The organism is Martinezella lusitana (genome assembly GCF_016901135.1).
Classification (GTDB): Bacteria; Pseudomonadota; Alphaproteobacteria; order Rhizobiales; family Rhizobiaceae; genus Rhizobium; species Rhizobium lusitanum_D.
In genome coordinates, this window is the sequence record NZ_JAFEVL010000045.1 from 798845 (window position 1) to 914187 (window position 115343).

The 115343-nt window shown below is 61.5% G+C and carries 99 protein-coding genes and 2 riboswitches (2 of these 101 running past the window's edge); of the genes, 55 read left to right on the forward strand and 44 right to left on the reverse strand.

Annotated features, from left to right (window positions below):
* The 4 genes from JTP94_RS19535 to JTP94_RS19550 all read left to right on the forward strand — a co-directional run.
* Nucleotides 1-10: the final stretch of an ABC transporter substrate-binding protein gene (locus tag JTP94_RS19535; RefSeq protein WP_204852102.1), read on the forward strand. The gene continues 935 nt to the left of window position 1, outside the view; only the last 10 of its 945 coding nucleotides appear in the window; the start codon falls outside the window, past its left edge; it ends in the stop codon at nucleotides 8-10.
* Between the two features lie 77 nt (nucleotides 11-87).
* Nucleotides 88-1026 carry an ABC transporter substrate-binding protein gene (locus JTP94_RS19540; protein WP_409456616.1) on the forward strand — a complete coding sequence of 313 codons (939 nt, stop codon included), beginning with the start codon at nucleotides 88-90 and terminating at the stop codon, nucleotides 1024-1026.
* 12 nt (nucleotides 1027-1038) lie between these two features.
* Nucleotides 1039-2079 (forward strand): LLM class flavin-dependent oxidoreductase, encoded by a 1041-nt coding sequence (locus JTP94_RS19545; protein ID WP_204852103.1) that lies wholly within the window; start codon nucleotides 1039-1041, stop codon nucleotides 2077-2079.
* Between the two features lie 367 nt (nucleotides 2080-2446).
* Nucleotides 2447-3412 carry a GGDEF domain-containing protein gene (locus JTP94_RS19550; protein WP_246755049.1) on the forward strand — a complete coding sequence of 322 codons (966 nt, stop codon included), beginning with the start codon at nucleotides 2447-2449 and terminating at the stop codon, nucleotides 3410-3412.
* A 90-nt stretch (nucleotides 3413-3502) separates the two neighbouring features.
* Here JTP94_RS19550 and JTP94_RS19555 read toward each other — a convergent pair whose 3' ends face one another.
* The gene (locus JTP94_RS19555) at nucleotides 3503-4669 is read right to left on the reverse strand and encodes a dihydrodipicolinate synthase family protein (RefSeq protein ID WP_204852104.1); all 1167 of its coding nucleotides are present in this window, start codon (nucleotides 4667-4669) and stop codon (nucleotides 3503-3505) included.
* Between the two features lie 266 nt (nucleotides 4670-4935).
* Between JTP94_RS19555 and JTP94_RS19560 the strand changes: the two genes are divergently transcribed.
* The 12 genes from JTP94_RS19560 (at nucleotide 4936) to JTP94_RS19615 (ending at nucleotide 19311) form a co-directional block, all read left to right on the forward strand.
* Nucleotides 4936-5982 (forward strand): LacI family DNA-binding transcriptional regulator, encoded by a 1047-nt coding sequence (locus JTP94_RS19560; RefSeq protein ID WP_204852105.1) that lies wholly within the window; start codon nucleotides 4936-4938, stop codon nucleotides 5980-5982.
* Nucleotides 5979-6983: a Gfo/Idh/MocA family oxidoreductase gene (locus JTP94_RS19565; protein WP_204852106.1), complete on the forward strand. Its 1005-nt coding sequence runs from the start codon at nucleotides 5979-5981 to the stop codon at nucleotides 6981-6983. Before JTP94_RS19560 ends, JTP94_RS19565 begins: the two co-directional genes overlap by 4 nt.
* A gap of 9 nt (nucleotides 6984-6992) precedes the next feature.
* Nucleotides 6993-8606, forward strand: coding sequence for an acyl CoA:acetate/3-ketoacid CoA transferase (locus JTP94_RS19570; protein ID WP_204852107.1), 1614 nt, complete (start codon nucleotides 6993-6995; stop codon nucleotides 8604-8606).
* Entirely contained in the window at nucleotides 8599-9378 is a 780-nt protein-coding gene (locus JTP94_RS19575) for an enoyl-CoA hydratase/isomerase family protein (RefSeq protein ID WP_204852108.1), read from the forward strand. The genes JTP94_RS19570 and JTP94_RS19575 overlap by 8 nt, the downstream gene beginning before the upstream one ends.
* On the forward strand, nucleotides 9378-10898 hold the full coding sequence (locus JTP94_RS19580; RefSeq protein WP_204852109.1) for an aldehyde dehydrogenase family protein: 1521 nt from the start codon (nucleotides 9378-9380) through the stop codon (nucleotides 10896-10898). Before JTP94_RS19575 ends, JTP94_RS19580 begins: the two co-directional genes overlap by 1 nt.
* Before the next feature lie 87 nt (nucleotides 10899-10985).
* Nucleotides 10986-12248 (forward strand): ABC transporter substrate-binding protein, encoded by a 1263-nt coding sequence (locus JTP94_RS19585; RefSeq protein WP_204852110.1) that lies wholly within the window; start codon nucleotides 10986-10988, stop codon nucleotides 12246-12248.
* Nucleotides 12249-12325: 77 nt separating this feature from the next.
* Nucleotides 12326-13273, forward strand: a complete 948-nt coding sequence (locus JTP94_RS19590) for a carbohydrate ABC transporter permease (protein WP_204852111.1) — start codon at nucleotides 12326-12328, stop codon at nucleotides 13271-13273.
* Nucleotides 13270-14217, forward strand: a complete 948-nt coding sequence (locus JTP94_RS19595) for a carbohydrate ABC transporter permease (protein ID WP_204852112.1) — start codon at nucleotides 13270-13272, stop codon at nucleotides 14215-14217. The genes JTP94_RS19590 and JTP94_RS19595 overlap by 4 nt, the downstream gene beginning before the upstream one ends.
* A 5-nt stretch (nucleotides 14218-14222) precedes the next feature.
* Complete coding sequence (locus JTP94_RS19600; RefSeq protein ID WP_204852113.1) at nucleotides 14223-15338, forward strand: ABC transporter ATP-binding protein; 1116 nt, start codon at nucleotides 14223-14225, stop codon at nucleotides 15336-15338.
* A 21-nt stretch (nucleotides 15339-15359) separates the two neighbouring features.
* Nucleotides 15360-16865, forward strand: coding sequence for a GMC oxidoreductase (locus JTP94_RS19605; protein ID WP_204852114.1), 1506 nt, complete (start codon nucleotides 15360-15362; stop codon nucleotides 16863-16865).
* Nucleotides 16862-17641, forward strand: a complete 780-nt coding sequence (locus tag JTP94_RS19610; protein WP_204852115.1) for a 3-ketoacyl-ACP reductase — start codon at nucleotides 16862-16864, stop codon at nucleotides 17639-17641. The genes JTP94_RS19605 and JTP94_RS19610 overlap by 4 nt, the downstream gene beginning before the upstream one ends.
* Nucleotides 17642-17655: 14 nt before the next feature.
* A complete protein-coding gene (locus JTP94_RS19615; protein ID WP_204852116.1) occupies nucleotides 17656-19311 on the forward strand; it encodes a GMC family oxidoreductase in 1656 nt (551 codons plus the stop codon).
* 59 nt (nucleotides 19312-19370) lie between these two features.
* Here the strand turns inward: JTP94_RS19615 and JTP94_RS19620 are convergent, their stop codons facing one another.
* The 5 genes from JTP94_RS19620 to JTP94_RS19640 form a co-directional block, all read right to left on the reverse strand.
* Nucleotides 19371-21683 (reverse strand): heavy metal translocating P-type ATPase, encoded by a 2313-nt coding sequence (locus JTP94_RS19620; protein ID WP_204852117.1) that lies wholly within the window; start codon nucleotides 21681-21683, stop codon nucleotides 19371-19373.
* 357 nt (nucleotides 21684-22040) lie between these two features.
* Entirely contained in the window at nucleotides 22041-23018 is a 978-nt protein-coding gene (locus tag JTP94_RS19625; protein ID WP_204852118.1) for a zinc-binding dehydrogenase, read from the reverse strand.
* Nucleotides 23019-23059: 41 nt separating this feature from the next.
* Nucleotides 23060-23662 carry a TetR/AcrR family transcriptional regulator gene (locus JTP94_RS19630; RefSeq protein ID WP_204852119.1) on the reverse strand — a complete coding sequence of 201 codons (603 nt, stop codon included), beginning with the start codon at nucleotides 23660-23662 and terminating at the stop codon, nucleotides 23060-23062.
* 57 nt (nucleotides 23663-23719) lie between these two features.
* Nucleotides 23720-24976 (reverse strand): arsenic transporter, encoded by a 1257-nt coding sequence (locus tag JTP94_RS19635; protein WP_204852120.1) that lies wholly within the window; start codon nucleotides 24974-24976, stop codon nucleotides 23720-23722.
* Nucleotides 24977-25066: 90 nt separating this feature from the next.
* Nucleotides 25067-25522 (reverse strand): universal stress protein, encoded by a 456-nt coding sequence (locus tag JTP94_RS19640; protein ID WP_204852121.1) that lies wholly within the window; start codon nucleotides 25520-25522, stop codon nucleotides 25067-25069.
* A 516-nt stretch (nucleotides 25523-26038) separates the two neighbouring features.
* On the opposite strand from JTP94_RS19640, the gene cydD reads away from it, so the two are divergent.
* The 24 genes from cydD (at nucleotide 26039) to JTP94_RS19760 (ending at nucleotide 54517) form a co-directional block, all read left to right on the forward strand.
* Nucleotides 26039-27763 carry a thiol reductant ABC exporter subunit CydD gene (gene cydD / locus JTP94_RS19645; protein ID WP_204852346.1) on the forward strand — a complete coding sequence of 575 codons (1725 nt, stop codon included), beginning with the start codon at nucleotides 26039-26041 and terminating at the stop codon, nucleotides 27761-27763.
* Nucleotides 27760-29451 carry an amino acid ABC transporter ATP-binding/permease protein gene (locus JTP94_RS19650; RefSeq protein ID WP_204852122.1) on the forward strand — a complete coding sequence of 564 codons (1692 nt, stop codon included), beginning with the start codon at nucleotides 27760-27762 and terminating at the stop codon, nucleotides 29449-29451. Before cydD ends, JTP94_RS19650 begins: the two co-directional genes overlap by 4 nt.
* 80 nt (nucleotides 29452-29531) lie before the next feature.
* Nucleotides 29532-31133: a cytochrome ubiquinol oxidase subunit I gene (locus JTP94_RS19655; protein ID WP_204852123.1), complete on the forward strand. Its 1602-nt coding sequence runs from the start codon at nucleotides 29532-29534 to the stop codon at nucleotides 31131-31133.
* Nucleotides 31134-31139: 6 nt separating this feature from the next.
* Nucleotides 31140-32294: a cytochrome d ubiquinol oxidase subunit II gene (gene cydB / locus JTP94_RS19660; protein WP_204852124.1), complete on the forward strand. Its 1155-nt coding sequence runs from the start codon at nucleotides 31140-31142 to the stop codon at nucleotides 32292-32294.
* Nucleotides 32295-32312: 18 nt separating this feature from the next.
* Nucleotides 32313-32435 (forward strand): cytochrome bd-I oxidase subunit CydX, encoded by a 123-nt coding sequence (gene cydX, locus JTP94_RS19665; RefSeq protein WP_034510327.1) that lies wholly within the window; start codon nucleotides 32313-32315, stop codon nucleotides 32433-32435.
* A gap of 297 nt (nucleotides 32436-32732) precedes the next feature.
* Complete coding sequence (locus tag JTP94_RS19670) at nucleotides 32733-34136, forward strand: PLP-dependent aminotransferase family protein (protein WP_204852125.1); 1404 nt, start codon at nucleotides 32733-32735, stop codon at nucleotides 34134-34136.
* Nucleotides 34137-34349: 213 nt separating this feature from the next.
* Complete coding sequence (locus JTP94_RS19675) at nucleotides 34350-34754, forward strand: DUF983 domain-containing protein (protein ID WP_204852126.1); 405 nt, start codon at nucleotides 34350-34352, stop codon at nucleotides 34752-34754.
* A gap of 411 nt (nucleotides 34755-35165) precedes the next feature.
* Nucleotides 35166-36509 carry an MFS transporter gene (locus tag JTP94_RS19680; RefSeq protein WP_409456617.1) on the forward strand — a complete coding sequence of 448 codons (1344 nt, stop codon included), beginning with the start codon at nucleotides 35166-35168 and terminating at the stop codon, nucleotides 36507-36509.
* Nucleotides 36510-36615: 106 nt separating this feature from the next.
* Nucleotides 36616-38505 carry a bifunctional sugar phosphate isomerase/epimerase/4-hydroxyphenylpyruvate dioxygenase family protein gene (locus tag JTP94_RS19685; RefSeq protein ID WP_204852128.1) on the forward strand — a complete coding sequence of 630 codons (1890 nt, stop codon included), beginning with the start codon at nucleotides 36616-36618 and terminating at the stop codon, nucleotides 38503-38505.
* A gap of 83 nt (nucleotides 38506-38588) precedes the next feature.
* Nucleotides 38589-39260: a TetR family transcriptional regulator gene (locus tag JTP94_RS19690; protein WP_204852129.1), complete on the forward strand. Its 672-nt coding sequence runs from the start codon at nucleotides 38589-38591 to the stop codon at nucleotides 39258-39260.
* 139 nt (nucleotides 39261-39399) lie between these two features.
* Nucleotides 39400-40269 (forward strand): shikimate dehydrogenase, encoded by an 870-nt coding sequence (locus JTP94_RS19695; protein ID WP_204852130.1) that lies wholly within the window; start codon nucleotides 39400-39402, stop codon nucleotides 40267-40269.
* Between the two features lie 182 nt (nucleotides 40270-40451).
* On the forward strand, nucleotides 40452-41162 hold the full coding sequence (locus JTP94_RS19700; protein ID WP_204852131.1) for a FadR/GntR family transcriptional regulator: 711 nt from the start codon (nucleotides 40452-40454) through the stop codon (nucleotides 41160-41162).
* 70 nt (nucleotides 41163-41232) lie between these two features.
* Nucleotides 41233-42783, forward strand: coding sequence for an ABC transporter substrate-binding protein (locus JTP94_RS19705; RefSeq protein ID WP_409456619.1), 1551 nt, complete (start codon nucleotides 41233-41235; stop codon nucleotides 42781-42783).
* A 55-nt stretch (nucleotides 42784-42838) separates the two neighbouring features.
* Nucleotides 42839-43798: an ABC transporter permease gene (locus JTP94_RS19710; RefSeq protein WP_204852133.1), complete on the forward strand. Its 960-nt coding sequence runs from the start codon at nucleotides 42839-42841 to the stop codon at nucleotides 43796-43798.
* Nucleotides 43799-43801: 3 nt separating this feature from the next.
* The gene (locus tag JTP94_RS19715) at nucleotides 43802-44677 is read left to right on the forward strand and encodes an ABC transporter permease (RefSeq protein WP_204852134.1); all 876 of its coding nucleotides are present in this window, start codon (nucleotides 43802-43804) and stop codon (nucleotides 44675-44677) included.
* 19 nt (nucleotides 44678-44696) lie between these two features.
* A complete protein-coding gene (locus JTP94_RS19720; RefSeq protein ID WP_204852135.1) occupies nucleotides 44697-45611 on the forward strand; it encodes a dihydrodipicolinate synthase family protein in 915 nt (304 codons plus the stop codon).
* Between the two features lie 5 nt (nucleotides 45612-45616).
* The gene (locus tag JTP94_RS19725; RefSeq protein ID WP_204852347.1) at nucleotides 45617-46633 is read left to right on the forward strand and encodes an ABC transporter ATP-binding protein; all 1017 of its coding nucleotides are present in this window, start codon (nucleotides 45617-45619) and stop codon (nucleotides 46631-46633) included.
* A complete protein-coding gene (locus tag JTP94_RS19730) occupies nucleotides 46634-47587 on the forward strand; it encodes an ABC transporter ATP-binding protein (protein WP_204852136.1) in 954 nt (317 codons plus the stop codon).
* Nucleotides 47588-47816: 229 nt separating this feature from the next.
* The gene (locus JTP94_RS19735; RefSeq protein WP_204852137.1) at nucleotides 47817-48701 is read left to right on the forward strand and encodes an AraC family transcriptional regulator; all 885 of its coding nucleotides are present in this window, start codon (nucleotides 47817-47819) and stop codon (nucleotides 48699-48701) included.
* A 202-nt stretch (nucleotides 48702-48903) separates the two neighbouring features.
* Nucleotides 48904-49983, forward strand: a complete 1080-nt coding sequence (locus JTP94_RS19740; RefSeq protein ID WP_204852138.1) for a sugar ABC transporter substrate-binding protein — start codon at nucleotides 48904-48906, stop codon at nucleotides 49981-49983.
* Nucleotides 49984-50064: 81 nt separating this feature from the next.
* On the forward strand, nucleotides 50065-50886 hold the full coding sequence (locus JTP94_RS19745; RefSeq protein WP_204852139.1) for an ATP-binding cassette domain-containing protein: 822 nt from the start codon (nucleotides 50065-50067) through the stop codon (nucleotides 50884-50886).
* Entirely contained in the window at nucleotides 50883-52133 is a 1251-nt protein-coding gene (locus JTP94_RS19750; RefSeq protein WP_204852140.1) for a sugar ABC transporter permease, read from the forward strand. The genes JTP94_RS19745 and JTP94_RS19750 overlap by 4 nt, the downstream gene beginning before the upstream one ends.
* Nucleotides 52134-52157: 24 nt before the next feature.
* A complete protein-coding gene (locus JTP94_RS19755; RefSeq protein ID WP_204852141.1) occupies nucleotides 52158-52886 on the forward strand; it encodes an SDR family oxidoreductase in 729 nt (242 codons plus the stop codon).
* Entirely contained in the window at nucleotides 52886-54517 is a 1632-nt protein-coding gene (locus tag JTP94_RS19760; RefSeq protein ID WP_204852142.1) for an FGGY-family carbohydrate kinase, read from the forward strand. Before JTP94_RS19755 ends, JTP94_RS19760 begins: the two co-directional genes overlap by 1 nt.
* Nucleotides 54518-54560: 43 nt before the next feature.
* On the opposite strand, the gene JTP94_RS35810 is transcribed toward JTP94_RS19760, so the two are convergent.
* From JTP94_RS35810 to JTP94_RS19795, 8 genes are all read right to left on the reverse strand, one after another.
* Nucleotides 54561-54692: a hypothetical protein gene (locus JTP94_RS35810; protein ID WP_271022465.1), complete on the reverse strand. Its 132-nt coding sequence runs from the start codon at nucleotides 54690-54692 to the stop codon at nucleotides 54561-54563.
* 14 nt (nucleotides 54693-54706) lie between these two features.
* Nucleotides 54707-56518: an allophanate hydrolase gene (gene atzF / locus JTP94_RS19765; protein ID WP_204852143.1), complete on the reverse strand. Its 1812-nt coding sequence runs from the start codon at nucleotides 56516-56518 to the stop codon at nucleotides 54707-54709.
* A complete protein-coding gene (uca, locus tag JTP94_RS19770; RefSeq protein ID WP_204852144.1) occupies nucleotides 56518-60054 on the reverse strand; it encodes an urea carboxylase in 3537 nt (1178 codons plus the stop codon). Before uca ends, atzF begins: the two co-directional genes overlap by 1 nt.
* A gap of 1 nt (nucleotide 60055) precedes the next feature.
* Nucleotides 60056-60706, reverse strand: a complete 651-nt coding sequence (locus JTP94_RS19775) for an urea amidolyase associated protein UAAP2 (RefSeq protein WP_204852145.1) — start codon at nucleotides 60704-60706, stop codon at nucleotides 60056-60058.
* Between the two features lie 15 nt (nucleotides 60707-60721).
* A complete protein-coding gene (locus tag JTP94_RS19780) occupies nucleotides 60722-61540 on the reverse strand; it encodes an urea amidolyase associated protein UAAP1 (RefSeq protein WP_204852146.1) in 819 nt (272 codons plus the stop codon).
* A 2-nt stretch (nucleotides 61541-61542) separates the two neighbouring features.
* A complete protein-coding gene (locus JTP94_RS19785; RefSeq protein ID WP_204852147.1) occupies nucleotides 61543-62364 on the reverse strand; it encodes an ABC transporter ATP-binding protein in 822 nt (273 codons plus the stop codon).
* Nucleotides 62361-63179, reverse strand: coding sequence for an ABC transporter permease (locus JTP94_RS19790; RefSeq protein WP_204852148.1), 819 nt, complete (start codon nucleotides 63177-63179; stop codon nucleotides 62361-62363). Before JTP94_RS19790 ends, JTP94_RS19785 begins: the two co-directional genes overlap by 4 nt.
* 62 nt (nucleotides 63180-63241) lie before the next feature.
* Nucleotides 63242-64315: a putative urea ABC transporter substrate-binding protein gene (locus JTP94_RS19795; RefSeq protein ID WP_204852149.1), complete on the reverse strand. Its 1074-nt coding sequence runs from the start codon at nucleotides 64313-64315 to the stop codon at nucleotides 63242-63244.
* Between the two features lie 74 nt (nucleotides 64316-64389).
* A riboswitch (guanidine-I (ykkC/yxkD leader) is annotated at nucleotides 64390-64504 on the reverse strand.
* Between the two features lie 280 nt (nucleotides 64505-64784).
* Here JTP94_RS19795 and JTP94_RS19800 point away from each other — a divergent pair.
* Nucleotides 64785-65705, forward strand: coding sequence for an alpha/beta hydrolase (locus tag JTP94_RS19800; protein ID WP_204852150.1), 921 nt, complete (start codon nucleotides 64785-64787; stop codon nucleotides 65703-65705).
* A 1-nt stretch (nucleotide 65706) separates the two neighbouring features.
* Here the strand turns inward: JTP94_RS19800 and JTP94_RS19805 are convergent, their stop codons facing one another.
* The 10 genes from JTP94_RS19805 to JTP94_RS19850 form a co-directional block, all read right to left on the reverse strand.
* Complete coding sequence (locus JTP94_RS19805) at nucleotides 65707-67710, reverse strand: CocE/NonD family hydrolase (RefSeq protein WP_204852151.1); 2004 nt, start codon at nucleotides 67708-67710, stop codon at nucleotides 65707-65709.
* Between the two features lie 64 nt (nucleotides 67711-67774).
* The gene (locus tag JTP94_RS19810) at nucleotides 67775-69406 is read right to left on the reverse strand and encodes an ABC transporter ATP-binding protein (RefSeq protein WP_204852152.1); all 1632 of its coding nucleotides are present in this window, start codon (nucleotides 69404-69406) and stop codon (nucleotides 67775-67777) included.
* Entirely contained in the window at nucleotides 69399-70226 is an 828-nt protein-coding gene (locus JTP94_RS19815; RefSeq protein WP_204852153.1) for an ABC transporter permease, read from the reverse strand. The genes JTP94_RS19810 and JTP94_RS19815 overlap by 8 nt, the downstream gene beginning before the upstream one ends.
* Nucleotides 70223-71230, reverse strand: coding sequence for an ABC transporter permease (locus JTP94_RS19820; RefSeq protein WP_204852154.1), 1008 nt, complete (start codon nucleotides 71228-71230; stop codon nucleotides 70223-70225). Before JTP94_RS19820 ends, JTP94_RS19815 begins: the two co-directional genes overlap by 4 nt.
* 156 nt (nucleotides 71231-71386) lie before the next feature.
* The gene (locus JTP94_RS19825; RefSeq protein WP_204852155.1) at nucleotides 71387-72976 is read right to left on the reverse strand and encodes an ABC transporter substrate-binding protein; all 1590 of its coding nucleotides are present in this window, start codon (nucleotides 72974-72976) and stop codon (nucleotides 71387-71389) included.
* A gap of 129 nt (nucleotides 72977-73105) precedes the next feature.
* Nucleotides 73106-73888 carry a carnitinyl-CoA dehydratase gene (locus JTP94_RS19830; protein ID WP_204852156.1) on the reverse strand — a complete coding sequence of 261 codons (783 nt, stop codon included), beginning with the start codon at nucleotides 73886-73888 and terminating at the stop codon, nucleotides 73106-73108.
* Between the two features lie 6 nt (nucleotides 73889-73894).
* On the reverse strand, nucleotides 73895-75952 hold the full coding sequence (locus JTP94_RS19835) for an acetate--CoA ligase family protein (protein ID WP_204852157.1): 2058 nt from the start codon (nucleotides 75950-75952) through the stop codon (nucleotides 73895-73897).
* A gap of 4 nt (nucleotides 75953-75956) precedes the next feature.
* On the reverse strand, nucleotides 75957-77117 hold the full coding sequence (locus tag JTP94_RS19840; RefSeq protein WP_204852158.1) for an acyl-CoA dehydrogenase family protein: 1161 nt from the start codon (nucleotides 77115-77117) through the stop codon (nucleotides 75957-75959).
* A gap of 12 nt (nucleotides 77118-77129) precedes the next feature.
* Nucleotides 77130-78620: a carnitine 3-dehydrogenase gene (locus JTP94_RS19845; protein WP_204852159.1), complete on the reverse strand. Its 1491-nt coding sequence runs from the start codon at nucleotides 78618-78620 to the stop codon at nucleotides 77130-77132.
* Between the two features lie 7 nt (nucleotides 78621-78627).
* Nucleotides 78628-79530 (reverse strand): 3-keto-5-aminohexanoate cleavage protein, encoded by a 903-nt coding sequence (locus JTP94_RS19850; protein ID WP_204852160.1) that lies wholly within the window; start codon nucleotides 79528-79530, stop codon nucleotides 78628-78630.
* 103 nt (nucleotides 79531-79633) lie between these two features.
* Between JTP94_RS19850 and JTP94_RS19855 the strand changes: the two genes are divergently transcribed.
* Nucleotides 79634-80626 carry a GlxA family transcriptional regulator gene (locus JTP94_RS19855; protein WP_204852348.1) on the forward strand — a complete coding sequence of 331 codons (993 nt, stop codon included), beginning with the start codon at nucleotides 79634-79636 and terminating at the stop codon, nucleotides 80624-80626.
* Here JTP94_RS19855 and JTP94_RS19860 read toward each other — a convergent pair.
* Nucleotides 80601-81476 carry a LysR substrate-binding domain-containing protein gene (locus JTP94_RS19860; RefSeq protein WP_204852161.1) on the reverse strand — a complete coding sequence of 292 codons (876 nt, stop codon included), beginning with the start codon at nucleotides 81474-81476 and terminating at the stop codon, nucleotides 80601-80603. The two genes, JTP94_RS19855 and JTP94_RS19860, sit on opposite strands and share 26 nt — an antisense overlap.
* 113 nt (nucleotides 81477-81589) lie before the next feature.
* Here JTP94_RS19860 and JTP94_RS19865 point away from each other — a divergent pair, with 113 nt between their 5' ends.
* Nucleotides 81590-82501 carry a DMT family transporter gene (locus tag JTP94_RS19865; protein WP_204852162.1) on the forward strand — a complete coding sequence of 304 codons (912 nt, stop codon included), beginning with the start codon at nucleotides 81590-81592 and terminating at the stop codon, nucleotides 82499-82501.
* A gap of 74 nt (nucleotides 82502-82575) precedes the next feature.
* Nucleotides 82576-84618, forward strand: a complete 2043-nt coding sequence (locus JTP94_RS19870; protein WP_204852163.1) for an NADH:flavin oxidoreductase — start codon at nucleotides 82576-82578, stop codon at nucleotides 84616-84618.
* Here the strand turns inward: JTP94_RS19870 and JTP94_RS19875 are convergent.
* On the reverse strand, nucleotides 84600-85682 hold the full coding sequence (locus JTP94_RS19875) for a LacI family DNA-binding transcriptional regulator (RefSeq protein WP_204852164.1): 1083 nt from the start codon (nucleotides 85680-85682) through the stop codon (nucleotides 84600-84602). The genes JTP94_RS19870 and JTP94_RS19875 overlap by 19 nt on opposite strands.
* Before the next feature lie 187 nt (nucleotides 85683-85869).
* Between JTP94_RS19875 and JTP94_RS19880 the strand changes: the two genes are divergently transcribed.
* The 3 genes from JTP94_RS19880 to JTP94_RS19890 all read left to right on the forward strand — a co-directional run bounded on the left by JTP94_RS19880 (nucleotide 85870) and on the right by JTP94_RS19890 (nucleotide 89492).
* The gene (locus tag JTP94_RS19880) at nucleotides 85870-86697 is read left to right on the forward strand and encodes an ABC transporter substrate-binding protein (RefSeq protein WP_204852165.1); all 828 of its coding nucleotides are present in this window, start codon (nucleotides 85870-85872) and stop codon (nucleotides 86695-86697) included.
* A gap of 68 nt (nucleotides 86698-86765) precedes the next feature.
* Complete coding sequence (locus tag JTP94_RS35815) at nucleotides 86766-88295, forward strand: amino acid ABC transporter permease/ATP-binding protein (protein ID WP_204852166.1); 1530 nt, start codon at nucleotides 86766-86768, stop codon at nucleotides 88293-88295.
* A gap of 69 nt (nucleotides 88296-88364) precedes the next feature.
* Entirely contained in the window at nucleotides 88365-89492 is a 1128-nt protein-coding gene (locus tag JTP94_RS19890) for an FAD-binding oxidoreductase (protein ID WP_204852167.1), read from the forward strand.
* A gap of 21 nt (nucleotides 89493-89513) precedes the next feature.
* On the opposite strand, the gene JTP94_RS19895 is transcribed toward JTP94_RS19890, so the two are convergent.
* A complete protein-coding gene (locus tag JTP94_RS19895) occupies nucleotides 89514-90017 on the reverse strand; it encodes a hypothetical protein (RefSeq protein WP_204852168.1) in 504 nt (167 codons plus the stop codon).
* A gap of 108 nt (nucleotides 90018-90125) precedes the next feature.
* Between JTP94_RS19895 and JTP94_RS19900 the strand changes: the two genes are divergently transcribed.
* Nucleotides 90126-90488 carry a hypothetical protein gene (locus JTP94_RS19900; protein ID WP_204852169.1) on the forward strand — a complete coding sequence of 121 codons (363 nt, stop codon included), beginning with the start codon at nucleotides 90126-90128 and terminating at the stop codon, nucleotides 90486-90488.
* Nucleotides 90489-90514: 26 nt separating this feature from the next.
* Here JTP94_RS19900 and JTP94_RS19905 read toward each other — a convergent pair whose 3' ends face one another.
* The 12 genes from JTP94_RS19905 to oiaX form a co-directional block, all read right to left on the reverse strand.
* On the reverse strand, nucleotides 90515-91579 hold the full coding sequence (locus JTP94_RS19905; RefSeq protein ID WP_204852170.1) for an ABC transporter ATP-binding protein: 1065 nt from the start codon (nucleotides 91577-91579) through the stop codon (nucleotides 90515-90517).
* Between the two features lie 23 nt (nucleotides 91580-91602).
* The gene (locus JTP94_RS19910) at nucleotides 91603-93117 is read right to left on the reverse strand and encodes a DUF5060 domain-containing protein (protein WP_204852171.1); all 1515 of its coding nucleotides are present in this window, start codon (nucleotides 93115-93117) and stop codon (nucleotides 91603-91605) included.
* 36 nt (nucleotides 93118-93153) lie between these two features.
* Nucleotides 93154-94017: a carbohydrate ABC transporter permease gene (locus JTP94_RS19915; protein ID WP_204852349.1), complete on the reverse strand. Its 864-nt coding sequence runs from the start codon at nucleotides 94015-94017 to the stop codon at nucleotides 93154-93156.
* Nucleotides 94018-94037: 20 nt separating this feature from the next.
* Nucleotides 94038-94937 (reverse strand): carbohydrate ABC transporter permease, encoded by a 900-nt coding sequence (locus JTP94_RS19920; protein ID WP_204852172.1) that lies wholly within the window; start codon nucleotides 94935-94937, stop codon nucleotides 94038-94040.
* 93 nt (nucleotides 94938-95030) lie between these two features.
* Nucleotides 95031-96284: an ABC transporter substrate-binding protein gene (locus tag JTP94_RS19925; RefSeq protein ID WP_204852173.1), complete on the reverse strand. Its 1254-nt coding sequence runs from the start codon at nucleotides 96282-96284 to the stop codon at nucleotides 95031-95033.
* An 84-nt stretch (nucleotides 96285-96368) separates the two neighbouring features.
* Nucleotides 96369-97010 carry a dihydroxyacetone kinase subunit DhaL gene (dhaL, locus tag JTP94_RS19930; protein WP_204852174.1) on the reverse strand — a complete coding sequence of 214 codons (642 nt, stop codon included), beginning with the start codon at nucleotides 97008-97010 and terminating at the stop codon, nucleotides 96369-96371.
* Nucleotides 97007-98026, reverse strand: coding sequence for a dihydroxyacetone kinase subunit DhaK (locus tag JTP94_RS19935; protein WP_204852175.1), 1020 nt, complete (start codon nucleotides 98024-98026; stop codon nucleotides 97007-97009). Before JTP94_RS19935 ends, dhaL begins: the two co-directional genes overlap by 4 nt.
* A gap of 59 nt (nucleotides 98027-98085) precedes the next feature.
* Nucleotides 98086-99963 carry a hypothetical protein gene (locus JTP94_RS19940; RefSeq protein WP_204852176.1) on the reverse strand — a complete coding sequence of 626 codons (1878 nt, stop codon included), beginning with the start codon at nucleotides 99961-99963 and terminating at the stop codon, nucleotides 98086-98088.
* Entirely contained in the window at nucleotides 99960-100994 is a 1035-nt protein-coding gene (locus JTP94_RS19945; RefSeq protein ID WP_204852177.1) for a Gfo/Idh/MocA family protein, read from the reverse strand. Before JTP94_RS19945 ends, JTP94_RS19940 begins: the two co-directional genes overlap by 4 nt.
* Before the next feature lie 122 nt (nucleotides 100995-101116).
* Nucleotides 101117-101944 carry a phosphogluconate dehydrogenase C-terminal domain-containing protein gene (locus JTP94_RS19950; protein ID WP_204852178.1) on the reverse strand — a complete coding sequence of 276 codons (828 nt, stop codon included), beginning with the start codon at nucleotides 101942-101944 and terminating at the stop codon, nucleotides 101117-101119.
* Between the two features lie 95 nt (nucleotides 101945-102039).
* Nucleotides 102040-103374: a four-carbon acid sugar kinase family protein gene (locus tag JTP94_RS19955; RefSeq protein ID WP_204852179.1), complete on the reverse strand. Its 1335-nt coding sequence runs from the start codon at nucleotides 103372-103374 to the stop codon at nucleotides 102040-102042.
* Nucleotides 103375-103379: 5 nt separating this feature from the next.
* On the reverse strand, nucleotides 103380-104639 hold the full coding sequence (gene oiaX, locus JTP94_RS19960; protein ID WP_204852180.1) for a 3-oxo-isoapionate-4-phosphate decarboxylase OiaX: 1260 nt from the start codon (nucleotides 104637-104639) through the stop codon (nucleotides 103380-103382).
* A gap of 185 nt (nucleotides 104640-104824) precedes the next feature.
* Between oiaX and JTP94_RS19965 the strand changes: the two genes are divergently transcribed.
* The 3 genes from JTP94_RS19965 to JTP94_RS19975 all read left to right on the forward strand — a co-directional run bounded on the left by JTP94_RS19965 (nucleotide 104825) and on the right by JTP94_RS19975 (nucleotide 106929).
* Complete coding sequence (locus JTP94_RS19965) at nucleotides 104825-105529, forward strand: transcriptional regulator NanR (protein WP_204852350.1); 705 nt, start codon at nucleotides 104825-104827, stop codon at nucleotides 105527-105529.
* A 110-nt stretch (nucleotides 105530-105639) separates the two neighbouring features.
* Nucleotides 105640-105852, forward strand: a complete 213-nt coding sequence (locus tag JTP94_RS19970; RefSeq protein WP_204852181.1) for a hypothetical protein — start codon at nucleotides 105640-105642, stop codon at nucleotides 105850-105852.
* A gap of 204 nt (nucleotides 105853-106056) precedes the next feature.
* Entirely contained in the window at nucleotides 106057-106929 is an 873-nt protein-coding gene (locus tag JTP94_RS19975; RefSeq protein WP_204852182.1) for an undecaprenyl-diphosphate phosphatase, read from the forward strand.
* Between the two features lie 9 nt (nucleotides 106930-106938).
* Here JTP94_RS19975 and JTP94_RS19980 read toward each other — a convergent pair whose 3' ends face one another.
* Entirely contained in the window at nucleotides 106939-108153 is a 1215-nt protein-coding gene (locus JTP94_RS19980) for a polyhydroxyalkanoate depolymerase (protein ID WP_204852183.1), read from the reverse strand.
* Between the two features lie 123 nt (nucleotides 108154-108276).
* On the opposite strand from JTP94_RS19980, the gene JTP94_RS19985 reads away from it, so the two are divergent.
* Complete coding sequence (locus JTP94_RS19985) at nucleotides 108277-108930, forward strand: glutathione S-transferase (RefSeq protein ID WP_204852184.1); 654 nt, start codon at nucleotides 108277-108279, stop codon at nucleotides 108928-108930.
* Nucleotides 108931-108963: 33 nt separating this feature from the next.
* Here JTP94_RS19985 and JTP94_RS19990 read toward each other — a convergent pair whose 3' ends face one another.
* From JTP94_RS19990 to thiM, 4 genes are read right to left on the reverse strand one after another with little or no spacing between them, the layout of a single operon-like run.
* Nucleotides 108964-109728, reverse strand: coding sequence for a 3-oxoacyl-ACP reductase (locus JTP94_RS19990; protein ID WP_204852185.1), 765 nt, complete (start codon nucleotides 109726-109728; stop codon nucleotides 108964-108966).
* Nucleotides 109725-110546 (reverse strand): bifunctional hydroxymethylpyrimidine kinase/phosphomethylpyrimidine kinase, encoded by an 822-nt coding sequence (gene thiD / locus JTP94_RS19995; protein WP_204852186.1) that lies wholly within the window; start codon nucleotides 110544-110546, stop codon nucleotides 109725-109727. Before thiD ends, JTP94_RS19990 begins: the two co-directional genes overlap by 4 nt.
* Nucleotides 110543-111178 (reverse strand): thiamine phosphate synthase, encoded by a 636-nt coding sequence (gene thiE, locus JTP94_RS20000; RefSeq protein ID WP_204852187.1) that lies wholly within the window; start codon nucleotides 111176-111178, stop codon nucleotides 110543-110545. The genes thiD and thiE overlap by 4 nt, the downstream gene beginning before the upstream one ends.
* On the reverse strand, nucleotides 111175-111978 hold the full coding sequence (thiM, locus tag JTP94_RS20005; RefSeq protein ID WP_204852188.1) for a hydroxyethylthiazole kinase: 804 nt from the start codon (nucleotides 111976-111978) through the stop codon (nucleotides 111175-111177). Before thiM ends, thiE begins: the two co-directional genes overlap by 4 nt.
* A 47-nt stretch (nucleotides 111979-112025) precedes the next feature.
* Nucleotides 112026-112122, reverse strand: a riboswitch (TPP riboswitch).
* 235 nt (nucleotides 112123-112357) lie between these two features.
* Between thiM and JTP94_RS20010 the strand changes: the two genes are divergently transcribed.
* The 3 genes from JTP94_RS20010 to JTP94_RS20020 all read left to right on the forward strand — a co-directional run.
* Nucleotides 112358-112504, forward strand: coding sequence for a DUF1127 domain-containing protein (locus tag JTP94_RS20010; protein WP_204852189.1), 147 nt, complete (start codon nucleotides 112358-112360; stop codon nucleotides 112502-112504).
* 498 nt (nucleotides 112505-113002) lie between these two features.
* Nucleotides 113003-113878 (forward strand): glutathione-dependent disulfide-bond oxidoreductase, encoded by an 876-nt coding sequence (yghU, locus tag JTP94_RS20015; RefSeq protein WP_204852190.1) that lies wholly within the window; start codon nucleotides 113003-113005, stop codon nucleotides 113876-113878.
* A 224-nt stretch (nucleotides 113879-114102) separates the two neighbouring features.
* On the forward strand, nucleotides 114103-115343 hold the 5' portion of the coding sequence (locus JTP94_RS20020) for a hypothetical protein (protein WP_204852191.1). Its footprint extends 376 nt past the window's final position; 1241 of the gene's 1617 nt are visible here — the first part of the coding sequence; the start codon lies at nucleotides 114103-114105; its stop codon lies beyond the right edge, outside the window.

Consider the following 115343-nt stretch of genomic DNA (forward strand, 5'->3'; position numbering starts at 1 on the left):
CGGTTCGTAATGTTGGTCGAGCGGACCGGCGTTGGTGGGGCCCGCGCCGGTCCGCTCCCATTCATCTGTTATGGAGATACAGTGTTCGTGACGATCCTTCCTACCTTCAGAACCATGCTTGCCACTGTAACTGCGGCTGCTTTGATCGGCTTTGGCCCGGTGAAGGCATCCGAAGACTTCGATCTCAGTCCGGAACAGCCCGGACGTGTCCATGCAGTAAAGAATGATGCGGCGATTGCCGCCGTTCCCAAGGGCTTCAAGTTTGTGACGCCAGGCACATTCACCGTGGCGGTTGCTCCCGGCGGGCCGCCGCTTGCCACCTACGCCACAGATGCCAAGACCGTCGTCGGTGCCGATCCCGACTACGCCTCCGCCATTGCCGATGCGCTCGGCCTGAAGCTGGAACTCGTTCCGGTCGCGTGGATCGACTGGCCGCTCGGGCTGACATCGGGCAAGTACGATGCTGTCATTTCCAATGTCGGCGTCACCGAGCAGCGCAAGGAGAAGTTCGATTTCTCCACCTATCGCCAGGGCCTACACGGCTTCTTCGTCAAGACCGACAGCAAGGTCGTATCGATCAAGGAGCCCAAGGATGCTGCCGGCCTCCGGTTTATCGTCGGTGCGGGCACCAACCAGGAGCGGATCCTGCTGAAATGGAGCGACAAGGATGTGGCGGCCGGCCTGAAGCCGCTCGAATTGCAATATTACGACGACGACGCGGCGAGCCTTCTCGCCCTTCAATCGGGTCGCGCCGACGTCATCGTGCAGCCGCATGCCCAGCTCGTCTACATCGCCGCCCGCGATAAGAACATTAGACGTGTCGGCACCTTGAGCGCCGGCTGGCCCGATCGTTCGGACGTCGCAATCACCACGCGCAAGGGCAGCGGCCTTGCGGCAGCGCTCACGACTGCCACGAACGGGCTGATCAAGGACCGCACCTATGCCAGGATTCTGGATCACTGGCATCTTGCCGAGGAAGCCCTGCCGAAATCGGAAACCAATCCGCCCGGCCTGCCGAAATATTGAGGAGACAGCCGGATGAGCCATCCAGCCCCATCGATCAGCCACATCGGCTTTCTCACGCCAGGCAACTATCCGGATGAAGATCCCTTGGCTGGCCTGGAACAAACCTTGCAGCTTCTCGAGCATGGCGAGCAGAGGGGATTCGACAGCGCCTGGGTGCGCCAGCGGCATCTCGAGCCCGGCATCTCCTCGGCAAGCGCCTTCCTCGCCGCGGCAACGCAGCGGACCCACCATATTGAACTCGGGACGGCCGTCATTCCGATCGGCTACGAAAGCCCGTATCGTCTTGCCGAGGATCTCGCGACCGTGGATGTCCTGTCGCGCGGACGATTGAACATCGGGCTGAGCGCGGGTCGTCCGTTGCATGCCGACCTCATCGGTCCGCTTGCCTTTGATGGCGATTGGGAAAACCATGATTTCTCCCATCAGCGGGTGCTGCGTTTTGCCGACAATCTGCGCGGGACCTATATCGGCGATCAGCATACACTCATCAAGACGCCCTTCGGTCCGCAGCGTCCGCGTCTTCAGCCCTATGCGAAGGGTCTGATCGATCGCATCTGGTATGGTGGCGGTTCGTTGCGTTCTGCGGCCTGGGCCGGCCGCAACGGCTTCAATCTCCTGATCGGCAATGTGGCGACGGGCGAGGAGACCGACGATTTCTTTGTCGCGCAATCCCGGCAGCTCGAGACTTACCGCGCTTCCGGCGGCGAGACGAGACGGGTGGCGCTCGGTCGCGTCATCGTCCCTTTCGACAGTGCGGACGCCATCACGCGCAAGCGTTACACCGACTATGCCGCCGGCCGCTACGAGCGAACACTGTCACCGCAGGGGGAGCGCCGCACACTCTTTGCACGTGACATCGTTGGCACGTCGGATGAAATCCTCGAACGTCTTCATGCCGATCCGATCCTGCCATATGTCAACGAATTTCGTCTGGAGCTGCCTTACGAGTTTCATGACGAGGAATATCGGCAGATCCTCCATGATTTCGTGACGACCATCGCACCTGAATTGGGATGGAAGGCCGCGCCGATACTGCGCCGGTCGGCATCGTGATCGTCAAAGAACCGCATATCTGAGGGAACGGATCGGTGGGAGCATACGCCGATCCGTTCTTCTATCTGGGTCAGCGATCATCAACGTCGGGATACCGTTCGGCGGGCCGAGCGTAGGTCGGCCCAACAAGTGGTTGCTTTCATTCAATTCATTTCCCCGTTTTGCCGAGATTTATATTGACTATTAGTTCCGTGCTTTTGCGCGCCTGTTGCGGTCAGGCAACGGATATCCGCGCGAGATTGTGGCTCGGTGGCAAGAAGTCGATGGTTGCGAGGAACGCGTTTAGATATGTTTCTTTGACATCAGCGAGATTTTAAGGACTTTGGTCTACATTTCTTTCGATCTGGGTACTATTCTCGGTGTTTAAATGGACGATACCGAAATCCTGCCGCCGGAAGTGCTGGCCTCAATGCTGATGCGGATGTTCGAATTCGCGCCAATCGCGATCGCTATCACGACCAGTGATACGAAGACGTCGAGCTATGCAAAGGTCAATGATGCCTATCTCAAGCTGACCGGGCTCAAATGGGACGATATTCGCGGCAAGAAGCTCATTTCGAAGGGCGCAGCCATTGACAGCCCGGCTCGTGACCGGCGGCATCGCCTGCTGCAAGAGGATGGTGCCTATGTGCTGGAAGAGGTCGAAATCCGACATGCGGACGGCAACATCATTCCGACCTTGATATCAGCGCAGCGCACCGTCGTCGACGGCGTGTCTTTCGACGTGGAAATCATCCTCGACGTATCGGCGCGTGTCCGCCACCAGTCCGAAATCGAACTTGCGCTTCGCGCCTCCGCGCGCACCGATGCGCTCTCCGGCCTGCCGAACCGCGCCTGCTTCGACGAGGTACTGAGGGAAAGGGTTGCCACGCAGGAATCGAATGAGCGGCTGCTCGCGCTTGCCTTCATCGATCTCAATGGTTTCAAGATCGTCAATGACACCATGGGCCACGATGCCGGTGATGAAGTGATCCGCACCATTGCAAGCCGTTTCCGGGACAGTTTCCGTGCGCATGATTTCTTAGCGCGCGTCGGTGGCGACGAGTTCATCGTACTGTTCGAAATCGACCCCGCACTGTTGAACGAGGCGCGCGACATGTTGTTCGAGGCGATCGAGCGCATCTTCAAGCCGATAGCGATCGGTGGTGCCCTGACGGATGTCGGCGCGGCCGTCGGCGTAACGCTTCTGAGGTCGGGAGATACGTCAGCTTCCTTCGTCAAACGCGCCGACAACGACATGTATCTTGCCAAGCAGACCGGGAAGCGCGTTTCTGTCGTCTGGCTCAGGCCAACGGATGCGGTGATGCCGGCACTGCGGGCCCGGGCAGAATGAAAACGCTGCTTTCGTGCAGGCACACACATTCTATTCTATAATGACACGTCGCTCCGCGCGTCGTGTCGCCAACCCGCAGCTGAAGGTGCTTTACTCGACGCCGAAGACTCCAACGAAATTCTTCATGCGTCGGACAGCGAGCTCCGGCCTGTCGAGGACATTGGCCTTGTCCGCCAGTCGGAAGATCTCGGCATAGTGATTGACGCCGCGCGCGGATTGCATGCCGGCGGGGAGGCTGAAATGGTCCTGATGCCCGTTCAGCCAGGCAAGAAACACCACGCCCGCTTTGTAATATTGCGTCGGCGCCTCGAAAATCTTGCGCGACAGGGGAACGGTGGGTTCGATAACGGACCTGAAGGTCGCTGCGTCCCCGGCCGCGAGTGCGGCTAGCGCCTTCGAGGCGGATGGAGCGACCGCGTCGAAAATGCCGAGAAGAGCGTGGCTGTAGCGCTCGCCGTCCCCTTCGATCAGCTCCGCATAGTTGAAATCATCGCCGGTGAAACACAGAACGCCGTTCGGAAGCCGATTGCGAAGCTGGATTTCCTTGGCGTTGTCGAGAAGCGAGATCTTGATGCCCTCGACCTTGTCGCGATTTTCCCCGATGATCCTCAAGACGCATTCAAGCGCCGGCTCGAACTGGGCGCTGCCCCAATAGCCCGCCAGTTGCGGATCGAACATGTCGCCGAGCCAGTGCAGGACGACCTTGTCCCTGGTCTGCGAGAGAATGCGACCATAGACCTTGGCGTAGTCATCGGGCGAGGCGGCGAGGCGGGCGAGCGCGCGGCTTGCCATCATGATGGCGCGGCCGCCATGCTTCTCCACATATTCGACCTGCGTCTCATACGCTCGGATGACATCATCAAGCGATCGCGCCTCTGACGCGATGAGGTGGTCGGTGCCGGCGCCGCATGCAAGGTCGGCTCCATTGACGTTCCTTGCCTCATCGAGCGACCGTCTGATCAGTTCCTGTGCGCCGGCCCAGTCCAGGCCCATGCCGCGCTGCGATGTGTCCATCGCCTCGGCAATCTTGAAGCCGAGGCTCCACAAATGCCGGCGAAAGGCGATCGTTGCCTCCCAGTCGATGGCCGGCCGGCCCCAGGGGTCGGTTTCCTTGCGCGGATCCGAAACGACATGGGCGGCGGCATAAGCGATGCGATTGAAGCGCGGGGGCGCCGCCGGCCGTGCGATAGGCGTTCCCACCAGCTCGTAACCGCGAATGATGCCATCGGAGTTCGGCAGGTTCAAAGTCAGGCTCATGACAATCCTCCTCACAAGATGGACGACCCATTAATTTGGATCGTTCCAAATTGCAAGAGGCTATTTTCGGGATCCGCTAATTTGCCGAAAAATGCTAGCGCTGGCGATATGTGCTACGAAATAGGTAGAAATACCCATTTAAAACAAGGGGAATCTACGAAATGGCAGAAAAGATGTGGCAGCAAGCGATCTGGATTTGGAAAAATGCTCTTGACACAATTGGAACGTTCCAATTAATTGCTTAGCGAATTGGCATGGAGGATTGCATGGCCGGGGGACGGGTTACCGTCATAGACATCGCGAAGGCTGCCGGCGTTTCAAAGTCGACGGTCTCGCTGGTGCTTCAGGGCTCCCCTCTGGTCAATGAGGGCACGCGGGTGAAGGTCAGTGCCGCGATGCGGGAGCTCGGCTATGTCTACAATCGTGGCGCCGCCACGCTCCGGCAGACGGGCGCGAAGTCGAAGATCATCGGTGTCGTCGTCAACGACCTCACCAACAGTTTCTTCGCGGAGCTGGCAGTGGGCGTCGACATGGTCGTTCAATCAGCGGGTTTTGTGCAGTTTCTGTCGAATACGAGCGAAAGCATCGATCGCCAGCGCGAGGTCATTGCCTCCATGCGCGAGCATGGCATTTCCGGCCTGATCGTTTCGCCGGCCCGTGCAACGGAAGCGGCCGATTTCAAGCCGTTGGTCGCAGCCGGCATCCCGGTCGTGGTCGCGGTGCGCAGCCTGCCTGGCGCCAAGGTTTCCTCGATCGTATCGGACAATCACGAGGGAACGGCGGCCGCAGTCCGGCATCTGGCCTCGCTTGGCCATAGGCGGATTTCCTTCCTGGGTGGTTTTCCCAATACGGCCGTTTTTGCGGAACGCTTGACCGGTTACCGGGATGCAGTGGCGGAAGTCGGTCTCGGCTTCGACGACGAGCTGATTGTCTCATCAGCTCCATCGAGGGCCGGCGGTGCGGATGCGATTGCTCGCACCATGGCGATGGGCAATCCGCCGACCGCGGCTGTCTGCTTCAATGATGCGGTCGCTTTCGGCGTCTGCGACGGGCTTCGCGCGCGTGGCATGGAGCCCGGCCGTGACTTCGCCGTCGTCGGTTTCGACGATGTGATCGAGGCGCAGACTGCTGTGCCCGCGCTGACGACGATTTCAGTCGATCCGCAGGGCATGGGCAGGCGTGCGGCCCAGCTTCTTCTCAAGCAGATCAATGCGGGAAAGGTGGAGGCGGAGAACGTGACCGCGGCCGTGCGTCTCGTCGTTCGCGAGAGCTGCGGTGCCTGGCAGAGAAAATCAGGGGAGGAGTTGGCGTGACTGTTCGTTGGGGTCTTATCGGCGCAAGCACCATCGCGCGCGAGTGGGTCATCGGCGCCATCCGTGCTGCTGGCGGCGAGGTGGTGTCGGTCATGAGTTCGAGCCCGGAGCGCGCACGAGCCTATGCTGCTGAAAACGGTATCGGCCGATCGGTTTCGCAGGTCTCGGAGCTTGTGTCGGATCCGCAGATCGATGCCGTCTATATCTCGACCACCAACGAGCTGCATCGCGACCAGGCGATTGCCGCGGCTCGCGCCGGCAAGCATGTGCTTTGCGAGAAGCCGCTGGCAATGTCGCTGGACGATGCGCACGCCATGGCAAAGGCGGCGAAGGATGCCGGCGTCGTTCTGGCGACCAATCATCATCTTCGCAATGCATCTACCCACAGCGCCATGAGGGATGCCATCGCCTCCGGCAAGATCGGCAAGCCGCTGGCGGCTCGGGTATTCCACGCCGTCTATCTGCCGCCGCATCTTCAGGGCTGGAGGATCGAGAAGCCTGCCGCCGGCGGTGGCGTGATCCTCGACATCACGGTTCACGATGCCGATACGCTGCGCTTTGTCCTCGGGCGTAACCCGGTGGAGGTTACGGCTTTCTCACAGTCGGGCGGAATGGGCAGGGAAGGGCTGGAAGATGCCGTCATGGGCGTGATGCGCTTCGAGGATGGTGTCATCGCTCAGTTCCATGATGCCTTCACGGTGAAATATGCCGACACCGGTTTCGAGGTGCATGGAACCGAGGGGTCGCTCATCGCTCGCAACGTCATGACGCAGCGGCCGATCGGCACCGTGATGTTGCGGACGGCCAAGGGCGAGCAGGAGCTGCCGACGACCGACAAGAACCTCTATCAGACCGCGCTCGAAGCCTTCCATGCCGCCGTGGCCGGGAAGGGGCGCCCTGCGGCTACAGCCGAGGATGGGATCTGGTCGCTGGCGACCGGTCTCGCTGTCGTCGAGGCCGCCAGAAGCGGCGCGGCCGTAAAGATAAAAACCGGACTCTAGATTATGCATATGAGCAAACACATCACTCCGGCCCAAGCCGCCGCCCTGATCCCCGATGGAGCCATCGTCTCGGTCTCATCATCAAGCGGTCTCGGCTGCCCCGATCTGATGCTGAAGGCAATCGGCGAGCGCTTTGATGAGACGGGGCACCCGCGTAATCTCACGACGCTGCATCCGATCGCGGCAGGCGACATGAGCGGCATTAGGGGTGTCGACCATATCGCCAAGAAAGGCCTGCTCAAGCGCATCATCGGCGGCTCCTATCCGTCCGGACCGTCCACCGCCGAGCCGCCGCTCATCTGGCAGATGATCACGGATAACCAAATTCCCGCCTACAACATCCCGTCGGGCATCCTCTTCGACATGCATCGGGAGGCTGCCGCCAAGCGTCCAGGTGTCTTGACCAAGGTGGGGATCGAGACCTTCGTCGACCCCAAGCGTCAGGGCTGCGCGATGAATGCCGCCGCAAGCGAAGAGCCGGTGGTCAAGCGCGTATCCTTCGAAGGCGATGAATGGCTGTATTTCCCGGCTATCGTTCCGCAGGTCGCGATCATTCGGGCGACGACGGCGGACGAGCGCGGCAATCTCACCTATGAGCACGAGGGCGCCTATCTGGGCGGTCTGGATCAGGCGCTTGCCGCGCGCAACAATGGCGGCATCGTCATTGCCCAAGTCAAGCGCATCACCAAGGAAGGCTCGCTGAAGCCGCATGATGTGCGTGTTCCCGGAATGCTGGTCGACTATGTGATCGTCGATCCCGAGCAGAAGCAGACGACCCAGACCTTGTATGATCCGGCAATCTCAGGCGAGATTTTCCGTCCGCTCGACACGTTCCGCGTTCCCGAATTCAACATCCAGAAGGTGATCGCGCGACGCGTGGCGCAGGAACTGCAGGCCGGCAGCTGCGTCAATCTCGGCTTCGGCATCTCGGCGAATGTGCCGCGCATCCTGCTGGAAGAGGGACTGCATGGCGCGGTCACCTGGGTCATCGAACAGGGCGCTGTCGGTGGCGTTCCGCTCCTCGACTTTGCTTTCGGCTGCGCATCCAACGCCGATGCCTATATGCCGTCCCCCTATCAGTTCACCTATTTCCAAGGTGCGGGTTTCGACGCTTCGCTTCTCTCCTTCCTTGAGATCGGGCGGGACGGATCCGTCAACGTCTCGAAATTGTCGTTCCGGCCGCATGTGACGGCCGGCGCCGGCGGCTTCGTCGATATCACCGCCCGCGCCAGGAAAATCGTCTTCTCCGGCATGTTCAATGCAGGCGCCAAGATCGCGGTTGCCGACGGCATGCTCATCATCGAGAAGGAAGGCAAGCTCAAGAAACTGGTGAACGAAGTCGAGCATGTCACCTTCTCCGGCAAGCGGGCAGTCGAGCAGGGTCAGGACATCACCTATGTCACCGAACGCTGCGTGATGAAGCTGACTTCGGCCGGCATAGTACTGACCGAGATCGCGCCGGGCATCGATCTGCAGACACATATCCTCGAACAATCCGAATTCCCGCTGACCGTGGCCGCGGATCTCAAGGTGATGGACGCTGGACTCTTTGCGGAAGGCAATATCGGCCTCTCTCTGCCGAAGAAACACGCCCGCGTTCTGGAGGGGACGTTCCATGGCTAGCGGTACGATGAAGGTCGAGATAGACGGGCACATCGCAATCATGACGGTCTCGCGGCCGGAAAAGCTCAATGCTCTCGACTTGGACATGCTGAAGGCACTCGGCGATGCGGCGGACGAAGTCGAGGCAAACCGCGCCGTTCGGGTCGCGATCTTGACGGGCGAAGGCAAGGGCTTTTCGGCTGGCGGCGACATCAGGGCCTGGGGCGGGATGGAGCCACAGGAGTTTGGACACGCCTGGGTTCGCTACGGTCATCGCGTTTTCGAAAGGCTGGCGACTTTGCGCGTTCCTCTGATCGCGGCACTTAACGGCCATGCCCTCGGTGGCGGCCTGGAGCTCGCCGGCGTGGCGGATATCAGGATCGCCGAGGAGCACGTCAAGATCGGCTTGCCCGAGACGGGCCTCGGCATGGTGCCCGGCTGGTCCGGCACGCAGCGCCTCGTCAAACGGTTCGGCGCACAGGTCGTTCGCCGCATGGCGCTCGGCGGAGAGATCTTCACGGCCGAGGAGGCGCGCAATCTGGGCGTCGTCGATGCGGTCACCCCGAGCGGCAACGCCGTCGCTGCGGCCAAGGATTATGCGCAGCGCGTGGCCGCGCGCGGGCCTGTGGCATTGGAAATCGTGAAGCTGCTGATCGCTTCGGCAAACGGAGAGGACAACGGCACCGCCGTCGAGGCGCTGGGGTCGATTCTCGCTGCCAAGACCGGCGATCTGAAAGAGGGCGTCGCTTCCTTCAGCGAAAAGCGCCCGGCACAGTTCAAGGGAGAATGGTGATGACGATTCCGGTGAAACCAAAGGCGCTGAGCTCTCATGAGGCGCGGGATTTCAAAATGCTGATCGACGGTCGGTGGCAGGCAGGTGATGCCAGGCCGATCGAACGCATCGCCCCGAGCCACGGCGTCGTGGTCAGCCGCTTTCCCGCCGGCAGCAAGGCGGATGCCGAACGGGCAATCGCTGCCGCCCGCAAGGCGTTCGACAATGGTCCCTGGCCGCGAATGACAGCTTCCGAGCGATCGGCTGTTCTTCTGAAGGCCGCCGATCTTATTGCGGCGCGGGCGGAAGAACTTGCTTATCTCGATGCGATCGAGGCCGGCAAGCCGATCAGCCAGGTGCGCGGCGAGATTGCCGGTTCCGTCGATATCTGGCGCTATGCGGCGGCGCTCGCACGCGATCTGCATGGCGAAAGCTACAATACGCTGGGCGAGGGAACACTGGGTGTCGTCCTGCGCGAGGCGATCGGCGTCGTCTCCATCATCACGCCGTGGAACTTCCCGTTCCTGATTGTCGGCCAGAAGCTTCCCTTCGCCCTGGCGGCCGGCTGCACCGCCGTCGTCAAGCCGTCCGAACTGACGTCGGGCTCGACGCTTGTTCTCGGCGAAATCCTGCAGGAGGCAGGCGTGCCGGACGGCGTGGTCAATATCGTCACCGGAACCGGGCCCGAGGTCGGCGCCGTCATGACGTCTCATCCTGATGTCGACATGGTGTCCTTCACCGGTTCCACCGGCGTCGGCAAGCTCACCATGACCAGTGCCGCACAAACGTTGAAGAAGGTATCGCTGGAGCTTGGCGGCAAGAACCCGCAGATTGTCTTCCCGGACGCGGATCTGGACGCCTTCATCGATGCGGCAGTTTTCGGCGCCTATTTCAACGCCGGCGAATGCTGCAACGCCGGATCGCGGCTGATCCTGCACAAGAGCATTGCATCTGATGTCGTCAAGCGCGTCGCCGATCTCACCCAGAACGTCAGGGTCGGCGATCCGCTGGACCCCAGCACGCAAGTGGGTGCGATCATAACGCCGCAACACTTTGACAAGATTGCCGGTTACGTCGCCAAGGCAACGGACAGCGGCGCGGACGTTGCGCATGGCGGCGGCATTCTCGATCTCGGCATGGGGCAATTCATGGCGCCGACGATCCTGTCCGGCGTGACGCCGGATATGGCGGTTGCGCGCGAGGAAGTCTTCGGTCCCGTTCTGTCGGTGCTAACCTTCGAGACGACCGCCGAGGCAATAGAGATCGCGAATTCGATCGATTACGGCCTGTCGGCCGGCGTCTGGAGCCGCGATTTCGATACTTGCCTGACGATCGGCAGGAAGGTGCGGGCGGGAACGGTCTGGATGAACACATTCATGGATGGTACCCCTGAGCTTCCGTTCGGCGGCTACAAGCAGTCCGGGCTCGGGCGCGAGCTCGGGCGCCATGCGGTGGAGGATTATACGGAGACCAAGACACTCAACATGCACATCGGCAGCCGCACCAGCTGGTGGATGCCGCAGGAGGAAAAGCTGGCCTAGCCAGTGGAGGACTACGCCTGAGGAGGGCGGGGGAGTGGATGCGAGAATGGGTCCCGCATCTAAAAATTGTAAATTGGGAGGTTTTCAATGCGTAAGTTTCTAACGACAACTGCGATGATCGCACTGGCAGTTGCCGGTGCTGGCGCATCCGCTCGCGCCGCTGATGTAAAAGAGGTGCAGATGCTGCACTGGTGGACATCCGGCGGCGAAGCCGCGGCACTCAGCGTGCTCAAGCAGGATCTTTCCAAGGAGGGTTATGCCTGGAAGGATGTTCCGGTCGCCGGCGGCGGCGGCGATGCGGCCATGACGGCGCTCAAGGCCATGGTTGCTGCCGGAAACTATCCGACGGCTTCGCAGATGCTGGGCTATACCGTGCTCGATTACGCCCAGGAAGGCGTCATGGGCGACCTGACCGCGACGGCCAAGAAGGAAGGCTGGGACAAGTCGGTTCCGAAGGCTCTGCAGAAGTTTGCCGTTTATAACGGCAAGTGGGTCGCCGCTCCGGTCAACGTTCACTCCGTCAACTGGCTCTGGATCAACAAGGCAGTGATGGAAAAGATCGGCGGCAAGCAGCCGAAGACCTTTGCCGAGCTGATCGCCCTTCTGGACAAGGCAAAGGCGGCAGGTGTTGTTCCGCTCGCGCTCGGTGGCCAGAACTGGCAGGAAGCGACGATGTTCGACTCGATCGTCCTTTCGACCGGCGGTCCGGAATTCTACAAGAAGGCCTTCAATGACCTCGATGAGGATTCGCTAAAGTCCGACACGATGAAGAAGTCCTTCGACAATCTCGCCACGATCATCAAATACGTCGACCCGAACTTCTCCGGTCGCGATTGGAACCTTGCGACCGCCATGGTCATCAAGGGCGATGCTCTCGTTCAGGTCATGGGCGATTGGGCCAAGGGCGAATTCGTTGCAGCCAAGAAGACCCCGGGGACTGACTACCTGTGCTACCGCTTCCCGGGCACCGAAGGCAGCGTGATCTACAACTCCGACATGTTCGGCATGTTCAACGTTCCCGCCGATCGAAAGGCCGCTCAGGTAGCACTCGCGACAGCAACACTCTCCAAGAGCTTCCAGTCGGCCTTCAACGTCGTCAAGGGATCGGTTCCGTCCCGCACCGACGTTCCGGATACCGCCTTCGACGCCTGCGGCAAGAAGGGCATCGCCGACCTGAAGGCCGCCAACGAAGGCGGCACGCTGTTCGGCTCGCTCGCCCAGGGCTACGGCGCTCCTCCGGCGATCGCCAACGCCTACAAGGACGTGGTCTCGAAGTTCGTCCACGGCCAGATCAAGACTTCTGACGAGGCCGTCAAGCAGCTCGTTCAGGCTATCGACGACGCTCGCTGATCGGGTCGAGAACGGCTTCCCCGCCATGGCGGGGAAGCCTCCGATAGCGAGCATATCATTGGGAGGAGATGGACCTCATGAGCTCAGTTGCTACCACGGAACCGGTGTCGGCGCGACGGCCCGCGGTTTCTCTGCGCGCGCGCCTGCAAGACGCCCTGCCGAAGATCGTGCTTGCGCCGAGCTTCGCGATCACACTTATCTTCGTCTACGGCTTCATTCTCTGGACGGTCTATCTGTCCTTCACCAACTCCAAGACGTTTCCCTCCTATGCGCTAACGGGGCCTCGCGCCTATCAGCGGCTCTGGCGCTGGACGTTCGAAAGCGATCCGCCCTCGTCCTGGTACACCTCGATCGTCAACATGGGGATCTTTGGCTTTCTCTATATCTTCATCTGCCTGGCGCTCGGCCTGCTGCTGGCGATCCTGCTCGATCAGAAGATCCGCGGCGAGGGCGTGCTCAGGCCGATCTTTCTCTATCCGATGGCGCTTTCCTTCATCGTGACGGGCGTTGCCTGGAAATGGTTCCTGGACCCGGGTCTCGGCCTTGAGCAGACATTGCATCAGTTCGGCTGGACGAGCTTCCATTTCGACTGGATCAAGAACAAGGATTTCGTCATCTACACCGTCGTCATCGCCGGTGTCTGGCAGGCGTCCGGCTTCATCATGGCGATGTTCCTCGCCGGCCTGCGCGGCATCGACAGCGAGATCATGAAGGCGGCGCAGATTGATGGCGCCTCGCCCTTCCAGCTCTACCGTCGCATCATCATTCCGCTGCTGCGGCCGGTGTTTCTGTCCGCCTTCATCGTGCTCGCGCACATGGCGATCAAGTCCTACGACCTTGTGGTGGCGTTGACATCAGGCGGCCCCGGCGGCTCGGCCTGGCTACCCTCCAACTTCATGTATGAATATACCTTCAAGCGCAACGAAATGGCCGTTGGTTCCGCCAGCGCCGTGATCATGCTGATGACCATCTCGGCGATCATCGTTCCCTATCTCTACTCTGAACTGAAGGAGAAGGCGCGATGAGCTCTGTTGCTTCTCCTGCCGTCGAGCTGGCGCATAGCAGCAATCGCGGCCGATGGATCGGCCGTGTCGTGATCTACGGCCTTCTGCTGCTCTTTGCGATCTTCTATCTCGCGCCGCTCTTCGTGATGCTGGTCACCTCGTTCAAGACGATGGACGAGATCCAGAACGGCAACATGCTGGCACTGCCGCAGTCTCCCACCTTCGATCCCTGGGTGAAAGCATGGGGCGAAACCTGCGTGGGCCTTACCTGCGCCGGCATCAAGGGTTATTTCTGGAACTCCATCAAGATGGTCGTGCCGGCGGTGGCGATCTCGACGATCCTCGGCGCCTTGAACGGCTACGTGCTGACAAAGTGGCGCTTTCCGGGCCATACGCTCGTGTTCGGCCTGATGCTGTTTGCCTGCTTCATTCCGTTCCAGTCGGTGCTGCTGCCGATGGCAACGATCCTCGGCGCTCTCGGACGCTTCGGCATGTCGCTGCAGGATGCGGTCGGCTTCAGCTTCGGCTTCGGCAATTCGACCGTCAATCTGGTCTTCGTTCACGTCGTCTACGGTCTCGGCTTCACCACGCTCTTCTTCCGGAATTACTATGAAGCCTTTCCGACCGAGCTGGTGCGGGCAGCGCAGGTCGATGGCGCGAGCTTCTTTCAGATCTTCCGCCGCATCATGCTGCCGAATTCCCTGCCGATCATCGTGGTGACGGTCATCTACCAGTTCACCAACATCTGGAACGACTTCCTGTTCGCCTCGGCCTACGCGGGAACCGGCGATTCCATGCCGATGACGGTGGCGCTGAACAACGTCGTCAACACCTCGACCGGCGTGGTCGAATACAACGTCAACATGGCCGCCGCCATGATCGCCGCCGTCCCCACGCTCATCGTCTACATTCTCGCTGGCCGCTACTTCGTGCGCGGTCTGATGGCGGGCGCTGTCAAAGGATAATCGCTATGGCTTTTCTTGAAATTTCCGGACTGAAGAAGCGCTATGGCGCAGTCGATATCCTGAAAGGCATCGACCTCGAGCTTGAGAAGGGCGGCTTTCTGGTTCTTGTGGGACCGTCCGGTTGCGGCAAGTCCACCTTGCTTAATACCATCGCCGGCCTGGAGGCGATCAGCGAGGGCGACATCCGCGTCGACGGGCGTTCCATCGCCGGCCTGCATCCATCCAAGCGCGACATCGCCATGGTGTTCCAGAGCTATGCGCTCTATCCCAACATGACTGTGGCCGGCAACATCGCCTTCGGCATGGAGATGCGCGGCGTCCCTGCCGAGGAGCGCAAGAAGGCGATCGACGAGGTCGCCAAGGTCCTCCAGATCAGCCATCTCCTCGATCGAAAGCCGAGCCAGCTCTCGGGCGGCCAGCGCCAGCGCGTCGCGATGGGCCGTGCCCTGGTGCGCGATCCCAAGCTGTTCCTCTTCGACGAGCCGCTGTCCAATCTCGATGCCAAGCTTCGCGTCGATATGCGCACGGAAATCAAGCGTCTGCACGAACGGATGAAGACAACCATCGTTTATGTGACGCATGACCAGATCGAAGCCATGACGCTGGCGACGAAGATCGCCGTTCTCAAAGACGGCGTCCTGCAGCAGTTCGGCTCGCCGGCGGAAATCTACAACAATCCGGCAAACATGTTCGTGGCCGACTTCATGGGGTCGCCTGCCATGAACCTGCTTTCCGGAACGATCGAGAAGGGAAGCGCCGGGCTTTCCGTCTCGCTGGCGCGCGCGGATGGCGAGCCGATCAGGCTGCCGATCGCTGCCGGCCGGGAGCAGCTGGAGGCACATGCCGGACGTGCGGTCGTCTTCGGCATTCGCCCCGAGGCGCTGACCGATCCGGACGGCGCCGACCGCAACGCGAAGACGGTGGCCGAGAATGATTGCCTGATCGAGGTGGTCGAGCCAGCGGGCTCCGACACATTCGCCGTCATCAAGCTCGGCGGCAAAGAGGTCGTCGCCCGGCTGCGCGCGGATGCACGCATCCAGGCAGGTCAGCACGCACGGCTCGCCTTCAATCTCGACAAGGCTGTTTTCTTCGACCCGCAAAGCCAGACGCGGATCGCGTGAGACGGCATCAGAGATATCGACATGAGCAAAACACCTGACATCGTCATCATAGGTTCGGGCGTCGGTGGCTCGACGGTCGCGGCCGGACTGGCGGCGACGGGAGCCGAGATCCTGATCCTCGAGGCCGGCGATCATATCGCCGATCGTCCCGAAAACCGGGACCAGAGGGCGATCTTTCAACGGGGCCATTTCCGCCCGAAGGAGACCTGGTACGAGACCAGCGGGGTCGGCTTCAATCCCGGAAATTATTACAATGTTGGTGGCAATTCAAAGTTTTATGGGGGAGTCCTCGTCCGTTACCGTAGGGAGGACTTCGAGGAGATACAGCATCGCGAGGGCGTGTCTCCCGCCTGGCCGTTTTCCTATGATGTGCTGGAACCTTGGTACAGCCGCGCCGAGCGCCTGTATCAGGTCCGCGGACGCCTCGGCGAGGATCCGACCGAACCCGGCCATTCGCTCGGCTATGATTTTCCGCCGGTTCCCGACGAAGCGCCGATCGCCGACGTCAGGGCGCGGTTGAAGGAGAAGGGCCTCCATCCCTATTCTCTGCCGTTGGGCGTCGACATCGAGGCCTGGCTTGCCAAGGCCAAGACCCCCTGGGATGCCCACCCAAATTCGCGTGACGGCAAGATGGACGCCGAAACGACCGCGCTTGCCGTTGCCCTGAAGCACGGCAATGTCCGTCTTCAGACGGATGCGCGGGTAACAAGGCTCGAGGCCGGGGCGGACGGCAGCATTGCCCACGTCGTCTACCGCATGAACGGCGAGGAGATCACGCTTTCCCCCAAGCTCGTCATCCTGTCCGCCGGCGCGGTGCAATCGGCGGTGCTTCTCTTGCGCTCGGCCGATGACCGGCACCCGAAAGGGCTGGCGAATTCTTCCGATCAGGTCGGGCGGAACTTCATGAACCACAATTCCTCGGCGGTGATCGGCGTGTCGCCGACCTATCGCAACACCTCCATCTACCAGAAGACCTTCGGCTTCAACGATTTCTATCTCTCCGACGGGAATGGCGGTCCACCTCTCGGCAATGTTCAGCTGTTGGGCAGGATCTCCGCCCAGGTACTCAAGGGTTCGCTGCCGAAGGTGCCGGAGTGGGTGCTCGGACAGATGACGAAGCGGGCGATCGATTTCTACGCGATGAGCGAGGACGTGCCAAATCCGGAAAGCCGCGTCATGGTCGATGGCGACCGTATCGTCCTGCAATGGCAGCGCACCAATTGGGACGCCCATCTCGCACTGGTCGCCAAGCTCAAGGGCATACTGAAATCCATCGGTTTTCCGCTCGTGCTCTCGCGCCCCTTCGACAAGCGCACGCCGTCCCATCAATGCGGTACGGTGCGGATCGGCAATGATCCGGCCACGGCACCGCTCGACATCTTTTGTCGCGCCTATGACCACCCGAACCTCTTCGTGGTCGACGCGAGCTTCCTGCCGACCTCGGCAGCCCTGAACCCGGCGCTCACGGTCGCAAGCCAGGCTCTGCGCGTTGCCGATCACATCGCATCCAAGGACCTGAACGCATGACAGACAAGGTTGAACGGCCGGTCGTGGTCATCACCGGAGGACGGCGGGGCATCGGTCTCGGCATAGCGACCGCGCTGGCAAAGGCCGGTTACAGCGTCGTCATTACCGGCATCGGACCCGAAGAGACCGGCGAGGAAGCCATCACCGGGCTCAAGGCTCTTGGCGGTGAAGCCTTCTACATTCAGTCCGATCTGTCCGATGTCGAAAAGCATGACGCAACCGTCCACGCCATTCTGGCGCGCTTTGGCCGCATCGATTGCCTCGTCAACAATGCCGGCATGGCCGCAGTCGTGCGCGGCGATTTTCTCGAGCTGCTGCCCGAGAATTTCGATGCGATCCTGGCGACCAATCTCAAGGGCACCGTTTTCTTCACCCAGGCCGTGGTCAAGGCGATGCTGGTGTCCGGCAGCCGCTCGCACCCGCGCTCGATCATCAACATCACGTCTGTTTCGGCAGAGGCGAGCTCACCTGAACGGCTGGATTACTGCATCAGCAAGGCCGGGCTTGCCGCCTTTTCGCAAGGGCTTGCCTTGCGTTTTGCCGAATCCGGCATCGCCGTCTTCGAAGTCCGCCCCGGCATCATCCGCACGGATATGACGGCAGGCGTCAGCTCGAAATACGACACGCTCATCGAGGGCGGGCTGGTGCCGATGAAACGATGGGGCGAAGCGGAAGACCTCGGCAGGATCTGCACTGCTCTCGCCTCCGGCGACTTCGCTTTCGCGACCGGCTCGGTGATCGATGCGGATGGCGGTCTGTCCATTCCCCGTTTGTAGACAGGATTTGAGATATGCGTTTCGACTATATCATTACCGGCGCTGGACCGGCGGGATGCGTTCTGGCCAATCGGCTGAGCGAGGATCCGGATGTCAACGTGCTGCTGCTGGAGGCGGGCGGTGGAGACTGGAACCCGCTCTTCCACATGCCGGCGGGCTTTGCCAAGATGACGAAGGGAGTAGCCAGCTGGGGCTGGGAAACCGTACCTCAGAAGCACATGAAGGGCAGGGTCCTTCGCTATACCCAGGCCAAAGTCATCGGCGGCGGGTCATCGATCAACGCACAGCTCTACACGCGCGGCAATGCGGCCGACTACGATCTATGGGCCAATGAAGACGGCTGCGAGGGTTGGGACTATCGTTCCATCCTTCCCTATTTCAAGCGTGCCGAAGACAATCAGCGGTTTGCGGATGACTATCATGCCTATGGCGGGCCGCTCGGTGTCTCCATGCCGGTCTCCGCCTTGCCGATTTGCGATGCCTATATTCGCGCCGGCCAGGAACTCGGCATTCCCTACAATCATGATTTCAACGGCCGCCAGCAGGCCGGCGTCGGCTTCTATCAGCTGACGCAGCGCAATCGCCGCCGCTCGTCCGCCTCGCTCGCCTATCTTTCACCCATCAAGCAGCGGAAGAACCTGACGGTCAGAACCGGCGCGCGTGTGGCCCGCATCGTCTTGGAAGGGGTGCGAGCGGTCGGCGTTGAAATCGCATCGCAACAGGGATCGGAGATCGTGCGGGCGGAGCGGGAAGTCATCGTTTCCTCCGGCGCAATCGGTTCGCCCAAGCTGCTGCTGCAATCCGGCATCGGCCCTGCCGATCACCTGAGGTCGGTCGGCATGAAGGTCCTGCACGATCTTCCGGGCGTCGGCGGGAACATGCAGGATCACCTCGATCTCTTCGTGATCGCGGAATGCACCGGCGACCATACCTATGACGGCGTGGCAAAACTCCACCGGACGCTCTGGGCCGGGCTCGAATATGCCCTGTTCAGGACCGGTCCCGTGGCGTCTTCCCTCTTCGAGACCGGAGGCTTCTGGTATGCCGATCCCGAGGCGCGTTCTCCCGACATCCAGTTTCATCTAGGCCTCGGCTCGGGGATCGAGGCGGGCGTCGAGCGCCTCAAGAATGCCGGCGTCACGCTGAACTCGGCCTATCTTCACCCCCGGTCCAGGGGCACGGTCCGACTCTCCTCGTCGGACCCCGCCGCCGCTCCATTGATCGACCCGAATTACTGGTCGGATCCCCACGATAGGGCGATGTCCCTGGAAGGCTTGAAGATTGCGCGCGAGATCATGCAGCAGGAGGCCCTCAAGCCGTTCGTGCTCGCCGAACGCCTTCCAGGCCCGAAGGTCGTCACCGACGAACAGCTTTTCGATTATGGCTGCGCCAATGCCAAAACCGACCACCATCCGGTCGGCACCTGCAAAATGGGGACTGGTCCGGATGCCGTTGTCGACCTTGATCTCAAGGTGCGCGGATTGGAAGGGCTGCGGGTCTGCGATTCCTCCGTCATGCCGCGCGTTCCCTCCTGCAACACCAATGCGCCCACGATCATGGTCGGCGAGAAGGGTGCGGATATCATTCGGGAGCTTCCGTCGCTCCCGGCACAGATTTTTGCCCATGAGCGAAACGACGCGCGCCCGAGGGCGCGTGTCGCTCTCCGTTAGGAAAATAGGCGGGTTTCGGGACGAATTGCTTGATATCCGCGAGTGATCCGCTGTGGACGTCAGGCTTCGATCCGCCGCCGTTTCCCGCCAAGCAGGCGCAGCGCGTTCATGGTGACCAGCACGGTCGCTCCGGTATCGGCGAGGATCGCCGGCCAGAGGCCTGTGATGCCGACGATCGTCGTGACCAGGAAGACGCCCTTCAGGCCGAGCGCGATGGTGATGTTCTGACCTATGTTGGACATCGTCCGCTTCGAAAGGTCGATCATCTCGATGACGTCGCCGACACGGCCATGCAGCACGGCTGCGTCAGCGGTTTCAAGCGCAACGTCTGTTCCGCCGCCCATGGCGATCCCGACGTCGGCGGCGGCGAGCGCCGGCGCGTCGTTGATGCCGTCGCCGACCTTGGCGACGCGAAGGCCCTGGCGTTTCAGCTCGCCAACGATCCGCTGCTTGTCCTCGGGCAGCAGCTCCGCCCTGACCTCGATGCCGAGCGTCTTGCCGATGGCTTGCGCGGTGCGCCTGTTGTCGCCGGTCAGCATGATCGTCTTGATGCCGGCATCCGCGAGTGCCTTCAGGCCTGCCGCGGCATCGGCGCGCGGTTCGTCGCGCATTGCCAGCAGGCCAGCGGCCGCACCCTTGACCACCAGAACGGAGACGGTCTTTCCCTCGTCGTTGAGCTCGGCGATTCGGGCCGATTGTTCCGGGGCAAGAGAAACTCTGTCGGCCGCCGCCTGCGGCGAACCGAGGAAGATCTCGATGCCGTCAACCGTGCCGCTCACGCCCTTGCCGCCGATCGCCTTTGCATCGATGACCGTCGGCACTTCCGTTCCGTCCGCGGCGGCGCGATCGAGAATCGCCCGGGCAAGCGGATGGTTCGAGCCGGTTTCCAGCGCTGCTGCCAATCGCAGCACCTCTATATCGCTCATGCCGAGGCCAACGATATCGGTGACCTTGGGCTTGCCCTCCGTCAGGGTGCCTGTCTTGTCGAAGGCAACGGCGGTCACCTTGCCGATATTCTCCAGCACGGCGCCGCCCTTGAGAAGCAGGCCGCGTCTCGCGCCTGATGACAGCGAGGCTGCGATTGCCGCCGGCGTCGAGATGACGAGGGCGCAGGGGCAGCCGATCAGCAGGATGGCCAGGCCCTTGTAGACCCATTCGCCCCAGTTGCCGTCCAGCAGAAGCGGCGGGACGACGGCGACGAGCGCGCCGACGACGACGACGCCCGGCGTGTAATAACGCGAGAAGCGGTCGATGAAGCGCTCGGTCGGCGCCTTCGATTCCTGCGCCTCCTCGACCAGCTTGACGACGCGGGCGATCGTGTTGTCGGCAGCTGCCGCCGTCACGCGAATACGCAGCGCTGCATCGCCATTGACTGTGCCGGCAAAGACAGTCGCATCGGCCCCCTTGCGCACGGGCGTGCTCTCACCGGTGACGGGCGCTTCGTCGATGGCGCTTTCGCCTGATAGAATCGTGCCGTCGGCGGGAATTCGGTCCCCCGGACGCACCAGGATGACGGCACCGACGGACAGGCTCTCCGGCTGCACTTCACGGGTCTTGCCGTTCTCCTCGACAAGTGCGGTCTTGGGAACCAGATCCGTCAGCGATTGAATGCTGGCACGGGCCTTGCCGGCCGCAACACCTTCCAGCAGCTCGCCGATCAGGAACAGGAAGACCACGGTTGCGGCTTCCTCGCTGGCGCCGATGATAACAGCGCCAACCGCCGCAATCGTCATCAGCATCTCAATCGAGAACGGTGTTCCGACCATCGCGGCCACGAAGGCGCGCCGGGCAATCGGCAGCAGGCCGACCAGCATGGCAGCGGTGAAGATCCAGGCCTCCAGTCCAGGCACAAGCTTGCCGATGGCCCAGGCCACGGCAAGTGCGATGCCGCTGGCGATCGTCAATCGGCCCTTTGCAGACTTCCACCATGGCCCGATGGTCGGCCCATGATCGTGCCCGTGGAGACCAGCAACGGCCGCCTCGTGCTCATGTGCGTCGTGGCTGTGTCCCGGATGGTCATGCTCATGGCTTCCGGTTCCATGGTCGTGATCCTTGTCATCATGGCGCTGTGCCTGGTGATCATGATGGTCGTGGCCACAGTCGCAGGCATGGCTTTCGTCTTCCTTGGCCGCTGGCGCGCTACTTTGAGGAAGCGGAATGATCTTGTAGCCCAGTCCCGTCACACGCTTGGCGATCGCCGGTGCCAGAGTGTCATCGCCCTGATGTTTGACTGTCATCGTGCCTGCCGTGACCGAGACGGAAACGTCCTCAACGCCCTGCAGGCGGCGAACGGCCGTGTCGATCTTCGCAGCGCAGGAAGCGCAGTCCATGCCCTCCACGCGATAGCGGCTCTGTTGTGTTGTCGAAGTCATATTCGGGTTCCAGATTGGGTCGTGGAACCATTGCTACATCCTCTAGTAACTAGAGGGACAAGAGCATTTTTACGGATTTTCGCAGTGGCCGCCTGCTGTCGGCGGCAATCTATCGGCATGGAGTGCGGCTATGTCGCCTCAGCTCCGCTGCTGCAACTGACCGGCACGCGTGTTGCAGCTGGGCACGCGCCGCAACGAGGCGCGTGTTTCGAGGCGAAGTGTTTGAATTTACTCGCCGGCAATCGCACCGAACGCTTTACGGCCGGTGCGACCTGTGGAGGGCGAAGGGAAGTTGTTCACGCACGAACCCCGGCAATCAATCGGGTTCGTCAGGAAGCGAGCGCTGCTGTGCGGGAGCTACGGTTTCAATAGAACTTTGCCTGCCTTGCCCGGTGTCAGCGAGGACTTCACCGCCTCGGCGATCTCCGTAATGTCATAGGCCGCTTCCACCGGCAGCTGGACGTCGCCGGAGGCAACGCGCGCGATAAGTTCGCCGATCAGTCGCAGGCGCTCGTCGGCGGACATGGCGGCGCTGATCTTGCTGCCCCAGAATCCCTTGATCGTCAGCTGTTTGAAGATGACGGCGCCCGATGCGATCTGCATCGGCTTGCCGGCTGCTGTGCCGAAGGAAACCAGGAGGCCGTTCTCGCCCAAAAGGTCGGCAAGGTCGTTGCTCGCCACGCCTCCGACAGAATCGACGGCGGCACGGATCGGCGCGTCGCCAATGATGGCGCGCACCTTGGCCTTCCAATCCGGAGAGGCGGTCGAGACCGCATTCTCGATGCCGAACGCGGCCAGCTCTTCTACGCCGGCATCCCGCCGGACGAGATTGACCGCGTGTACGCCGCGACTGTGCGCCAGCATGGCCAGGGTCTTGCCGACTGCTCCGTTCGCTGCATTCTGGATGATCCAGTCGCCCTTTCCAACATCGAGGAACTCCAAAAGCGCAATGGCGCTGAATGGCATGGCAATGAGCTGGGCAGCCGCCTCGTCGGTGATGACATCAGGCACCGGAACGAGGCTTGCAGCGGGCGCGATGAATTGCTCGGCCCAGGTTCCATGGACACCGGCTGCGACGACGCGCTTGCCGACCAGCGTCCCATCGACGCCAGCGCCGACAGCATCGACGATACCCACCGCCTCGCTGCCGCCGATGGCGGGCAGCACCGGCTTGTAGCCATAGGCGCCGCGGACGGTCCAAAGGTCATGATTGTGAATGGGCGACAGAATGGTGCGAATCCGCACGCTTCCCGCAGCAGGTTCGGGAAGGGGCATGTCAGCGAGGCGAAGGACCGTACTAGGATCACCGAAGACATCATGGATGGCACTACGCATTCTATTTTCCTTGTATGTTCATGTGCTGGTCCGGGCTTGGATCAAAGGCTGCCGGGTACGGAAAGCGCTTGCTCGGTGCTAAGCATCGCCTGGTTGAGCGGTGTCTTGTCCTTTCCAAGCTTGGCCAGGATCGCTGCGCCTAGCCACAAGCTATAAAGTGACCGGGCCATTTTTTCCGGGACGCATGACGGCGCAATGGAACCATCCTCGCGACCCTCGGTGATTGTCTTGGTAATGCGCCGGATGAGATCCTCGACGCCGCCGAGCAGGATCACACGCATGCCCTCGGAAAGGTCGGAGATCTCGGCCGCGAGTTTGACGACGAGACAGCGATCCGCGAGGCTGGCCGCATGATCGTCGGAAACCCATGCATGCCAGTAGTGCATCAGCCTTTGACGGCCATTGCCGTTCCAGCCGAAGAGAGCATCGAGCCGCTCGGCATAATCGGTGCAATATTCCTTCAGCAGGGCACAGCCGAAGGCTTCCTTGGACGCGAAATAATAATAGAACGACCCCTTCGGCACTGCACTTTGCTCGAGCAGTTCCTTCAGGCCAACGCCGCCAAAACCCTTTCGCAGCACCAGCTCTCGCCCGATCGCGAGGATGTGGTTGCGCGTCAGATCAGATTTCCTTCTGGTCGTCATGATCCGTGCGTAACAAATAATCGACCGGTCGTCTACGACGCCGAGATTCTTTGCCCGTCATATCAGCGAAAGCGCTGCCAGCGAGAGGATCAGTGCGGGAAGCATCACGACGATACCGAGCTTGAGGAATGCCCATGCGCCCATATGAAGGCCTTCGCGACGCAGGGCGGCGAGCCACAGGATCGTGGCGAGGGAACCGGTTACGGACAGGTTGGGGCCGAGATCGACGCCGATCAGCACTGCGCCAGCTATGGCGTCGGGAACATGGGCGGCTTGCACCGCGCTGCCGGCAAAAAGGCCGGCCGGCAGGTTGTTGACGAGATTGGAGACGATAGCGACGGAAAGGCCCGCCGCTCCGACTGCCTGCGCCTGGGACTGAGCCGCAAGCGAAGCCAGCTTGCCGGATAAAAGAGCGGTCAAGCCGGTATGATTGACCGCCTCGACGATCACGAACAGCCCGGCAACGAGGGGCAGCACGCTCCAGCTGATGCCGCGGATGGTTTCGACCGGGCTCTGCCGGGTGAGCGCGAGGACGAGGATGGTTGTGGTGACGCCAGCGGCGAATGTCGGGATACCGAGATCGAGGTTCATGGCCGACGCCCCGATCAGAATGATGGCCGTCGCCACAAGCCCCCATCCGGCCAGCCGGGCGCTGCGCGAAAGGGCAGGTTCCTCCACACTGCGTGCGATGCTGTCCTCCGCTAATGCGCGTCTTTGCGTCCAGTAGAGACAGGCGAAGGTCACGACGATCGAGACGATCGACGGCAGCAGAAAGGTCTGCATCCACCGCGACAAAGGCGGCATCTCGCCGCCGGCGAAGATGACGAGATTGGCCGGGTTGGAGATCGGCAGCACGAAGCTGGCGGCATTGGCAATGAAGGCGCAGATCAACAGGTAAGGCATGGGGTCCTTGACCCGGGCCGCGCGGCAGGCCGCATAAACGGCAGGTGTCAGGACGACGGCGGTGGCATCGTTCGAGAGAAACACGGTTACGACCACGCCGACGACATAGACGAGCAGAAACAGCCGCCGAGGTGAGCCTTTGGCATGCGAGGTGGCGATCGCCGCCACCCAATCGAACAATCCTTCCCGACGGGCGAGTTCCGACAGGAGCATCATGCCGATCAGGAACAGATAGACATCGAACCCTTTGGACACGCCGGCCCACACGTCTGCCGGCCCGATAAGCTGGAAGGCAAGGAGAAGTGCCGCACCGAACACCGCCCAGACCGCTTCCGGCCATCGGAACGGGCGCGTGACGACCCCTATGGCGGTCAGGCCGGCGATGCTCCAGGTGATGGCGGATTCGGTCATGTAGATCGTCTTGGATAGGGGATGGGAACGGGTATGTAACACTGTCGAACGGTAGCGCAAGCGGTCATTATGGCGTTGCTCGACAGAACATTATCCCCTCTTGTCCTTGCCCTTTGTTGTTGCGCTATGGTCGGATTTCTCGGCCCGATCGATGAGAACGGAACATTCGGCGTGCCGGGTGACGTACTCGACTGTCGAGCCGAATATGCGGTCGAGGATATCGGACGCATGAGTTGCCAGGACGATCAAATCAGCCTTCTTCTCCTTGGCGACGATCAGCAAGGTTTTCGATGCCGTCCCCATGCGTACGTCGATGGAGGCGATTATACCAAGACGCTTACAGAGTGCATTGAGCTTTTCCTCGGCTTCCCCGATAACGGATACCGCCCAATTATCAGGGCTCTCGTCTCCGGAAGGAGAGCGTTCGATGACATGCACGACGGTTAGCTCGCCGCCCGGCGTCAGGAGAGCCTGAGACGTGCGCAACAAACGTTCGGCGCGCTCGCGGGAGCCGAGCCCTATCGCACAAATGATTTTCGCATACATCTCAATCTCCATAAAATGCGTCGATAGCTGGCGGTCGTCGAATTCGGCCCGCAAGTTCTCCGTCAACTCTCGCTTGCGCAAGCCGATCCCTACCCAACACATCGATAACGACGGCGCCCGTCAAGTCCTGTGCCAGGAATGATGCGAGGCAATACACATTCGCGCTTTGGACTGACGGAAATCGATGTGAACAGCCTATGTGCGAATGATCGAAATGGCCCGTTCTGCGTCAATCTGCCCTCTCTGCGGAGGCGCCCTGCGACATCCTGCGCTTTTGTGCAGTGCAAAAAACTACACTAATACTATTTCGCGAACAACTTGCTAGGGTATCAACTCCTCGGCGAGCTGGCGATGCTATTCTTGTCGCTGACAAGAAGCGGAAAGCCAGTCATATTAGTGAGGGCTCCGATATCTTCGGTTGCAGCAAGTGTGTCCGGGTTTGGCGACGGACCCTTCTTGAGGGCACGGAATTGGAAAGGACGGGCTAAAGTGAGTGTTTCCTCTACCAGCGATGGAATGTTGGAAAGACGAGAGGCTGTCGGCCCGAGCAGGTCTGAAGGTGCTGATGCCTTTCGTCCTGCCGCTCTGCGGTCCGCGGAGCGGCCCGCCGGTTTGGGCTTTGCGTCGGCTTTGCTCTGTCTGTCTTCTCTGGTGTGGATAGGGCAAGCAGCCATGCTGGCAATCGGCGTGGGAGCGATCAGCGAAGGTGGTGGGGTGTCGGATGTGACGATACCCGCTGCCATCGTCTTGGGCCTTGGCATCCTGCGTGCTGCCCTGGATGCGGCTGGCGGGCGGCTGGCCTTCCAGGCGGCGCGCCGGGAGCTGACCGCGCATCGCTCGGCCGCAACGGCTGCGCTTGCACTCCGGTCGCCCCTCGATAGCGCCAGGCCCGCATCCGGTCTGGCGGCGAGCGTGCTGGGAGAGCAGGCCGAGGCGATAGTTCCTTATCTTCAGCGGTTCCGTCCCGCACGCTTGAAGGCAAGCGTGGTGCCGCTCGTCATGTTCGTCTGCATCCTGCCGATTTCCTGGGTAGCGGCTCTGATCCTCGCTCTCTGCGCTCCGCTAATTCCGATTTTCATGGCGTTGATCGGCTGGCGTGCCAAGGCCGCCAGCGAGAAGCAGCTCGCTGAAACCGGTGGCATCAACGCTTTTCTGCTCGACCGGCTGCGCGGGCTTGCCACCATTCGCGCGCTCGGCGCTGTCGACGCGACGGCGCTGCGGTTGCGTGGGGATGCGGAGTCGCTGCGGGTTCGCACCATGGCGGTGCTGAAAATCGCCTTCCTGTCGTCGGCGGTATTGGAATTCTTCTCGGCTCTCGGTGTTGCTGCGATGGCCGTCTATGTCGGCTTCAGCCTGCTCGGGTCGATTGATATCGGCACCTGGGAGGGCCGCCTGACATTGACGCAGGGGCTGTTCATCCTTCTGCTCGCGCCCGCCTTCTTCGAGCCGTTGCGTGCACTGTCGGCCGTTTGGCATGACCGCGCCAGTGGCGAAGCGGCACTTGCGGCGCTGAAGGATCTGGCGTCGCCGCAACAAACGATTCTCGGTGGCAGCGATGCGAAGCCGTGCGCATCCACCGGCCCGGCCTCGGTCGAGATCGAAGGTTTGGTCTTCCGCCATGGTGCGGAGCGTAGGGCTGTCATCGATCATTTCGATCTCTCCGTCGTTCCAGGCGAACATATCGCTCTATGGGGTGCCAGCGGCTGCGGCAAGACGACTATTCTGTCGCTGATTGCCGGCCTGGCGCTACATGAAGCCGGCGTGATCCGTGTCGGCGGTATTCCGCTGCGGGATGATACGGCGGATGGCTTGCGCCGGCGCATGGCATGGATCGGGCAATCGCCTCACGTGTTCGCTGGCAGCGTAATCGGGAATATTGCCCTGGGACGTACCGCTATCGATGGTCATGCGGTTGCGAATGCTCTCCGGGATGTGGCGCTCGACGAAGTCTTTACTGCCGAGAGGGTTGCAGCGGTCGGGGAGGGCGGTCTCGGTCTTTCCGGCGGCGAGGCATTGAGGCTGGCGCTTGCCCGGATGATTGTCGACGAACACGCCGATATCATCCTTGCCGACGAGCCGACTGCCCATCTCGATGCGCAAACGGCGGCTGCCGTGACGGATGCGCTGCTTTCGCTTGCCAAGGGTCGCGTGCTGATCGTCGCCACACACGATCCGGTTCTTGCGGCGCGTTTAGACCGTATCATTCGTCTGGATGCACCGGCGCGGAGGGTGGCTGCATGAGACGCTCTCTCACGGCCCTTCTTCCGGTCATCAGGCTGTTCTGGATCGAACGCGGCGCGCGCCTTGGTCTCGGCGCCGGTCTGTCGGCGCTGGCAACGCTCGCCGGTGCCGCGCTGCTCGGGCTGTCCGGCTGGTTCATCACCGCCTCGGCCTTTGCCGGCCTGACGGTTACCAGCGCCATAGTCTTCGACGTCTTTGCCCCTTCCGCCGGCATACGCCTGCTGGCGATCGGTCGCACGGCAGCTCGCTACGGCGAAAGAATTGTGACGCATGATGCGACGCTCAAGGTTCTCGCCGCGCTGCGCGAGCGGCTGTTTCGCGGCTGGGCGCAGCCGGCTGCTGCTGCCGCGATGATGCGCCGGCCGGCAAAGCTGCTGTTCCGGTTGACGAACGATGTCGATGCGCTCGATTCGCTCTATCTGCGCGTGCTGGTGCCGGCCGGCGTTGCTGTCCTTACCGCTTTTGCAGTCACGATCGCGCTCTCCTTCATCGATCCGCTGTTTGGTGGCTTGGTGGGGCTGTGGCTTGGTGCCATCTGTCTCGGCCTTTCGCTCGTCGCGGGACGTTTGGCGTTGAAGCCGGGGCGGCGTCGCGCCCATGCCATGGAAGCCTTGCGCGCCCGAAGCATCGATCTTGTCGCCGGCCAGACGGACCTTGCAATGGCCGGGCGTTTGCAGGCGCAACGGGTGGCCATTGCCGCGGCCGATCAACGGCTGGCGCAGGCCGACGATGCCCTCAACCGGATCGACACCGCTGTCGCCGCCGGCTTTTCGCTAGCCTCCACCTTGCTTTTGACAGCAACGCTCCTGACCGTGGCCCTGCTCGCCAAGCAGGGAGCGATCGGGGCGCCCGCGGCCGCTTTCGCGCTGTTGATCGCTTTAGGTGCCACCGAGCCTTTCGCGGCCATGCGTCGTGGTGCCCTTGAGCTCGGGCGGACGTTGCTTGCCGCCAAACGCATCGCGCCCCGGCTGGCGCCGACTGCCGCTTCCTCCGGGATTGTCATGCCGGACGCGGGGCATGCCTTCCAGATGACGGCCGTCGTCGCCGGGTATCAAGGTACGGCACTCCCGGTTCTGCGCGATCTGTCCCTGTCGCTACCAGTCGGTGAGCGGCTGGCCGTTGTCGGCCCAAGCGGCGTCGGCAAGTCGACGCTGTTGGCGCTGCTCGCAGGCGAGATCGCCGCGACCAGCGGCACGGTCGCCTCTCTGCCGGCGGCGACGCTGACACAGCGCAGCGAGCTGTTTCAGGATACGGTGCGCGACAATCTGCGGCTGGTGGATCCGCATGCGGACGATAGCCGGCTGCGCCGCGCGCTCGCCACCGCCGGGTTGCTCGAGGATATCGAAGCCTTGCCGCGTGGTCTTTCGAGCCGTCTCGGCGAAGGAGGCAGTGGCCTCTCCGGCGGACAATTGCGCCGGCTGGCGCTCGCAAGGCTTTTGTTGCGCGACACGCCGCTGTGGCTGCTCGACGAGCCGACGGAAGGCCTCGATGCCGGCACGGCCCGCGCGGTGCTCACGCGGCTGGTTTCGGCGGCCGCCGGGCGCAGCCTTGTCATTGCCACGCACATCCGCCGCGAGGCCGATATCGCCAACCGCATCGTACTTTTGGACGGCGGTCGTATCGCCGCCACAGCGCTGCGCGGCACACCGAAATTCGACATGCTCCTCGACCGGCTCCGGCCGGACTGAGGGGCAAAGTAGCATGCCCGCGGCGCGTCGAATGGCGCCGCATTCCTGTCAGACACACCGTAGGGGGTGGGAGAAAGACTATGGAACTTGATATCGTGGCGCTATCGCGCCTGCAGTTTGCCATGACGGCGCTGTATCACTTCTTGTTCGTGCCGTTGACGCTCGGCCTTTCCGTGCTGCTTGCCATCATGGAGACGACCTATGTCATGACCGGCCGGCAGATCTGGCGGCAGATGACGAAGTTTTGGGGGACGCTCTTCGGCATCAATTTCGTGCTCGGTGTCGCCACCGGCATCGTGATGGAATTCCAGTTCGGCATGAACTGGAGCTATTACAGCTATTATGTCGGCGACATTTTCGGCGCGCCGCTGGCGATCGAAGGCTTGATGGCCTTCTTCCTGGAGGCGACCTTTGTCGGCCTGTTCTTCTTCGGCTGGGACAAGCTGTCGAAGGTCGGCCATCTCGTGGCGACCTGGGCGGTCGCGCTCGGCTCGAACTTCTCGGCTCTATGGATCCTGATCGCCAATGGCTGGATGCAGAACCCTGTGGGTTCGGCGCTCAACCCGCAGACCATGCGCATGGAGATCGTCAGTTTCTTCGATGTCGTCTTCAACCCGGTGGCGCAGGCGAAGTTCGTCCACACCGTTTCGGCCGGCTATGTCTGCGCCTCCGTCTTCGTGCTCGGCGTCTCGGCCTGGTATCTGCTGAGGGGCCGCAGCGTCGAGCTGGCGAAACGCTCGATGACGGTCGCAGCGTCTTTCGGTCTGGCCTCGGCACTTTCGGTCGTCGTACTCGGCGACGAGAGTGGCTATCTGACGACCGAGCACCAGAAGATGAAGCTCGCGGCGATCGAGGGCATGTGGAAGACAGAGCCGACGCCGGCCGCCTTCACGGCCTTCGGTTTTCCGGATCAGGAAGCGCGCGAGACCCATTATGCTGTGCATATTCCCTGGGTCATGGGCCTGATCGGCACGCGGTCGCTGACGACGGAAATCCCTGGCATCGACAAGCTTGAAGCGGAGGCCAAGGACAATATCCGCCAGGGTATCAAGGCCTATGACGCCCTGATGAAGATCCGCGCGGCAAAGCCGGCAACTTCAGGCGAGGCCTCGCAGGATGTCGCCACCACCGAGGCGCGCTCATCCTTCGAGGAGATCGGTCATGAACTCGGCTATGCGCTCTTGCTCAAGCGCTATGTCAACGACCCGCGCCAGGCGACCGAAGAGCAGATCGCACAGGCGGCGCGCGACACTATTCCGCACGTTCCGACGCTGTTCTGGTCCTTCCGCATCATGGTCGGGCTCGGCATGTTCTTCATCCTGCTGATGACGGTCTTTTTCTGGCTCTCGGCCCGGCGCAAGCTCGATCGGTACCCGCTCCTGCTACGGGTTGCGGTCTTCGCCATCCCGCTGCCCTGGGTCGCCATCGAGCTGGGCTGGGTGGTTGCCGAATTCGGGCGCCAGCCATGGATCATCGAAGGCGTGCTGCCGACTGCCGCTGCCGTCTCCAATCTCGGCGCGGGCACCGTGCTTCTGACCATCCTCGGCTTTGCATCGCTCTACACCGTCCTCATCGTCATCGAGATGACGCTGATGATCAAGGCGATCCGCAAAGGCCCGGAACCGGACGACGTGCCGGAGGCCAAGCTGATTTCCAAAAACCTCGTTCCGGCTGCGGAGTGACCTGCCATGATCCTTCATGAATTGATCGACTACGAGACCCTGCGCATCATTTGGTGGCTGCTTCTCGGCGTGCTGCTGATCGGCTTTGCCGTCACCGACGGCTTCGACCTCGGCGTGGGCACGCTTCTTCCCTTCGTCGCCAGGACGGATACGGAGCGGCGCATTGCCATCAACTCGATCGGCCCGACCTGGGAAGGCAACCAGGTCTGGCTGATCGTCGGCGGCGGCGTCATCTTCGCCGCCTGGCCGCCGCTCTATGCGGTGTCCTTCTCCGGCTTCTATCTTGCCATGTTCGCGATCCTGTTTGCGTTGATCCTGCGGCCGGTCGCCTTCAAATATCGGTCGAAGCGCGAAAGCGCCCGCTGGAAGGCCGGTTGGGACTGGGCGCTCTTCATCAGCGGCTTCGTCCCCTCGCTGATCTTCGGCGTGGCAGTCGGCAATGTGCTCCAAGGCGTGCCCTTCCGCTTCGATGACGACATGCGCATCTACTATGAAGGGTCGTTCTTCGCGCTCCTGAACCCTTACGCGCTGCTTTGTGGCCTTCTCTCAGTCGCCATGCTCGTCATGCACGGAGCGGCCTGGCTTCAGGTCAAGACGGATAGTGTCGTTGCGGAGCGTGCCCGCCGCTATGGCAGTCTGGCGGCTGTGGCCGTGATCGTGCTTTTTGCGCTGGGCGGCCTGTTTCTCTGGATGGGGATAGACGGCTATCGCATCTCCAGCGCCATCGATGCGGCCGGCCCTTCCAATCCGCTGCTCAAGACCGTCGAGCACAGTCCAGGGGCGTGGCTCGTCAACTACGGTACGCATCCGTGGATGATGATCGCACCGGTTCTCGGTTTCGTCGGCGCCGCCGCCGCCCTGCTTGCCATGCTGGCCCGGCGTGAAGTGACCGTGCTGTTGTTCAGCAAGCTGGCCATCCTCGGCATCATCTCGACGGTCGGCTTGTCGATGTTCCCGTTCATCCTGCCGTCGTCGCTCGATCCGCGCTCCAGCCTGACGGTGTGGGATGCTTCGTCCAGTCATCTGACCCTGTTCATCATGCTCGTCGTCACTGCCATCTTCCTGCCGATCGTGCTTGCCTACACTGCCTGGGTCTATCGGGTGCTGTGGGGCAAGGTCGACGAGAAGACGGTCAACGACAAGGGCGGTCACGCCTACTAACCTTCAAGGAGATTCCGCATGTGGTACTTCGCCTGGCTCCTCGGCTTTCCCCTGGCCGCCGCTTTCGCTGTCCTCAATGCCATGTGGTACGAACTCGTCGACGATCAGGCGAAAGAGAAAGCCTCCCAAGAGGGGCAATGACTATCCCCGCCGCGCGGGAATGGCATCCCGGCTTCCACCGGGCTGCCATGTCGTCTGAGCGGCGCTTTCGCAAACTGGCTGCGCAGAAATACCATCAATCTAGTTTTCGGTGCATTCAATTGTAGGGTTTTCTCGCTGAGCGGAGCGTATCATCGATATGTCAGCTGCGGCATTTGGTCATTCGTCGCCTGCAAAGTGGAAGTGATGTTTTCGCGTGACGTGAGCCGCATGCAACAATATACGATCAATGTCGGTTGGATTTCTTTCCCCCGTCCGATCATCATCGCGGAGCATGAAATGAAAAACTGGCATCCCGATCTCAGCCGCTCCTCAAATCCCCGATATATCGCCATTGCCGACCTGATCGAAATGGATCTGCGCAGCGGCGTTCTGGTCGTGGGCGACAGGCTGCCGCCACAGCGCGAGCTTGCCAAGCGCCTCAATATCGATTTCACGACGGTGGCGCGGGGTTATGTCGAGGCGCAGAAACGCGGGCTGGTGGATTCGCATGTGGGTCGTGGGACATTCGTGACCGGCGGTGCCGATAAGGAGCGCCGTGGCTTCGTGTCGGATGCGGCGCCCGATCCGCGCCGCACCTCGATGGTCGACTTCTCGATGAACCTGCCACCGGAGCCGAACGATCCGGATCTTGTTGCCCGCATGCGCGAAGGCATGTCCGCGGTGGCGACCAATCTCATTTCACTGCTGCGTTATCAGGGTTTCGGCGGCTCGAGCATGGACAAGGAAGCGGCGGCCGCCTGGCTCAGCCGCCGCGGGCTCGTGCCGTCGCAGGAGCGCATCTTCGTAACGCCGGGAGCGCATCCGGCCTTGCTTGCGATATTCGGCCTGCTTGCTAAGCCGGGAGAGGTGGTACTGTCAGAGAAGATTACCTATCCGGGTATGCGTTCGATTGCCGCGCAGCTCCGGCTTAATCTCGCGGGCCTTCCGATGGATGAAGAGGGTATCCTGCCGGACGCCTTCGCCGAGGCCTGCGAACGGCTGCGGCCGAAGGCGCTCTATCTCAATCCGACGCTGCAAAATCCGTTGACGTTGACCATTCCGGAGAAGCGCCGCGAGGAGATTGCTGCCATCGCTCGCGAATACCACGTGCCGATCATCGAGGATGACGCCTATGGGTTCATTCCGCTGCACGGTCCCCCGCCGATCGCCGCCATCGCGCCGGATCTTGCCTGGCACATCGGCGGATTGGCAAAATGCATCGGTGCGGGGCTTCGCCTCGCCTATGTCGTTGCGCCGGATACGAAGGCTATATGGCCCTTCGTCAGCGCCATGCGAACCAACAATGTCATGGCTTCGCCGCTGAATGTGGCGCTCGCAACCCGCTGGATAGAGGACGGCACCGCCGATGGCATTCTGCGCTTCATTCGCGCGGAATCGGCGGCGCGCCAGGCTATGGTGGCAAACATCCTGCCGGCCGGCAGCTATAAGGCCGATCCGATCAGCTTCAATATCTGGTTGCCGCTGACCAACGGCTGGACGCGGTCCACTTTCGGCAGCCATATGCGCAACTCCGGCATCGGCGTCGTTGCAAGCGATGCCTTTACGGTCGACGGAGCAGCACCCGAGGCTGTACGGATCTGCCTCGGCGGCCCGATCACACGCGAAAGGCTGCAAGGCGCGCTGGAGTTCATGGCGCATGCCCTGGAAGGTCCTCCGGAGATGGCGGCCTCATTTTTCTGAGTTCGCTCAGCTTCCCGAGCGCTGCGATGGACAGGCAGCTCGCGACTGCGGGCGGCACACGCAATCCTCTGCTCCCGCTTCCGCTCCATTTACGCTGCGTCATTCTGACGAATGGACAAACAATTCTCTTTCATTGTAATCATATTGTATGCATTCAATAATGCGTATTGAATGCATCATAACGCTGCCTTACCGTTTGAGAGCGAGATTGCCATGGATACCGAATATCCCCCACTAAAGCCGCTGCAGACCGGCCTGAGATGCCGTTGCCCGCGCTGCGGTCAGGGACGGCTGTTCGACGGGTTCCTGACTCTGCGCAAGGAGTGCGAGGCATGCGGGCTCGATTACTCCTTTGCCGATCCGGCCGATGGGCCAGCCTTCTTCGTCATCTGCTTCGCCTGCATTCCGAGCGTACTTCTTGGTGTTTGGCTGGAGGTTGCCTATTCCGCACCGATCTGGGTTCAGTTTTTGGTGACCGGTCCCTTCATGCTGGCGACCTGCATTCCGCCGCTACGGCCGTTGAAGGGCTGGTTGATTGCGAGCCAATATTTCTACAAGGCAGAGGAAGGCAAGCTCGTTCGCCTGCCTGCTACGGATGCACCTCAAGGTGTGAAATAAGTTTCGGGGCTGCTCCAATCGAGAGCCGGGACACATCATCGTGAGCTAGCCTAAGGCGCCAGCCGCACGCGTCTCTGCGTTGCGATTGCCCCGCGCCTATGTGTCGCCCCAAAAGCCATTAGCATCATCCGCACAGATCGTTATCTCGACGCTGGAATCTGCCCGATGAAAAGGGGTGGAGCCGGCGCGGATCAATCTGGGCAAACACGCTGGCCACTCGCCTCCGAAGCAGGGTACTTTACAAAACGAACTAGTTCGTACATTATCCTTCGAGAGGAGTGACGAACGCTGCCACGGGCGGCATCGGTGACTGCCAAGACAATCTTGGATGTCCTGCGGGAGGGTGCCGGCCGAGGCTTGCGCTCAGGGATGCGGCATGTCTTCGAAACGGAAATGTTCTGGGGAGGAACGATGATGAAAACACCAGTCGAACATAAAACGCCGAAGCGCGCCGCCTTGGCGAGCTGGCTTGGAAGTGCTGTCGAATATTACGATTTCTTCGTCTACGGGACGGCGGCGGCGCTGATCTTTCCAAAGATATTCTTCTCTGCGGAAGATCCGCAGACGGCGGCAATCGCCTCGTTCGCCACATTCGGCGTTGCCTATATCATGCGCCCGCTGGGTGCCGTTATCCTGGGTCATGTCGGCGACAAGTTCGGCCGCAAGAAGGTGCTCACCTTCACGCTGCTGCTCATGGGGTTTTCGACCTTCATCATCGGCTGCCTGCCGACCTATGATCAGGCCGGCATCCTGGCACCGATGCTTCTGGTTCTGGCACGTCTGCTGCAGGGCATCTCCGCCGCCGGCGAGCAGGCCGGAGCCAGCTCGATGACGCTTGAACATGCGCCTGAAAACCGGCGTGCTTTTTTCACCAGCTTCACGCTGAGTGGAACACAGGCCGGATTGATCCTTGCAACTCTGGTCTTCATACCGCTCGCGAGGCTTGATGAAGCCGCTCTCTTGTCATGGGGCTGGCGCATTCCCTTCTTCCTGAGCTTCGTCGTCGTCATCGTCGGTTTCTGGGTTCGCCGCACGCTGGCCGAGACGCCCGCTTTCCTTGAGGAGACAAAGAAGGGCGAGGTTGCCAAGCTGCCGCTGGTTTCCCTGATGGCGAATTACTGGGCTGATGTCCTGCGCATCATCTTTGCCGCGTTGATCTCTGTCGTCAGCACGATCTTCAGCGTCTTCACCCTGTCGTACGCAGTCAACACCATGCATATCGACCGCTCCACCATGCTGACCGTGCTGGTACTCGCCAATATCGTGGCGCTCGGCGCCATCCCTCTATGGGCGATCCTGGCCGACCGCATCGGCAGAAAGCCGATCTTCATCTTCGGCGCCGTCGGCTGCGCAATTCTGATCTGGCCCTATATCTGGGCGATCAGCCAGAACAACCTTCCGCTCGTCTTCGTCCTCGGCATTCTGCTCTCGGGCGTGGTCTACAGCGCCTCCAATGGCATCTGGCCGGCGCTCTATGCGGAAATGTTCGATACCCGCGTGCGTCTGTCCGGTATGGCGGTCGGTACCCAGATCGGCTTTGCGCTCGGCGGTTTCGCGCCGGCGATCAGTGCAGCCTTAATGGGCACCGGGCCGATGGGCTGGGTGCCGGTCGCAGCATTTACCTCGATCACCGCCCTCGTTGCCGCCGTCTCGGCGGCAACGGCGACGGAGACCTATCAGACACCGATCGACCAGCTCGGCAGGGATGGGCGCCGATACACGGCCACGGCGCCGCATGCCGACCGCGCCGTCTGAGCATGAACGGGTGCCGGTGCATTTGCGTCGGCACCTCATGGCAGCAGCGGGGGCACGCGATCGCGGATGAGTTTGTTGGAAATCGCCAAATGGATGGGATGACACAATGAAAACCTCGATCGCGACCGTTTCGATCAGCGGCGATCTCAAAGAGAAGCTTCACGCCATCGCCAAGGCCGGCTTCGACGGCGTCGAAATCTTCGAGAACGACTTCCTGGCCTTCGATGAATCGCCCCGTCAGGTCGGCCAGATAGTCAAGGATCATGGCTTGGAGATCACGCTCTTTCAGCCATTCCGCGATTTCGAGGGCATGCCAGAGCCGTTGCGCAGCCGCACTTTCGATAGAGCCGAGCGCAAATTCGATCTCATGCAGGAAATGGGCACCGACCTTGTGCTTGTTTGCTCGAACGTCTCTTCAGCGGCGCTCGGCGGCATCGATCGTGCGGCCGCCGACTTTTTCGAGCTCGGGGAGCGGGCGGCAAAGCGCGGTCTGCGCGTCGGATACGAGGCGCTTGCCTGGGGGCGGCATATTCATGATCACCGCGATGCCTGGGAAATCGTCCGCCGTGCCGATCATCCGAATATCGGCCTCATCCTCGATAGTTTCCATACGCTTTCGCGCAAGATCGACGTCAATTCGATCCGCTCGATCCCGAAGGAAAAGATCTTCATCATCCAGCTTGCCGATGCGCCGCTGATCGACATGGATCTTCTTTACTGGAGCCGTCATTTCCGCAATATGCCGGGCGAGGGCGATCTGCCCGTCCTTGATTTCATGAATGCGGTGGCGGCGACGGGCTATGATGGCTATCTCTCGCTGGAGATTTTCAACGACCAGTTCCGTGGCGGCTCGCCGGCGGCCATTGCCGTGGACGGCAGGCGCTCGCTTGTCTATCTGGGCGATCAGGTCCGCCGCGCTGTAAGCGACAGCAACCTGACGCTGGCGCCCATGCCGCCGCGCGCCGAGGTCGAGGGCGTGGCTTTCGTCGAATTCACCGTCGATGAAGCCGAGATATCAGCCCTTTCCGATCGATTGCGCGCGCTGGGCTTCCGGCATGTCGGCCGCCATAAAACCAAGCGCGTCGATGTTTTCAGGCAGAGAGGCATCAATCTGGTCGTCAACGCGGATCAAGGCGGATTTGCCGGCGCTTCCTATGCCCTGCACGGGCAATCGGCCTATGCGATGGGCCTATGGGTCGGCGACGCGCAGGCAGCCCTTGCGCGGGCTGAGGCGCTGGGCGCGGAGCGTTTCGAACAGTCGTTGGATCCCGGCGAGATCGAAATGCCTGCTATACGCGGTGTCGGCGGCGGTATCCTGTATTTCCTCGATCGTAAGAGTTCGCTCGGGCGGATCTGGGAGATCGAGTTCGACCCCGTCGAGGATAGTGCCGATTGGCAGCCGGTTGGCCTGACGGGCGTCGACCATGTCGCGCAGACCATGAAATATGAAGAACTGCTGACCTGGTTGCTGTTCTACACGGCGATACTCGATGCGCATAAGACGCCTATGGTCGACATCATCGACCCGGCGGGTGTCGTTCGAAGCCAGGTCGTCGAAAACGGGCCGGGCACGTTGCGCATCACGCTGAACGGTGCGGAAAACCGCAATACGCTGGCCGGCCATTTCATCGCCGAGACTTTCGGCTCGGGCATTCAGCATCTGGCCTTTGCGACCGACGACATCTTCGCGACGGCGACGGCCCTGTCGGCCAACGGTTTCACGACATTGGCGATCTCGCCGAATTACTACGATGATCTGGAAGCCAGATTCGGCCTCGACCCGGATTTCACCGAGCGCTTGAAGGCGCACAATATTCTCTACGATCGCGACGAGCATGGCGAATATTTCCAGCTCTACAGCCCGACCTATGGCGAAGGCTTCTTCTTCGAGATCGTCCAGCGCAGCGGCTATCGCGGCTATGGCGCGGCGAACGCCATCTTCCGCATCGCAGCGCTGAGGCGGCATCTGCGACCGATTGGTCTGCCGAAGCGTTAGGCTCTCCCCATTCGCGTTGAGGCTGTGTTAAAGCTTTGATCTTCAATGGCGGGCATCGACGAACCCAGGAAGACGAGCAAGGCATGACCAAAGCGCAAGCGGCCAAGATCGAGCGCCTCACGCGAAAGAATGATCCCGACGCGACCAAGGAAAATATTCTGAAGATCGCGACGGAAGAGTTTGTCGCTGCAGGTTTTTCCGGCGCCCGGGTTGACGAGATCGCCGAGCGCACCAAGACCTCCAAGCGCATGATCTATTATTATTTCGGCAGCAAGGAAGGGCTCTATCTCGCCGTTCTCGAGCAGGCCTATACCAAGATCCGCACGCTGGAGAGCGAACTCGATCTGCAAAACATGCCGCCCGTTCAGGCCATGGCCCAGCTGATCGAAAGCACCTTCGATCACGACGATCAGAATCCCGATTTCGTGCGCCTCGTCAGCATCGAAAACATTCATCGTGCTGAGCATATGAAACGTTCGGTCGTGCTATCGCAGATGAATATCGCCGTGATCGACATCATCACCGAGATCCTGGCGCGGGGCTATGCCGACGGCAGTTTTTCGCGCCGGGTGGACCCGGTCGATTTGCACATGATGATTAGCGCACAATGCTTTTTCCGCGTGTCCAACCGCCATACCTTCGGGGCGATCTTCGAACGCGACCTATCTTCCGATGAATTAAAGAATCGGCACAAGGCGTTGATAGTCGACGCAATCTTGGCTTTCTTAAAGACACCTTCCTCAGACATTACATGAGAATCTGAACCGCCGGAGGATATCGACCGGCGTTGCCCCGGAACAGGATTTCTGCGTTATTCATTGACTTTACGTACTAGTTCGTACATTTTGATTGCGAGCCGAGATATTGCTTTAACTCGCTGCTCGGGAGGATAGATTGAACACTCAGGCAGCCATCATTCCGCGTCAACTTCATGTCGGCCTGATCGGCGCGGGCATCAGTCGCTCGCTAACGCCGGCCATGCATATGCGCGAAGGCGGGCATTGCGGCCTTTCCTATCAATACGATCTGATCGATCTTGAGGCACGGGGGCTTTCCGTGTCGGATCTGCCAGCCTTGATCGACGAGGCCGAGGCGGCCGGTTTCGCCGGCCTAAATATCACGCATCCCTGCAAGCAGGCGGCCGTCGCACTGGTCGATGAACTGTCGCCGGATGCTGAGGCGCTGCGGTCGATCAATACGATCGTTTTTCGTGGTGGGCGCAGGATCGGGCACAATACGGATTGGTGGGGCTTTGCGGAAAGCTTTCGTCGCGGGCTGGGCGGTGTCTCGCTAGATCGTGTCGTGCAATTGGGAGCGGGCGGCGCCGGGGTTGCCGTCGCGCATGCGGTGGCGCAAATGGGCGGGCGCTCGATCGAGATCTTCGATCTGGACCCGTCCCGCGCGCAGGCGCTTACCGATCAGCTTCAGGCAGCTCATGCCACCTGTTCCTTCTCCGTCGGTCGCAATCTCGCTGAAGCCTTGAATGTGGCGAATGGCTTGGTGCACGCGACACCGACGGGCATGGGCGCCCATCCCGGTCTGCCGCTCGATGCCCATCTTGTTTCGGATCGCTTCTGGGTCGCGGAAATCGTCTATTTCCCCATCGAAACGGAATTGGTGAAACTTGCCCGACAGAAGGGATGCCGTGTTCTCGATGGCGGCGGTATGGCGGTGTTTCAGGCGGTCAAGGCCTTCGAATTGTTCACCGGCATTCGCCCCGATGTGGAGCGCATGATGCAGCATTTCGACTCGCTGCGCTCCTAGATCATCGAATAATCCCCTGAAACGAATGGCGTCTGAGATGCCGGGTTAACAGCCCGGCCTTTTTGTTTTGGAGGCGAATTCATGCAGGCGTTATCCGGCCTCTTTGCGCGCGTACCTATCCACTTGACGGATATCCTACAAGTTCATAGGATCAATGCCGATACCTCTGGGAGCCTCGTTTCATGGTCGGCAAAGTCATTCAGCCTCTGACGCGCGCGCCGTTGCTGCATGTCTCAGTGCAGGAGAGCCTGCGCAGCTACATTGCCGACAATAGTCTGGAACCGGGAACGCTGTTGCCGGCCGAAGCCGAGCTGGCGACGCAGCTCGGCGTCAGCCGCAATTCCCTGCGCGAAGGCATCAAGGCGCTCGAATCCCTCGGCGTGCTCGAGACGCGCCGCGGCATCGGCATCTTCGTCAAGGCATTTTCCTTCGGGCCGCTGCTGGACAATCTTGCCTATGGGCTCGGCAATGCGCTGCGCCACATGGAGGAGGTGCTGGAAATTCGCCGCACACTCGAAGTCGGCCTGATCGGCAAGACGCTTGAGATGATCGGGCCGGAGGATCTGGCCGAACTGCGCGCCACCGTCGACCGCATGCGGGTCCATGCCGAGCGCGGCGAACCCTTCGCCGAGGACGATCAGCTGTTTCATCGGCTGCTGTTTCGCTGCCAGGGCAACGAGACCTTCGTCCGCTTGATCGACGTGTTCTGGCTCGCCTTCAACAAGGCATCCAACTTCTTCGACCTCGACAATGCCGACCCCATGGCCACGTGGAGGGACCATGAGGCGATCGTCGATGCAGTCGAAGCGAGGAACTTGAAAGAGGTGCGTATGCGCCTCGACCGCCACTACGAGGGGATTTCGAGGGTAATAGCCAACAACAAGAAGGGTTAGCGACCCGAAATTAGGGAGGAGGACTATGATGAGGGAACTTTTTTGTCTGCCGGCAATCGCGCTGGGGGCGATGATGTCGATCACCGGTGTGCCCGTCTTAGGTGGTGTGGCCGCACCCGCAGCTGCCGCGACATTGTCTGGTGGATTCGATGTTGGCCCCGGCGGCTTTCAGGGCAATTTCAATCCGCTGGCTGCAACCGCCGGCTTAACCTGGCTGAGCACCTACCTCGAGCCGCTGGTCAGCTACGACGAGAAGCTGCAGAAGATCGTCGGCGTGCTTGCCGCCTCCTATGAGGTAAGCCCGGATCAGCTGACCTACACGTTCAAGCTTGCCGATGCCACGTGGCACGACGGCAAGCCCTTCACGGCCAAGGACGCCAAATTCACCATCGAGCTTGCTGCCAATGCCAAGACGGGTTCGATCTTTGCAGCTCGCCTGAAGGTTTTGTCCGCGATCGAGATGCCTGACGATCATACCCTGGTCATCAAGCTTTCCGCTCCCTCCGCCAGTCTCCTGGACACGCTGACAAAGATAATGGTGCTGCCGGAGCATGCGCTTGCGGCTGTACCCGCCGATCAGCTTGCGAAAAGCACCTGGTGGTCGACCTCGCCGATTGGGACGGGTCCGTTCAAATTCGTCAAATATGTGCAGGATCAATATGTCGAGTTGACCGCCAATCCGGATTACCGCGGCGGCAAGCCCGTCCTCGATCGTTTGATCAATCGCTATTTCGCCAATCCTGCTTCGGCGATCTCGGCGCTGCGCGCCGGCGAAATCCAGTTCACCTACATCGATTCCAACGATGTGCCGACCTTCAAGGACGATAAATCCTTCCGGGTGATCGAGGGAGCTTCCTTCGTCGTCAACTATCTCGGCTTCAACCAGGACTCGCCGCTCTGGAAGGATCTCCGTGTCCGCCAGGCCGTCATGTATGCCATCAACCGCGATGCGATCATCAAGAGCCTTTATGGCGGCGCGGCAAAGCAGGCCAATTGCGCCTATGTGGCAGGTCAGCTGGTTCCGCAAGGTATCGAGGCCTATCCCTACGATCCCGCCAAAGCCAAGCAGCTGTTGGATGAGGCCGGGTGGGGCAAGATCAACGGCGACAAGCCGATCACCTTGCTGACTTATTACAACACCCCGCTTACCACAAACATCCTGGCGGCGATGCAGGCGATGCTCGCGCAGGTCGGGATCAATGTGGTCCCGCGCGCGGTCGATGCGCCAACCTATAACGGTCTGGTGCTCAAGCCTGACGCCGACGCATCGCAGTTCCCGCTTGTCTATGCCGGTTTGCAGAATGGCCCGGATCCGAGCAACATCAATACCGGCCTCAATGAAAAACAGATACCGCCGGCCGGCGCCAATGTCGTGCGTGCCCGCATGCCGGATCTGACCAAAGCACTCGACGCCGCCATTGCCGAGACGGACGCCGCCAAGCGCGACCAGCGCTATCAGGATGTCTGCAAGGTCATGAACAAGAATCTGCCCTGGGCGACCATGTGGGTGGCGAACCGCTATGGCGTCGTTTCATCGAAGGTGAAGGACTTCATCTGGACGCCCGCGCCCGGCGGCGGTCCGTATGTGGCCCATCCGGAAGCGTGGAAGCTCTCCGAATAGGCTTACGGCCGGTCGCGGGCTGCGGCCGGCTCATTCTTTCAAGCGCGGATTCGATATGCTTCGTTACTGTCTCAAGCGTCTGGCGATCGGTATCGGCATGCTCATTGCGCTGAGCATGCTGGTCTTCGTGCTGCTGCGGCTGACACCGGGTGATCCGATCGACGCCTATATCGACCCGAGCGCGCCGCTGTCTCCGGCCGCCATGGCCGATTTGCGCAGCCGGCTGGGGCTGGATCAGCCCCTACCGCTGCAATATATCGGGTGGCTGCAGCAGGCCTTGCATGGCAATTTCGGCTATTCGATCAAGCGGCTGGATCAGCCGGTGTTGACGCTGGTGCTGTCGCGCATCGGGCCGACAGTCCTGCTGATGGGCTCCGCCTTGATCATGGCGATCGTCGCCGGCATTGCCGCCGGCGTTGTCGGCGCCGTTAGGCGCAATTCCGTCACGGACGTCTCGCTCTCCGTGTTGGCACTGGCCGGCATATCGAGCCCGGCCTTCCTGAGCGCGCTTCTCGGCCTCTATATCTTTGCCGTGCGTCTCGGCTGGTTGCCGTCCGGCGGCATGCTGACGCCGGGCGAGGATTTCTCTCTCGGCGACCTGCTTCGGCATCTCATCTTGCCGTCGGCACTCCTAGCCATAGCTCAGGCGGCATTGATCATGCGCTACATGCGCGCCTCGCTTCTCGAAGTCCTCAATCAGGATTATGTGCGCACCGCGCGCGCTAAGGGCGTGATCGAGTTCTGGGTGATCGTCAAGCATGCGCTGCGCAACGCTTTGCTGCCTATTGTTACCGTCATCGGCTCGACCATCGGGCTTGCCATCGGCGGGGCGATCTTCATCGAGAGCGTCTTCAACTGGCCCGGCATGGGCCTGCTGCTCGTCGATGCAGTCACGACCAGAGACTATCCCGTCATCATGGGGGCAACTTTGGTCATCGGCGCCTGCGTTATCGTCGTCAATCTCCTGACCGACATCGCCTATGCGGTGATCGATCCGCGCATCAAGGTGAGCTGAGCGATGCTGGCGCGGACCGAACGACCAAGTCCCGGCCCGCTGGCTCGCGCATTCGACCGTTTCAGGCTGAACGGTGCGGCCCTGTTTGGCGTCTGCATCGCCGTGCCGATGCTGGTGCTCATTCTGTCTTATCCGCTGTGGTGGCGGTTCCAGCCCAATGATATCGACCTTCTGGCGATGAACGCCGCACCCAATGCGACGCATTGGTTCGGAACTGATGGCGTCGGGCGCGATGTCTTTGCGAGAGTCCTCGAAGGCGGTCGTATTTCGCTGATGGTGGCTGCCGGCTCCACCTTGATCTCGGCATTGATCGGCTTCCTGTTCGGTTCCATTTCGGCCTTTGCGGGGCGTTGGGCGGATGCACTCAGCATGCGCTTCGTCGATCTGGTCATGACCCTGCCGCCGGTGATCTTCCTGCTGGTGCTGGCCTCCATCACCGGCACCGGTATCCTGCCGACGATCATAGTCATATCGCTGCTTTCCTGGCCACTGCTTGCGCGCATGGTGCGCTCAAGGCTGCTCGAATTGCGCGAGCGCGATTTCGTGACGGCCGCGCGCGGCATGGGAGCCGGGTTGCCCCATCTGTTGTTGCGCCACGGTATGCCGAACTGCATCGACATTCTGGTAGTTTACGCGACGACGCAGGTCGCCAATGCGATCCTGCTGGAGGCAGGGCTCTCCTTCCTCGGGCTTGGCATCGCGCCGCCCGCGGCAAGCTGGGGCAACATGCTGAATGCCGCCCGCTCCACCGCGGTCCTCGAACAATATCCCTGGCAATGGCTGTTTCCCGGCGCCGCGCTGGTTCTTGCCGTCCTTGCCATCAATTTCATCGGCGACGGATTGAGGGATGCCTTCGATCCGCGCGCCGAGCTTCATTAAACCAGGAAAGAAAGAGACAATGAGCAAATTCAAGGGTGTGGTGCCCCCCGTCGTAACGCCGCTGAACCCGGATTTTACGGTGGACTATAAATCCTATACGCGGGTGCTGGAGCACCTGATCGAGGCCGGCTGCCATGGCGTCTTCGTGCTGGGCTCGACGAGCGAAGTCGTCTTCCATGACGAGAAGACACGGCGCGAGATCATCGAACATTCGGCCAAGGTTGTGAATGGCCGCGTTCCGCTGCTGGTCGGCACTATCGACGCGACCACCGACCGCGTGATCGCCCATTCGCAGATCGCCAGGGCCGCCGGGGCAGACGCCGTCGTCGTCACCGCGCCATTCTACACGGTTACCAGCCAATCCGAGATCCTCGACCACTTCCGCTATATTCGCGACGCTGTCGATGTTCCGCTTGTGGCCTATGACATTCCCGTCTGCGTGCATGTGAAGCTGCAGCGCCAGACGGTGGTGACGCTTGCCAAGGAAGGCACCATCATCGGGCTGAAGGATTCCAGCGGCGATGATGGCAATTTCCGCTACGCGCTGCTCGATCTCGCCGACAATAAGGATATTTTCCTGATGACCGGGTCCGAGATCGTCGTCGACAATGCCCTCTTGATGGGCGCGCATGGCGTGGTTCCCGGTATCGCCAATGTCGATCCGCATGGCTATGTCCGCCTCTGGGATGCGGCACAGCGCGGCGATTGGGTTGCGGCACGCCGTGAGCAGGAGCGGCTTTGCCGTCTGTTCGAGATCGTCTGGGTGGCGCAGGGCCGCGTCAGCGGCGGCGCGTCCGGCATCGGCGCTTTCAAGGCAGCCATGAAAAGTCTCGGTATCATCGATACCGCCATCATGCCGCGTCCGCGTGCAGCGCTCAATGCGGAGGAGACGGCCAGGATCGATGGCATCCTGCGAGAAACGGGGCTGCTGTAGACATGATGACGCCGGCCACCGAACCCGTTCTCGACATCAGGGGGCTGAGGACCGTCTTCCGCACCCGTGGCGGCGAGTTGACGGCGGTGCGGGATATCGACCTCACCATCGAGGCGGGTGAGACGTTGGCATTGGTCGGGGAATCCGGTTCAGGCAAGTCGGTCACCAGTCTTTCAGTCATGCGGCTGCTGACGCGCAATGTCGGCGTCGTTGCCGCCGGCAGTATCAGGTTGCGGGACAAGCAAGGCGTCGTCAGCGATCTCGCTACGCTCGACGACAGGCATATGCGCGCGATACGCGGCGATGATATCGGCATGGTGTTTCAGGAGCCGATGTCGAGCCTCAATCCGGTGCTGACCATCGGCGACCAGATCGCCGAGCCGATCCGTATCCACCGCAAGGCCGACCGACGCACGGCGATGCGCGAGGCGGTCGCGCTGTTGGAGAGCGTTGGCATCCCCGATGCGGAGCGGCGGGTGCGGCAATATCCGCATGAGCTTTCCGGCGGCATGCGACAGCGGGCAACGATCGCCATGGCGCTCGCCTGCGACCCGGTGCTGCTGATCGCGGACGAGCCGACGACGGCTCTCGACGTCACGATCCAGGCGCAGATCCTTGAACTCATGCAGCGGCTGCAACGGGAGCGCGGCATGGCGATCCTTTTCGTCACCCACAATCTCGGTGTGGTGGCCGAGATCGCCCATCGCGTCGCCGTCATGTATGCCGGCCGGATTGTCGAGGAAGGACCGGTCGGAACAGTGTTTCGCGATCCAAGGCATCCTTATACGCAGGGCCTGCTTGCCTCCATGCCACGCCTCGGCGAGGCAACGCGGATGCGGCAAGCCGGCGAACAGCTGGTCGCCATTCCCGGCGTCGTGCCGGCGCTGACGAGGATGCCCCCGGGCTGCGCCTTCGCGCCGCGCTGTCCCCACGCCATCGCCGCCTGCGCCGAAGCTGTGCCGGCTCTGGAGACTGTTGGTGCCGGGCATGCGAGCCGCTGTATCCGCTGGCGGGAGATCTAGATGACCGAACCGCTTCTTTCCGTGCAAGGCCTTGCCAAGGACTATGTCTCCCGTGGCGCAAAGCTTGCCATCCTTCGCGATATTTCCTTCGATATCGGCAGGGGCGAGGTCGTTGGATTGGTGGGCGAATCCGGCAGCGGCAAGACGACGATAGGGCGCTCCGTCCTCAGGCTCGTCGAGCCGACGGCCGGCAGCGTGCGTTTCGATGGCACCGAGATGACCGGTCTCAGCGCGGGAGCGTTGCGGCGCATACGGCCGCGCATGCAGTATATTTTTCAGGATCCCTTCGCCAGCCTGTCGCCGCGGATGACCATCGGCGAAATCCTGACGGAAGGCCTGAAGATACAGCGCCTCGGCAATCGCCTGGATCGGCTCGACAGGGCGCGGGCAGCACTTGAGCAGGTGGATCTGCCGGCAGAGGCGATCAATCGCTATGCGCATGAGTTTTCCGGCGGTCAGCGACAGAGGATAGGCATCGCACGCGCGCTTGCGCTCGGGCCGGAGTTTCTCGTGGCCGACGAACCCGTCTCGGCGCTGGATGTCTCCATTCAGGCGCAGGTCATCAATCTGCTGCGTAGCCTGCAGCAACGGCTTGGCCTGACCATGCTGTTCATCTCGCATGATCTCGCCGTTGTTGAATATATCTGCGATCGCGTGATTGTGCTTTATCTCGGCCGCATCATGGAGATCGCTGCAAGCGCCGATCTCTACGCCGGCCCCAGCCATCCCTACACGCGCGCACTGCTATCGGCCATTCCGTCCCCCGATCCGGATGCTCGGCGTGACCGCCAGATTCTAAAGGGCGACATTCCAAGCCCGGCAAATCCGCCCAGCGGCTGCGTCTTCCGCACGCGCTGCCCGCATGCTCTCGACGCCTGTGCAGCAACAGTGCCGGAGTTACGTGAAATCGCGCCGGGACAATTCAAGGCGTGCATCCGCGACGATCTGGATTGAAGTCGTTTCATAATATCGCCGCGCCCTTCGCGCTGCAGTTGGTCATACCGCACTGCACATTTGACCAAAGAAGGGGCCGTTCATGTCAAAAAAGTATCGGCCGAGCGTTCAGGGCGTAGTAGCGTGCGGCGAATACGAGGCGTAGATTCAACCCATAGAAGACGCGATGGCCTCTGGGAGGAGGCGCCGCAACCGGATTGAGCACGGGCGGGCGAAAGGAGGCTGGCTGATGAACCCCGATTTGGAAGTTGTTGCGATCGGCAGTGGCGAGTCCTTCAAGGCCTGGGAGCATGGCTATCCCTACCGCACGGTCCGCTGGCATTTTCATCCCGAATACGAAATCCATCATGTCGTGGCGACCACCGGCCAATATTTCATCGGTGACTTCATCGGCGAGTTCGAACCGGGCAATCTGATCCTGACCGGGCCAAACCTGCCGCATAACTGGGTAAGCAATGTCCCGGCCGGTGTGACGCTTCCCTTGCGCTGCCGTGTCCTGCAATTTTCCGAATCCTTCTTTGCCGATGCCAGCAAGATTTTTCCGGAATTGTCGGCCTGCGCCGACATATTGGAAACCAGCCGCCGTGGTGCGCTTTTCACGCCCGAGACCGCCGCTATCGTCGGCCCTATCCTCGGCGAGTTGGTCCAGGCATCAGGCATTCGACGTATCGAGCTTTTCATGAACATTCTCGACGCGATGAGCAGCGCGCAGGGCACCCGCTCGCTTGCCAGCGCCGGCTATCAGCCGGATCCTTCCGGCTTCATGTCGGCGGGTGTCAATCAGGCGCTGTCTTATATCAATGCGCATCTGACCGAACCATTTAGTGAATGCGATCTGGCTGAGCTGACCGGCCAGAGCCCGAGCGCCTTTTCGCGCAGCTTTCGCCGCCACACCGGCATGGCGCTGGTGCAATATGTCAACCGGCTGCGGGTCAACTTTGCCTGCCATCTGCTGATGAGCAACGCCGACATGTCGATCACCGACATCTGCTTTGCCGCCGGCTTCAACAATATCTCGAATTTCAATCGCCGTTTTCTGGATCAGAAGGGCATGGCGCCCTCGCGGTTCAGATCACTATTGGCACAGCATGCGCGCGCGGTGGAGGCCGCCTAACCAAGGGGAGGACAGGGAGGAGAGACAACAATTCAGGCCAAGCGAGCGGGCACCTCTGTCGCCCGAAGGAGAACGCTTGTCCGAAAAATAGCCGCCGCCTCGGTCGGATGATCGTCGCCGGTGGACGTCAAACAAGAGCATCGCGTGCGTAGGGCCGCGATGATCGAGGGAAACCATTACCATTTGGAACGGAGAAATTCCAATGAACCATTTCGCACTGAAAATCGCTGGCGCAGCCGCGCTCGGCCTTCTGAGCGGCACGTCCGCATTCGCGCAATCCGCCAAGGTGACCGACGCAACCGTCGCCTTCCTGATGCCCGACCAGAGTTCGACGCGTTACGAAGAGCATGACTTCCCGGGCTTCCAGGCGGAGATGAAGAAGCTCTGCGCCGGCTGCAAGGTCATCTACCAGAATGCCAATGGCGATGCTTCGCGCCAGCAGCAGCAGTTCAACTCGGCGATTTCGCAGGGTGCCAAGGCGATCGTGCTCGACCCGGTCGATTCCACCGCCGCGGCCTCGCTGGTCAAGATGGCGCAGAGCCAGGGCGTTCGCGTCATCGCTTATGACCGCCCGATCCCGTCGACCCCTGCCGATTACTATGTGTCCTTCAACAACGAAGAGATCGGCAAGATGATCGCGAAATCGCTCGTCGATCACCTGAAGGCCAAGAATGTCAAACCCGGTGACGGCGGCCTGCTCGAGATCAACGGCTCGCCGACCGATGCTGCGGCCGGCCTGATCAAGAAGGGCATTCATGCCGGTCTCGCCGAGGGCGGCTATCCGGTCCTTGCGGAATTCGACACGCCGGAATGGGCGCCGCCGAAGGCACAGCAATGGGCAAGCGGCCAGATCACCCGCTTCGGCAAGAAGATCCTCGGCGTGGTTGCCGCGAATGACGGTACCGGCGGCGCTGCCGTGGCGGCCTTCAAGGCGGCGGGTTTCGATCCGGTGCCACCGGTCACGGGCAATGACGCCACCATCGCCGGCCTGCAGCTCATCATTTCCGGCGATCAGTACAACACGATCTCCAAGCCAAGTGAGATCGTCGCCGCGGCTGCCGCCAATGTCGCGATTGAATTACTCTCCGGCACGACGCCGAAGGCGGACACGAAGCTCTTTGATACGCCGACGAAGCTCTTCACGCCGGCGCTGGTTACGGCTGACAATCTCAAGGCCGAGATTATCGACAAGGCCGTCAACGGCAAGCCGATCCAGACGCCCGATCAGCTCTGCACCGATCGCTACGCCGACGGCTGCAAGAAGCTCGGTATCGGCAGCTGATTACGGCCATCGATATGCTCCGGCCGCTTCGGCGGCCGGAAATGAACCGACCTTCATTGCAAACCGAGAGAGTGGCGAAACATGATTGACGCTTCCGATCAAAGAGCCCCGACAGGCGAGCCGGTGCTAAGCCTGCAAGGTGTCTCCAAACATTTCGGCGCCGTCTCGGCACTGACGGATATCAACCTCGATGTGCATGCCGGCGAAGTCGTAGCGCTTGTCGGAGACAACGGCGCGGGCAAATCGACGCTCGTCAAGATCCTTGCCGGCGTTCACCAGCCGAGCGCCGGCACGATCACATTCGCAGGCAAGCCAGTCACGCTCAGCGATCCGTCCTCCGCGCTCGATCTCGGCATCGCTACCGTCTTCCAGGATCTTGCACTGTGCGAGAACCTCGATGTGGTTGCGAACATCTTCCTCGGCCGAGAGCTCAGCCCGCTGAAGCTCGACGAAACCGCAATGGAAGTGCGCGCCTGGACGCTGCTGAACGAGCTTGCGGCGCGCATCCCGAGCGTGCGCATTCCGATCGCATCGCTCTCCGGCGGACAGCGGCAGACGGTGGCGATCGCCCGCTCGCTGCTCCTCGAACCGAAGCTTATCATGCTGGACGAACCCACAGCCGCACTTGGCGTGGCGCAGACCGCAGAAGTGCTGAACCTCATCGAACGCGTCCGCGACAAGGGGCTCGGCGTGATCATGATCAGCCACAACATGGAGGATGTGCGCGCCGTGGCCGACCGTATCGTCGTGCTGCGCCTCGGCCGCAACAACGGGATCTTCTATCCCGACACCTCGAACCAGGAACTTGTCAGCGCCATCACCGGTGCCACAGAAAACGCTGTGTCGCGGCGCGCCGGGCGACGTCAGGCCCAACAGGAACAAAGAGAAGGGGGCCAGATATGAACCAGGACACGAAGCAGCCGACCGTGTTGCTCGACCGCAGCGACGTTCGCGTCAGCCATGAAACGGGCATTGCCGCGACGATCCGTTCGTCCATCGACAAGGTTCGGTCAGGCGATCTCGGCTCCCTGCCTGTTGTCGTCGGCCTCGTCATCATCTGGACGGTGTTCGGCACGCTCAACCCGACATTCCTTTCCAGCAACAATCTCGCCAATCTGCTGTTCGATGCGTCGACGGTCGGCATTATCTCGCTCGGCATCGTCTGCGTGCTGATGGTGGGCGAGATCGATCTTTCGGTGGGCTCGATCAGCGGCTTCGCCTCGGCCATGGTCGGCATGCTCTGGGTCAATGAAGGCTGGCCGGTGGTACTGGCCATCCTGGCCGCGCTTGTCTTCGGCGGCGTGATCGGCACGATCTACGCTTTGCTCTTCAACCGTTTGGGCATGCCGAGCTTCGTTTCGACGCTGGCGGGATTGCTTGCCGTGCTGGGCATGCAGCTCTATTTGCTCGGCGCCACCGGCTCCATCAATCTGCCCTATGGTTCGGCGATCGTGAACTTCGGCCAGCTCCTGGTTATTCCGCGTCCGCTCGCCTATGTGTTTGCGCTCATCCCCGGCGTGGTGATGCTGTTTGCCGGCTTCGCCGTGGTTCGGCGCCGCAAGCAGGCGAACCTGTCGGCTCCTTCCATCGGCGGCCTCGTTGCGAAAGCCGTCGCCATCACGGTGGCTCTGGAATTCGTCGCCTTCTACCTCAATCAGGATCGCGGCATTCCGTGGATGTTCGCCCTGTTCGTGGTGCTGGTCATCATCATGGATTACGCGCTGACGCGCACGCAATGGGGCCGGTCGATGTCAGCGGTCGGCGGCAACCGGGAGGCTGCGCGGCGTGCCGGCATCAATGTGCGGATGATCTATACCAGCGCCTTCGTTCTCTGCGCCATGTTTGCGGCCCTTGGCGGTGTGCTGGCGGCAGCCCGTTTGGCGTCGGCCAGCCAGCAAGCCGGTACCGGCGACGTTAACCTGAATGCGATCGCCGCAGCCGTCATCGGCGGCACCAGCCTCTTTGGCGGCCGCGGCAATGCCTATTCGGCATTGCTTGGCATCATCGTCATCCAGTCAATCGCGAGCGGCCTGACGATGCTCGATCTGTCGTCGGCGCTTCGCTACATGATCACCGGCGCAGTTCTTGCCATCGCTGTTATCGTCGACTCGCTGGCTCGCCGTTCCCGCGCCTCGCATGGGCGTGGCTGATTTCATCACAAGGTAAGGATTGATATGAGACAGGATTTTGCCGGTAAAGTCGCCGCCATCACCGGGGCCGCCTCCGGGATCGGGCTGGAATGCGCCAAATCGCTTTTGAACGAGGGCGCCAGCGTCGCCCTCATCGACAGGGCCGAGGATAGTCTGAAAAGCCTCTGCGCCGACCTGGGGCCGAATGCCCATCCCGTCGTCATCGACCTCCTCAATCCCGCGAGTGTCGCCACCATGATGCCGCAGATCCTGGAGAAATTTGGCAATCTCGATATCTTCCACGCCAATGCCGGCTCCTATATTGGCGGTGAGGTCGTGGATGGTGATCCCGATGCCTGGGATCGGATGCTGGATCTCAACATCAACGCGGCCTTCCGTTCCGTCCGGATGGTGCTGCCGCACATGGTCGAGCGGAAGACCGGCGATATCATCATGACCAGCTCCATTGCCGGTCTGGTGCCGGTGGTCTGGGAGCCGATCTATACTGCCTCGAAACATGCCGTTCAGGCATTCGTCCATACCGTGCGCCGCCAAGTCGCCAAGCATGGCATCCGCGTCGGCGCAGTCGCGCCAGGGCCGGTGGTGACCGCGCTCATCAGCGATTGGCCGAAGGCGAAACTGGACGAGACGATCGCCGCCGGCGGCCTCATGGAAGCGACTGAAGTCGCGGAAGCCGTCCTCTTCATGCTATCGAGGCCACGCAACATTGTCATTCGGGATCTGGTGATCCTGCCTTTGAGTACGGATCTCTGATGACGGCACCTTATTTCATCGGCATCGACGTCGGAACCGGCAGCGCCCGCGCCGGCGTCTTCGATGCGCGGGGACACCTGCTTGCCTCGGCCAAACGCCAGATCACCATCTGGCACGAGGCCGGCAGCATTGTCGAGCAGTCCAGCGAGCAGATCTGGAAGGCCGTTTGTGACAGCGTCAAGGAAGCTGTCACGACGGCTGGAATAGTGGCGTCCGCTATCGCCGGCGTCGGCTTCGATGCGACCTGCTCGCTGGTGGCGGTCAAGGCGGATGGCGCGCCAGTCGCCGTCGGCCCGTCCGGCGATCCGGATCGTAATATCATCGTCTGGATGGACCATCGCGCCGCCGGCGAGGCTGCCGAAATCAATGCCGGCGACCACTCCGTGCTGCGCTATGTCGGCGGCCGGATCTCGCCTGAGATGGAGACGCCGAAGCTCCTCTGGCTCAAGCGCAACCTGCCGCAGTCCTTTGCCGCAGCCGATCATTTCTTCGATCTCGCCGACTATCTGACCTGGCGCGCGACGGGCTCGCTGAAGAGATCGGTCTGCACGGTTACCTGCAAATGGACCTATCTCGCACATGAAAAGCGCTGGGATGCCCAATATTTCAGGGATATCGGTCTCGGAGAGTTGGCTGACGGAGGCTTTGCAAGAATAGGCACTGAAATCGTCGAGCCCGGCACTGCCTTGGGCGACGGGCTGAGCAACGCTGCTGCGCGCGATCTGGGTCTTGCAGTTGGCACGCCCGTCGGCGCATCGCTGATCGACGCCCATGCCGGCGGCGTCGGCACTTTGGGTGGCCAAGACGCCGAGGGGAATGCCGATATCAGCAACAGGCTTGCTTACATCTTCGGCACATCAGCCTGCTCGATGGCCTCAAGCGAGGCGGCGGTTTTCGTCGATGGCGTCTGGGGACCCTATCATTCGGCCATGGTGCCCGGCCTGTGGTTGACGGAAGGCGGGCAATCGGCGGCTGGAGCCGCCATCGATCACCTCGTTACCATGCATCCTGCAGCTGACGAAGCGCGGGCGAAGGCCGAGGCGGAGGGCCTGTCGCTGGTCGCCTGGCTCGACCGTCAGGCAGGCGAAGCCTGCAAGAATGCGTCCGACGCAGTCGTGCTCGCCAAATCCATACAGGTGGTGCCCGAATTCCTCGGCAACCGCTCGCCCTTCGCTGATCCTGACGCGCGTGCCGTCATTTCGGGTCTGGCGTTGGAGACCGGCATCGACGATTTGGTCGCGCTTTACGTCGCCGGCCTTTGTGGTATCGGCTACGGCCTGCGGCAGCTGCTCGATAAGCTGGCGCAGGATGGCATCGTCTGCAATCTCATCGTTGCGAGCGGCGGTGCTGCCCAGAGCGGCCTTGTGCGCCAGCTTCTGGCCGATACGGCCAATATGCCTGTCGCGGTTGCCGACACTGAGGAGCCGGTTCTTCTCGGGGCGGCCATGTTGGGCGCCACGGCCCACGGGCATTATGGCTCGCTCGCGGAAGCGATGGCGGCCATGTCGCGGCTGGCGAAACTGTTCGCGCCGGCGGACGGCGCCATCAAGGTGCTGCACGAACGTCGCTATGCCGCATTCGAACTGCTGCAATCGGCTGATCGAAGCATCCGCTCGCTGATGGCGCCCTAGACGCCACCGCGGATGACGAGTCATCCGCGGTGGCCGAGATCAGTTAGGAATCTCCAGCACGAGCTTTTTGGGAATGGAGGTCGCGCCTGTCGGGGCGGCTGCCACCGATGGCATCGGTTCTCGCCATCAGGCCTTCGAGGATGGTTCGCAATGCCTTCATCAGCAATTCCTGCATTTGACTTCCCTCCCTCAAGAAGCTGAGTTAGCGGCGCTGATATAGCCGCGCCAGCCGCCGAATTCGGTAATATCTCGAGCGCCGGCGACGGCATGGACCTCGCAGAGAAACCCCGAGACGCTACTTCCGTCGTCGAGCGTGATCTTGCCCACGCCCAGCGGTGCCGGAATATTCTGGACGAAGCGGGCGAATGCCGCAGGCGGCAGACCCCAGACCTCGACTTCCACGCCCTTGCCGGCAAAACCCGGATCGCGCACCAATCCAGGCTTTGGCGGGACGGTGCCGGGGAGCGCAAAGAGCCGGTAGCTGCCATCCGTCCGGCAGGTTTTCAGTTTGTATCCGCCAGGTCGGGTTAGCTCCTGGTTGAGCGGCATGCCGGTCAGATGTGCGCCGACGACCACGATCGGCACGAGGTCTTCGGCAGCCGGGGCTACGCGGCTGGCATCGGGCAGCGCGGCCGTGCGGTCCTTGCCCATTCCGGCGTTCAGGGCGCGATGCATGGCGTCGGCGAAGGGAGCCAATGCTTCGTCGGTGAAGGCCGGGCCGACGAGCATCACGCCGGCAGGCAGATGGCCACCGGCGTCAAAGCCGGCGGGTATGGCGATCGCCGCGCAGTCGAGGAGGTTGGCGAAGTTGGTATAGCGGCCGAAATGGCCATTCTTGGCGATCGGATCGGCCCGCATCTCCTCGACAGTGTAGGTGGTGGGCGAGGTCGGCAGCATCAGGAAGTCCACGTTCTCCCATTCCACCTTCGTCTTTTGCCGCAAGGATTCCAGTCTGTATCGGCCTTCGAAGGCGGCGACCGCGTCATAGGCCTTTGCCCCTTCGATGATGGTCCGCACGGTCGGATCGAAATCATCGGCATTCGTCGCCAGAAAATCCTTCACGACCGCCAGCCGCTCGGCGACCCAGGGGCCGTTGTAGAGCAATTCGGCCGCCTGCCGGAAAGGCGCATAGTCGAAGGGTACGATGACGGCACCCAGCGATTTCGCCCGCTCGATGGCTGCGTCATAGAGAGCTTCGACATCCTTGTTGCCATAGAATTCGCGCTCCACGCCGTCGAGCACGCCGATGCGCGGGCGCGATGACTGCAAGGCTGCGGGTGCCGCTTGCCGCGAAAATGGATCCCGGGCGTCATAGCCTTCCATGATCTTGCGCGCGGCAATGCCGTCCCCGACCGTCGCGGCAAAGACCGTGACGACATCGACGCTGCGGCAGGCCGGCACCACGCCGACATTGGGCACAAGCCCTGGCGTCGGCTTGATGCCGACGAGATTGTTGAAGGCGGCCGGGACGCGGCCGGAGCCTGCCGTGTCGGTGCCGAGCGAAAAGCTTGCCAATCCGGCCGCAACGGCAACGGCCGAGCCGGAACTGGAGCCGCCGGAGACATAGTTGCGGTCGAATACGGAACGCGGTGCGCCATGCGGCGAGCGCGTGCCGTTGAGGCCGGTTGCGAATTGATCGAGATTGGTCTTGCCGATAACAATGGCGCCGGCGGCCTTCAGCCGCGCGACCGTGGTCGCATCCTCCTCAGGATGATAGGCGAAGGCCGGGCAGGCGGCTGTTGTCGGCAGGCCGACAACATCGATATTGTCCTTGACCGCAAAGGGAATGCCCCAGAGCGGCAGGCTGTTGGGCTCAGGCGCTCTTGCCGTCAGCTCGCGGGCTGCCGTGCGCAGATCGTCGTCCGGTGTCATCGTGATGAAGATCGCCGGATCGTCCGATGCCTTGCGCCTGGCGATGATCTCCTCCACCAGGTCGAGCGGCGACAGGCCTTCCGCATAGGCCGCTTTCAGCGAAGCGAGATCGAGAATGGTGGGAAGCATCAGATTTCCTCCAGTATGACGAGCACATCGCCAGCTCTAACGTTATGCCCCGGGCCGGCGCGCAGATCGCGGACGCGCCCGGCGGCATGTGCGGTGACGTTAATTTCCATTTTCATGGATTCGATGATGGCCAATGTATCGCCGGCGGCAACCGGCTGGCCTTCCTCGACGAGTATTTTCCAGACGTTGCCGGGTACGGCACTTTCGATGCCGAAGCAGCCGTCGGGTATGTCGCCGCCCAATCCGGGGCCGGCCCCTTCCTCGACGGTGAAGCTGTCGAGGCCGAGCTCCTTCCAGCGCTGGCGCTCCGCTTCGAAGGCGGCCTGCTGCCTGGACTTGAAAGCGCCGATGGTGGCTGCGTCGCGGACAAGCCCTGCTTCATAGGCACCGTAGGAAAATTCCGTTTCCTCGATCTTGACGGGATAGCCTCCATGCGGGAAGGCGGCGCGAGCCTCCGTCAGCTCCTCGTGACTGACGGGAAAGAAGCGGATCTGGTCGAAGAAGTTCAGCAGCCACGGCTTGCCCTGGGCGAAGACGGGCGTCTGCCGCCAGCTGTTCCAGACCTGGATGGTGCGGCCGAAAAGCTGGTAGCCGCCCGGTCCCTCCATGCCATAGATACACATATAAGCGCCGCCGATGCCGACGGCATTTTCCGGCGTCCAGGTACGGGCCGGATTGTACTTCGTCGTCACCAGCCGATGGCGCGGATCGACCGGGGTTGCCACCGGTGCGCCGAGATAGACATCGCCGAGGCCGAGCACCAGATAGCTGGCATCGAAGACGATGTCGCGCACCGCCTGCTCGTCGGGCAAGCCGTTGATACGGCGGATGAACTCGATGTTCGACGGGCACCAGGGCGCGTTCGGGCGCACGAGCTCCTGATATTTGCGCATCGCGAGCTCGGCGTCCGGATCGTTCCAGGAGAGCGGCAGATGTACGATGCGGCTCGGGACCTTGACCTGCTGCGCGGCCGGCAGGCCCGCCTCGATCTCCGCCAACAGACCGAGCAAGCGCTTTCGCGTGAGCGTGGTGCCGTCATAATGGATCTGCAACGATCGTATGCCGGGCGTCAGGTCGATGATCCCAGGCAGGCGTGCCTCGGAGACGGCCTGCATTAGCAGGTGCACCCGCAGGCGCAGCGCGATATCGAGGGTCATCGCGCCATATTCGACCAGCAGATTGTCGTCGCCCTGGCGGCGATAGACGACGGCTACCGGACCGCTCTCGCTTTGGCCGATGATTGCCGATCCCGCTTCATCGCCGATGCGCCGCACCATGGGACCGGCGACAGGATCCTGCGCGCGCGCGGCCGGACGAAAGCGGATTTTGTCGCCGGGCTTGAACTGGCCCATTTTCCACTGCTCGTCGCGTGCGATGACGGCGGGGCAGACGAAGCCGCCGAGGCTCGGGCCATCGGGCCCGAGAATGATCGGCATGTCGCCGGTAAAGTCGATAGCACCCACCGCATAGGCATTGTCATGGAGATTGGAGGGGTGAAGGCCGGCTTCGCCGCCATCGCTGCGCGCCCATTTTGGTGCGGGGCCGATCAAGCGTACGCCGGTGCGGGCGCTGTTGAAATGCACCTCGTATTCGGTCGAGAATAGCGTCTCGATATCGTCTTCCAAAAAGAAGTCGGGCGCGCCGTGAGGACCATAGAGAACGCCGACCTGCCAGTTGCGCGTTAGTAGGGCCGGTGCATCGGCCGCTTTGGCCCGGTGTCTCGGCGTGCGTGCCAGTCTTAGCACATGGCCGGTCTGGAGCGTGCCGGTCGCGTGTCCTCCAAATTTCCCGAGGCCGAAGGTCGCTCGCGAGCCGAGCATGACGGGTGCTGCAAACCCGCCCGCAACGGCGAGATAGGCTCGCTGGCCGGCACCCTCTATCGCGCCGATCGCAAGCGTCTGACCTGCCTTTATGGTGACGGCTTCGTCATGCGGCAGAGGGACGCCGTCGAGGCTCATCGGCATGCGCGCGCCTGCGAGCGCTATGGTGATGTTTGAGAAGATCTTGAGTACCGGGCCGGATACGGTGAGTTCCAGCGCCGCCGTCTCGTCGGCGTTGCCGACGAGCCTGTTGGCATGGCGGAATGAGCGCTCGTCCATGGGGCCGCTCGGCGGCACGCCCACATGCCAGAGGCCAAGGCGGCCGGGTAGCTCCTGAATGCTCGACTGCGCACCCGGCGCTACCACTTCGATGATATCGGGTACGAAGGCGAAATCCTTGAGCGCGGTCGTCGCCACATCGCCGCTTGAGAGCAGATCGGATCCCGCAATCGCTTTCAGATAGTCGAGATTGGTCTCGATGCCGGCGATGGAACTCTCGGCAAGCGCATGCTGCAGCTTCTCGATCGCGGACGGTCGGTCTTCGGCCGTGACGATAACCTTGGCGAGCATCGGGTCATAGAAGGGCGTGACTTCCGTGCCGGTCTCAATCCAGCCGTCCACGCGCGCACTTACCGGGAAGGCGACTTCCGTCAGCAGACCGGCACTCGGCCGGAAGCCGGCATGCGGCATCTCGGCGTAGATGCGCGCCTCGATCGCAGCGCCGCTTGGCTTCAGATCCTCGTTGCCTGTGATCACATCCTCACCGGCCGCCTGACGGATCATCCATTCGACAAGGTCGATGCCGTAGACCGCTTCGGTGACCGGATGTTCGACCTGCAGGCGGGTATTGACCTCGAGGAAGTAGAATTCCTCGCGCTGTGGATCGTAGATGAACTCCACCGTCCCGGCGGATTGATAGCCCGCGGAGGTGCCGAGTGCCACAGCCGCGGCATGCAGACGCTCTCGCACGGCGGGCGAAAGACCGGGGGCGGGGGTTTCCTCGATCACCTTCTGGTTCCGGCGCTGAAGCGAGCAATCACGCTCACCAAGCGCGATCACCCGGCCCTCGCCGTCGCCGAAGATCTGTACCTCGACGTGGCGGGCCTTCGAAACGAAACGTTCGAGATAGACGCGTGCGTCGCCGAAGCTTGCCTTGGCGGTGCGTTGCACACTTTCGAAGGCGGCTCTCAGACTATCGGCATCCTCACAAAGCTGCATGCCGATGCCGCCGCCGCCCGCTGTCGATTTCAGCATGACCGGGTAGCCGATCTCGATCGCGGCTGCGAGCGCCGCTTCGCTCGTCTCGACAAGATTGCTGCCGGGCAGCAGCGGCACGCCGCTTGCTCGCGCCAGCTCACGTGCCGTGTGCTTCAGGCCGAAGGCGGCAATGTTTTCCGGCGTTGGGCCGATGAAGACAATGCCTTCCGCGGCCAGCCGCTCGGCAAAGCCGATGTTTTCCGATAAGAAACCGTAGCCTGGATGGACGGCTTCGGCGCCCGTTGCCTTGCAGGCGGCGATGACGGCATCGACGTTGAGATAGCTCTCGGAGGCAGGAGCTGGGCCGAGCCTTACGGCTTCGTCGGCCATCAGCGATGCCTTGGAAAACCGGTCGGCATCGGAATAGACGACGACGGAGGCGATGCCCATGCGTTTCAATGTCCGGATGATCCGGACGGCGATTTCGCCTCGATTGGCGATCAATATCTTCTTGAACATCTCAAGCCTCACCGTCCCAGACGAGGACCCGGATCGGCGTCGGATCGAAGCCGTTGCAGGGGTTGTTGATCTGCGGGCAGTTGGAAATGACGAGCAGCACGTCCATTTCGGCTTTCAGCTCGACATAGTCGCCCGGCGCGGAAATGCCGTCGACGATCGTCATCTCGCCTGATGGTTCGATCGGCACGTTCATGAAGAAATTGATGTTGGGCACGACGTCGCGCTTGCTCATACCATGCTTGGAAACCTCCAGGACGAAGTTGTCCCGGCAGGCATGGAGATATTTCGTGCCATGGCCGAAGCGCACCGTGTTGCTCTCGCAGGAGCAGGCGCCGGCCGACGTGTCGTGGCGCCCGCAACTGTCGGCGCTCATCGTCAGCATCACCCGCCCTTCGTTGGAGACGATCCGGGTGCCTGTGGTGATATAGGCCGCGCCCTGTTCGCGCATGGTGTCCTGGCTGGAATAGCGCTCGGAGTGGTCCTCAGCGTTGTAGAACAGCGTGTCGATCGCCTGCTGGCCGTAGCTGTCTTCGATGCGCAGCGTCTGGCCCTTGCGGATCACGGTTGAGAAGGGCGCTTCGGCCGGGATGAAGTGATCCTGCGTGGCGTTATCGAGGGTGCGGCGGGATGCGGTCTGGATGAATGGGGTCATGATATCGCTCCTCGCTCAGATCGCTGCCAGCGCATTGTTTTCAAAACCGCGCACGGCTTCGGCGGTTGCCGTCCGGCAAAGGTCGTCGGCGCGCGGCTCGGTTGCTGCGATGCGGGTGACCGCTACCGGATTGGGCCGGTAGTTGGGGTTGGGGTCGAGCGGATGCGGGCAATTGGAAAGACCGACGATGATCTCCATCTCGGCGCGAAGCTCAATATAGTCGCCGTCATCTAGCAGTTCGGGCCTCCATTGGAACTTGCCGTCCTGGTCGACGCGGACGGGGGCAAAGAGCGAAAGCGCCGCTGGGATGTCGCGTCGGTCGAGCCCGGCCTTGGTCGCGAGCAGCACAAGGTTGTCGCGTGTGTTGCGGGTGCTCTCGCCATATTTCGTGAGATTCGACGCGGCCGTGGAGCCGCCCATCAGGCAATCATGGGTGCCGGAGGAATCCTCCGTCACGGAAAACATCACCCGGCCCATATCGGAGAAGATCACCCGGCCTTTCGAAAGGGCGGTGGTCCACTGCATTTTCACAGTGTCGGGTAGATTCAGCCGCTCGCTTGTGTCGGCCGCATTCCATGCGACGAGCGTCACCGTCGAGAAACCGTGCTGCTGGGCGATGCGCAGCGTCTCGCCGCGCTTGATGCGCGTCGACCAATACCAGCCGCCCGGTATGACCTCCTGATGAACGACGCAAGCTGCGTCGACAGGCGGGGCGGGAAGGGGGCTTGGCGCGGGTAACGCCTTGGGCGCGAAATCCAGTCCTTTTCTTTGGTGTTCCTCATAGCGTGCGCGATTGGCGGCGATTTCTTCCGGCGAACGTCTGACGTGCTGCATGGCTAGATGTCTCCCAGCGGTGCCAGGTCGTCCCGGCGGTGCCCCAGGGAAGCGACCGGGCCGTCCCGGTCGGGGCTGAAGATCGAGGCTGCGCCGGCGATGCGCGGCGGCCAGATGGCAATGTCCTTGGTGATGGTCGCGCCGTAGCGCTCCTTTTCTTCCGGCCGGTCGCGGCGGCGCTCGAAGGCGACGACGCGGGTGGCGAGCGTGAAGGCCTCGCGCATGTCATGGGTGACCATGACGACGGTCATCTGCGTTTCATGCCACAGCCGCTTCATCAGCGTGTGGATCTCGGCGCGGATGCCGGGATCGAGCGCGCCGAAGGGCTCGTCGAGCAGCAGCACCTTCGGCCGCATGATGAGCGCCTGGGCGAGCGCAAGGCGCTGCTGCATGCCGCCGGAAAGCTGGGCGGGATATTTGTCCTCTGCGCCCGTAAGGCCGACCTCGGCAATCAGTTGGCGAGCCTCCTCGATGGCGCTCCGGCGCGCTGCACCGAAGAGCCTTGCCTTATAGCGCGAGGCGGTGAGTTCCTTGCCGAGCAGCACATTGCCGAGCACGGTCAGATGCGGGAAAACCGAGTAGCGCTGGAAGACGACACCGCGATCTGCGCCCGGTTCCGAGGGCAGCGCCACGCCGTCAAGAAGGATATTGCCCCTGGTTGGCTGTTCCTGCCCCAGCAGCATGCGCAGGAAGGTCGACTTGCCACAGCCGGAGGGGCCGACCAGTGCGACGAAGGCGCGAGAATCCACGGTCAGCGACACGTCCTCGAGCACGATCTGGTCGCCATACTCCTTCCAGACCTTTTCGATCCTAAGCTCGCTCATGCCTGCCTCTCCAATTCCGACCAGGGGAAGACGGCGATGCGGATGCGATCGAGGAGATAGTTCATGAGCACGGCGAGCAGCGTGATCCAGACGACATAGGGAAAGATCACGTCCATCGACAGGTATCGGCGAACGAGGAAGATGCGGTAGCCGAGGCCGGCATCCGAGGAGATCGCCTCGGCTGCGATCAGGAACAGCCAGGCCGGGCCGAGCTGCAGCTTGAGGCAGGTGATCAGCCGCGGCAGGATCTGCGGCAGCACGACGCGAAGGGCGATCTGCCAGGAAGAGCCGCCCAGCGTTTCGGCCTTGACGATCTGCTCGCGCGGCAATTCCAGCGCCTTCAATGCCAGGTCTCGCACCATCGTCGGCGTCACGCCGATGACGATCAGCGCGATCTTGGATGTCTCGCCCAGGCCCATGACGATGAAGAGGATCGGCAGCAGCGCCAGGGGCGGCACCATCGATATGACAGCGACGAAAGGCGAGAGCAGCGCTCTCAGATAAGGCAACATGCCGATGAGCATGCCCAAGCAAAGCGCGATCGCGGTGGATATGCTGAGACCGGATAGAAGCCGAATGAGACTTGCCCCGGTATCCGACCACAGCAGATAGTCTCCCGTGCGCGGGTCGGCGATGAAGGCCATGCGGTCGATGGCGTCGGCAAAGCCGGCAAGATTGGGAAGCAGCTTGTCGTTGGCGTTTTCGGCAAGCCGCGCGGCCGAGCCGATGGCATAGGCGACGATCAGCAGCGCAAAGGGCAGCAGCGTCAAGGCAAGCTGCGCGCCCGGGCTCGGCCTGGTGTTGATCCAACGCATGGACAATGCTCCGCGAATGAAGAAACGGGGCGGCGCCATCGCGCCGCCGATGGGTCTTTCGCTCAGAGCGAGGCGTCGGCGGCTGCCTTCATGTAGCTTTCGGTGAAGCGCAGCTTGACGTTTTTACTATCGCCAAGAACCTTGCCATCGGGCATTTCGATGCCGATGACATCGGCGGAAGCAGCGCCATTGCCAAGCAAGCCCTTCTGGAACAAGAAGTTGCGGACGAGATCCATCGTCTTCGGCAGGCTCGGCGATGCGGTGAAGGCGACGGCGTCGGCCGGCTTGTCGAAGAGCTTGGTGGCTGCAAGCTGGGCCTCGAAGCCCTTGATATCCGTGCCCGAGGCCGCGCCCATCGCCTCGCGGGCTGCCTTGCCCTCCGCCGTGTCGGCCTTCATCAGCGCCGCCGTTTCATACCAGATGCCGGCGAGAGCCTTGCCGAAATTCGGGTTGTCCTTGAGCACGTTGCTGTTGGCGACCATCAGGTCGATGATCTCGCCCGGCACCTGCGAACTGTCGAACACCTTCTTGGCGGTGGGATCCTCGAGAATGGTGGAGACCAGCGGATTCCAGGTCACGACGGCAGAGACATCAGGCGTCTTGTAAGCCGCGACCATGTCGGCATCCGAGGTGTTGACCACCTTCACGTCGCGTTCGGTCAGCTTGATGCTCTCGAGCGCGCGGGCGAGCAGGTAGTGGGAGACCGAATATTGGACGAGATTGATGTTCTGGCCCTTGATATCGGCAAGGCTTGTCTTGTCCTTGAGGATGACGGCGTCATTGCCGTTGGAGAAGTCGCCGACGATGACGGCGGTTGTGTCGACGCCACCCGCCGCCGGGATCGAAAGGCCGTCCATGTTGGTGAGCGTCACGGCATCGAAGGCGCCTGCCGTGTACTGGTTCATCGACTCGACATAGTCGTTGAACTGTGTGACCTCGATATTGATGCCGTATTTGTCGGCCCATTTCTTGACGATGCCGTGGTCGGCGGCATAGCCCCAGGGCATCCAGCCGACATAGATCGACCAGGCGACCTTGAAGCTGGTCTTGGGTGCGGCGCTGGCGGCGGAGCCAAGCCCGAGAGCCAGCGATACCGAAAGAGCGGTTACGGAAAGGATCTTCGAAAAAGTCTGCATAGAAATTCCCCTTTTGCTTTTCGTCAAAAGGGATCGGCAATGACCATCGCGCCGCCAATCCCTTGGCTTACGAGGTCTCCCGGGCTTTTATCCCGCCGTGCATCCGGTGGGATTTCTCTCCCGACCGGTGGCGGCTCTCGGACCAGTCACGCTCCCTATAGGAGCGCCGGAACCCTAGCCACCAACTCGAGAATGATAACGCAAGCGGCGTGCCAAATTACAACTCATTGATTTTATTTGGTGATGTGGCTGAGCGGCAATTTCTGAAATCAATAGTGCATGCACTTGCGCGAAAAATGTGCAGTTTCTGGCGAATCTTCCGGCAATGTGCCGCTGTCGGTATTGGCCGCTGCTCGTTGAGCAACCCGACCTCATGTCGTCGTTGTGGCGGCTTTGGCCGTAAGAGGATAAGTGGCCTGCGGTGGGATTGTGCTATTGCTCGACAATCCCAACGGAACGAGGATTTCAGATGGATTCTCCGCAGCGCCCCATGCCGACCGAGGCGGGTATCTTGCAGTTCATGGAGATCTGCGATTCCTTTTATCCACCGGACGCGGTGACGGCTTCCATCGGACAGCAACGCCAATGGTATGACGCGCTGTGCGCTCGCTTCGACCGACCATTGCCTGATGGCATGCGCATGCGCGATGAGCTTGTGTCGGGAACGATTCCGGTCAGGCGCTATCATCCTGCTGACATCCGCACCGCAACCTGGCTGCTCTATCTTCACGGCGGCGGCTTCGTCGTCGGCTCGCTCGAAAGCCACCACGCAATTTGCGCCGAGATTGCCGACTATGTCGGAGCAGAGCTTATCTCTGTCGACTATCGTCTTGCCCCGGAGCATCGCTGGCCGGCGCAGACGGATGATTGTTTCACCGTTCTCGGGCAATTGCTTGCCGAGGGAAAGACCGTCGTGCTGATCGGTGACAGCGCCGGTGGCAATCTGGCGGCTGGATTGGCCGTCCGCGCGAAGGCCGAGGGTCTTTCGGGGATTGCAGGCCAGATTCTCATCTATCCCGCGCTCGGCGGCGATCTCGTCTCCGGTTCCTATCAGGAGATGGCGGATGCGCCGGGGCTGACGACCGCCGATGTCGGCTACTACCGCAGAGTCTTGCGGGCTCCGACAGGCAACCCCGTTGCCGAGCCGCTTGCCTCGCAATCGGTCGCAGGCCTTCCGCCCGCCTTCATCACGGTGGCGCATTTCGATCCGCTGCGCGACGACGGTCGCAACTATGCGGCAAGGCTGGCGCAGGCGGGCGTCGAGGTCTGGTTCCGCGAGGAACCGCAGATGGTGCATGCCTGGCTGCGGGCGAGACATATGAGCGACGGCGCACGTGCCGGCTTTGCCGCCATATGCGCTGCGGCGAGCCGGTTCGCGGGCTCCCGCTGATTTACATCAGGTCGCGCGGGATACGGGTCTCTTCGAATACCTTCCTGAAAACCTGCGTCTCGCCTTCATAGGCGGTGACGGAGGCGCTGATGATCCAGTCCGTTGCAGTGCAGGATATCGCCGATGTCGCAACCGTCCGAACAAACCAGTCAGGGCGTTGCATGTCGCATGTCCAGGTCGAAATACCCTTCATCGACAGCGGATCGTCCGGTGCGATCGACCATACTTCTTCACGCAGCTGGCGCGTGGAAAGACCTGTACCGGGATGTTCAAAAAGTCCAGTATCCTCATGAATTTCATAGTGAGTTTGACCCGCCGAAAGGTCGCGCACCACCTGCCGTTTCGTCGAGGCTGGCGCATGCTCGATGTATTTCGGCAGCGGATCCGGATTATCGGGCTGCTTCAAGTCGATGACGTCATGCGCCCCCAGCTTTGGCAGGCCGAGGCCGACAGAGGCTAGGTCGATCGTCAGGCCCGGATCTTCCGGCGGCGGCAAGACCATCGGCCAGTAGGCCGTCGACAGGGACAGGCGAATGCGATGACCCTTGCGGAAGCGGTAGCCGCAGGTATCGAGCGTCAGCGTGACCCTGGTCCGTTCGCCCTTGCTCAGCGGCTCGGGCTCGGCATTGCTGTTGCGATGGGCGAGATTGAGCACGCCAAAGGAGACGCGCGTCGCCGTGCCGTCCGGATGGATGTCGACAAGTCTTGCGCAGAGATTTGCCGTTTCCGCGTCGCATCGAAGCGTCAATGCAAGCACCGGGCGTCCCAGATAATCGTGATCCTCTGCAAGCGGCGGCGTCTGGAAGGTGAGGGAGCCGGCATCGTCGAGGCGCTGATCGATCGCCATTTCCACATCTGATTTCAAGGTGAACCACTCGCCCGAGGCCGTGCCCGTATCGAGCGGCGAGCGCAGATAGATGGGATGTTCCGGCGCATGCGGGATCGGCATGCCTTCCATCAGCGTGCCGAACTGCTCGACATAGAAGCACTGCATATCAGGCTTTTGCCATTCCGGCTTAGCGATCCAGAATCCAGGGTCGAAATCGCGGCGTGTTGCGGGTTTTATGGCGTCGAGAATATAAGCGCGCACTGGCGGTATGCTTTCTGCTCCATTCTGGTCGCCACGCAGCCAGCGGCTCCACCAGACGATCGCCTCGCCGTGAAAGTCGGTCCGCGGCTTCGGCCAGGCGAAATGCGGATATTTGTGGACCCAGGGGCCGATCAGCGCCTTTGCTGTGTCGCCGAGTCCCTCGACGGCCATCAGCGGTGTATTGCGATAGCCATCCGCCCAGCCGGCGATGACGAGAGCGGGAATATCGAACTCCGCGAAATTCTCGCAAATGGAGCCATGCCGCCAGAAGTCGTCACGGCGTTGATGCTGAAGCCATTCCTCCATGAAGAAGGGCTCTTGTTCCAGCCGCTCTAACCACATCTCCCGCCAGCGATCGCCGACGATGGCCGGATCGGGCGAGCGTGATTGATAGCCGAGCATGGTCGCCGCCCAGGAGAGTTGGGCGGAGAGGTGGCAGCCATTCTTGTAATGGATGTCGTCGTTGTAGCGGTCGACGGTGGAGGCGATCGATATGACAGCCTTCAGCGACGGCGGCTTCAAGGCGGCGACCTGCAGGCAGTTGAAGCCGCCCCAGGAAATGCCCATCATGCCGACCGAGCCGTTGGACCAGGGTTGCGCCGCGATCCAGGCGATCAGTTCGCAGCCATTGGCAAGCTCGAGCTCTGTATATTCGCCATCGATGATGCCGTCGGATTCGCCGGAGCCTCTTATATCGACACGCACGCCGGCGATGCCGGCAGCGGCAAAGACCGGGTAGGTCGATTCATCCCGAGGGCTCGTTCCGTCCTGTTTGCGATAGGGCAGGAATTCGAAGACGGCGGGAACGGGATCGCTGTCTGCGCCATCGGGCATCCAGATGCGCGCCGCCAGGCGCGTGCCGTCCTTGAGGGTGATCCAGTGATTTTCGATGGTGGTGAAGCTGCGGTCGGTCATGCGTTCCATTCCGGGTATTGCAGGCAGGATTAAGATTGAGTGGAGGCCTTGAGATGTCGAGTCTTCAGTTTCCGGCGCTCTCCATCCTGCGGGTTGTCAGCACGCGCTCGAGCCAGCCGATTTCCATTTCGGGCACGGATTTCAGAAGCAGGTCCGTGTAGTCGTCGAAAGGCGGCGACAGCGCCTGTGATTTCGGCCCGAAGCGAACGAGCTTGCCGCGATGCATGACGGCGACGCTGTCGGCGATGGCGCGCACGATGGCGATATCATGCGTGATGAAGATGTAGGAGAGCTGGGCTTCCTCCTGCAGTCTCAGGAGCAGTTTCAGAATGCCTTCGGCAACGAGTGGATCGAGCGCCGAGGTCGGCTCGTCGCAAAGGATGAGCTCCGGCTTGGCGGCAAGCGCACGCGCGATTGCGACGCGCTGCTTCTGGCCGCCGGAAAGCTCGGCCGGATAACGGTCGACGAAACCGGTGCCCATCTCAATCTGATCGAGCAGTTCCTTCACGCGCGCCGTCTTCGCCGCGCCGTGCAGACCGTCATAAAAGGTCAGCGGGCGGCCGATGATGTCGCGCACGGTCTGGCGGGGGTTCATGGCGGTGTCGGCCATCTGGTAGATCAGCTGTATCCGCCGCAATTCCTCGCGCGAGCGGTTCTTCAAGGCCGGCGTCAGCGGTTTGCCGTCGAAGGAAATCCGCCCGTCGCTCGGCGGCAGCAGGCCGGTGATGACGCGGGCAAGCGTCGATTTGCCGGATCCGGATTCACCGACAACCGCCAGTGTCTGACCTTTTGGTACATGTAGAGAAACATCGTGCAATACCTTGAAACCGTTTGAATATTGCGCGTTGATATTCTCGATTTTCAGAAGCGCTCCCGATTGATCGGCGGTTTCCTCTCTCGCCGCCTGGCGGACATTGACGAGTGCGCGGGTGTAATCCTGTCGCGGCGCCTCGATGATCTGCTGCACGCTGCCGTACTCCACTTGTCTGCCGTATCGCAGCACCATGATGTCGTCGGAGATCTGGGCGACGACGGCAAGGTCGTGGGTGATATAGAGTGCCGCCGTATGCGTTTCCTCGATGGCATGCTTGATGGCCGCCAGCACGTCGATCTGCGTCGTCACGTCGAGCGCGGTTGTGGGTTCGTCGAAGACGATCAGTTCGGGGTTGGAGCAGAGCGCCATGGCCGTCATGGCGCGCTGAAGCTGGCCGCCGGAGACCTGATGCGGATAACGCTCGCCGAATGTTTCCGGATTGGGCAGGCCGAGCACACGGAAGAGATAAAGCGCACGCTTCCTGGCCTCGTCCTTCGTCATCAGCCGGTGCTTGACGGAGGCTTCGATCACCTGATCGCCCAGCCTGTGCGCCGGATTGAAGGCGGCTGCTGCCGACTGCGCGACATAGCAGACGCGGGCACCGCGGATCTTGCGGATGCCGGATTTGCCGAGCGGCAGGATGTCGACGCCGTCGAGCAGCACCTGGCCGCCGGTGATCTCGGCGCCGCCGCGGCCATAGGCCAGCGCGGAGAGACCGATGGTGGACTTGCCGGCGCCGGATTCGCCGATCAGCCCGAGCACCTTGCCCTTCTTGAGATCGAAGGACACGCCGTCGACGATGGTGACGCGTTTCGGCGGCTCGCCCGGCGGATAGCTGGTGGCCTCGATCTTGAGATCGCGAACGGAAAGAAGCTCAGGCATCGCCACGCCCTCCCTTGAGGCTGGAGGTGCGCTTCAAGAGCCAGTCGACCACCAGATTGACACAGACTGCGAGCGCCGCGATCGCGGAGCCCGGTACGAGAGCGGCGGAGATGCCGAAGATGATGCCGTCCTTATTGTCCTTGACCATGCCGCCCCAGTCGGCGGCCGGCGGCTGGATGCCGAGGCCGAGGAAGGACAGGGTGGAGAGGAACAGGATCGAGAAGGCAAAGCGCAGGCCGAATTCCGCCAGCAGCGGCGAAAGGGTGTTCGGCAGGATCTCGTGGAAGATGATCCAGATCCTGCCTTCGCCGCGCAGCTTGGCGGCCTCGACGAATTCCATGACTGCGACATCGAGCGCCACGGCACGGCCGAGGCGGTAGACGCGGGTGGAATCGAGGATGGCCATGACCAGGATCAGCACGATCAGGTTCTGCGGCAGCACCGCCAGCACCACAAGCGCGAAGATCAGCGTCGGGATCGACATCATCAGGTCGTTGAAGCGTGAGAAGATCGTGTCGATCAGCCCGCGCGAAACGGCGGCGGTAAAGCTCAGGATGATGCCGAGCGAGAAGGAGATGATCGTCGCTGTCAGCGCGACGAACAGCGTCGTGCGAGTGCCATAGATCAGACGCGACAGGATATCGCGGCCGAGATTGTCGAGGCCGAAGAAATAGTTGGCGTCGGCCGGTGCCCAGACGTCGCCGACGACCTGGGTCTCGCCGTAGGGCGCAATCCAAGGGGCGAAGACGGCGCAGATGAACGCGAGCAGGATGCCGAGAATACCGATCCATGCGGTGATGGGGATCTCTCTCAATCTCATCGTGGATGCCTCAGACGTGGGTTGGCGACGATCGCCAGAATATCGGCGGTCATGTTGAGGAAGATGTAGACGGCGGCAAAGATCAACCCGCAGGCCTGGACAACAGGCATATCGCGCACGGTGACTGCATCGACCATGTACTGGCCCATGCCGGGATAGACGAAGACCACTTCGACAACCACGACACCGACGATGAGATAGGCAAGGTTCAGAGCTATGACGTTGATGATCGGGGCCAGCGCATTGGGTGCCGCGTGCTTGACGATGGCGCGGAAGGCGGACAGCCCCTTGAGCTCAGCCGTTTCCATGTAGGCCGACGACATGACCGAGAGGATGGCGGCACGGGTCATGCGCATCATGTGGGCGAGCACGACCAGCACCAGGGTCGCGGTCGGCAGGGCGATCGCCTGCAACCGGTCCATGAGGCCCATGCCTTCATAGACGGTGGCGGGAAAGGTCGCCACGCCGAACTTGACGGCGAAGAACAGGATAAGGAGGTAGCCGATGAAGAATTCCGGCAAGGAGATCGCCGCCAGCGAAACGACATTGATGATCTTGTCGGGCATGCGGTTCCTGAAATGCACCGCCAGCATGCCGAGGCCGACTGCGAGCGGCACGGAGATCAGCGCGGCGAAACCGGCCAGAAACAGTGAATTGCCGAGCCGCTTGCCGATCTGTTCGCTCACGGAATTCTTGCTGGCCCAGGATGTACCGAAGTCGCCCTGCACGGCGTTGCCGAGCCATTCCACATAGCGGGTGACGACCGGCCGGTTGAGGCCGAGATCGGCGCGGATGTTGGCAACCGCCTGTGGCGTTGCCGACTGGCCGAGATAGGTGGTCGCGAAATCGCCCGGCAGGGCTTCGAGGCCGCCGAAGATCAGAATGGACACCGCAAACAGCAGGACGATGCTGAGCAGGCAGCGCTCGATAATCAGGGACAGCAGCGGAAAACGCTGCTTGAGCCGCAGCCCGGGCAAAACGGTTCCGGGGGGTGGATTGGACATGGCCGATGCCTCGCGCTCTTGTTGTTTTACGCAATTCCTGACGGAAAACCGCTGCGCACTTTTCCTGGAGTTGCTCTAAACGTCGGGAGGACCGCGAAGAGTTTCCGCGGTCCAGGCTTCGTCAGAGATGAGGGCGTTGCCGCCCCGCTTCGGGCATCAGGCGTCCAGCCAGACGCGGGTCGCGACGTAGCCGTTCGACATGTCGTTGCCGATATCGTGGACGTAGCCCTTCACCTTCTTGGTGGAGGCGTTCACGAAGTCGTTGAACATCGGCAGGATCACACCGCCTTCGTCGCGCACCATCATCGCCATGGCACGGTAAAGCTCCTTGCGCTTGGCTTCGTCCAGTTCGGAGCGGGCCTGAAGCAGAAGCTTGTCGAAGTCGGGGCGCTTGAAGCGGGTATCGTTCCAGTCGGCCGTCGAGAGATAGGCGGTGGAATACATCTGGTCCTGCGTCGGACGTCCGCCCCAATAGGACGTGGAGAAGGGCTGGACGTTCCAGACGTTGGTCCAGTAGCCATCGCCCGGCTCGCGCTTGACCTCGATCTCGATCCCCGCCTTCTTGCAGCTTTCCTGATAGAGGACGGCTGCATCGACGGCGCCCGGGAAAGCGACTTCGGAGGTGCGCAGTAGCACCGAGCCGCTGTGGCCGGACTTCTTGTAATGGAAGGAGGCCTTGTCTGGGTCGTATGTGCGCTGCTCGATGCCTTCGGGGAACAGGGCATAGGTGTTGTTGATCGGGAAATCGTTGCCGACCTTGCCGTAGCCGCCGAGGATCTTCTTGACCATGGTTTCGCGATCCATGGCGTATTTGAGCGCGAGACGCAGGTCGTTGTTGTCGAACGGCGCCGTGGTGCAATGCATGATGAAGACGTAGTGGCCGCGGCCAGCCGTCGCCAGGATCTCGACATTCGGTGCGCGCTTCAACAGGTCAACCGTCTTCGGGTCGACGCGGTTGATGTAATGCACCTGGCCGGAGGAGAGGGCGGCGATGCGTGCGGTCGCATCGTTCATGCCGATGATCTCGATTGAATCGACATAGCCGCGGTCGGTGCGCCAGTCGTCCTTGTTGCGCTCGAACGTGGCGCGCACGCCGGGTTCGAAGCTGACCATCTTGTAGGGCCCGGTGCCGATCGAGGCGAGGGGATCGTCATAGCCGCCATTCGGCTGGATGACGAGATGGTAGTCGGTCAGCAGCAACGGCATGTCGGCGTTGCCTTCCGTCAGCGTCAGCACCAGGTTGCCGCCGTCGGCCTTAATCTCCTTGATCGATTTCATGACGCCGAGCGCGCCCGACTCCGACTTCGCATCGGTGTGGCGCTTGAGGGTGGCGACGACGTCGTCGATCGTCAGATCCTTGCCGTTGTGGAACTTCACGCCCTTGCGGATCTTGAAGGTCCAGGTAGCGGCATCCTTCGACGGCTCCCAGGATTCGGCGAGGGACGGAACGGCGGCGCCGGTCAGCGGGTGGGATTCCACCAGCATGTCGCCCCAGCAACGGCCGACGCAGAACATGACTTGAGACAGGAATTTCGCCGGGTCCTTGGAGTCAGTCGCAGCTCCGCCTTCGAGGCCGAGTTTCAGATGCCCGCCGCGCTTCGGCTCGGCCGCCATCGCGCTTTCGGTAAAGAGCTGGTCGGCGAGTGCCAAGGTTATGCCGGCTGCCATTGCACGTCCCATGAATTCGCGGCGGCTGAGCCCGCCCGAAGTCACGCGGCTTGCCAGATATTTCGTATAGTCGTTCATTCCCCTGTTCCTTCTTTTTGCCGTGTTGACAGAATTCCCGAGCAAGTTGCTTCACGTCACGGTTTCCTCTTCCGCGTGAAGCCTGTTGCCCGCGATCATGCGGGAAAATGCTGCGGTTGCTGCCGCCCTTCACTTTCCTTTCCAGATTGGGGCTCGCTTCTCCGCGAAAGCCCTTGCGCCTTCCAATTGATCCTCGCTCGAATAGAGGGCGTCGACGGTCGCAAACTGCCGTTTGGTGATCTTGTTCATGGCAGTTTGAAACGTCGTTCCCTCCGCTTCCCGGACGATTTCTTTTATGGCCGCATAGACGAGCGGCGGGCCGCTAGCGAGGAGGCGGGCAAGTTCCCATGCCCTGTCCATCAGCTTGTCGGCCAAAACGATCTCGTTGACGAAACCCCAGCGATGCGCCTCCTCAACATTGAGCCAGCGGCCAGTCAAAAGCATATCCATGGCGATATGATAGGGGATGCGTTTCGGCAATTTGATCGATGCCGCATCGGCGACCGTTCCGGAACGGATTTCCGGCAGCGCGAAGGCCGCATGCGCGGCGGCGATGATCAGATCGGCCGAAAGCGCTATCTCCAGCCCGCCGCCGCAACAGATACCATTGACGGCACAGATGACCGGCTTGTTGAGATCGCGCAGCTCCTGCAGGCCTCCAAAGCCGCCAACGCCATAGTCTCCGTCGACAGCGTCACCATCAGCCGCAGCCTTCAGATCCCAGCCTGCGGAGAAGAACTTTTCGCCGGCGCCCGAAACGATGGCGACGCGCAGCCCCGGATTGTCGCGGAAGTCGCGGAAGATCAGTCCCATGGTACGGCTGGTCGCCAGATCGATGGCATTCGCCTTCGGCCTGTCGATAATGACCTCGAGGATACCGTTGTCGCATCGGGTGCGAATGGGGTCTTGCAACTTCTGCTACCTCCTTCGCCGGATGAGGGCATCCGCGGCAATGACGCCGCGTGATTCACCCAAGACCATCAAGGGATTAATGTCCAGTTCTTCGAGCAGCGCGGCGTTCTTTACGACATATTCTGCCGCTGATACGACGGCGTCGGCAACGATTTCGAGACTGCTCCCAACGCTGCCACGATAGCCTTCGATGAGCTTGCGGACCTTTAGTCGCGAAATCCTCTCCAAAACTTCCGCTTTCGTCACCGGAAGCGGCAAGACGACGGAATCTTCAAGCAATTCCACGAGGATTCCGCCTGCACCGACCGTCAGCGTCAGGCCGACGACGGGATCGCGGACTGCTCCGACGATGAGCTCGGCGACAGGGCGTTCGATCATCCGCTCGACCAGATATCCGCAGGCGATGTGGGCAATGCCTTCGGCCGCATCTCTGACCGCATTCTTATCCCATAGGTTGAGTTTGACGGCGCCGGCTTCAGACTTGTGCTCGACGCCGAGCGCCTTGAGTGCGACTGGGAAGCCAATTTGCTGCGCAGATTCGGCTGCCTCATTTGCGGTGGCGGCCGTTTTCCCGAGCGGAATCGTAAGGCCGGCAGCGGCAAGCTCCGCCTTGGCCACAGCTTCGCTCAAGGTCTCGATCTCGCCTGCGTCTGCGGGCTGGTCCAGCAACGGTAATGGCCGCGGCTTCTTCCAAACTCTGGCGATCCCGCTCGCGACATCGGCGGCAGCCAGCGCTTCGCTGATGCCGCAAAGCGGCACGATACCGGCCTCGAAGAGCTGCTTGGCGATCGGTTCCGGCAGATTTTCCGGCAGAGTCGCGAGGATGCCGGCTCGGGCGCCGGTACGCTTGGCGGCAGCCGCGACAGCCGAGACCGTCGTCATCCAGTCCGCGCCGTCGCAGCGATCTTCCCGGGGAAAATCGAGCACGACCAGATTGAGGGCATAACTGCCTTCGAACATGGCGGTGAAGGCGTCCGTCTGGCGGGAGAGATCGCCCCAGACGAAGGTGTGATAATCGAGCGGGTTCGAGAGTGTCACCATCTCGCCGAGGCTTGCGCGCAAGGCCGGCAGTTGCTCGGCCTTCAAGGCGCGAAATTCCACGTTCCGGCCGACGGCCTCATCCGCCATTAGCGACGCTTCGCCGCCCGAACAGCTCATCGATGAGATCGCATTGCTTTCGAGCGGGCCGGCGACATGCAGCAGCTTCAGCGTTTCGATAAGCTCCGGCAATGTCGCTACACGACCGATGCCGAGTCGATCGAGAACGGCCTCTGCAACGGCATCGCTGCCTGCAAGCGAGGCCGTATGCGAGATCGCGGCGCGCTGAGCCTGTTCGGATTTGCCGACTTTCAGGGCGACTACCGGTTTTTTCAGTTCGCGAGCGCGGGCGGCGAGCGCCTGGAGAGATTGGATGTTTCCGAAACCTTCGATATGCAGGCCGACTGCTGTCACGCGCGGGTCGTCGAGAACGGCATGGGCAAGATCCGATAGCCCGATCTGCGCCTGGTTGCCCGCTGTCATCAGGTAGCTGATGGGCAAGCCGCGCCGCTGCATGCTGAGATTGATGGCGATGTTCGAGGATTGGGTGAGGATCGCGACGCCGCGCTCGCTGCGCTCGATGCCGTGCTGGTCGGGCCAGAGCAGGGCGCCGTCGAGGCCGTTGATCATGCCGTAGCAGTTGGGACCGACGATCGGCATATCGCCTGCCGCCTCGACGAGGGCCCGCTGCAGCTCCGCTCCGTCGGCCAGCTCCGCAACCGCCTCGCTGAAGCCGGAGGCGTAACAGACCGCGCCGCCTGCACCTCGTGCCGAGAGGGCTCGCACGATCTCGACGGTCAGCGTCCTGTTGACACCGACAAAGGCGGCATCCGGCGGAGCCGGCAGCTCGGCCACCGACCGATAGCAACGGCGTCCGAGCACGGTTTCCAACGTCGGATGCACCGGCCAGATCTCGCCGGCAAATCCCATGAGGTCGCATTGCTCGATGACCCGCCGCGCCTCGCGACCGCCGAAGACGGCGATCGTTCTGGGTCTGATGAGGCGATCGAGCGGGCGTGGGGTCATGTCGTCATGCTCCGAACGGCCGAAGCAGGTCGCGGCTGATGATGTGCCGCTGGATTTCCGAGGTGCCGTCCCAAATGCGCTCGACGCGCGCGTCACGCCAGAAGCGGGCAAGCGGCAGGTCGTCCATCAGCCCCATGCCGCCGAAGATCTGGATCGCTTCGTCGGTAACGCGCGCCAGCATTTCGGAAGCATAGAGCTTCGCCGAGGCGATCTCGCGATTGGCCGGGATGCCGGCATCGAGCTTCCAGGCGGCGGACAGCGTCAAGAGGTCGGCGGCGTCGATCTCGGTGATCATGTCGGCGAGCTTGAACGATACGCCCTGATTGGCGCCGATCGGGCGGCCGAACTGCTTACGCTCAGCCGCGTAGGGCAGGGCCAGATCGAAGACACGGCGCGCGCGGCCAACACAAGTGGCCGCAACCGTCAGCCGCGTTCCGTAGAGCCATTGATTGGCGAGATCGAAACCGCGATGCACCTCGCCGAGCACCTGCGATCTCGGCAGGCGGCAGTCGGTGAAGTTCAAAATCGCATTGTGGTAGCCGCGATGCGAGACCGAGTCATAACCCTTGACGATATCAAAGCCCGGCGTGCCGCGATCGACCAGAAAGGCCGTGATCTTCTTCTTGACGCCTTTCGACGTCTCTTCCTCGCCGGTGGCGGCAAAGACGATGACGAAATCGGCGACATCGGCATGGGAGATGAAATGCTTGGTGCCGTTGAGGATAAAATCATCGCCGTCCTGCCGCGCCGCGCATTTCATGCCGCGCATGTCGGAGCCGGCGTCCGGTTCGGTGATGGCGAGAGCGTCGATCCGTTCGCCACGCACCGCCGGCAGGAGATAACGCTCGCGCTGCTCGCCCTCGCAGGCCATCAGGATGCCGGAGGGGCGGCCGAAGAAAACGGTGAGCGCCATCGAGCCACGGCCAAGCTCGCGTTCGACAAGCGTGAAGGTCAGATGATCGAGGCCGGCGCCGCCGATCTCCTCGGGAAAGCCGCAGGCATAGAAGCCGAGCTCGATGCATTTGCGCTTGATATCCTCAGCAATATCCGGCGGCACCATGCCGGTGCGCTCGACCTCGTTCTCGTGCGGATAGATCTCCGTCTCCACGAAGTCCCGGACCGTCTTGACGATCATTTCCTGTTCTTCGCTGAGCCCAAAATTCACGATCGTTTCCTCCTAGCGTTTTTGTCCCACATGACGGCCGGCTCCCTCCGGCATTGGCAAAGCGGCATGCGCCGCGGCGATTGGCCTTAGCCTGGTCAGCACCTCCTCCGGTGCGGCCGTGGCCTTGCCCACCTTGGCGTCGACATGCAGCAGCATGTGCTCGCCAGTGGCGATCACATCGCCATTCACTGTGTCGTGCAGCCTATGGAAAACATGCAGCCGCTTCTCGTCCGACGCGAGGACCTGGCAGGTCGAATGAAGGGCCTGTCCGAGCTTGGCCTCGCCGATATGGCGGATATGGGTCTCCACCGTATAGTAGCTGTGGCCGCGTTCGACATAGTCGAAATCGACGCCGATCAGGCGCAGAAGCGCGTCTGACGTGTCGCCAAACACCTGCAGATAGCGATGCTCGGTCATGTGGCCGTTATAGTCGACCCATGCCGGGCTGACCTTCGTGTCGATCAGGCGCAGCGGCCTTGCCACGTCCTGCGGCTTCTTCTCGCCGCCGCCGGCTGCCCAAAGGCTCTGTTCGAAATCCTTGAGCAGCTTGCCGGCGCCCCAGCCCTTGCCGCCATGGCTGCCTTTCAGGCTTTGCAGGATGCCGACGAGGTTTTCGTCGCGGATGCGTTCCAGCTCGCGGATCGACAATCCGTTTGCCTGCTCGTCCGACTGTTTGCCGATCTTCTCGACGAGGGCATCGTCGAGGTCGACGACGTCCATCAGTTTCGTCCAGTTCCACTGCAACGCCGGGCCGAACTGCGCCAGGAAGTGACGCATGCCCGCTTCGCCGCCGGCAATGCGGTAGGTCTGGAACAGGCCCATCTGCGCCCAGCGCAGGCCGAAGGAGTAACGAATGACGTCGTCCAGCGTCTCGACGGTGCAGATATCGTCCTTGATCAGCCAGAGCGCCTCGCGCCAGAGCGCTTCCAGCAGGCGGTCGCCGACGAAAGCCTCGATCTCCTTGGCGATATGCACGCCCTTCATGCCGATCGGCGGCAGCCTGTCCATGGCGGCCTGGATCGTCGCAGCGCTTGTCTTTTCGCCGCCGACAATCTCGACCAGCGGCAGCAGATAGACCGGATTATAGGGATGGGCGACGAAGAGGCGTTCGGGATGGCGCATGTCGCGCTGCAGGTCGGTCGGGAGCAGGCCCGAAGTGGAGGAGCCGATCAGCGCATCCGACCGTGCCGCCGCGTCGATCTGCGTCAGGACATTGCGCTTGAGGTCCAGCCGCTCGGGCACGCTTTCCTGGATCCAGTCGGCACCGGCGACGGCTGCTTCCAGCGTGTCGCGGAACGTCAGTTTGCCGCGTGGCGGAAGGGGCGCGCCGGTCAGCATCGCATAGGCTTTTTCGGCATTATCAAGCACTTCGCCCACGATGCGGCCTGCCTCGGGGTGCGGATCGTAGACATCGACATCGATGCCGGCCAGCAGGAAGCGCGCGATCCATCCGCCGCCGATGACGCCGCCGCCGATACATGCCGCCTTGTTGATCTTCGTCATCGGGGCCTCAGCGCTTCGTGAGTTTCAGTTTCTTGCGGACATCTTCAGGGCCGATGATGCGCGCGCCCATGCCTTCGACCACCTGCACTGCCTTTTCGACGAGCTGGGCGTTGGTGGCGAGCATGCCTTTTCCAGCATAGAGATTGTCTTCGAGGCCGACGCGGACATTGCCTCCGGCAAGGATGGCAGCAGCAGGGTAGGCCATGGCGTTGCGACCGATGGAAAAGGCCGAGAAGGTCCAGCTGGTGGAAACGTTGTTGACCATCGCCATGAAGGTGTTCAGGTCGTCGGGCGCCCCCCAAGGGATGCCCATGCAGAGCTGGATGAGGACCGGGTCCTCAATAAGACCCTCCTCGGCAAGCTGTTTGGCAAACCAGAGATGACCGGTATCGAAGGCCTCGATTTCGGGGCGCACGCCGAGATCGGTCATCTTCTTCGCCATGGCCCTCAGCATGGAGGGCGTATTGGTCATGACATAGTCGCCGAGGCTGAAGTTCATCGTGCCGCAATCGAGCGTGCAGATTTCCGGCAGGCATTCGGCGACATGGCTGACACGTTCGGCCGCGCCTGCCATGTCGGTGCCCTTAGGGTTCAGAGGCAGCGGGCTTTCGACATCGCCGAAAATCAGGTCGCCGCCCATGCCGGCAGTCAGGTTCAGCACCACGTCGACGTCTGCCGAGCGGATTCGGTCGGTGACCTCCTTGTAGAGATCGTTGCGGCGGCTGGCAGCTCCGGTTTCCGGATCGCGGACGTGGCAGTGAACGATTGCCGCCCCAGCCTTGGCGGCGTCGATCGCCGAATCCGCGATCTGCTTGGGAGTAATCGGAACATGACTGGATTTCGAAACCGTATCGCCGGAGCCTGTCACGGCGCAGGTGATGAAGACATCGCGGTTCATCGCAAGAGGCATTTTGTTCTCCCTCGTATTAAGGACATTACGAGGCATGCGACATCTTCATGCTTTGCATTATTGGAACAAGTCGATACATTATCGGAAATTTGAGATAATGGTTATGCTGACCTCGTCCGATACGCCACTCGACATCGATCTGCTGGTCCTGCCGGAAACGAACCTGATCCTGATTGCATCGGTGATCGAGCCGTTGCGCGGGGCCAATCGCATTTCCGGCGCCGAGATCTATCGCTGGCGCCTGCTTACGCCGGATGGTTCGCCGGTGGAGACGACCAGCCTCATCCCGGTGCCCGCGTCCGGCGGTTTCAGGCCGATGTCGGATACGGCGCCGCTCTTCGTGCTTGCGAGCTACAACTGGCGGCGCAGCGCCACGCAGGCGTTGAAGATGCAACTGTCGCAGACCGCGCGCCATCGCTCGATGATTGCGGGCATCGAATCCGGCAGCTGGCTTTTGGCCGAGGCGAGCCTTCTCGACAATGTCTCAGCCGCCGTCCACTGGGAGGATTTCGACGATTTTGCGCTGGCCTATCCGCAGGTGCGCGCCGTCAAGGACCGCTTCGTGATCGACGGCAAACGCATCACCACGGCCGGCTCTTTGCCGACGGTTGATCTGATGCTCGAAATCATTCGCCGGCGGCAGGGTTATTCGCTGGCGCTCGAGGTTAGCCGCTTGTTCATCTACGAGCCGGCGTCCGCCCAAAGTGCTGCGGAGCTTTCACCGTCGACCGCGGGTCTGCGCATGCGCGATCCACGCGTCGCGCAGGCCATCCGTCTGATGGAAGACCATATCGAGCAGCCGTTGGTTCTGGCGCGCCTGGCGCGCCGCGTCGGTATCAGCGCACGCCATCTGCAGGCGCTTTTCCAGGACAGCATCGGCGCGCCGCCGCATGTGCACTATCTGGCACTTCGACTGAACGCGGCGCGACGCAAGGTGATCGAGACGAAGGACTCCTTTGCCGAGATCGCGGCAGCAACCGGCTTCAATTCGGCCTCGGCATTCTCCCGCAGCTACAGGGCGAGCTTTTCCGAAAGCCCATCCGGTACGCGCCGCAGGCTGCGCGGTCGCGTCACGGCTGCAGCAGAGCGGACATAGGCTGGAAAGCTTCACGCACCCTTTCGGCAAGCTCCTGAATTGCCTCGCTCGAATGATAGGGATTGCGGCGAAGCACGACGCGGGAGGAATCGACGGGCGGGAAGCCGTCTTCGCTCGTCAGCTCCCGGCATCCATGCGGAATATTACTGCGCGATAGCGTCGAAACGGCAAGGCCGGCCAGGACGGCGTTCTTCAGGCCCGAACTGGTGTCGGCGACGAAGGCGATGCGATAGTGCAATCCCGTTTGGTCCAGGGATCGCAGAGCGAAATCGCGGCACCATGTCGAGTTGCGGTAGACCGCAATCGGCAGCGGTGTCGCTTCGTGCAGGCGATGTACCAGCGAGGTCACCCAGACCGTGGGGTCGATGCAGAGAATTTCACCCGTCGTCTGGTTGCTCCAGTCGAAGACGACAGCCAGATCGAGTTCGTCCTTTTCCAGGGCTGCAAGGTTTCGGGCGGTATAGTCGCAGGAAACGGTCACCTCGACAGCCGGATGCCTGACGGCAAAGGCGGCAAGTGCCGCAGGCAGAATGGTCTGGCTGTACTCTTCCGGAATTCCGATCCGCACTGGTCCGTCAAGTGGCTTGGTGCGGATCGTCGCGGCCGCCTCGTTCAGAAGCTCAATGACCCGTTGTGCATAGGGAAGCAACTGATTGCCCGCCCGGGTCAGGACCGCTCCTCGCGCATTTCTCTCGAACAGCGTCTCGCCGATCGTTTCCTCGAGGCGCTTGATCTGGGCGCTGACGGCCGATTGCGTGCGGCCGATACGCTGCGCGGCAAGGGAAAAATTCAACGTCTCGCTGATGACGAGAAAGGTCCGGAGCAAATCGCTTTCGATGGGTTCGTGCATGGGGCAAGTCACAAATATTTCTGATAGCTACTATCTCTACTATTCGTTTGTCTGATGTCAAATATCGGCGCACACAGTGGGCGTTCCTTCTGTTTCCTCACTGAGTCCGTTACATGACATTCCAGTTCCCGACCCGCTCCGCTTTTGCCAGCGATTATGAGAGGGGCGTTATACTCGTGGCTACGGCAATGCTTGCGTGGAGCTGCAGCGGCATCTACGCACGCCTTCTGACCACGGACATTTGGACGGCGATCGCCTGGCGATCATTGTTTGGCGGCCTGTTCCTGCTGATTCCCAGCTTTTTCCTCGAAGGTGGGTTTTCACGGCGCCAATGGGCCTCGATCTTTCATCCTTCCGGCCTGGCGATGCTCGCCTGCCAGATGATAAGTCAGGCCTGCTTCATCGGCGCGCTCTACATGACCACGGTCGCAAATGTGACCATGATCTATGCGACGGCACCATTCATCGCTGCGTTTCTCAGCTGGTCCATGCTGAAGGAGCGCGTGGCGAAGCGGACGTTGATTGCCGGCGGCGTCTGTCTCATCGGTGTTGCCGTCATCGTCGCCTCCTCGATCGGTGGCGGCACCGGCGTCGGCGACCTGCTGGCGCTCGGCATGACAATCACTTTCGCGCTGATCATCGTTATCCCGCGTATGGATCGCAGCATTCCGATCCTGCCGTCGAGCGTTGTCGGCGGGCTCCTGACATTCGTGATCTTCGTGCCTTTCGCCTCGACAAGCTCGCTGGACGTTTACAACTGGCTTTTGCTGGCCGCCTTCGGGGCGACGAATTTCGCGCTCGCCTTCGTCCTCTTCCTTTTCGGGTCCAGGCGAATGCCCGCGGCCGATGCGGCCCTCATCAGTTCGATGGAGATCGTGTTGACCCCCTTCTGGGTCTGGCTTTTCTTCTCCGAGACGCCGCCCGTTGCCACATTCATCGGTGGGGCGATCATCTTTGCGACGATCGTCTGGCACACGGCCGTCGATCTCCGACATGGCCGCCGTGCGCGTGCGCCTGCCGAATAGGCTATAGCCATCGGCCCTCGTCTCGGCAAAGATAGCGGCTTGAGCCTCGATTTCACAAAAGCGATGAAAACGTCATGACCTCCAACGATCCCTTGCTCCAGCCCTATCAGCTCAAGCACCTCACCTTGAAGAACCGCATCATGTCGACGGCGCATGAGCCGGCCTACTCCGAAGATGGCATGCCGACGGATCGGTACAGGCTCTATCATCGCGAGAAGGCGAAGGGTGGCATCGCACTGACCATGACGGCGGGTTCGGCAGTTGTGTCACCGGATTCGCCGCCGGCCTTCGGCAATCTCCATGCCTATCGCGATGAGATCGTTCCGTGGCTGAAGAAACTGACTGACGACTGTCATGAGTTCGGCGCGGCTGTGATGATCCAGTTGACCCATCTCGGCCGCCGCACCGGTTGGAATAAGGGAGACTGGCTGCCGGTGCTGGCGCCGTCGCCGATCCGCGAGCCAGCGCACCGCGCCTTTCCGAAGGCCGCCGAGGATTGGGATATCGAGCGCATCATCGCGGATTTCGCCGCCGCGGCTCAGCGCATGCAGGATGCCGGCCTCGATGGCATCGAAATCGAGGCCTATGGCCATCTGACCGACGGCTTCTGGTCGCCGGCGACGAACAGGCGTGAGGACGAGTTCGGCGGCTCACTCGACAATCGCATGCGCTTTTCGATGATGATGACGGAGGCGATCCGCAAGGCGGTCGGCCCGGATTTCATCGTCGGCATGCGCATGGTGGCCGATGAGGATTGGGAGAAGGGTCTTTCGCGGGAAGAGGGCATCGAGATCGCCAGGCGGCTCGCCGCCTCGGGAAACATCGACTTCCTTAACATTATTCGCGGCCATATCGACAGCGATACGGCGCTCAACAACGTCATTCCTATCCAGGGGATGGCATCTGCTCCGCATCTGGATTTTGCCGGCGAGGTGAGGGCGGCGACCAAGTTCCCGGTCTTTCACGCTGCCCGCATCAGCGATGTTGCCACCGCGCGCCACGCGATCGCGGAAGGCAAGCTCGACATGGTCGGCATGACGCGCGCCCATATTGCCGATCCGCATATCGTCAACAAGATCATGTCAGGGCAGGAAGCGCATATCCGCCCTTGCGTCGGCGCCACCTACTGTCTCGATCGGATCTACGAGGGTGGCGAGGCGCTCTGTATTCACAATGCGGCGACGAGCCGCGAGGCAGACATGCCGCATCAGATCGAGAAGGCGCCGGTATCGCGGAAGGCCGTCGTCATCGGTGCCGGCCCTGCCGGGTTGGAGGCGGCGCGCGTCCTTGGCGAGCGTGGTCACAAGGTTGACGTGCTCGAAGCAAGCGGCAAGGCCGGCGGTCAGGTCAATCTCCTCACCCGCAATCCGCGCCGCAAGGAGATGATCGGCATTATCGATTGGCGGCTGTCCGAATTGGAGCGCCTTGGCGTCACGATCCATTACGATGTCTATGCCGGGGCGGATGAGGTGATGGCATTCGAGCCCGATCTCGTCGTCGTGGCGACGGGTGGCATCGCGCAGTCGCCCGAACTCGACGGTGGCGATGGCCTTGTCACGTCTTCATGGGACATTCTGGCCGGCGCCGTGAAGCCTGAGGGGCACGTCCTGCTCTACGACGACAATGGCGGGCATCCGGGCATGTCGGCCGCCGAGGTCATTGCCAATAGCGGCGCCGAACTGGAGCTTGTCTCGCCGGAGCGTTTCTTCGCGCCGGAAATGGGCGGCATGAACCATGTGCCCTATGCAAAAGCCTTTGCCGAGAAGAATGTCCGGGTCACCATCAATACGCGGCTGAAATCGGTGCGCCGCGACGGCAATGCGCTGGTTGCGGTTCTGGGGTCCGATTTTTCCGAGCAGACGCAATGGGAGCGCCGTGTTTCCCAGGTCGTGGTCGAGCATGGCACCGTCGCCAATGACGAGCTTTACCTTGAGTTGAAGCCGCTGTCGCGCAACCTCGGCGCCGTCGACTATCCGGCCCTGATCGTGCGTCGTGCGCCGCTGCCGGCAAAAAACGAAGCCGGTGTATTCGACCTGATCCGCATCGGCGACGCGATCGCAAGCCGCAATATCCATGCCGCCATTTATGATGCGCTGCGCTATTGCTCGCTGCTGTGAGGCGGCCAGGCCACCGATCCACGCTTGATCAGGCTCGTTTTAACGGCGGTGCGCTCGACAGGCATGTCCTTGCCGTTCAGCCTTGAAATCAGCCTTTCGGCTGCCTTCTTGCCCATCTCGTAGACCGGTTGGTCGACGACGGTGATTGGCGGCGTGGTGACGGTCGTCCAATCGGCATCCAGAAAGGAAATCATCGAGATATCGTCGGGTATGGACAGGCCGATAGCTTGCAGCGACTTGAAGACTCTGAGGCCGACGAGACTGTCGGATGCGACGAGCGCGGTCGGCGCCGGCATTTCTTGCAACAGGTGTTTGACGACTGCATCCGTGCGCGCCTGATCAGTGGCGCCGAGCCGTATATAGCGCTGCGGGTCTTCAATGCCCGCCGCAGCCTGCGCTTCCAGCACCCCTTCCACGCGCTCGCGCACTGCGGAGTTGGAAAGCTCACGGCTGTCGGTGAGCCGCTCGTCGTCGGCGTCCATGGCCGATATATAGGCGATATGACGATGCCCCATATCGAGCAGGTAGCGTGTTGCGGTGGCGGCGGCGTCGAAGTCATCGCCCGTTACGGAGTCGACACCAAGCTCCGGGATGCTTCTGTCGAACAGCACAAGCGGCACGCCGACGCGGCGTATGTCCTGCAGGTGTTCCATTCGGTCGCATCGCGCCGGCGTGACGATCAATCCGTCGACGCGCTTGCCGATCAGCAGGTCCACCGCCGACTTTTCAGCTTCGAGTTCTTCTCCGGAATTGGCGATGATCACATTGAAGCCGGCCAAGCGCGCGACGTCGCTGATGCCGCGCACGGCGAGGCTGAAGAAGGCGTTCTCGATATCGCCGACGACCACGCCGATAATGCCGGATTTGCCAGTCGTCATGCTGCGGGCTAGCTCGTTCGGCCGATACTCGAGCGCTGCGGCTGCGGCCGTCACCTGCTCGCGAACCTTGTCACTGACCACGCCGTAGCCGCCCAGAACACGCGCTGCGGTGGCCTTCGAGACCTTCGCCGCCCTGGCGACATCGGCGACGGTAACGGAGCGTTTCGAAGCAAGCGGTTCTTCCATGGGATGACGACTACAAGAGTTGTTGACGGGCGGTCAATCTCAAGTTAACAAATATCCATTGAGACCGGTCTCTTTATATCTGAGACCGGTCTCTTGTCCAGATATCCCTTTTCGATTGTCGATCAGGGATATGGGCGTAGCATGCATGAATGCCGATAAGAGCATCCTTTCAGAGCGGAGAACGAACATGAAAATATCTGGCATCCTCTCAGCCATCGCGGCGCCCTTGCGCGCGGGCGTGCTGGCCTATCTCGTCGCGGCAAGCGTCGGCCCGGCTGTCGCGGCCGACAATCCCTATAATCTCATCGATCCGAACGTCATCAGCGTCGGCACCATGGGCGACTCCAAGCCCTACGCCTTCACCACGGCCGACGGTCAATTCAGCGGCTTCGATATCGAGCTGTTCCTGAACGTTGTCTCGCGCATGGGCTTTCCGAAGGACAAGGTGACCTTCACCGGCCAGGAATTCTCGGCGCTGCTGCCATCGGTTGCCAATGAGCGTTTCGACGTCGCCGTCGCGGCGATCGGAACCACCGAGGCACGCAAGAAGACCGTGGATTTCTCCGACGGTTATCTGGCCGGCTATCTTTCGGTTCTGACATCCGACGCTACGATCAAGGACGCCAGCGGCCTCAAGGGTAAGCGCCTCGGCGTCGTGCAGGGCACCTTGCAGGAGATTTATGCGACCAAGAATTTTACCGGAACGGACCTGGTCAAGTTCCCGGACAACAACTCGGCGGTCGCAGCACTCAACAACGGCACCGTCGCTGCGCATTTCCTCGATTATGAAGCCGCCAAGCAATATGGCGAGCGTTATCCCGCGCTGAAGATCGCCGTGAATATTCCGTCCTTCGACGCGCCGGCAGGCTTCGTCGTCAAGAAAGGCAATGATGCCTTTCGTCTGGCGCTGAACAAGGGTCTGCATGAGGCGATGCAGGACGGAACGTGGAAGACGCTTTACGAAAAGTGGTTCCCGGGCTCGCCGATGCCGGACCAGTATCTTCCCAAGAAGTAAGGCCGCCCGCCGCCCGGCCTGCCGGGCGGCGGCATTTGCCTGCTCTCGAGAATTTCATGGGGAATTGAATGGACTGGCTAGAAAATCTCCGCCGCAGCTTCCTTGATTGGGATGCGATGGCGGAAGTCCTGCCGAGTATGATCACCGTCGGTTTGAAGAACACACTGATCCTGGCGGCCGCTTCCACCGTACTCGGCGTCGGCATCGGTATGATGCTGGCCGTAATGGGCATCTCGCAATCGCGCTGGCTGCGCCTACCGGCGCGGATCTATACCGATATCTTCCGCGGCCTGCCGGCAATCGTGACGATCCTGATGATTGGCCAGGGCTTTGCCCGCATCGGCCGCGAACTCTTCGGCCCATCGCCGTTTCCGCTTGGGATCATTGCGCTGAGCCTGATCGCAGGCGCCTATATCGGCGAGATTTTCCGTTCCGGCATTCAAAGCGTCGAACGTGGCCAGATGGAGGCCTGCCGCGCCCTTAGCATGAGCTACGGGCAGGGGATGCGGCTGATCATCATTCCGCAGGGCGTGCGGCGCGTTCTGCCGGCCCTCGTCAACCAGTTCATCGGCAACGTCAAGGATTCGAGCCTTGTCTATTTCCTCGGGCTATTGGCCTCCGAGCGCGAGATCTTTCGCGTCGGCCAGGACCAGGCGGTCGTCACGGGCAATCTCTCGCCGCTGCTGCTGGCCGGTGTCTTCTACCTGGTGATCACCGTTCCGCTCACCCATCTCGTCAACTATATCGACACGCGTTTGCGCCTCGGACGGCAGGGGCGAGGCTCGGGTGCCGCCAGCGGGCTTGTCGAAGTCACCGAGCTGGAAGCGGCGTCGGACATGCAGCCCCCAAGCGGCGCCGGTGTGGCGCGTTTCACGGGGGGAGCCGTCAAGGTCAGCGATCTCAGCATGTCCTATGGCGATCTCGATGTCCTGAAGGGCGTCGACCTCGATATCGCCAAGGGCACGGTGACCTGCATCATCGGCCCGTCCGGCTCCGGCAAATCCACGCTGCTGCGATGCCTCAACAGGCTTGTCGAACCCAAGGGGGGCGACATCCTGCTCGACGGCGAAAGCATTCTGGCGATGAAGCCGGAAGGCCTGCGACGGCGCGTCGGCATGGTGTTCCAGCATTTCAATCTGTTTCCCGATCATACCGCGCTCGAGAACGTCATGCTGTCGCTGACCAAGATCAAGAGGATGCCGAAAGGCGAGGCGCGTCGGATCGCCGAGACGCGTCTCACGGAGGTGGGTCTTGCCGGACGCAAGGATCACAGGCCGGCGAGCCTTTCCGGCGGCCAGCAGCAGCGCGTTGCGATCGCTCGCGCACTCGCCATGGATCCTGAGGTTATCCTCTTCGATGAGGTCACGAGCGCGCTCGATCCGGAACTGGTCAAGGGCGTTCTCGACCTGATGGCCAATCTCGGACGCCAGGGCATGACGATGGCTGTCGTTACGCACGAGATGGGTTTTGCCCGCAAGGTCGCCGACCAGGTCGTGTTCATGGATGAAGGCCGCATCGTCGAGGCGGGCCCGCCTGGGCAGATCTTCGACAATCCCCGGAGCGAGCGGCTGAAGCGCTTCCTCGCCGAGGTTCTCTGACAAGCAGGGCTGGCGAGCACCTCGACAGCTTTTCCATCGCAACATCCATTGTAGACAAGGTTACCCAACATGCATGCTCCCACTCGTCCTTCGAAAGTCATTGTCGTCGGCGGCGGCATTTTCGGGGTTTCAACGGCCGTTCATCTTGCGCGGCTCGGTATTCGCACGACCATCATCAACGACGGCCCGTTGGCTAACGGTGCGTCGGGTCGCTCGCTTGCCTGGCTCAACTCGGCGCGCCGTCGCTCCGACGCTTACCACCGGCTACGCCTTGCCGGCATCGATCGCTATCGTACGCTTGCCGCCAAATATCCGGATGCCGCTTGGCTGCGCTTCGACGGCGGCCTGACGTGGGATGCCGACGATGCCGCTAACGAGATCGCCGCGGTCTTCGACTACGAACGCAACCTGGGCTATCATGCGCAATTGCTTGCTGCCGAGAAGATCGCCGGGACGACGCCGGGCGTCGACGCGCGCTCTGTCACGCCGCAGGGTGCAATCTTCAATCCGGGCGAGGGCTGGGTCGATCTGCCGTCGCTGATCGGCGTTCTCGCCGAGGAGTTCGTGGCGCTGGGCGGCGAAATCGTCACCGATGCCGGTCGCGCGACGATCGACGTCGAGGATGCCCGTGTCCGCGGTGTCACGACATCGGACGGAACCCGCAGGCAGGCCGATGCGGTGCTGCTTGCCGCAGGCGGTGCGGTGCCGGCGATCGTCGCGGAGGCCGGCCAACATATCGGTGATGGGACACCGATTGCGCTTCTGGTCAGGACGAAGCCGATCGATCACCCGCTGAAGGCTGTGCTCAACACGCCCCGTGTCGCCATCCGGCCCACGCCGGATGGTGCTTTCGCGCTGGATTCGGCCTGGTCCGAGGAGGAGGTCATCGTAAATGCGGACGGAACTTACGACATCAAGTCATCGACGCTCGAAGGTCTGCTGCTGGAAGCCTCCAAGGTGCTGGAGGGCAATCCGAAGCTCGAAATCGGCGATTACGGCGTCGGCCCCAAGCCCATTCCGGGCGACGGCGAGCCGGTCTTCGGAGAGCTGCAAGCAATATCAGGCTATTTCGTCGCGTTCAGCCATAGCGGCGCAACTCTTGGCCTGATTGCCGGCGAGTTGCTCGCCGATGAGATCGCCACCGGCAAGCGCCACCCGCTTCTGGCCGACTTCCGGCCGGAGCGTTTTTCCAGATAGTCTGGCCGCATTCTTGGGCGGTCAGCGCAGGGTGTCGAGCAAACTCGATCCCGTCGCCAGATTGTCGATGAACACGGTCATTGCGTAACATGCGACCAGCAAGTCCATCAGATATCCGATCAGCGGTCTCCAGCCTGCCGCTGACCGGCTCGCTTCGCGGCGAGACGGATGGTTTTCAGCGGCCCGAAGGAACGTATCTTGAAAAGATCTCGCCGAAAACGCCAGCAATGTCAGCAGATTGAAGATTATGAACTGGCGGGGACCGGCCCCGATGAAGCTGAAGGCGGCATTGCAGACAAGACAGCCGGCCCACAGATGCAGACGCCTGGCGAGAAAGTGCTGCGCGCCCATCAGCGTGCCGCGCGCACCTGTGGCGCAGCTTGATCCCTCATCGTGGTTTTGTCGCAAAGCCGACCCTTTTGTTTCCATCTCGATGAGCCTAGGAAACCAGCTTTCCGGGATCGCGTGTGTGTCGTTATGTTGCGGCATATTCTTTAAATTTGCCGCGTAATTTTTCGCGGACAAACGCCGCTTTCAGGGCCGCCACTGTCCTGCAACAAAATGTAACAACTTATAATACCGCGTTACATCCGAATCGGTATATTCGCCTCAGCTTGAACGAGAGGCCGCCCGATGCTTTCAGACTATTCGTCGTCCCAGTCCCAAACCGATGTGCTGATCTGTCTGGACAATCAGCAGGTTGCTTCCCGCATCGGTTCTGTTCTGTCGGAGCAGGGGCTGACGGTGGCATCCATGCCGGCGACCGGTATCCAGGAATGGTTCGAGCCGAACGGTTGTCAGGTGGTGATCACGCATACGGCAATGATCGGCGAGGTGCGAACCAGATTGAAGCTGCCGGTCGTCAATCTCGAGGCCTTCATATTCGATCGCCCCGAACATGTTGCCGAGGGCGCTGCGCGACAATTCGACGGCGATGCGTTCATCAAACGGGTCTTCTTGGTCATGAGCGACGCCCGCAAGCGCACATCGCGATGAAGCGAGCCCAGCAGCGGCCCAGATAGTTACAGCCGCTGCTGGGTGACCTTGTCGAAGAAGTGAAGATTAGGCGACTTCAGGGAAATCTGCACGATCTGGCCAGGCGTCAGTTCGGCGCGTTCTCTCATTACCCATGTGATTTCCCTGCCTTCCAGCTCGAGCGCCACATGCGTTTCGGAACCGGTCGGCTCGACCACGCTTACGGTCGCGGCGATGCCGCCATCGCTCGCAAAGGCGATGTCTTCCGGACGGATGCCGAGGATGATATCTAGGGCGTCTGCCTGGGCCGGAACGTTCGAGAGCGCGATGCGGGTTCCGGACGGGAGGGTGAGTGCCGGTGTTGCGCCGCCGGTGACCTTGCCTTCGAGGAAGTTCATCGCCGGCGAGCCGAGAAAACCAGCAACAAAAACGTTTTTCGGACGATCGTAAAGCTCCAGCGGCGAGCCGATCTGTTCCACCTTGCCGCCTTGCAGCACGACGATCTTGTCGGCCATGGTCATCGCTTCGATCTGGTCGTGCGTGACATAGACGATCGTCGTCTTCAGGCGTTGATGCAGGGCCTTGATCTCGGCGCGCATCTTCACGCGCAGCTTGGCATCGAGGTTGGAGAGCGGTTCGTCGAAGAGGAAGACCTTCGGATCGCGCACGATGGCGCGGCCCATGGCGACGCGCTGGCGCTGACCGCCGGAAAGATGTGCCGGCTTGCGACCCAGCAACGGCTGCAGCCCGAGAATATTGGCGGCCTCGCCAACCTTCCGGTCGATCTCGGCGCGCTTTGCGCCCGCAAGCTGCAGCGCAAAGCCCATGTTCTCCGCGACCGTCATCTGCGGATAGAGCGCGTAGTTCTGAAACACCATAGCGATGTCGCGATCCTTCGGCGGGAGGTCGTTGACGACCCGTCCGCCGATCGAGATCTCGCCGCCGGTAATATCCTCGAGCCCCGCGATCATGCGCAGCAGCGTTGACTTGCCGCAGCCCGATGGGCCGACGAGAATGACGAATTCGCCGTCCGATATATCGACATCGACGCCATGGATGATGTTTATCGCGCCGTAGGATTTCCTGACGTTCTTGATGGTCAATCCGGACATGAAACTTTTTCCTTCAAGGTCGATCAGTGCTTCTTGCGGATGCGTAGCGCCAGGTACGGCTTGCCGGGCAATTCGACGCCGAAGGCCGCATCCGCCTTGCCGCCGCGCACGACCGCGCCGTGCCGTGTCGGGTGCGGGATCGGCGCTTCGACCTTCTTTGCCGGCGTGATCGTCATTTCCCATGTGTCGATGATGTCGACGTCGTAGCCGGTGCCGTCCTTCGGCAGCCCCGTCGACCAGATGACGGGCTGGTGTTCACCGAGATAGATGTAGCTGACATCGCCATCGCGGGCGCCGGAGACGCGCGTCCAGGGCCATTCGCCGGCGCCTGCCATCGGTTCGAGGCCGTTGACGACGTCCTGTTCCAGCAGGTCGCGCAGAAAGCCGATGCGCTTCCACGCCTCGCCGCGAAGCTCGCCGCCCTTGGCCCACCAGATCAGGTCTTCAGGATGCGAATAGGTTTCGCCGTGGCCGGCATAACCGCCGCGCGTCATGGTGATCCAGAAACGATGGACCAGCTCCTGCGCGGTCAGGTTGCCCCAGGACTGAATGATGTTGCCTTCATACTCAGGCTCGTCGTTGACGACAGGCTTGCCGTAGGCGTCACGCCATTCCTGCGTCCGCTTCACATCCCAGTTCTGGATGCAGGTATGCGTCACCCACGGCTTGCGATGATCGAAATTCATCGTCTGTTCGCCGTTGTGGATGGATTTCAGGTGACCGTAGGGATCGTTCTCTTCGAGAATGTGGAAATAACGGTCCCACTGCGACATCGGCTTGGTGTCGAGGAGGAAATCATATTCGTTGGCGAGCGCCCACCAGACGTTGCGATAGGCGGCGAGGCGGGCGGCGAGATAGGCGACATAGCGGAAATCCTGCTCGGCCGACATGTCGGCATAGCCCCAGCGGTCATAGGGGTGGAAGATGATGATGTCGGCCTCGATGCCGAGATTGCAGAGGGCTGCCACCTGCTTTTCGAAATGGCGGAAGAGGATGGGATTGGGTCTGTCGAAATCCTCGTTGCCGTCTGCGCCTTTCTCGAAGCAGGGATAAAGAGGCTCATTGACGTTGTAGGGATAATCCTTGGGGAACACGCCCATGCGGATCTTGTTGAAGTGCGCCTTCTTCAGCGTCTCGAGTGTCTGTGCCTGCATGTCGAGCGGCTGGTGCGTCCAGGCATAGCAGGTGGTGCCGAAGGACAGGAAAGGCTTGCCGTCGGCATAGGCGAAATGGAATTTGTTGCGCACGCGCACCGGGCCATGATTACCCTCCGACGGCTTGGTGGCGACGAATGAGCCGGTCTTGCCATCGAGTTCTGTAGTCTTCGAGCGTGTGCGGAACGACCATTCGCCCTCGTTGTCCGGCATGAAGCGAACGCGATAGACGCCGTCGCCATCATAGAAGCCCGGCACGCGGATCTCGCGGCTGTGCTGGCTGAAAACGGCATCGAATGCCACATCGAGATAGGGATTGCCGCCCGAAGGGCCGTTGAAGGCCGCCTCGAAGACTCCCCATTTTTCGACGGACGCGTTGGACATGATATTCTCCTCGATATGTATGGATGATTTGACCGTTCAGCCTTTGACCGCGCCGGAGGTGAGCCCGGAGACGAAGTAGCGCTGAAAGATCAGATAAACGATGGTTGCCGGCAGCACGGTCATGACAATTGCGGCGTTCAACTGTCCGTAATCGTTGGAGAATTGTCCCTGGAAGGACATCAGCCCGAGCGGCAGCGTCCACATGTGCTGGTCCTGCAGGAGCACCAGCGCCATTGCGAATTCATTCCATGTCGAGACGAAATCCAGGATCAGCAGGGCTGCGAGCACCGGCAGGCAAACCGGCAGAAATATCCGGCGGAAAATGGTGAAGTGGCTGGCGCCGTCGATCAGCGCAGCCTCGGACAGCTCCTTCGGAATGCCCCGGAAGAAACCGTGCAGGATGAAGACCTGATAGGGCACGCCGAAGGCGATATAGGGCAGGATGACGCCGGGATAGGTGTCGATCAGGCCGAGCGAATTGACGAGCGTGAACAGCGGCGCGAGCATGACCTGAAAGGGGATCATCGTGCCGAAGACGACGAGAAGCAGCAGCAGCTTGCCGAACCGCAAGCGGATCTTGGCGAGAGCATAGGCCGCCATTGCCGACAGGATGAGGCCGAGCGGCACCTTGATCACGGTGATGATGGCGCTGTTGAGAAAGGCGCTGGCGAAATTGCCGCGTCCCCAGGCGCTCGTGTAGTTTTCGAAGGCGGGATTGAGGGGAGGCATGAAAGCGCCCGTCGTCGTCACGTCCGCCTGTGTCTTCAGCGAAGTGAAGACAATGAAAATGAAGGGCGCCAGCCAAATTAGCGCGACGACGAATAGCGCGATCCACAATGCGATCAGGATGGGGTCACGCTTGCGCTTTGCGGCTGTGATGGTTTCGAAGCCGTCGGACATGGAGGTCGCCGATGTTGCCGTCATTGCTCGGCCTCCTCATGCTTTTGCGTCCAGCGCAGATAGGGGATGACGACGGCGATGGTGATCAACAGCAGGACGACGGAGATCGCAGCGCCTCGGCCGAAATCAAAGATCTGCATTGCCTGCGTGAAGGCCCAGAGCGCCAGCATCTGCGTGGATTGGGCCGGTCCGCCGCCGGTGAGGCCATAGACGATATCGAAGGCCTTGAGCGACGAGATGACCGATAGCACCAACACGATGGTGATCGTCGTGCGAAGCGCGGGCAGCGTGACATATCTGAAGATATTCCAGCGACCCGCACCGTCGATGCGCGCGGCCTCCACCAGCGTTTGCGAGACGTTCTGCAGGCCCGCGAGAAACAGGACCATGGAGAAGCCGACCGATTGCCAGAGATAGGCAACGAAGACCGAATAGAGGGCAACGTTCTTATCGCCGAGCCAATCCTGGATCCAGCTCTGCAGCTCCATCGAGGTGAGGATCTCGGTGAAGAGGCCGAAGAACGGATCGTACATCCACTTCCACATGGTCGCGACCGCGATCGGCGCGATGATGACGGGAAGGTAGAAGATGGCGCGGAAGGTATTGCGGGCGAAGAGCTTCTGATTGAGGCTGAGCGCCAGCAGAAGCCCCACCATCGGCGGAAAGATTACGCACATGATCGTCCAGATCACCGTGTTCCTGAAGGCGACCCAGAAGACCGGGTCCTGCGTGAAGATGTATTGATAATTCGCAAGACCGACGAAGGCGCGTTGCGGGGCAAGCCCGTTCCACTTTTGGAAGCTCAGGACCACCACGTTCAACATCGGGTACAGTGCGAAGATCGCGTAGATCAGCATGGCCGGGGCGAGCAGGATCAGCGCCTGGACGCGGGGATCATGTGTTCGGTTGCGGAATGACATTCTGATTGCTCCCGGCGGCTGGCGCGTGGGCACCAAGGTGAGGGAAGCCGTCCACTGCGATCGGTGATCGAGACGGCGGCCTCCCTCGAAGGCTTAGGTGCGGCCCGAGATGAAAGTCTGCAGCTGTTTTGCCGCATCCGCCGGCTTAATATTGCCGGCCGCCACATCGTTGATCACCCGGAAATACTCCGTCGTGACATCGAGCGGGAATGCCTGGTCGCCGTTCATGTAGACCTTGCCGTAGGTCTTGAAGATATCCAGCCATTTTGCCTCGAGCGGCTTCTGGTTGGCATACTGGACGTTCTTGTTGACCGAGATCGAGCTGATCTGCCCGACGAGATCCTGCTGGACCTTGGTCGACAGGAAATAGTCGAGGAACTTGGCGGCAAGGTCCGGATTCTTGCTTTTGGTGCTGACGTAGTTGTACTCGGCGAAGCCGTAGAGCCGGTTGGTGTTCGTCGGGAACGGCACGACGCCGTAGTCGTCGAGGTTGACGCCGCTGCCGCTCAGCTGGCTGACAAGCCAGTCGCCCTCCAGCATCATCGCGGCGCGGCCCGCGACAAACAGAGTGTAGGACTGCTGGTTGCTGATCCCCATGAAGGGTTTCAGCGTATAGTCATTCGTCCATTTGGCGAATTCGGTGAAGGCGTCGGTGGCGCAGGGCTCCTTGGTCCAATCTGTCTTCATGGCCATCAGGGCGTCGTGTTTGTCGGCGCCGCATTTGGTTTCCAGCAGCACGTCCATCAGGCGCATGACATGCCAGTTGACCGAGCCGCCGAAGGTGAAGGCAGGAATTCCGGCAGCCTTGAGCTTCTCCGCGTCGGCGAGCAGCTCTTCGTAGGTCTTCGGCTCCTGAGTGATACCGGCCTTCTGGAAGAGCTTCTTGTTGTAGTAGATGGCCTCACCCTTGAAGGTGAAGGGAACGCCGTGCTTGCCGCCCGGATAGAGATCGGCAAAGGCCGCCGCCGAAGGAAGCAGTTCGTCGCTCCATTTGTACTGGGTGTAATATTTGTCCAGCGGCAGCGACAGGCCAGCCTTCACATATTCGCCGCCAAGGCCGAGGCCGGCCCAGCTGAAATAGATATCGGGACCCTTGCTGGAGCCGGCAGCCACGCGAAGGGCCGTCTTGTGTTCATCGACGCCGCGCTGGACGATTTCGATATGGGTGCCGGGATTGGCGGCCTCAAAATCCTTCGCCACCTTCTTGAGGGCGGAATTGGCGCCGCCATTGTCGAAATTCAGCGTCCACAGCGTCAGGTCCTCTGCGGCGGCATTGGTTGCCGCCAGCGCTGTCGCGGCAATCGCAACCGCGCCGAACCAACGCGCATATTTCCAACTGATAGCCATCTCCCATCCTCCTCCGAGCAAAGCTGAAGGCGGTTTTGGCAAATAGATATCAGCATGTCAACTGGTATGATGAGCTCATCATCATTATGATGTGAAGTGAATATGAAAGCACGATATCATCACAACCGCCGAGGCAGCTCCCGGATCCATGTGTCCAAGGGTACGCTCGCCGAGCCGCGACGACCTGCCCTTTGCTGCAATCATGTCCTTGGTTGCTTCCGCCCCGGCTTGCGCAGCTTCCAGCGCTGCCGCCAGGCAGGCAGCAAGGGGTAGGCCTTGGTCACGCGCGGCTCGGCAGGCTGCGGCGGCGGGCGCCCAGGCATCGACCATCGTCTTTTCGCCGACCTCCGCCTTGCCTCTGTCCTGGATCCCCTTGGCGAAGGCAGCGAATATCTCGACCATGTCATCGTCGTTGAGTGACGTTTTCCCCTTCGCTGATGCGCCAGCCCGCATCAAAGCAGTCGCGTAGAGCGGTCCGGAAGAGGCGCCGACAGCATTGAGGAAGGATTTTGCGGCCGTGTTGAACACGAGCGTCGGATCGGCCGTTGTCGCATCCAGCTCCGAAACTGCCTTGGCGGCAGCGGCAAAGCCAAGTTCCATGGCGATACCGTGATCGGCATCGCCGATTACGCCATCAAGCTCGCACAGACGATCCTTTTCACGCGTCATTGCCTCGGCGAGGCGTGCAAAAAGCGATTTCAGATCCTCCTCCGTCACAGTCGTCATTGCAGGGCCTCACCCGAGCGGAACATGGCGCAATCGCAGGGATGGTCGATCAACCGCTGGAGTTCGTCATCGAGATGCATCAGCGTGATCGAGGCGCCGGCCATTTCCAGCGAGGTGCAGTAGTTGCCGACCAGCGACAAATGGATGACCAGGCCCGCTTCATCGAGCATCATCTTCACCTTGCGCATCAGGATGTAGAGTTCCATCAGCGGGGTCGAGCCCAGCGAATTGACGAGCACGGCGACGCGGTCGCCACGCGCCGGCTTCATTTCATGGAGGATCTTGCCGACCAGCTCGTCCGTCACCTGATCCGCCGGCTTCAGCGGGCCCCGTGCAACGCCCGGCTCGCCGTGAATGCCCATGCCGATCTCCATTTCATCGGCCCCGAGTTCAAAATTGGGCTTCAGAGTCTGCGGCAAGGAGCAGGGGGAGAGAGCCACCCCCATTGTAAAGGTCCGCTCATTGGCCAGGCGCGCCACCCGCTCGACCTCGTCGAAACCATACATCATGTCGCAAGCCGCGCCTGCGGCCTTGAAGACGAAGACGTTTCCGGCAACACCGCGCCGGCGTTCCTTCTGCTCAGGCGGTGCAGAAGCAATGTCATCGGTCGTGACAACAGTGCGTACGTCGATATCATCCATGGCAAGCATCTCGGCCGCCATGTCGAAATTCATGACGTCACCGGCATAGTTGCCATAGAGGAACAGGACGCCGACGCCGCCGTCGACAGCCTTGGCGCATTCGATGATCGGGTCGGGCGGCGGCGAAGCAAAGACGTTGCCAATCGCGGCCGCGTCTGCAAGTCCCCTGCCGACGAAACCGAGGAAGCTCGGCTCATGTCCCGAGCCGCCGCCGATAACCATGCCGACCTTGCCGGGCCGCGGCCCATGCTTGGCGACGATCGAACGGGGCGACCCTTCCAAAGTGCGAAGGTGTCGCGGATGGGCTGCCAGGATGCCCGCCAGCATCTCGTCGACCGCCGCCGCACCCTCGTTGATCAGTTTCTTCGTCTTCATGCCGGTCCTCCCAAATCACTGCGATTGTTAGGACTAACATGCGCGTCTGCTGGTTCAGGTCAATCCGTCAAAGTCACTGAAGTGACCGCGTAGGCTCCGAGCGTGAGGGCGCTGGCTTGGCCGACACGACGGAAGGTTCCGAGCTCGATCCGGCGCGTTGCGGGGGTGATGTTGACTAGATGCAGTTGCCGTCGCTCGCTGGTTCGCGCGGTGACGAAGGCAAGCACCGAGGTCGGGTCGGACGATATGCATTCGCGCCATCGACTGCCGGCGAGGCGAGCCAGCGTCGCGACCGAATTGAAGATCGGGCGAGTGGCGCCGGCTGGGGACGGTTCGTTTTCGCCCGCGATGAGGCCGAAAGATCCGGTCAGGGCGGAGAGCGTCAGGCATTCCAATCCGGCATCGAGCACGCGGGCGGCATAGCCGAAAGTGAAGGCTTCGCCGAAGCGGCCGTTGTGCCGGGGATCGGTGCTGGCCATGGCGATGCGTCCGCCATCGGGATTGTCCATCGTGCGGCTGCCATAGGGGTTCTGGCGCATGGGTATGGTCGAAGGGCCGATGCGATAGGGCTTGTTGCCGTAGATGGCACGCACCGAGCGGGTGATGAAAGGCAATGCCTCCAGCGTCTGCATGACGCTGAGGTCATCCGCCGCATGCACGATCGGATTGGTACAATGCGTGATGAAATCGAGCGGGCTGGCGGGAACCCGCTTGCGATTGAGCTCGGTGAAATAGCTCAGCATGCCGCCACCGAGGCGCATGCCGGGGAAGGCCGCATGTGCCGCAGCATAGACCTCTTCGAGAGGCGGGCATTCGGGCCATTCGCTGCCCGGTGGGGTCGATTGCCGGTCGACGGAAGGAGAAATGACGACCGCATCGGGATTGAAACCGGCCGCTTGCATCCAGCTCGCGATCTGTGTTGCTTCGGCAAGCGGGGTTTGTCGACAGGGTAATGCAATTTCCAACGTCGAGCTGCCGGAGTGAAGCTCGGCGACGGCAGCGAAGGATTTGAAGGCATCGGCACCATGGCCGGCATTGGGATCGAAATGGAACAGCAATTCCTGCGGCATGATCTCGGCAAGCCTGTCGCGGGCCGCAAGCGTTGCCTTCGCTTCCTCCGGCGTGATGATAAGCCCGATCGGGGGCATGACGCCGCTTCTGCTACCGCTCGAAAGTGTGATGGAGCCATTTCCTGTGGAAAGCGATGTTGGAGCGGTCGATGAGTGCCCCCTATCGCGGATACTGAGAACGATCCGCTGCCACATGGGCTCACTCACCGGTATCCGATAAGGCCAGGGCAAGGCGAGGGGACGGACATAGGTCTTGTAGGACGCATCCGACCAGTTGCGCTGATCCTCCATCTCGAAGGTATCGCCCTCCATGCGGCATTCCGCCGTCACGCTCGGGGTAACCCTGTGTGTGATCGCGCGCATGTCCTTGAAGGGCTGCCAAGGCTCGATGAGATCGGGAAACTGCGTCTCCTCGCGGCGGCCGTCGACATGCTCGACCGAAACCGGCATGCCAGCGACGCCGACGATCGGATGGAGGATGCAGAAGCCGCAGCGGTTCGTCTCGAAGCCGGTTCGGGAGAGGGCTTCGGCCTCGAAGATCAGAGGTTCACCCGCCGCAGCGGTTATCCGCACGTCAATCGCAAGCTCTGTGTCGTCAGGTCCGGCGCAGCGCGCGACATAGCTGATGGAGAAGGCATCCGGATGCTGATTAATTTGTAGGTCGCTGACAGACGGAGCGTAAGTACCCCAATCGCGGTCGCGGACAAGATAGGAAACCGCGCGCAGCACCTCCGTGCCGTCATAGCTGATGGTACGCAGATTGCCGTCCTTGAAGTCGACGACCAGCCCGCCGGCAGTCAGCCGCACCGGCGGCGTTTCGCTCTCATGTGTGCCGTAGAGCTGAAACGGGTCGATCTCGGTGGTCATTGCAGCATTGCCCGGATATCGACGGCGCGGCCGCTGGCGGCACTCTCATAAGCCGCCTCGACAAGGGCTAGGGTTTTGAGATTGTCGGCACCGGAGGTCGAGGTCTCGCCGCCATCGGCCAGACGGTCTGCCCAGTGCTGCTGGATCGCCAGAACGCTCTCCTGGATGTTGTGCCAGGGACGCGAAGCCCAGGATAGAAGCTGCGGTGAGGCGTCGGAGACCGTCATGCCGTCGGGGCCGTTGACCTCAAGGCGATAGCCTTGTGAAAGCCGGATCGTGCCCTCCGTACCGTCGAGCTCGATCAACGTCTCCGGAAATGGCTCCGTTGCAAGCTTCGAGGCATAGCTGACATCGACGATCGAGGTTGCGCCGCTTTCGTGGTCGAGCAGGATGGTGGCGACATCCTCACCCCTGATCTTCGGATTGACCCGCTTGGTGCGGGCCGTAAGCGAGCTGACATCGCCGAGGATGAAGCGGGCGATATCGAGCGTATGGATGCCGAGATCCTCGATGATGAAACGCTCGCCTTCGGCGAGATAAGGCTGGCCGGAAAAGACATCGTAGCCTGAGCGGAAGGAGAAACGGCCCCAGAAGGGCTCGCCGATCGCACCTGACTGCAGGACGCTCTTCACGGCCTGTATGGGCGTCTGCCAGCGGAAGTTCTCATGCACCATGAGGGGAATGCCGGCTCGCGAGCAGGCATCGACCATAGCCTTGGCATCACCAAGCGTCTTTGCGAAGGGCTTCTGGCAGATCGCCGGGATCTTGTGCGCAGCTGCCATTTCCACCAGGGTGCGGTGGCTCTGCACCGTCGTCGCGATGTCGACGAAATCGAAACCGCCATCGGCAAAGAGTGCCGCTGCATCTGCATAGCGCCGTTCGATGCCGAACTGGTCACCGACGATCTTCAGCCGCTCCGGATCGCGATCGCAGATCGCAACGATATGGGCACCTTTGACGTCTCGCCACGCATGCATCTGATTGACCGCAAAGAAACCGCAACCGATCAAAGCGCCCTTGATCTCTGTCATTTCAGCCTGCCTATGCCATTTGCATTGATGTCACTCAGTTTCATGGTCCCCTCCCAGGTATGAAACAGGCCCTGTTCCCGGCAGGGCGGCAAGGGAGGGCCGACGCCCTCCCGGGACGTCTATCAGGTGATGCGCTGGATGCTTGCGGCGATCTCCTGCGGTTCGAAAACCTTCTTCCAGTCGTCGCGCATCAGAGCGGGGATGCCGAACTCGATTGCCTTGTTGCAGGCATCGGAAAAGACGCCGTCGACTTCCTTGAAGATCACGGCGCCGAGTACGTTCATATGACCCAGCAGGAAGTCGCGCGCGGCTTCCGGGGGAACGCCGCGGGAAACACATTCATCCATGGCCTGGCGCATGACGACGAGCAGCGAGGCGCAAACCGTCTCGGAAAGGCCCGGCTCCAGCATCGCCATCTGCTCGACGGTCACGCGGTGCGAGCGCATGACGGGTGCCCAGATGATCTTCGCGATTTCCTCGCCGAGCGTATAGGCGCCTTCCGGTCCCTGCATCAGGGCGGAGACGATATGCTGCTTGGCAAACAGGCCACCGAAATGGTCCTTCTTGGCCTGCATCTCCGTCTCGTCGTTGAAGATCGGCGGATGGCAGGGGTGGGTGACGAAATAGGTGAGATCCTCGCGCTGCGGCAGATGGCCCGCAAAGGGAGCGGCGGCGTCGAGAGCGACGACCATGGTGCCGGGCTTGAGCTTGTCGACGATACCGGCGGCAACCTTGCCGATTGCCGTATCCGGTACTGCGAGGATGACCACTTCGGCGCCGTCGAGTGCTGCGTCCGCCGGTACGCAATCGATGGCAAGGTCATTCTTCAGGCGCGCTTTGCCGGCGTCGCCGACCTCGACGTGGCGCACGTCGAAACGCGAGCCTTTCAGATTCTTGGCGAGGCGATAGCCCATTTTGCCACCGGCGCCGAAAAGAGCAATTGCAGTCATGATAGTACCTCGTTCATCTTCAAGTCGTGATATCGCAACTGGTATGATGAGTCAATGAGTATGCCAACAGATGCCCAGGAAAATGACGCTTCCGGCTACGAGCTTCTCCCATCGCGGATCTGCGCAAAGTAATCATCGGTCCCCACCTGGCCGCCCTTGAGCGCGATCTGCAGACCGTTGGTCGGGGCGTAGCTGCCGTGCGCGGTGCAGAGCGGGGATCCCGGCGTCTGCGGCAATGGCAGCAGGGTGGTAAGCGCGTCGACGCGCAGTTCTTGCAACGCGTGGCTTGATGTATCGCCGCCGGCGATGACGGCGCGGCCGAGACCTTCCTGTTCAATCAGCCGTCGCAGAAGAATGCCGAGAGCTTGCCCGAGGCGATGCCGCGTGCCGGGAATTCGATCGATATCGCCGCCGCGGTCGGCCGAAGGTCCAAGTGCCGTATGGAGAATGACGCTGCGGCCTGCCTTTAAGCTCGCAACGCCGGCATTGGCTGCTTTCTCCAGTGCGCGCTCGGCGTCTTCGCCGACCAGCTCCAGCGGATCGACATCGACGCCGTCGAAGCCTTCGGCCACCGCGCGGCGGATCTGGCGTTCGGTTGTCGGCGATACGCTGCCGGAGACGACGGCGAGACGTTCGACTTTGCCAGGCTGCTGGAAGTCCGGCTTCGGCCCGATCAATCCTGCGTCGCGCCAGGCGTCCAGAAGGGCATATTCGACGCCCGAGGAGCCGGCGATGAAGGAGCCGCCCTTGTTTTTAAGACGCCATAGCTGACGGCCTGCGGCTGCCTGCGTTTCCGTGCTGTCGACATCCATGAGGAGGATGCCGGCATCTCCCGTTGCAAGCCCGTCGATCCGCGCGTCTGCGTCTGCCGCCACGATGGTCACAAGATCGGCAAGGCTGACGGACAGGGATGTCTGCTTGCTGAGATGCACGGTAAGATCGGCCTCATCCATCGGCGTGACCGGATGCCGGCTCATAACCGGATGTCTGTCGATGCGGAAGACCTGGCCTTGATAGGCAGCAAAGAGGTGGCCAAAGGCGGTATAGCGCTTGAGCTGCGGCGCGCCGACGACGACCGGTACGACCGACTGCTTGAAAAGCGCCTTGCCGATCTCGATCGCCTTGCCGATATTGCCGACCTTCGGGCTGGAATCGAAAGTGGAGCAGACCTTGTAGTGGCAGATTGCTGCGTCCAGGCTTTTCAGCCATGCGAAGGCCGGTGTCAGATGCTGTTCCATCCATTCCGGCGTCTCGCTCCGACTGGTGCCGGCAATGCCGATGGCGCGGCAGTCCTTGAAACGCTCCAGCATGGCTGCGCTCGACACGCCGAGAAACAGCACGGTTGGCACGCCGTTCGAGGCAAGGGCCTCCATGACATCGGTTGAGCCCGTGAAGTCATCGCCGTAGTAGCTGAGAAGAAGATTGGACATCGCAGTCAGGCGTCCTTGCCGTCACTGAATTTTGCGATCGAGGCGGCAAGCTCCGGATGGTTCTTGGCGTATTGTTCGAGCGGAGTATCCGAAACGGCCGCCTGCCAGGCCTGCTGGATGGCACGAACGCCGGCCGCAGGCCCGAACGGATGGCTGACGATGCCGCCGCCGCAGAGATAGAGAAGATCCGTGTTCCGGCCGGTGCGCTGGTAGGTCTCCGGCGCCTGGCCTCCCCACTGGCCTGAACCCGCCACGGGAAGCGGACAGTCCGATGGGTCGAAGAGCGGTGTGCTGACGGCTTTGAAGGACTCGACGAAGCTGTCGTCGGGTTCCCAATATTTGACCCTGATGCCGTTGATCTGGAACTGGTCGACACCGAGCAGGCGCCAGAACTGCTGATAAACCTTGAAGTCCATACCGGCGCCGGGATGGCGGGTCAGGACGTCCCAGCCGTTGCGATGGGCATGCAGCACCAGCCCGGAACGCTTGCGCAGGAAGCTCATGCCGCCGAAGCCGACGGAATTGATGTTGATGACAGCACAATTGCCGCCGGCCTTCAGCACGAGATCATGGTTGCGCATCATCTCGTCGGGATCGGCGTGCGAAATGCCGAAGGCGTACATCACCTTCTTGCCGGTCTTCTGCTCGTGATCGAGGATCAGCGGCATGATCGCCTCGACGCGCTCTTTGAGCGGCGAGTAGGCGGGGCTCATCAGCTTCTCGTCGTCCTTGATGAAATCGACACCCGAGCCGATCAATTCGCCGACCAGGTCAGCCGTTTCCTTCGGTCGCAGGCCGAGTGCCGGCTTGACGATGGTGCCGATGATCGGGCGACCGCTGACGCCGGTCAGCCGCAGGCTGCCGGCGACGCCGAATTGTGGGCCCGGATGAGCGTCGCGAAAGGCTTCCGGCAGCTTCATGTCGACGATGCGGATGCCGGTCATGCCCTTGATCGAGTAGACGCCACCGATCGCGATCGTCATCAGCGCCGAAAGATCGGTACCGATCGCATCGAGCGGAAATGCGATATCGACATCGGCGCGGCGGATGCGGCCGTGGCCTTCGGCAGCTTCCGGCCATGTCGGCCGCTCGGCGTCGGCAAGCGGCCGGATCGCCGTGACGCGGGCGGCCACGCGCGATTTGAGCTCTTCCGTCTCGCCAGGGACCGCCACGAAGGTGCCGGTCGACTGATCGCTGGCAATCTTGCGGGCCATCGCCTCGATGCTGCCTGAGGTTTCGATACGGTAGGTGATGGTGATGGTCATAAGTAGCTGAGTGCTCCTCTCGCCGACGATTTTCGCGTGGCGCAAACTGGTGATGTGGTATAATGAGTATTCCAACTTCTGCAACGATTTTTTTGCTCGTTAGCCGGCAAGCTGTTCCGTATGGGCTTTCTCGACGGCAGGCAAAAAGGCATAAGGAAAGAAAAGCTTTGAGCAAGCGGGGTTCCATGGGCCAGCCAGTAGAACAGATTGTACGTCGAAAGCTGTCTGATGAAGTATTCGACCGGCTGGAACGGTTGATTACATCGGGAGAACTCAAGCCGGGCGACGAAATGCCGTCCGAGCGTGTCCTTATGGAGCGTTTCGGCGTTGGGCGCCCAGCGATCCGCGAGGCGATGCAGGCACTTGCCAATATGGGGCTCGTCAACATTTCCCATGGTGAGCGGGCAAAAGTGCTCCAACTCACCGCTAAGTCACTCTTCCGGCAGGTCGATCTGACAGCGAAAATCATGCTGTCGCAATCGACGGATTCGCTGGAGCATTTGAAGAGCGCCCGTATCTTCTTCGAGCGCGGCATGGCGCGCGAGGCAGCCTTGCGCGCAACCGAAAAGGATGTCGCCGATCTCCAGGAGATCATCGAGCGGCAGCGCGCCTTTCTAGGTCATGCCGAGGAGTTCATTTCAGCCGACATGCAGTTTCATACGCGCATCGCGCAGATTTCCGGCAACCCGATCTTCGCAGCCGTCAGTGAAGCCATGCTGGCCTGGCTGAAGACCTACCATACGGACATGCTGATCTGGACGGGCAAGGAAAAGTTCACCCTGGTCGAGCACGAAGAAATCCTTGGACGGCTCGCCGACAACGATGCGGATGGTGCGGAGGCGGCGGTACTGAAACATCTGGAGCGGTCGCGCGCACTCTATACCAGATAGACGCCTCTTCCTCGAGGCGCCCGCCGCGTACGGTTCGTGGGGACCCGTATATTTGTCGCAATTCCTCCTCAATCTTCGTGGCATCTGCCGACGTGTAGAAGAGGTGCGTGATGATCAATTTCATTCATCGGAACATGGCGCTTGTCCTGGCTCCCGTCATGACGGTGCTTGCCATCGCTTTTTATAATCTGATTTCCCTGCTGATCCGGCACCATCACAACATGCTGCATGATCTTCATCGTGTGATCGGCGCCATCGTCCTCTTCGTCGCGTTTTATGGCGTCATCCGTTACATGCAGTCGTTGCCCGAGGACGATAGCTAGAATTCCATCAGACTTTGGAAAATAAAGTCGATAATTTCAGATAGGGTTCAGCCTGCCCGACTATCTTCGCCTCGATTCTGAGCGCGAGATCGGTAATGCATTCGACATGCGCCACCGATAACGTGTCGGAAACTGTTTCGCAGCAAAGTTCATCGTGCCATTCCGGCGCCAAGCCTCCCACTTAAGAACTGAGGATATCGAAACGTGGCTGATGTTTGTACGCAGGGCGTGGACACGGGCTTTGTAGCCCTGGGTTATGCCAAAATAGCTTTTCTGGGTGTCGTGCAGGGGCTGACGGAGCTCCTGCCGGTTTCCTCCACGGCCCATATGCGCCTGGTGCCGGCCTTGCTTGGCTGGCAGGATCCGGGCTCGGCGTTTTCGGCGGCGATGCAGCTTGCCGCGCTGGCGGCGATCATCTCCTATTTCTGGAGCGATGTCCGCTATGTCACCTTCGGATCGCTCGATGCCATCAGGCAGAGGGATTGGCGCTCGCCCGCGATGCGGCTTGCGATTGCCATCATCATCGCCACCATCCCGATCGTCATTGCCGGCCTGCTGCTATCGTCTTCGCTCAATGCCTGCGGCACGTCGTTTCGCAGTCTCTGGGTCATCGGTATCGCCTGTCTTGTCATGGGCATTCTTCTGGCCGTCGCGGAACTCTACAGCCGACATAGGAAGGACATGGCACAGATGACCCTGATCGATGCCCTGTTCGTCGGCATCACTCAGGTCGGTGCCCTCGTTCCCGGGGTCTCGCGCTCGGGCTCTACGCTGACCGGCGCACTCTTCCTTGGCCTGAAGCGCGACGAAGCGGCGCGGTTTTCGTTCCTGCTCGGACTTCCCGCCATCGCGCTTGCCGGGCTGAAGGAGCTGTTTACGCTCTACAAGGCCCATATTCCGATGGAGGCCTGGTCGGTGCTGCTCGTCGGGCTTATTGTCGGCAGCATCTCGTCCTTCGCGGCGATCTGGGGCTTGATGCGCTTCCTGGAACGCTTCTCCACCTGGCCCTTCGTGATCTACCGCATCGTGCTGGGCGTCGTCATTCTCTTCGGCGTCCTGACCCTGGGTTGGGCTTGAGCGGCAGCGCTATTCCATGGCGAGGATCATGTTGCGGACGATGGGATAGATTTCCGTTTCCCAGCGGCGGCCGTTGAATACGCCGTAGTGTCCGACATTGGCCTGAAGATGGTGCCGTTTCAGATGCGGCCGCAGCGATCGACAGAGATCGTGTGCGGCCGAGGTCTGGCCGAGGGCGCAGATGTCGTCGCGTCCACCCTCGACCGTTAAAAGAGCCGTCTTGCGGATCATGCCGGGATCGACCTTTTGACCACGATAGGTAAAATCTCCCGTCGCCAGCTCGGCTTTCTGGAACACCCGGTCGATGGTCTCGATATAGAACTCCTCGGTCATGTCGAGAACGGCGAAATATTCGTCATAGAAGGTCTTGATCTTGTCGGCTTCAGCCGTCTCGCCCTTGGCCAGATGTTCGTAGAGCTTGCGATGGGCGTCCTGATGGCGCTGCATGTTCATGGCCATGAAGGCGACGAGCTGCAGGAAGCCGGGATAGACACGTCGGCCGCCGCCCGAATAGCGCCACGGCACATTGCTGATGAGCGAATTTTCGAACCAGGCGAGTGACTTCGACACGGCAAGCTCGTTGACCTCGGTCGGGCTTTCTCGCGGGTCGATCGGACCGGCCATCAAGGTCATGGTCCGTGGCGTCGCAGGATGCCCGTCTTCCGACATGACAGCAACCGCCGCCAGCACCTGCACGCAGGGCTGACAGACGGCAAGGACGTGCCCGCCCGGGCCGATCTTCTCCAGGAAGCGGATGATATAGTCCACATAGTCGTCCATGCCGAAGCGCCCGGCGGAGACAGGCACATCGCGGGCGTTGGCCCAGTCAGTTATGTAGACATCGTGATCGCGCAGCAGGGTTTTCACCGTGCCGCGCAGGAGCGTTGAGAAATGGCCGGACAGCGGCGCGACCACGAGGATCCGCGGTCGCGGCGTATCGATATCGGCGGCAAAGCGCAGAAGCTTGCCGAAGGGCAGATCGAGCGTGGTTTCAACGCTGATCGGAACGTCGCGATTTCCGACCCTGACGACGTCGATGGCAAAGTCGGGCCGCTCGTGGGTGATCTCGTAGCGGGAGATCATTTCCAGTGCGGCAGAAAAGTGCTGCGCCATCGCGCCGGCCGGCCCCCAGAACGTCGACGTGGAGAATATTTGCAGGCGCCGCGCCAGATCGCGCAGGGGTGCAATGAGATCCTCCTGGAACTGATAGGCTTGATAAAGCATTTGCCATCGTCTCCCGCACCGCCGCAGAAATGCGGCAGTGCAAAAAAGCTAGTGCAATATGCCGCGCTATGCGAGAAGATTGTTTTGCCGACCCATTATTTGTCCGGCAGGGATTGGATCGCGATGACGCAGGCGACACTGACGATTTCCTCGAAGAACTATTCCTCCTGGTCGCTGCGTGGCTGGCTGCTGTGCCGCATGGCTGGCCTGGATTTCACCGAAATGCTGGTGGAAATGAACGATGAGGCGCGCCAGGAGCTTCTGCTACTGTCGCCATCGGTTCTCGTGCCGAGGCTGACCCACAAGGACGTCACCGTATGGGATACGCTGGCGATCGCGGACTATCTGAGCGAAATCGCTCCGAAGGCGGGGCTCTGGCCCACTGAGCGGGTTGCCCGTGCTCTCTGCCGCTCCGTCTCCGGCGAAATGCATTCCGGTTTCCACAATCTGCGCTCGGCCCTGCCGATGAATCTCAAGGCGCGGCATGCGAGCTTCAAGATTTTCTCAGGCGCACGGCCCGATGTGGAGCGGGTGAAGACGATCTGGACAGACTGCCTCGACGCCAGCGGGGGTCCCTGGTTGTTTGGAAAGGCGCCGACCGTCGCCGATGCGATGTATGCGCCCGTCTGCACGCGCTTCCGCACCTATGCGGTGGAGCTGGAACCGAGACTGGCCGCCTATGTCGAGACGGTGCTTGCCTGGCCGCTGATGCGGGAGTGGACCGAAGGGGCAGTGGCTGAGCCGGACGAGATCATCGAACTGGAAGTGGAGTTCTGATCGTCGGCCGGCACGCCGCTTTGCTGCGGATCACTATCCGAAGACGAGCCCGCCATCGACGATCAGGTTTTGGCCGGTGACGGCGCGCGCCCAAGGACTTGCGAAGAAGAGAACCGTGTCGGCGGCTTCCTCCGGCGTCGTGACACGGCGCAACGGGGTGTTCGCGGCAATAATATCGAAGACCGCTTCGGGCGTGGCGCTGCTGGCATCTGTGGTGCGCAGCAGGCCGCCGGAGACCATGTTGACGGTAATTCCGAGCGGGCCGAGCTCGGCCGCCGCCGTTCGGGTTAGCGACAGCAGCGCCGCCTTTGCCGCCGTGTAATCGTGATAGGGCACGACCGGATTCTGGAAGAGGTTGGTGCCGATCGTAACGATCCGGCCAAAGCCCGCCGCCGCCATGGCCGGCCGCGCCGCCTGAATGAGGTTGAGCGCGCCCTGCAGAGCGGTTTCGAGCTGCGTTGCCATTTCGGCCCAACTTAGCGCGTCCAACTTCGAACGCGCGTCACCATTGAAGCTGAAATCGGCGAGCGCATTGTGGACGATCGTGGTCGGCGCCCCGAAATGGGCCGTCACGTCTGCCACGAGTTGTTTTGTTTCGTTGAGACTGCGGATGTCGGCCTGAAACGCCTCTGCGTGGTCGCCAAGTCGTTCTGCAAGCGCCTCTGCCGGCTCCCGGCTGGCGCGGTAATTGATGGCGACTTTGGCGCCTTCGCGGGCAAAGGCTGCTGCGATCGCGGCACCGAAACCGCGCCCGGCGCCAGAGACGATGACGATCTGTTTGTTGAGGGGCAGGTTCACTTCGATGTTCCTTTCATGTCTGACCAGAGCGCATAGAAATGCTGAACAGGGCCATGGCCGCTGCCGACGGAAAGCTGCCCTGCTGCTGCAACCGCGCCAGCGAGGTACTGTTTGGCGGAAGCAACGGCTTCCGGCAGCGGCAAGCCCTTGGCGATCTCGGCAGCAATTGCGCTGGACAGCGTGCAGCCGGTTCCATGCGTGTTCTTCGTCGGCAGCCGCTCGGCTTCGAACCAGGTGAGAGTGCCAGCGCTTGCCAATACGTCCGGGCTTTCATCACCTTCGAGATGGCCGCCCTTCACGAGAACCGCCGCCGTGCCGAGATCGGCTAGAGCGAGCGCCTGACGCGCCATGTCTTCACGGCTTTTGGCCTCGGCTTCATGCAGCAGGGCAGCCGCCTCCGGAATGTTCGGCGTCAGCACCGTCGCCAGCGGCAACAGCCGTCGGGTCAGCACGTCAACGGCATCCGCTGCAAGCAGGGCGGCACCGCCCTTGGCGATCATCACCGGGTCGAGCACAATGGGAACATCACGGTGCCTGGCCAGAGCGTCGGCGACAGCCTCGGCGATCTCAGCATTCGCGATCATGCCGATCTTGACGGCATCGACGCGTATATCGGCAAAGATGGCGTCGATCTGATCGGCGACAAATTGCGGTGGCACCGGATGGACGCCGGAAACGCCTTGCGTGTTCTGGGCTGTCAGCGCTGTCAGGACAGCCATTCCATAGACGCCGCGTGCCGAAAAGGCCTTGAGATCGGCCTGGATGCCGGCGCCGCCGGAAGGATCGGAGCCGGCGATGGAGAGGACGTTGCGGATCACTTGCGCGCCTCCTCGATGGCGTCGGCGATAAGGGCTGTGGCGGCCGCGGGATCGGGCTTGCCACAGATTGCCGAGACGACCGCCAGTCCGTCTGCGCCGGCCGACAGGACATCGGCTGCGTGTTCGGCCTTGAGACCACCGATGGCGATGGCAGGAACCGGGCAGAGCCTGATGATGCGGGCAAGGCCGTCAAAGCCGATCGGCTGCTTGTGATCGGGCTTGGTCGGCGTGGCAAAGACGGGACCGACACCAACATAGTCGACGATCTCGGCATTGATGACCGAGGCCAGTGCCTCCGTCTCCACCGAGAGACCGAGGATCATCTCCGGCCCAATCATACGGCGGGCGGTGTCGGCATCCAGATCTTCCTGCCCGATATGCAGGCCATCGGCGCCGATGGCAATGGCGGCCTCGACATCGTCGTTGACGATGAGGCGGGCATTGCTTCCGGCCAGCGCCTGCTTGAGGGCAAGACCGGTCTCGATCATGGTCGCAGTCGAGGCATGCTTGTCGCGCAGTTGGACGACGGTGGCGCCGCCGGCGACCGCCGCACGGGCTGTCTCGACCATGCCGAGGTTCGCACAGAGTATCGGATCGAGAACGAGGTAGAGCGAAAGGTCGAAGCTTTTCATGCCGGCATGATCCTCGCTTTGGCGGTGAGCGCTTCCGCATCAAGAGCGGCCAGCGCGTCGAGGAACCGCCAGGAAAAGGAGCCGGGTCCTTCGGCGACAGCTCCCGCCCGTTCACCGGCAACGGCAAAGACGGCGAGGGCCGCCACCGTCGCATCGAAGGGATTGTCAGGCGCAGTTGCTGCAAAGGCGCCGACCAGGCAGGTCAGCGAGCAGCCAAGGGCCGTGACCTGCGGCATCAGCGGCGATCCGCCTTCTATGCGTCGCGCCTTGGGGCCATCGGTCACGAAATCGGTGACACCGGTCACGGCAACCACGCATCCATGCCGTTCGGCGAGTTGCCTGGCCGACTGCTCGGCCAGCTCGACAGGATCGCGGCTATCGACACCCTGGCCGCGGCTGATGCCTCCAGCGAGTGCGATGATCTCGGATGCATTGCCGCGAATGACCGTCGGCTGCAGCTCCAGCAATTGCGCGACTGCCTTGCGCCGGAATGCGGTCGCATAGTGAGCGACCGGATCGAGCACCCAGGGCTTGCCGGCCTGTCTTGCCGATTGCGCGGCCGACAGCATGCCGACAAGCCATCTGGAAGACAGCGTGCCGATATTGATTGTCAGCGCGCCGGAGATCGCGGCGAATTCGGCCGCTTCTTCCTCGGCATGGACCATGGCGGGCGATGCGCCGGCGGCGAGCATCACGTTGGCGGCGATGTTCATCGCCACGAAATTGGTGATGCACTGCACCAGCGGCGGATTTGCCCGCATGGCGCCGAGCAGAGTGCCGGCAGTGGTTTGGTCTTGCATATCGCCCCTTTCGGGCGGGCGAGACGCGAGGGGCGGCATGCGACGCTGCAAAGCCCCGAGCGACTCCCTCCGCCAGCATGATCTGGTTCAGGTTCAAAGGGTACTTCTCAGCCCGCCGGATAGCAGACGCCCCTGTCTCTCAATTCCGTTGTTTTCGCAGACAAAGGCTGTTCTGTCATCAATAAATCGCAAACGGTGCCGAAGAGCCGTAGCGCACAGCTCCTTCAGACCCTCAGCAACCCATGCATATGACGCATGGGTGCAGTGAAGCCTTGGCGCTGCAAAAGGGGAGGGACTAGAACTATATGTTTCTCATCGAAGCGAACGGAGCGCCGAGGACGGCAGCTCAGCTTCGAATGCCCGAGGAAAGGGGAACATCATGAACGTAGCACGCTCTTTCAACAACTGGCGCAAGTACCGTCAGACGGTCGCCGAATTGGGCCGCATGTCCACGCGCGAACTGCATGACCTGGGTATCGATCGCGGCGAAATCCGCAATCTTGCCCGTGCAGCCATCGCCGGCTAACGGCTCGAAACGCTGATCTGCAATCTGCATATTGCCAGCGCCTGCTTCCTCCCGAGCAGGCGCTTTTGCTTTGTCCGCATGACGGCCGCCACTGTTTTTGTATGTCGAGACATTATGCAGTCGAGCTTTCCGCTTTTCGCATAGCGCATAACTGCCTTGCAAATAAATGCCTATGAAGTGAGCAAAAGCCAGGTATTATAGTTTTCATCGAAGCGATGCACCTCCTCCCGCATCCCTTCGCTTTGCAGACGCCCTACTCCTCCTCCCAAGGTCGTCTGCGGGAACAGCGCCACTCCTCCTCCCGTGCGCTGTTCATTTATTGTCGAAAGCCTGCCGCACCTCCTCCCGCGGCAGGCTTTTTTCGTTTTACGCGGGACCGTCCAAAAAGCAGCTCGTGTTCCTCTCGCAAAAATGAACCGCCGCCACTATGTGCCACAGGCGTAGCGCGCTACATCGATGATCACCCCCAATCTGATTCACCAAAACAGGAGGATGCCTATGACCGGTTCTGCCGAATACACGCCGCCAAAAGTCTGGACCTGGAACAAGGCGAATGGCGGCCAGTTCGCCAATATCAACCGTCCGATCGCGGGGCCTACCCACGAAAAGGAATTGCCTGTGGGACGCCATCCTCTCCAGCTCTATTCGCTCGGAACGCCGAACGGAGTAAAGGTCACCATCATGCTCGAAGAGCTGCTGGCGCTCGGCCATAGCGGCGCCGAGTATGATGCCTGGCTGATCAAGATCGGCGAGGGCGACCAGTTCGGCAGCGGCTTCGTAGACGTCAATCCCAATTCGAAGATCCCGGCCTTGCTCGACCGCAGTGGCCCCAAGCCGATCCGCGTCTTCGAATCGGCGTCGATCTTAACCTATCTCGCCGAAAAGTTCGGCGCCTTCCTGCCGACCGAACAGCCGGCTCGCGCCGAATGCCTCTCCTGGCTGTTCTGGCAGATGGGTAGCGCCCCCTATCTCGGCGGCGGTTTCGGCCATTTCTACGCCTACGCCCCGACGAAGATCGAATATGCGATCGATCGTTTCGCCATGGAAGTGAAGCGCGAGCTCGATGTGCTCGACCGCCGTCTGGCCGAAAGCGAATATATTGCCGGCAGCGAATACACGATCGCGGATATGGCAATCTGGCCGTGGTATGGTGGTCTCGCCAAGGGCTGGCAGTACGGCGCTGCCGAATTCCTGCAGGTGCAGGACTATAAGAACGTCCAGCGCTGGGCCGAGCAGATTTTCGCACGGCCGACCGTCAAGCGCGGGCGCATGGTCAACCGCATGTCCGGCGACCCTTCCGAGCAGCTGCGTGAGCGCCATGACGCCGGCGATTTCGACACGAAGACACAGGACAAGATCGCGCCCGCCGGCTGACATTCGCATTTGATCTCGATCGTGATGAGCTCGCGGCCCAAAAGCCGCGAGCTTTTTGTTTTGTTCGGTCCTGAATGCCGGCTGATTAGGGCCGGCAAGTCAGCCTCGCTCCATCTTGTTTGGCCTAATGTGCGGCTGCTGGCAGGGTTCTGCCGGCCGAACAGAGCGCAGTGCACCCCCATGCAGAGCGTTCCGAACCATTGATGCCAGAGGAATGCTTCTCCATGCCGCAAATCGTTGACGACCGTGCCCTGGACAGGAACGTGGCCGCAGGCGCGCCGTTGCAGCGATCGGGCAAGGAAGAGGAGGCTCTTCTAAGAAGCCTGATCTCGGGCGGCGACGAGCGGTTGGATTGCGATGAGGCTACCGGCCTCAACATGTATGGCCATGGTCCGTCGCCTCGTCCGCGCGATCTCGCCTTCGGCTCGTCGACGGCCTCGACCATTTCCGCCGCGGCTTTCGCCGCAGTCGGCGCCTATTACGACGACCTGCTGCGCGAAATGGAAACCGGTTCGGCTACGGAGATCTATGAGCGCGAGATTGGCCAAGTTCGCCATGATTTGCTGCGTCTGCTCGGCCTCAATCAGTCTCAGGACCAACCGCGCGTCGATGCCATATTGGCGACGTCAGGCACTGACATTCATCTCTTTGCTTCCGCACTGCTGGCGCGGGAGGATGACCGAGTCCTGATGACCATCACATTGATGGGCAACGAGACGGGCAGCGGCGTCATGACCGCCTCTGCCGGGCGACACTTCATGGGCCGCGTCAGCAGCGAGCGCGCCGTCGCCAAGGGCGAGGAGTTGCAGCTCGGCGACGCGACACGGAATACGACCGTAGCCGTCCGCAACAAGGATGGCTCCCTGCGTACGGACGAGGAGGTCGAGGAGGAATTGCGGGGGCTGATCGAGCTTGCCCGCGCGGCCGGCCTCAGATGCCTGCTTGTCGTGACGGATGTGTCGAAGACCAGCTTGCTGGCGCCGAGCCTGGAAACGATCCTGCGCCTGAAGGAGCGCTTCGGCGCCGTGCTCGATATCATGATCGATGCCTGCCAGTTCCGCCTGTCTGCCGCAACGATCCGCGCCTATCTTGCCTGTGATTTCATGGTGGCGGTGACGGGTTCGAAATTCCTGGCCGGCCCGATTTTCAGCGGCGCGCTGTTGTGCCCGCCGGCAATCTCGGAACGTTTTAGGCATCGCACCGTGCCGGCGGCACTTGCCGACTATTGCGGTAAGGCGGAGTGGCCGGAAGGCTGGGCGGCGCGCGAGGCACTGCCCGATCGCGCCAATTTCGGTCTGTTGCTGCGCTGGAAGGCGGCCTTGTTCGAACTTGAACGCTTTGTCGGCATTCCGGAAGAGAAGGTGATTGCAGTTCTCTCTGCCTTCGCCGGAGCGGTAACCATCCGGCTTAGGAGCGATGCTGCCTTCGAACTACTGGATAGCCGGCCATTGGACCGGAGCGATCT

Coding starts and splice junctions, on each gene's coding strand:
- JTP94_RS19545 (WP_204852103.1), top strand. CDS start 1,039: ATGAGCCATCCAGCCCCATCGATCAGCCACATCGGCTTTCTCACGCCA.
- JTP94_RS19550 (WP_246755049.1), top strand. CDS start 2,447: ATGGACGATACCGAAATCCTGCCGCCGGAAGTGCTGGCCTCAATGCTG.
- JTP94_RS19555 (WP_204852104.1), bottom strand. CDS start 4,669: ATGAGCCTGACTTTGAACCTGCCGAACTCCGATGGCATCATTCGCGGT.
- JTP94_RS19560 (WP_204852105.1), top strand. CDS start 4,936: ATGGCCGGGGGACGGGTTACCGTCATAGACATCGCGAAGGCTGCCGGC.
- JTP94_RS19570 (WP_204852107.1), top strand. CDS start 6,993: ATGAGCAAACACATCACTCCGGCCCAAGCCGCCGCCCTGATCCCCGAT.
- JTP94_RS19575 (WP_204852108.1), top strand. CDS start 8,599: ATGGCTAGCGGTACGATGAAGGTCGAGATAGACGGGCACATCGCAATC.
- JTP94_RS19580 (WP_204852109.1), top strand. CDS start 9,378: ATGACGATTCCGGTGAAACCAAAGGCGCTGAGCTCTCATGAGGCGCGG.
- JTP94_RS19585 (WP_204852110.1), top strand. CDS start 10,986: ATGCGTAAGTTTCTAACGACAACTGCGATGATCGCACTGGCAGTTGCC.
- JTP94_RS19590 (WP_204852111.1), top strand. CDS start 12,326: ATGAGCTCAGTTGCTACCACGGAACCGGTGTCGGCGCGACGGCCCGCG.
- JTP94_RS19595 (WP_204852112.1), top strand. CDS start 13,270: ATGAGCTCTGTTGCTTCTCCTGCCGTCGAGCTGGCGCATAGCAGCAAT.
- JTP94_RS19600 (WP_204852113.1), top strand. CDS start 14,223: ATGGCTTTTCTTGAAATTTCCGGACTGAAGAAGCGCTATGGCGCAGTC.
- JTP94_RS19605 (WP_204852114.1), top strand. CDS start 15,360: ATGAGCAAAACACCTGACATCGTCATCATAGGTTCGGGCGTCGGTGGC.
- JTP94_RS19610 (WP_204852115.1), top strand. CDS start 16,862: ATGACAGACAAGGTTGAACGGCCGGTCGTGGTCATCACCGGAGGACGG.
- JTP94_RS19615 (WP_204852116.1), top strand. CDS start 17,656: ATGCGTTTCGACTATATCATTACCGGCGCTGGACCGGCGGGATGCGTT.
- JTP94_RS19620 (WP_204852117.1), bottom strand. CDS start 21,683: ATGACTTCGACAACACAACAGAGCCGCTATCGCGTGGAGGGCATGGAC.
- JTP94_RS19625 (WP_204852118.1), bottom strand. CDS start 23,018: ATGCGTAGTGCCATCCATGATGTCTTCGGTGATCCTAGTACGGTCCTT.
- JTP94_RS19630 (WP_204852119.1), bottom strand. CDS start 23,662: ATGACGACCAGAAGGAAATCTGATCTGACGCGCAACCACATCCTCGCG.
- JTP94_RS19635 (WP_204852120.1), bottom strand. CDS start 24,976: ATGACCGAATCCGCCATCACCTGGAGCATCGCCGGCCTGACCGCCATA.
- JTP94_RS19640 (WP_204852121.1), bottom strand. CDS start 25,522: ATGTATGCGAAAATCATTTGTGCGATAGGGCTCGGCTCCCGCGAGCGC.
- cydD (WP_204852346.1), top strand. CDS start 26,039: ATGTTGGAAAGACGAGAGGCTGTCGGCCCGAGCAGGTCTGAAGGTGCT.
- JTP94_RS19650 (WP_204852122.1), top strand. CDS start 27,760: ATGAGACGCTCTCTCACGGCCCTTCTTCCGGTCATCAGGCTGTTCTGG.
- JTP94_RS19655 (WP_204852123.1), top strand. CDS start 29,532: ATGGAACTTGATATCGTGGCGCTATCGCGCCTGCAGTTTGCCATGACG.
- cydB (WP_204852124.1), top strand. CDS start 31,140: ATGATCCTTCATGAATTGATCGACTACGAGACCCTGCGCATCATTTGG.
- cydX (WP_034510327.1), top strand. CDS start 32,313: ATGTGGTACTTCGCCTGGCTCCTCGGCTTTCCCCTGGCCGCCGCTTTC.
- JTP94_RS19670 (WP_204852125.1), top strand. CDS start 32,733: ATGAAAAACTGGCATCCCGATCTCAGCCGCTCCTCAAATCCCCGATAT.
- JTP94_RS19675 (WP_204852126.1), top strand. CDS start 34,350: ATGGATACCGAATATCCCCCACTAAAGCCGCTGCAGACCGGCCTGAGA.
- JTP94_RS19680 (WP_409456617.1), top strand. CDS start 35,166: ATGATGAAAACACCAGTCGAACATAAAACGCCGAAGCGCGCCGCCTTG.
- JTP94_RS19685 (WP_204852128.1), top strand. CDS start 36,616: ATGAAAACCTCGATCGCGACCGTTTCGATCAGCGGCGATCTCAAAGAG.
- JTP94_RS19690 (WP_204852129.1), top strand. CDS start 38,589: ATGACCAAAGCGCAAGCGGCCAAGATCGAGCGCCTCACGCGAAAGAAT.
- JTP94_RS19700 (WP_204852131.1), top strand. CDS start 40,452: ATGGTCGGCAAAGTCATTCAGCCTCTGACGCGCGCGCCGTTGCTGCAT.
- JTP94_RS19705 (WP_409456619.1), top strand. CDS start 41,233: ATGATGTCGATCACCGGTGTGCCCGTCTTAGGTGGTGTGGCCGCACCC.
- JTP94_RS19710 (WP_204852133.1), top strand. CDS start 42,839: ATGCTTCGTTACTGTCTCAAGCGTCTGGCGATCGGTATCGGCATGCTC.
- JTP94_RS19715 (WP_204852134.1), top strand. CDS start 43,802: ATGCTGGCGCGGACCGAACGACCAAGTCCCGGCCCGCTGGCTCGCGCA.
- JTP94_RS19720 (WP_204852135.1), top strand. CDS start 44,697: ATGAGCAAATTCAAGGGTGTGGTGCCCCCCGTCGTAACGCCGCTGAAC.
- JTP94_RS19725 (WP_204852347.1), top strand. CDS start 45,617: ATGACGCCGGCCACCGAACCCGTTCTCGACATCAGGGGGCTGAGGACC.
- JTP94_RS19730 (WP_204852136.1), top strand. CDS start 46,634: ATGACCGAACCGCTTCTTTCCGTGCAAGGCCTTGCCAAGGACTATGTC.
- JTP94_RS19735 (WP_204852137.1), top strand. CDS start 47,817: ATGAACCCCGATTTGGAAGTTGTTGCGATCGGCAGTGGCGAGTCCTTC.
- JTP94_RS19740 (WP_204852138.1), top strand. CDS start 48,904: ATGAACCATTTCGCACTGAAAATCGCTGGCGCAGCCGCGCTCGGCCTT.
- JTP94_RS19745 (WP_204852139.1), top strand. CDS start 50,065: ATGATTGACGCTTCCGATCAAAGAGCCCCGACAGGCGAGCCGGTGCTA.
- JTP94_RS19750 (WP_204852140.1), top strand. CDS start 50,883: ATGAACCAGGACACGAAGCAGCCGACCGTGTTGCTCGACCGCAGCGAC.
- JTP94_RS19755 (WP_204852141.1), top strand. CDS start 52,158: ATGAGACAGGATTTTGCCGGTAAAGTCGCCGCCATCACCGGGGCCGCC.
- JTP94_RS19760 (WP_204852142.1), top strand. CDS start 52,886: ATGACGGCACCTTATTTCATCGGCATCGACGTCGGAACCGGCAGCGCC.
- JTP94_RS35810 (WP_271022465.1), bottom strand. CDS start 54,692: ATGCAGGAATTGCTGATGAAGGCATTGCGAACCATCCTCGAAGGCCTG.
- atzF (WP_204852143.1), bottom strand. CDS start 56,518: ATGCTTCCCACCATTCTCGATCTCGCTTCGCTGAAAGCGGCCTATGCG.
- uca (WP_204852144.1), bottom strand. CDS start 60,054: ATGTTCAAGAAGATATTGATCGCCAATCGAGGCGAAATCGCCGTCCGG.
- JTP94_RS19775 (WP_204852145.1), bottom strand. CDS start 60,706: ATGACCCCATTCATCCAGACCGCATCCCGCCGCACCCTCGATAACGCC.
- JTP94_RS19780 (WP_204852146.1), bottom strand. CDS start 61,540: ATGCAGCACGTCAGACGTTCGCCGGAAGAAATCGCCGCCAATCGCGCA.
- JTP94_RS19785 (WP_204852147.1), bottom strand. CDS start 62,364: ATGAGCGAGCTTAGGATCGAAAAGGTCTGGAAGGAGTATGGCGACCAG.
- JTP94_RS19790 (WP_204852148.1), bottom strand. CDS start 63,179: ATGCGTTGGATCAACACCAGGCCGAGCCCGGGCGCGCAGCTTGCCTTG.
- JTP94_RS19795 (WP_204852149.1), bottom strand. CDS start 64,315: ATGCAGACTTTTTCGAAGATCCTTTCCGTAACCGCTCTTTCGGTATCG.
- JTP94_RS19800 (WP_204852150.1), top strand. CDS start 64,785: ATGGATTCTCCGCAGCGCCCCATGCCGACCGAGGCGGGTATCTTGCAG.
- JTP94_RS19805 (WP_204852151.1), bottom strand. CDS start 67,710: ATGACCGACCGCAGCTTCACCACCATCGAAAATCACTGGATCACCCTC.
- JTP94_RS19810 (WP_204852152.1), bottom strand. CDS start 69,406: ATGCCTGAGCTTCTTTCCGTTCGCGATCTCAAGATCGAGGCCACCAGC.
- JTP94_RS19815 (WP_204852153.1), bottom strand. CDS start 70,226: ATGAGATTGAGAGAGATCCCCATCACCGCATGGATCGGTATTCTCGGC.
- JTP94_RS19820 (WP_204852154.1), bottom strand. CDS start 71,230: ATGTCCAATCCACCCCCCGGAACCGTTTTGCCCGGGCTGCGGCTCAAG.
- JTP94_RS19825 (WP_204852155.1), bottom strand. CDS start 72,976: ATGAACGACTATACGAAATATCTGGCAAGCCGCGTGACTTCGGGCGGG.
- JTP94_RS19835 (WP_204852157.1), bottom strand. CDS start 75,952: ATGACCCCACGCCCGCTCGATCGCCTCATCAGACCCAGAACGATCGCC.
- JTP94_RS19845 (WP_204852159.1), bottom strand. CDS start 78,620: ATGACGAAGATCAACAAGGCGGCATGTATCGGCGGCGGCGTCATCGGC.
- JTP94_RS19850 (WP_204852160.1), bottom strand. CDS start 79,530: ATGCCTCTTGCGATGAACCGCGATGTCTTCATCACCTGCGCCGTGACA.
- JTP94_RS19855 (WP_204852348.1), top strand. CDS start 79,634: ATGCTGACCTCGTCCGATACGCCACTCGACATCGATCTGCTGGTCCTG.
- JTP94_RS19860 (WP_204852161.1), bottom strand. CDS start 81,476: ATGCACGAACCCATCGAAAGCGATTTGCTCCGGACCTTTCTCGTCATC.
- JTP94_RS19865 (WP_204852162.1), top strand. CDS start 81,590: ATGACATTCCAGTTCCCGACCCGCTCCGCTTTTGCCAGCGATTATGAG.
- JTP94_RS19870 (WP_204852163.1), top strand. CDS start 82,576: ATGACCTCCAACGATCCCTTGCTCCAGCCCTATCAGCTCAAGCACCTC.
- JTP94_RS19875 (WP_204852164.1), bottom strand. CDS start 85,682: ATGGAAGAACCGCTTGCTTCGAAACGCTCCGTTACCGTCGCCGATGTC.
- JTP94_RS19880 (WP_204852165.1), top strand. CDS start 85,870: ATGAAAATATCTGGCATCCTCTCAGCCATCGCGGCGCCCTTGCGCGCG.
- JTP94_RS35815 (WP_204852166.1), top strand. CDS start 86,766: ATGGACTGGCTAGAAAATCTCCGCCGCAGCTTCCTTGATTGGGATGCG.
- JTP94_RS19890 (WP_204852167.1), top strand. CDS start 88,365: ATGCATGCTCCCACTCGTCCTTCGAAAGTCATTGTCGTCGGCGGCGGC.
- JTP94_RS19900 (WP_204852169.1), top strand. CDS start 90,126: ATGCTTTCAGACTATTCGTCGTCCCAGTCCCAAACCGATGTGCTGATC.
- JTP94_RS19905 (WP_204852170.1), bottom strand. CDS start 91,579: ATGTCCGGATTGACCATCAAGAACGTCAGGAAATCCTACGGCGCGATA.
- JTP94_RS19910 (WP_204852171.1), bottom strand. CDS start 93,117: ATGTCCAACGCGTCCGTCGAAAAATGGGGAGTCTTCGAGGCGGCCTTC.
- JTP94_RS19915 (WP_204852349.1), bottom strand. CDS start 94,017: ATGTCCGACGGCTTCGAAACCATCACAGCCGCAAAGCGCAAGCGTGAC.
- JTP94_RS19920 (WP_204852172.1), bottom strand. CDS start 94,937: ATGTCATTCCGCAACCGAACACATGATCCCCGCGTCCAGGCGCTGATC.
- JTP94_RS19925 (WP_204852173.1), bottom strand. CDS start 96,284: ATGGCTATCAGTTGGAAATATGCGCGTTGGTTCGGCGCGGTTGCGATT.
- dhaL (WP_204852174.1), bottom strand. CDS start 97,010: ATGACGACTGTGACGGAGGAGGATCTGAAATCGCTTTTTGCACGCCTC.
- JTP94_RS19935 (WP_204852175.1), bottom strand. CDS start 98,026: ATGAAGACGAAGAAACTGATCAACGAGGGTGCGGCGGCGGTCGACGAG.
- JTP94_RS19940 (WP_204852176.1), bottom strand. CDS start 99,963: ATGACCACCGAGATCGACCCGTTTCAGCTCTACGGCACACATGAGAGC.
- JTP94_RS19945 (WP_204852177.1), bottom strand. CDS start 100,994: ATGACAGAGATCAAGGGCGCTTTGATCGGTTGCGGTTTCTTTGCGGTC.
- JTP94_RS19950 (WP_204852178.1), bottom strand. CDS start 101,944: ATGACTGCAATTGCTCTTTTCGGCGCCGGTGGCAAAATGGGCTATCGC.
- JTP94_RS19955 (WP_204852179.1), bottom strand. CDS start 103,374: ATGTCCAATCTTCTTCTCAGCTACTACGGCGATGACTTCACGGGCTCA.
- oiaX (WP_204852180.1), bottom strand. CDS start 104,639: ATGACCATCACCATCACCTACCGTATCGAAACCTCAGGCAGCATCGAG.
- JTP94_RS19965 (WP_204852350.1), top strand. CDS start 104,825: ATGGGCCAGCCAGTAGAACAGATTGTACGTCGAAAGCTGTCTGATGAA.
- JTP94_RS19970 (WP_204852181.1), top strand. CDS start 105,640: ATGATCAATTTCATTCATCGGAACATGGCGCTTGTCCTGGCTCCCGTC.
- JTP94_RS19980 (WP_204852183.1), bottom strand. CDS start 108,153: ATGCTTTATCAAGCCTATCAGTTCCAGGAGGATCTCATTGCACCCCTG.
- JTP94_RS19985 (WP_204852184.1), top strand. CDS start 108,277: ATGACGCAGGCGACACTGACGATTTCCTCGAAGAACTATTCCTCCTGG.
- thiE (WP_204852187.1), bottom strand. CDS start 111,178: ATGAAAAGCTTCGACCTTTCGCTCTACCTCGTTCTCGATCCGATACTC.
- thiM (WP_204852188.1), bottom strand. CDS start 111,978: ATGCAAGACCAAACCACTGCCGGCACTCTGCTCGGCGCCATGCGGGCA.
- JTP94_RS20010 (WP_204852189.1), top strand. CDS start 112,358: ATGAACGTAGCACGCTCTTTCAACAACTGGCGCAAGTACCGTCAGACG.
- yghU (WP_204852190.1), top strand. CDS start 113,003: ATGACCGGTTCTGCCGAATACACGCCGCCAAAAGTCTGGACCTGGAAC.